The 89,638-nt window shown below is 71.0% G+C and carries 83 protein-coding genes, 2 tRNA genes and 1 pseudogene (1 of these 86 running past the window's edge); 59 read left to right on the forward strand and 27 right to left on the reverse strand.

Annotation, left to right across the window (positions count from 1 at the left end):
* Positions 1-523: the 3' portion of a class I SAM-dependent methyltransferase gene (locus AMY39116_RS0313460; RefSeq protein WP_020418166.1), read on the forward strand. It extends 308 nt beyond the left edge of the window; only the last 523 of its 831 coding nucleotides appear in the window; its start codon lies beyond the left edge, outside the window; it ends in the stop codon at positions 521-523.
* On the opposite strand, the gene AMY39116_RS0313465 is transcribed toward AMY39116_RS0313460, so the two are convergent.
* Both AMY39116_RS0313465 and AMY39116_RS0313470 read right to left on the reverse strand, forming a co-directional pair.
* Positions 472-918 (reverse strand): PadR family transcriptional regulator, encoded by a 447-nt coding sequence (locus AMY39116_RS0313465; RefSeq protein ID WP_017987599.1) that lies wholly within the window; start codon positions 916-918, stop codon positions 472-474. The two genes, AMY39116_RS0313460 and AMY39116_RS0313465, sit on opposite strands and share 52 nt — an antisense overlap.
* A gap of 241 nt (positions 919-1,159) precedes the next feature.
* Entirely contained in the window at positions 1,160-2,530 is a 1,371-nt protein-coding gene (locus AMY39116_RS0313470) for a DUF6801 domain-containing protein (protein ID WP_202961421.1), read from the reverse strand.
* A gap of 72 nt (positions 2,531-2,602) precedes the next feature.
* Here AMY39116_RS0313470 and rlmN point away from each other — a divergent pair, with 72 nt between their 5' ends.
* From rlmN to AMY39116_RS42775, 6 genes are read left to right on the forward strand one after another with little or no spacing between them, the layout of a single operon-like run.
* Entirely contained in the window at positions 2,603-3,709 is a 1,107-nt protein-coding gene (gene rlmN / locus AMY39116_RS0313475) for a 23S rRNA (adenine(2503)-C(2))-methyltransferase RlmN (protein WP_027935886.1), read from the forward strand.
* A 34-nt stretch (positions 3,710-3,743) separates the two neighbouring features.
* On the forward strand, positions 3,744-4,823 hold the full coding sequence (locus AMY39116_RS42770) for a sensor histidine kinase (RefSeq protein WP_020418169.1): 1,080 nt from the start codon (positions 3,744-3,746) through the stop codon (positions 4,821-4,823).
* Positions 4,820-5,479 (forward strand): response regulator transcription factor, encoded by a 660-nt coding sequence (locus tag AMY39116_RS0313485; protein WP_020418170.1) that lies wholly within the window; start codon positions 4,820-4,822, stop codon positions 5,477-5,479. Before AMY39116_RS42770 ends, AMY39116_RS0313485 begins: the two co-directional genes overlap by 4 nt.
* Before the next feature lie 52 nt (positions 5,480-5,531).
* Complete coding sequence (locus AMY39116_RS0313490) at positions 5,532-6,233, forward strand: ABC transporter ATP-binding protein (RefSeq protein WP_020418171.1); 702 nt, start codon at positions 5,532-5,534, stop codon at positions 6,231-6,233.
* A complete protein-coding gene (locus tag AMY39116_RS0313495; RefSeq protein WP_020418172.1) occupies positions 6,230-7,006 on the forward strand; it encodes a hypothetical protein in 777 nt (258 codons plus the stop codon). Before AMY39116_RS0313490 ends, AMY39116_RS0313495 begins: the two co-directional genes overlap by 4 nt.
* 1 nt (position 7,007) lies before the next feature.
* On the forward strand, positions 7,008-7,607 hold the full coding sequence (locus tag AMY39116_RS42775) for a hypothetical protein (protein ID WP_020418173.1): 600 nt from the start codon (positions 7,008-7,010) through the stop codon (positions 7,605-7,607).
* Positions 7,608-7,657: 50 nt separating this feature from the next.
* Here AMY39116_RS42775 and AMY39116_RS0313505 read toward each other — a convergent pair whose 3' ends face one another.
* Positions 7,658-7,927, reverse strand: a complete 270-nt coding sequence (locus AMY39116_RS0313505) for a DUF2631 domain-containing protein (protein ID WP_027935887.1) — start codon at positions 7,925-7,927, stop codon at positions 7,658-7,660.
* 104 nt (positions 7,928-8,031) lie between these two features.
* Here AMY39116_RS0313505 and dxr point away from each other — a divergent pair, with 104 nt between their 5' ends.
* The 8 genes from dxr to map all read left to right on the forward strand — a co-directional run bounded on the left by dxr (position 8,032) and on the right by map (position 15,188).
* Complete coding sequence (dxr, locus tag AMY39116_RS0313510) at positions 8,032-9,237, forward strand: 1-deoxy-D-xylulose-5-phosphate reductoisomerase (RefSeq protein ID WP_027935888.1); 1,206 nt, start codon at positions 8,032-8,034, stop codon at positions 9,235-9,237.
* 3 nt (positions 9,238-9,240) lie between these two features.
* Positions 9,241-10,464, forward strand: coding sequence for an RIP metalloprotease (locus tag AMY39116_RS0313515; RefSeq protein WP_020418176.1), 1,224 nt, complete (start codon positions 9,241-9,243; stop codon positions 10,462-10,464).
* A 126-nt stretch (positions 10,465-10,590) separates the two neighbouring features.
* Positions 10,591-11,742, forward strand: a complete 1,152-nt coding sequence (ispG, locus tag AMY39116_RS0313520; RefSeq protein WP_027935889.1) for a flavodoxin-dependent (E)-4-hydroxy-3-methylbut-2-enyl-diphosphate synthase — start codon at positions 10,591-10,593, stop codon at positions 11,740-11,742.
* Positions 11,743-11,781: 39 nt separating this feature from the next.
* A complete protein-coding gene (locus AMY39116_RS0313525) occupies positions 11,782-12,156 on the forward strand; it encodes a Uma2 family endonuclease (RefSeq protein WP_020418178.1) in 375 nt (124 codons plus the stop codon).
* Between the two features lie 3 nt (positions 12,157-12,159).
* Positions 12,160-12,990 (forward strand): AraC family transcriptional regulator, encoded by an 831-nt coding sequence (locus AMY39116_RS0313530; RefSeq protein WP_020418179.1) that lies wholly within the window; start codon positions 12,160-12,162, stop codon positions 12,988-12,990.
* Entirely contained in the window at positions 12,987-13,382 is a 396-nt protein-coding gene (locus AMY39116_RS0313535; protein WP_020418180.1) for a VOC family protein, read from the forward strand. Before AMY39116_RS0313530 ends, AMY39116_RS0313535 begins: the two co-directional genes overlap by 4 nt.
* A 48-nt stretch (positions 13,383-13,430) precedes the next feature.
* Positions 13,431-14,285 carry a GNAT family N-acetyltransferase gene (locus AMY39116_RS0313540; RefSeq protein ID WP_027935890.1) on the forward strand — a complete coding sequence of 285 codons (855 nt, stop codon included), beginning with the start codon at positions 13,431-13,433 and terminating at the stop codon, positions 14,283-14,285.
* A gap of 45 nt (positions 14,286-14,330) precedes the next feature.
* Positions 14,331-15,188: a type I methionyl aminopeptidase gene (map, locus tag AMY39116_RS0313545; protein ID WP_027935891.1), complete on the forward strand. Its 858-nt coding sequence runs from the start codon at positions 14,331-14,333 to the stop codon at positions 15,186-15,188.
* On the opposite strand, the gene AMY39116_RS0313550 is transcribed toward map, so the two are convergent.
* A complete protein-coding gene (locus AMY39116_RS0313550; protein ID WP_020418183.1) occupies positions 15,175-15,843 on the reverse strand; it encodes a FadR/GntR family transcriptional regulator in 669 nt (222 codons plus the stop codon). The genes map and AMY39116_RS0313550 overlap by 14 nt on opposite strands.
* Positions 15,844-15,891: 48 nt before the next feature.
* On the opposite strand from AMY39116_RS0313550, the gene AMY39116_RS0313555 reads away from it, so the two are divergent.
* Complete coding sequence (locus tag AMY39116_RS0313555) at positions 15,892-17,106, forward strand: MFS transporter (RefSeq protein WP_027935892.1); 1,215 nt, start codon at positions 15,892-15,894, stop codon at positions 17,104-17,106.
* Positions 17,107-17,361: 255 nt separating this feature from the next.
* Here AMY39116_RS0313555 and AMY39116_RS0313560 read toward each other — a convergent pair whose 3' ends face one another.
* Together AMY39116_RS0313560 and AMY39116_RS42780 are read right to left on the reverse strand one after the other, a co-directional pair.
* Positions 17,362-18,753, reverse strand: coding sequence for a mycothione reductase (locus tag AMY39116_RS0313560; RefSeq protein WP_020418185.1), 1,392 nt, complete (start codon positions 18,751-18,753; stop codon positions 17,362-17,364).
* Positions 18,754-18,817: 64 nt separating this feature from the next.
* Complete coding sequence (locus AMY39116_RS42780) at positions 18,818-19,651, reverse strand: M15 family metallopeptidase (protein ID WP_020418186.1); 834 nt, start codon at positions 19,649-19,651, stop codon at positions 18,818-18,820.
* Positions 19,652-19,822: 171 nt separating this feature from the next.
* On the opposite strand from AMY39116_RS42780, the gene AMY39116_RS0313570 reads away from it, so the two are divergent.
* Both AMY39116_RS0313570 and AMY39116_RS0313575 read left to right on the forward strand, forming a co-directional pair.
* On the forward strand, positions 19,823-20,632 hold the full coding sequence (locus AMY39116_RS0313570) for a trypsin-like serine protease (protein WP_020418187.1): 810 nt from the start codon (positions 19,823-19,825) through the stop codon (positions 20,630-20,632).
* A 10-nt stretch (positions 20,633-20,642) separates the two neighbouring features.
* On the forward strand, positions 20,643-21,089 hold the full coding sequence (locus AMY39116_RS0313575) for a GNAT family N-acetyltransferase (RefSeq protein WP_020418188.1): 447 nt from the start codon (positions 20,643-20,645) through the stop codon (positions 21,087-21,089).
* Here AMY39116_RS0313575 and AMY39116_RS0313580 read toward each other — a convergent pair.
* Complete coding sequence (locus AMY39116_RS0313580; RefSeq protein WP_020418189.1) at positions 21,055-22,230, reverse strand: 8-amino-7-oxononanoate synthase; 1,176 nt, start codon at positions 22,228-22,230, stop codon at positions 21,055-21,057. The genes AMY39116_RS0313575 and AMY39116_RS0313580 overlap by 35 nt on opposite strands.
* A 45-nt stretch (positions 22,231-22,275) precedes the next feature.
* On the opposite strand from AMY39116_RS0313580, the gene AMY39116_RS0313585 reads away from it, so the two are divergent.
* On the forward strand, positions 22,276-22,995 hold the full coding sequence (locus AMY39116_RS0313585) for a PIG-L deacetylase family protein (protein ID WP_020418190.1): 720 nt from the start codon (positions 22,276-22,278) through the stop codon (positions 22,993-22,995).
* On the opposite strand, the gene AMY39116_RS0313590 is transcribed toward AMY39116_RS0313585, so the two are convergent.
* On the reverse strand, positions 22,992-23,588 hold the full coding sequence (locus AMY39116_RS0313590; protein WP_020418191.1) for a dihydrofolate reductase family protein: 597 nt from the start codon (positions 23,586-23,588) through the stop codon (positions 22,992-22,994). The genes AMY39116_RS0313585 and AMY39116_RS0313590 overlap by 4 nt on opposite strands.
* A gap of 94 nt (positions 23,589-23,682) precedes the next feature.
* Between AMY39116_RS0313590 and AMY39116_RS0313595 the strand changes: the two genes are divergently transcribed.
* Entirely contained in the window at positions 23,683-24,183 is a 501-nt protein-coding gene (locus AMY39116_RS0313595; protein WP_020418192.1) for a helix-turn-helix domain-containing protein, read from the forward strand.
* A 106-nt stretch (positions 24,184-24,289) separates the two neighbouring features.
* On the opposite strand, the gene AMY39116_RS0313600 is transcribed toward AMY39116_RS0313595, so the two are convergent.
* Together AMY39116_RS0313600 and AMY39116_RS0313605 are read right to left on the reverse strand one after the other, a co-directional pair.
* Positions 24,290-25,666 (reverse strand): DEAD/DEAH box helicase, encoded by a 1,377-nt coding sequence (locus AMY39116_RS0313600; RefSeq protein WP_027931758.1) that lies wholly within the window; start codon positions 25,664-25,666, stop codon positions 24,290-24,292.
* A 214-nt stretch (positions 25,667-25,880) separates the two neighbouring features.
* A complete protein-coding gene (locus AMY39116_RS0313605) occupies positions 25,881-26,813 on the reverse strand; it encodes a serine protein kinase RIO (protein WP_020418194.1) in 933 nt (310 codons plus the stop codon).
* A 209-nt stretch (positions 26,814-27,022) separates the two neighbouring features.
* On the opposite strand from AMY39116_RS0313605, the gene AMY39116_RS0313610 reads away from it, so the two are divergent.
* Complete coding sequence (locus tag AMY39116_RS0313610) at positions 27,023-28,108, forward strand: FAD-binding oxidoreductase (protein ID WP_020418195.1); 1,086 nt, start codon at positions 27,023-27,025, stop codon at positions 28,106-28,108.
* Here the strand turns inward: AMY39116_RS0313610 and yaaA are convergent.
* Positions 28,095-28,826: a peroxide stress protein YaaA gene (gene yaaA / locus AMY39116_RS0313615; protein WP_020418196.1), complete on the reverse strand. Its 732-nt coding sequence runs from the start codon at positions 28,824-28,826 to the stop codon at positions 28,095-28,097. The two genes, AMY39116_RS0313610 and yaaA, sit on opposite strands and share 14 nt — an antisense overlap.
* Positions 28,827-28,895: 69 nt before the next feature.
* Here yaaA and AMY39116_RS0313620 point away from each other — a divergent pair, with 69 nt between their 5' ends.
* A complete protein-coding gene (locus AMY39116_RS0313620) occupies positions 28,896-29,837 on the forward strand; it encodes a GNAT family N-acetyltransferase (RefSeq protein ID WP_027935893.1) in 942 nt (313 codons plus the stop codon).
* Positions 29,838-29,894: 57 nt separating this feature from the next.
* Entirely contained in the window at positions 29,895-31,070 is a 1,176-nt protein-coding gene (locus AMY39116_RS0313625) for an FAD-dependent monooxygenase (protein WP_027935894.1), read from the forward strand.
* Here the strand turns inward: AMY39116_RS0313625 and AMY39116_RS0313630 are convergent.
* Positions 31,058-34,207 (reverse strand): BTAD domain-containing putative transcriptional regulator, encoded by a 3,150-nt coding sequence (locus AMY39116_RS0313630; RefSeq protein ID WP_020418199.1) that lies wholly within the window; start codon positions 34,205-34,207, stop codon positions 31,058-31,060. The genes AMY39116_RS0313625 and AMY39116_RS0313630 overlap by 13 nt on opposite strands.
* A gap of 59 nt (positions 34,208-34,266) precedes the next feature.
* Between AMY39116_RS0313630 and AMY39116_RS0313635 the strand changes: the two genes are divergently transcribed.
* Together AMY39116_RS0313635 and AMY39116_RS45415 are read left to right on the forward strand one after the other, a co-directional pair.
* On the forward strand, positions 34,267-35,019 hold the full coding sequence (locus AMY39116_RS0313635) for a PP2C family serine/threonine-protein phosphatase (RefSeq protein WP_039791473.1): 753 nt from the start codon (positions 34,267-34,269) through the stop codon (positions 35,017-35,019).
* A gap of 1,156 nt (positions 35,020-36,175) precedes the next feature.
* On the forward strand, positions 36,176-36,688 hold the full coding sequence (locus AMY39116_RS45415; protein ID WP_027935896.1) for a DUF2087 domain-containing protein: 513 nt from the start codon (positions 36,176-36,178) through the stop codon (positions 36,686-36,688).
* Positions 36,689-36,995: 307 nt separating this feature from the next.
* Here the strand turns inward: AMY39116_RS45415 and AMY39116_RS0313645 are convergent, their stop codons facing one another.
* Complete coding sequence (locus tag AMY39116_RS0313645) at positions 36,996-37,244, reverse strand: S1 RNA-binding domain-containing protein (protein ID WP_020418202.1); 249 nt, start codon at positions 37,242-37,244, stop codon at positions 36,996-36,998.
* A 196-nt stretch (positions 37,245-37,440) separates the two neighbouring features.
* Between AMY39116_RS0313645 and AMY39116_RS0313650 the strand changes: the two genes are divergently transcribed.
* Entirely contained in the window at positions 37,441-39,258 is a 1,818-nt protein-coding gene (locus tag AMY39116_RS0313650; RefSeq protein WP_020418203.1) for a glycoside hydrolase family 2 protein, read from the forward strand.
* 256 nt (positions 39,259-39,514) lie between these two features.
* Here the strand turns inward: AMY39116_RS0313650 and AMY39116_RS0313655 are convergent, their stop codons facing one another.
* Together AMY39116_RS0313655 and AMY39116_RS0313660 are read right to left on the reverse strand one after the other, a co-directional pair.
* Positions 39,515-39,895, reverse strand: coding sequence for a peptidase inhibitor family I36 protein (locus tag AMY39116_RS0313655; RefSeq protein ID WP_020418204.1), 381 nt, complete (start codon positions 39,893-39,895; stop codon positions 39,515-39,517).
* 192 nt (positions 39,896-40,087) lie between these two features.
* Positions 40,088-41,161 (reverse strand): LacI family DNA-binding transcriptional regulator, encoded by a 1,074-nt coding sequence (locus tag AMY39116_RS0313660; protein ID WP_020418205.1) that lies wholly within the window; start codon positions 41,159-41,161, stop codon positions 40,088-40,090.
* A gap of 66 nt (positions 41,162-41,227) precedes the next feature.
* On the opposite strand from AMY39116_RS0313660, the gene AMY39116_RS0313665 reads away from it, so the two are divergent.
* The 9 genes from AMY39116_RS0313665 (at position 41,228) to AMY39116_RS0313705 (ending at position 57,432) form a co-directional block, all read left to right on the forward strand.
* Positions 41,228-42,415 carry an MFS transporter gene (locus AMY39116_RS0313665; protein WP_020418206.1) on the forward strand — a complete coding sequence of 396 codons (1,188 nt, stop codon included), beginning with the start codon at positions 41,228-41,230 and terminating at the stop codon, positions 42,413-42,415.
* A 20-nt stretch (positions 42,416-42,435) separates the two neighbouring features.
* Positions 42,436-44,445 (forward strand): cytochrome c oxidase assembly protein, encoded by a 2,010-nt coding sequence (locus tag AMY39116_RS0313670; protein WP_020418207.1) that lies wholly within the window; start codon positions 42,436-42,438, stop codon positions 44,443-44,445.
* A gap of 170 nt (positions 44,446-44,615) precedes the next feature.
* On the forward strand, positions 44,616-45,113 hold the full coding sequence (locus AMY39116_RS0313675; RefSeq protein WP_020418208.1) for a single-stranded DNA-binding protein: 498 nt from the start codon (positions 44,616-44,618) through the stop codon (positions 45,111-45,113).
* Between the two features lie 98 nt (positions 45,114-45,211).
* On the forward strand, positions 45,212-46,888 hold the full coding sequence (ettA, locus tag AMY39116_RS0313680; protein WP_020418209.1) for an energy-dependent translational throttle protein EttA: 1,677 nt from the start codon (positions 45,212-45,214) through the stop codon (positions 46,886-46,888).
* 52 nt (positions 46,889-46,940) lie between these two features.
* Positions 46,941-49,628 (forward strand): hypothetical protein, encoded by a 2,688-nt coding sequence (locus tag AMY39116_RS0313685; protein WP_020418210.1) that lies wholly within the window; start codon positions 46,941-46,943, stop codon positions 49,626-49,628.
* An 892-nt stretch (positions 49,629-50,520) separates the two neighbouring features.
* The gene (locus tag AMY39116_RS0313690) at positions 50,521-55,482 is read left to right on the forward strand and encodes an NAD-glutamate dehydrogenase (protein ID WP_027935897.1); all 4,962 of its coding nucleotides are present in this window, start codon (positions 50,521-50,523) and stop codon (positions 55,480-55,482) included.
* Between the two features lie 10 nt (positions 55,483-55,492).
* The gene (locus AMY39116_RS0313695; protein WP_020418212.1) at positions 55,493-55,915 is read left to right on the forward strand and encodes a thioesterase family protein; all 423 of its coding nucleotides are present in this window, start codon (positions 55,493-55,495) and stop codon (positions 55,913-55,915) included.
* The gene (locus AMY39116_RS0313700) at positions 55,912-56,553 is read left to right on the forward strand and encodes a hypothetical protein (RefSeq protein ID WP_020418213.1); all 642 of its coding nucleotides are present in this window, start codon (positions 55,912-55,914) and stop codon (positions 56,551-56,553) included. The genes AMY39116_RS0313695 and AMY39116_RS0313700 overlap by 4 nt, the downstream gene beginning before the upstream one ends.
* A gap of 39 nt (positions 56,554-56,592) precedes the next feature.
* On the forward strand, positions 56,593-57,432 hold the full coding sequence (locus tag AMY39116_RS0313705; RefSeq protein WP_020418214.1) for an LLM class F420-dependent oxidoreductase: 840 nt from the start codon (positions 56,593-56,595) through the stop codon (positions 57,430-57,432).
* A gap of 37 nt (positions 57,433-57,469) precedes the next feature.
* On the opposite strand, the gene AMY39116_RS0313710 is transcribed toward AMY39116_RS0313705, so the two are convergent.
* Together AMY39116_RS0313710 and AMY39116_RS0313715 are read right to left on the reverse strand one after the other, a co-directional pair.
* On the reverse strand, positions 57,470-57,853 hold the full coding sequence (locus AMY39116_RS0313710) for a globin (protein WP_020418215.1): 384 nt from the start codon (positions 57,851-57,853) through the stop codon (positions 57,470-57,472).
* 16 nt (positions 57,854-57,869) lie between these two features.
* Complete coding sequence (locus tag AMY39116_RS0313715; RefSeq protein ID WP_020418216.1) at positions 57,870-58,826, reverse strand: mechanosensitive ion channel family protein; 957 nt, start codon at positions 58,824-58,826, stop codon at positions 57,870-57,872.
* Between the two features lie 382 nt (positions 58,827-59,208).
* Here AMY39116_RS0313715 and AMY39116_RS0313720 point away from each other — a divergent pair, with 382 nt between their 5' ends.
* The 3 genes from AMY39116_RS0313720 (at position 59,209) to AMY39116_RS0313735 (ending at position 61,126) form a co-directional block, all read left to right on the forward strand.
* Positions 59,209-59,706 carry an HNH endonuclease gene (locus tag AMY39116_RS0313720; RefSeq protein ID WP_017987643.1) on the forward strand — a complete coding sequence of 166 codons (498 nt, stop codon included), beginning with the start codon at positions 59,209-59,211 and terminating at the stop codon, positions 59,704-59,706.
* Between the two features lie 678 nt (positions 59,707-60,384).
* Positions 60,385-60,654 (forward strand): hypothetical protein, encoded by a 270-nt coding sequence (locus AMY39116_RS0313730; protein ID WP_017987644.1) that lies wholly within the window; start codon positions 60,385-60,387, stop codon positions 60,652-60,654.
* Entirely contained in the window at positions 60,641-61,126 is a 486-nt protein-coding gene (locus tag AMY39116_RS0313735; protein ID WP_020418218.1) for a DUF5130 family protein, read from the forward strand. Before AMY39116_RS0313730 ends, AMY39116_RS0313735 begins: the two co-directional genes overlap by 14 nt.
* A 585-nt stretch (positions 61,127-61,711) precedes the next feature.
* On the opposite strand, the gene pepN is transcribed toward AMY39116_RS0313735, so the two are convergent.
* Positions 61,712-64,273 (reverse strand): aminopeptidase N, encoded by a 2,562-nt coding sequence (pepN, locus tag AMY39116_RS0313740; RefSeq protein WP_027935898.1) that lies wholly within the window; start codon positions 64,271-64,273, stop codon positions 61,712-61,714.
* Positions 64,274-64,404: 131 nt separating this feature from the next.
* Between pepN and AMY39116_RS0313745 the strand changes: the two genes are divergently transcribed.
* A complete protein-coding gene (locus tag AMY39116_RS0313745) occupies positions 64,405-65,016 on the forward strand; it encodes a DsbA family protein (RefSeq protein ID WP_020418220.1) in 612 nt (203 codons plus the stop codon).
* Here AMY39116_RS0313745 and AMY39116_RS0313750 read toward each other — a convergent pair.
* Positions 65,003-65,680 (reverse strand): MBL fold metallo-hydrolase, encoded by a 678-nt coding sequence (locus AMY39116_RS0313750; protein WP_020418221.1) that lies wholly within the window; start codon positions 65,678-65,680, stop codon positions 65,003-65,005. The two genes, AMY39116_RS0313745 and AMY39116_RS0313750, sit on opposite strands and share 14 nt — an antisense overlap.
* Positions 65,677-66,354, reverse strand: coding sequence for a 2-phosphosulfolactate phosphatase (locus AMY39116_RS0313755; RefSeq protein WP_020418222.1), 678 nt, complete (start codon positions 66,352-66,354; stop codon positions 65,677-65,679). The genes AMY39116_RS0313750 and AMY39116_RS0313755 overlap by 4 nt, the downstream gene beginning before the upstream one ends.
* 44 nt (positions 66,355-66,398) lie before the next feature.
* On the opposite strand from AMY39116_RS0313755, the gene AMY39116_RS0313760 reads away from it, so the two are divergent.
* Positions 66,399-66,869 carry a ribose-5-phosphate isomerase gene (locus AMY39116_RS0313760; RefSeq protein ID WP_017987650.1) on the forward strand — a complete coding sequence of 157 codons (471 nt, stop codon included), beginning with the start codon at positions 66,399-66,401 and terminating at the stop codon, positions 66,867-66,869.
* Complete coding sequence (locus tag AMY39116_RS0313765; RefSeq protein WP_020418223.1) at positions 66,869-67,678, forward strand: Fpg/Nei family DNA glycosylase; 810 nt, start codon at positions 66,869-66,871, stop codon at positions 67,676-67,678. Before AMY39116_RS0313760 ends, AMY39116_RS0313765 begins: the two co-directional genes overlap by 1 nt.
* A 45-nt stretch (positions 67,679-67,723) precedes the next feature.
* Here the strand turns inward: AMY39116_RS0313765 and AMY39116_RS42785 are convergent.
* A pseudogene (locus AMY39116_RS42785) lies at positions 67,724-68,437 on the reverse strand (hypothetical protein); the annotation flags it as partial.
* Positions 68,353-68,640: a class I SAM-dependent methyltransferase gene (locus AMY39116_RS45420; protein WP_020418225.1), complete on the reverse strand. Its 288-nt coding sequence runs from the start codon at positions 68,638-68,640 to the stop codon at positions 68,353-68,355. The gene AMY39116_RS45420 and the pseudogene AMY39116_RS42785, both read right to left, overlap by 85 nt.
* 85 nt (positions 68,641-68,725) lie before the next feature.
* Between AMY39116_RS45420 and AMY39116_RS0313775 the strand changes: the two genes are divergently transcribed.
* Both AMY39116_RS0313775 and AMY39116_RS0313780 read left to right on the forward strand, forming a co-directional pair.
* Positions 68,726-69,595 carry an LLM class F420-dependent oxidoreductase gene (locus tag AMY39116_RS0313775; protein ID WP_020418226.1) on the forward strand — a complete coding sequence of 290 codons (870 nt, stop codon included), beginning with the start codon at positions 68,726-68,728 and terminating at the stop codon, positions 69,593-69,595.
* Positions 69,596-69,606: 11 nt separating this feature from the next.
* Positions 69,607-70,053: a nuclear transport factor 2 family protein gene (locus tag AMY39116_RS0313780; RefSeq protein ID WP_020418227.1), complete on the forward strand. Its 447-nt coding sequence runs from the start codon at positions 69,607-69,609 to the stop codon at positions 70,051-70,053.
* A 286-nt stretch (positions 70,054-70,339) separates the two neighbouring features.
* Here AMY39116_RS0313780 and AMY39116_RS0313785 read toward each other — a convergent pair whose 3' ends face one another.
* The 4 genes from AMY39116_RS0313785 to AMY39116_RS46070 all read right to left on the reverse strand — a co-directional run bounded on the left by AMY39116_RS0313785 (position 70,340) and on the right by AMY39116_RS46070 (position 75,645).
* Positions 70,340-70,810 carry an NUDIX hydrolase gene (locus AMY39116_RS0313785; protein ID WP_020418228.1) on the reverse strand — a complete coding sequence of 157 codons (471 nt, stop codon included), beginning with the start codon at positions 70,808-70,810 and terminating at the stop codon, positions 70,340-70,342.
* 11 nt (positions 70,811-70,821) lie between these two features.
* Entirely contained in the window at positions 70,822-71,457 is a 636-nt protein-coding gene (locus AMY39116_RS0313790; protein WP_020418229.1) for a YdcF family protein, read from the reverse strand.
* A gap of 6 nt (positions 71,458-71,463) precedes the next feature.
* Positions 71,464-72,012, reverse strand: coding sequence for an AAA family ATPase (locus AMY39116_RS0313795; RefSeq protein WP_020418230.1), 549 nt, complete (start codon positions 72,010-72,012; stop codon positions 71,464-71,466).
* A gap of 999 nt (positions 72,013-73,011) precedes the next feature.
* Positions 73,012-75,645, reverse strand: a complete 2,634-nt coding sequence (locus AMY39116_RS46070) for a lipopolysaccharide assembly protein LapB (protein WP_157358544.1) — start codon at positions 75,643-75,645, stop codon at positions 73,012-73,014.
* A 115-nt stretch (positions 75,646-75,760) separates the two neighbouring features.
* Between AMY39116_RS46070 and AMY39116_RS0313805 the strand changes: the two genes are divergently transcribed.
* From AMY39116_RS0313805 to AMY39116_RS0313845, 9 genes are all read left to right on the forward strand, one after another.
* Complete coding sequence (locus tag AMY39116_RS0313805; RefSeq protein WP_027935899.1) at positions 75,761-76,999, forward strand: helix-turn-helix domain-containing protein; 1,239 nt, start codon at positions 75,761-75,763, stop codon at positions 76,997-76,999.
* Between the two features lie 4 nt (positions 77,000-77,003).
* Entirely contained in the window at positions 77,004-77,564 is a 561-nt protein-coding gene (locus AMY39116_RS0313810; RefSeq protein WP_027935900.1) for a flavoprotein, read from the forward strand.
* A gap of 115 nt (positions 77,565-77,679) precedes the next feature.
* Positions 77,680-77,955: a hypothetical protein gene (locus AMY39116_RS0313815; protein WP_020418234.1), complete on the forward strand. Its 276-nt coding sequence runs from the start codon at positions 77,680-77,682 to the stop codon at positions 77,953-77,955.
* 48 nt (positions 77,956-78,003) lie between these two features.
* Entirely contained in the window at positions 78,004-78,456 is a 453-nt protein-coding gene (locus AMY39116_RS0313820; protein ID WP_020418235.1) for a hypothetical protein, read from the forward strand.
* Positions 78,457-78,473: 17 nt separating this feature from the next.
* The gene (locus AMY39116_RS42795) at positions 78,474-78,764 is read left to right on the forward strand and encodes a winged helix-turn-helix domain-containing protein (RefSeq protein ID WP_020418236.1); all 291 of its coding nucleotides are present in this window, start codon (positions 78,474-78,476) and stop codon (positions 78,762-78,764) included.
* A 520-nt stretch (positions 78,765-79,284) separates the two neighbouring features.
* Positions 79,285-80,814 (forward strand): FtsK/SpoIIIE domain-containing protein, encoded by a 1,530-nt coding sequence (locus tag AMY39116_RS0313830; RefSeq protein WP_020418237.1) that lies wholly within the window; start codon positions 79,285-79,287, stop codon positions 80,812-80,814.
* A complete protein-coding gene (locus AMY39116_RS0313835) occupies positions 80,814-82,424 on the forward strand; it encodes a replication initiator (protein WP_020418238.1) in 1,611 nt (536 codons plus the stop codon). Before AMY39116_RS0313830 ends, AMY39116_RS0313835 begins: the two co-directional genes overlap by 1 nt.
* A 10-nt stretch (positions 82,425-82,434) precedes the next feature.
* Positions 82,435-82,644: a helix-turn-helix domain-containing protein gene (locus AMY39116_RS0313840; RefSeq protein WP_027935901.1), complete on the forward strand. Its 210-nt coding sequence runs from the start codon at positions 82,435-82,437 to the stop codon at positions 82,642-82,644.
* Positions 82,644-83,771 (forward strand): site-specific integrase, encoded by a 1,128-nt coding sequence (locus AMY39116_RS0313845; RefSeq protein ID WP_020418240.1) that lies wholly within the window; start codon positions 82,644-82,646, stop codon positions 83,769-83,771. The genes AMY39116_RS0313840 and AMY39116_RS0313845 overlap by 1 nt, the downstream gene beginning before the upstream one ends.
* Positions 83,772-83,862: 91 nt before the next feature.
* Here AMY39116_RS0313845 and AMY39116_RS0313850 read toward each other — a convergent pair.
* Positions 83,863-83,933: transfer RNA gene (locus tag AMY39116_RS0313850), tRNA-Gly, on the reverse strand.
* A gap of 82 nt (positions 83,934-84,015) precedes the next feature.
* Between AMY39116_RS0313850 and AMY39116_RS0313855 the strand changes: the two genes are divergently transcribed.
* From AMY39116_RS0313855 to AMY39116_RS0313885, 7 genes are all read left to right on the forward strand, one after another.
* Positions 84,016-84,092, forward strand: a tRNA-Pro gene (locus AMY39116_RS0313855).
* 281 nt (positions 84,093-84,373) lie between these two features.
* Positions 84,374-85,102 carry an MHYT domain-containing protein gene (locus AMY39116_RS0313860; protein ID WP_202961422.1) on the forward strand — a complete coding sequence of 243 codons (729 nt, stop codon included), beginning with the start codon at positions 84,374-84,376 and terminating at the stop codon, positions 85,100-85,102.
* Between the two features lie 40 nt (positions 85,103-85,142).
* The gene (locus tag AMY39116_RS42800) at positions 85,143-87,383 is read left to right on the forward strand and encodes an ATP-binding protein (RefSeq protein ID WP_162146041.1); all 2,241 of its coding nucleotides are present in this window, start codon (positions 85,143-85,145) and stop codon (positions 87,381-87,383) included.
* A gap of 17 nt (positions 87,384-87,400) precedes the next feature.
* Complete coding sequence (locus AMY39116_RS0313870) at positions 87,401-87,811, forward strand: roadblock/LC7 domain-containing protein (RefSeq protein WP_020418243.1); 411 nt, start codon at positions 87,401-87,403, stop codon at positions 87,809-87,811.
* Positions 87,808-88,170: a DUF742 domain-containing protein gene (locus AMY39116_RS42805; protein WP_020418244.1), complete on the forward strand. Its 363-nt coding sequence runs from the start codon at positions 87,808-87,810 to the stop codon at positions 88,168-88,170. Before AMY39116_RS0313870 ends, AMY39116_RS42805 begins: the two co-directional genes overlap by 4 nt.
* A complete protein-coding gene (locus AMY39116_RS0313880; RefSeq protein ID WP_020418245.1) occupies positions 88,151-88,738 on the forward strand; it encodes an ATP/GTP-binding protein in 588 nt (195 codons plus the stop codon). Before AMY39116_RS42805 ends, AMY39116_RS0313880 begins: the two co-directional genes overlap by 20 nt.
* A 41-nt stretch (positions 88,739-88,779) precedes the next feature.
* Entirely contained in the window at positions 88,780-89,397 is a 618-nt protein-coding gene (locus AMY39116_RS0313885) for a flavin reductase family protein (RefSeq protein WP_020418246.1), read from the forward strand.
* Positions 89,398-89,638: the final 241 nt, after the last annotated feature.

Here is an 89,638-nt window from a genome sequence, read left to right on the forward strand (position 1 = left end):
GGTGCTGCGTGGTTCCGCGCAGTCGATCCCGGTTCCCGACGCCAGTGCCGACATCGTGCACGCGCGCACCGCGTACTTCTTCGGCCCCGGCTGCGAACCCGGTCTGCGCGAGGCGGATCGCGTGCTGCGCCCCGGGGGTGCGCTGGCGATCGTCGATCTGGACGTGTCCAGTGAGCCGTACGGCCGGTGGATGCGGGCGGATCTGCCCGACTACGACCCGGCCGCGGTCGACGCGTTCTTCGACGGCCAGGGTTTCCGCTGCCGTCGCGTGACGGCGAAGTGGCGGTTCGCCGACGCCGAAAGCCTCGCGGCGGTGCTGCGCATCGAGTTCAGCCCCGAGGTGGCCGACCGCGCGATCGAAGACGTCCTGCGGGACAACGGATCACGCGGCCGGCACGCTGCGGGCTTCACGGTGCCGGTGGGCTACCGCGTTCTCGTCCGCGACAAGCCCACCGGCCTCGTGCTGCCCGGTCACTCCTCGTCGTCCTCGTCATCGGTGTCGATCTCGCCGAGCACGGCGTAGATCGACCGACGGGCCTCGTTGAGGATCTCCGCGGCACGCCGCTTCTGACCCGGCGTCCCGGCCTGGGACACCTGGACCGCGGCGGCGGCCAGCATCGCACCCGCCTTGCGCAGGTCGACCTCGTTGGGGTCGACGTCCGAGGCGATCTGCTCCCACGGCGGCTTCCCGTCCTGGTTCGCGGCCGCCTCGCGCCCGGCGTCGGTCAGCTCGAACAGGCGCTTGCCGCCGTCCTCGCGGGCCACCACCAGGCCTTCGTCGGCCAGCAGCTGCAGGGTCGGGTAGACCGAGCCGGGGCTCGGCCGCCAGAAACCGCCGCTGCGCTCGGCGATCTCACTGATGATCTCGTAACCGTGCCGCGGCTGCTCGGCCAGCAGGGCGAGGATGGCGGCGCGCACGTCGCCCCGCCGTCCTCGCCGCCCGCGGTGCGGGCCACGAGGGCCGCGCCCCCGGAACTCGCCACGCGGACCGCCCGGGCCCCAGCCCGGGGGGAACTCTCCGAAACCACCGCGGGCGAACGGGCCGAAGGCGGGCCGTCCGTGCGGCGGGGGGAAGTGTCCGTGTCTCATGTCGGTCTCCTTCCGTACTGTTCCGACATGTTCACGATATATCGGAAACAGTCGGAAGGCAAACCCGATGTCAGGTCACCGGGTTGTCGACCAAGATGACCTGCGGAGACGGGGCGGCGCAGGTGGCCCGGATCGTCTGGGTGCTGCCGTTGATCCGGAAGTCCGCGGCGGCGTCACCGAGCGAGATCCGCACGCTCTCCGCGCCCGGCGACGGGGTGAACGGGCCCGCGGTCAGCGTGCCCTGCTGCGGGAGCGAGATGACGATCTTCTGGTTCCGCACCAGCGTGGTCTGCGGGATGTCGATGCCGGCCGCGGCCACGTTCTGCACGGCAGGGGTGCCGCCCTCGACCACCAGGTTCTGCGTGGTCACCCGCCCGGACACGGTCCGCACGCCGGCGTCGAGCAGCGCGTTCACCGTGGCCGGCGGGATGGTGAGAGCCCCGGAGGCGTTCGTGAACGACAGCGAACCGCCCGCCTTGACCGACAGCGGGATGGTGCCGCCGACGGCGATGCCCACGTCGAGCGGCTGCCCGCCCAGCGTGCAGTGGTAGGGCGCGTTGATGATCCCGATCAGCGACTCGGCTGGCGGGACGGGGTAGTTCAGCGGCGCGCCGGTGATCTTCGATGGCGGCTGGCCCGCCGGCCCGCCGACGGCGATCGACAGCAGCGCGTTGCCCGCGGTCGGCGTGCAGTTGGCCTCGACGTTCAGGGTGAAGCCGGCCGCCGACTTCAGGGCGACGCGGGCGACGGCGTCGACGAACTGCAGCGTGACGATGCCCGAGCCGGGCGCGGTGAACGGGCCGACGTCGAAGGTGCCTTCGAGTGGCAGGCCGACCTTCAGCGGCCGGCCTGCCTGGATCGGGATGTCCTTGATCACCGCGGGCGGGTCGGCCACGTTGATCTGCGCGGGGGTCGCGTTCTGCGCGCCGATGTTCAGCGCGGAAATGGTCGCGTCGGCTTTGTCGATACCGGCGAACCCGGCCAGCGCGGTGAGCGCTTCCGGAAAGGTGATGCTGCCCGATCCCTGCGTCAGCCAGAATTCCTGGCCGGGCCCGAGTTGCGCGGCGACGGCGCCTTGCACGTCCACCGTGGTGCCGAGGTCGAGCACCTTGATGCCGCCGAAATCCGGCAGGCTGATGGCGCAGTTGATCGGCAGGCTGAACCGGCCGGTGTCCACGCCGATGTCGGGAACGTCCTGCACTGGCAAGGCGTTCGCGGTGCCGGTCAGCGCGAGGGTGAGCAGGGTCGCGGCGCCGGTGGCCAGTGCGGCCAGCCGTCGTCGCCAGCGGGTCGATGGCATGCGTTTCCTCCGGTTCTCGATGGTTTTGTCAGCTGGATGACAATGCGGCGGAAATGTTTTTTCGCGGGCCGGCCGGCCGCGCCAAGAATCGCAGCGCGGGGAAATCCGGGCAATCGTCCGGCGGGAATTTGTGCCGCGCATTCGCGGATTTCCCCGCGGTTCGCGCACCCCGGCGCGGGTTCCCCTGGCGGCGGCGTGGGACAATGTGTGGTTGTGTCGACATTGCCGCTGCTCTTCGAGGCTCCCCGGCGCGGGATGCCGCCTCGCCACCTCGCCGACCTGACCGCCGCCGAACGCGCGGCGGCCGTCAGCGACCTCGGCGAGAAGCCGTTCCGCGCCAAGCAGCTGTCGAACCACTACTTCGCCCGCCTGACCGCCGACCCCGCCGCGATGACCGACATCCCGGCCGCGTCGCGGGAACGGCTGGTGTCCGAGCTGATGCCGCCGCTGCTGACCGAGGTGCGCGCGGTGGCCTGTGACGACGGCGCGACGCGCAAGACGCTGTGGCGCGCGCACGACGGCACTCTGCTGGAGAGCGTCCTGATGCGTTACCCGGACCGGGCGACGCTGTGCATCTCCAGCCAGGCCGGCTGCGGCATGGCGTGCCCGTTCTGCGCGACCGGCCAGGCGGGGCTGACGCGGAACCTGTCGACCGCGGAGATCGTCGACCAGGTGCGCTCGGCCGCCGCGGTCATGCGGGACGGCCTGATGCCCGGCGGTCCCGGGCGGCTGTCGAACATCGTGTTCATGGGTATGGGCGAGCCGCTGGCGAACTACAAGCGCGTGCTGGCCGCCGTGCGCCGGATCACCGACCCGGCGCCGAACGGGCTGGGCATCTCGCAGCGATCGGTGACGGTGTCGACGGTCGGGCTAGCCCCGGCGATCCGGCGGCTGGCGGACGAGAAGATGCAGGTCCGGCTGGCGGTGTCGCTGCACACCCCGGACGACGAGCTGCGTGACACGCTGGTGCCGGTCAACAACCGGTGGCCGGTGGACGAGGTGCTGGAGGCGGCGCGGTACTACGCCGACTCGACGGGCCGCCGGGTGTCGATCGAGTACGCGCTGATCCGGGACGTGAACGACCAGCCGTGGCGGGCGGACCTGCTCGCGAAGCGGCTGCGCAAGCACCTGGGCCAGCTGGTGCACGTGAACCTGATCCCGCTGAACCCGACGCCCGGCTCGAAGTGGGACGCCTCACCGAAGCCGGTCGAGCGCGAGTTCGTGCGCCGCGTCAACGAGGGCGGGGTGGCGTGCACGGTGCGGGACACGCGGGGGCAGGAGATCGCCGCCGCGTGCGGGCAGCTGGCCGCCGAGGGCTGACCTCCCAGGCTCGGCCGCCTCTAATCTCGGCCCCATGCCGTTTCCGCGCGCTTCCCGGCGGCTCCTGACCGACGGGGCCGTCGCCGTGCTGTGCGTGGCGGTGTTCTGGCTTCCGCTCCCACCGGAGCCCGGGCCTGCCGTCGTGCTCGTCCCGTTGCTCGTCGCCGGGATCCTGCTGCGCTTGTGGTGGCCTGCGGTGGCGTTCGGCGTCGTCGCGACGGTGACTCTCGCGGGCGCGCTGCTCGGTTTCACGCCCGATCCGTTCGTCGCGGCGGCGTGGACGCTGTACCCGCTGGTGGTCCGGGCCGGCGGCGCCCGCTCCTCCCGGATCGCGCCGGTGACGCTCGCCGTGGTCGTGGCCGTCCTGCTCACGGCCGGATCGACGGCGTGGGACGACGTCCTGCGGTACGTCATGGTGAGCCTCCTGGTGCTGGCAGGCGCGTTCCGGCTCGGCGAGTCGGTCCGGCGGGAGCGCGCGGAAGCCGCGCGGCGCGCGGTGCTCGAAGAGCGGTTGCGGGTGGCGCGGGAAGTGCACGACGTGGTGTCGCATTCGCTGGGCACGATCGCGGTCACCGCCGGGGTCGCGGCCCACGTCGTCCCGGACGACGCCGCGAAGCTGGCGAACCGGCTGACCCGCATCGAGCGGACGGCGAAGGACGCGCTGACCGACCTCCGGTCGGTGCTCGGCGCGGTCCGGGACAGCGACCGCCCCGCCGAACGCGCGCCCCAGCCGGGGATCGCCGACCTCGAAGCCCTGGCCGAACGGGTGCGTGGCACCGGCATCGAGGTGACCCTCGCCGTCCGGAAGGCGGACGGCCTGCCCGCGAGCACGGGGCTGGCGGTGTACCGGATCGTGCAGGAAGGGCTGACGAACGCGGCCACGCACGCGCCGGGCTGCCGGTGCTCGGTGTCCGTCGCGGTGCGGGACGGCGAAGTCGTCGTGGAGGTGACCAACGGCGGTGGAAGCATGGGCGGCACGCGTCACGGCGGGGGAGGGTTCGGTCTGATCGGGTTGCGGGAGCGGGTGGAGTCGCTCGGCGGCGAACTGACGGCCACGCCGGCCGCGGACGGCGGTTTCACACTGCGTGCCGTTCTGCCGGAGCCGCGCGGATGAGCGGCCGGATCCGTGTGCTCGTCGCCGAGGACGACGACCTCCTGCGCGGCTCGCTGTGCGAACTGGTCACCGCCGACGCGGGGCTGGTGCTCGTGGGCGAGGCGGGCGACGGCGCCGCCGCGGTCGCCGCGGTGCGGCGGCTGCGTCCGGACGTGGTGCTGATGGACATCCGGATGCCGGTGCTGGACGGGCTGGCGGCCACCCGCGAGGTGTGCGCGTCCTCCTCGGCCCGGGTGCTGATCCTGACGACCTTCGACTTCGACGAGTACGTGTACGAGGCGCTGCGCGCGGGAGCCTCCGGGTTCCTGCTGAAGAACGCCGGCCCGCCGGAGATCCTCCGCGCGGTGCGGACGGTCCACGACGGGCACGCGATGCTGGCGCCCGAGGTGACCGGCCGGGTGATCGCGGAGTTCGCCCGGCGCCGCGAACAGCCGGAACGCGCCCGGTTCGACGAGCTGACCGAACGCGAACGGGACGTGGTGGCGGCGATAGCCGAGGGCATGTCGAACGACGAGATCGCCGCCGCGTTGTTCCTCAGCCGCGCGACGGTGAAGACGTACCTCAGCCGGCTGTTCGACAAGCTCGCGGTGCGGGACCGGACGCAACTCGTCGTCCTCGCCTACGAAACCGGGTTCGTCGACTCGCTGCGCCGTTAGGTGTCAACCTTTGGCCGATGCCGCCCGGCCCGGCAGGCCACAGGCTGGCGGCATGATCGAAATATCGGGTCTGGTCAAGCGGCACGGGGCGAAGGTCGTGGTGCGCGAGGTCGGCTTCACCGCGAAGGCCGGTCAGGTCACCGGGTTGCTCGGCCCCAACGGCGCGGGCAAGTCGTCCACGCTGCGCATCCTCCTCGGCCTCGATTCGGCCGACGCGGGCACCGCGCTGATCGGCGGGAAGCCGTACCGGTCGCTGCGGAATCCGTTGCGGACCGTGGGCTCGCTGCTGGAGGGCAGCGGGGCGCACCGCTCGCGGACCGCGCGCAGCCACCTGGCGTGGGTGGCCGCCAGCAACGGCATCCCGCGCAGGCGGATCGCCGAGGTGCTCGACCTCGTCGGGCTCGGTGACGCGGGGCGCAAGCGGGCCGGCGCGTTCTCCCTCGGCATGAACCAGCGGCTCGGGCTCGCCGCGGCGCTGCTCGGGGAACCGGACGTGCTGGTGCTGGACGAGCCGGTGAACGGCCTCGATCCGCACGGGATCCGGTGGCTGCGGGAGTTCCTGCGGTCCTACGCGGGAGAAGGCCGGACGGTGCTGCTGTCCAGCCACCTGATGAGCGAGCTGGCCAACACCGCCGACCACCTCGTGGTGATCAACCGTGGCACGGTCGTCCACAGTGGATCCGTGGCCGAGGTCTCCGCCGGTCACGCATCGCTGGAGGACGCCTTCTTCGCGCTGACCGGGGAGGGCCGATGACGTACCTGGGCGCCGAGTTCCGCAAGCTGGTGTCGTTGTGGCCGGCCCGGATCGCGGCCGGGATCTGCCTCGTCGCCGCGCCGGCGATCACCGGGCTGAACGCGAACACCATCCGGTCACGGCTCGCCGAGGGGCACTCGCTCGGCGGCCGGAATCTCACCGAGCTGAGCATCGAGACCGGTGCCGTCGGCGCCGCCGCCGGGGTGCTGCTCGGTGTCGTCGCCATCAGCAGCGAGTACACCGCAGGCGCGGCCGACGCCGGTGGCGGGCGGCAGATCACGGTGAGCCTGACCAGCCAGCCCCGCCGCGGCCTGCTGTTCGCGGCGAAAGCGGTGGTGGTGGCGCTGGTGACGGCCGCGCTGACCGCCGCGTCGGTCGTGCTCGGGGTCGTCGTGGGACAGCCGTTGCTGGGTCCCCACGGCGTGCCGCCCGCGCAGGCGCTCGACGCGCTCGGCTGGCGGATCGGCGGCGTCGCCCTCTACTGCGCCTCCATGTCGCTGATCGCGCTCGCCGTCGCCACCGTGACGCGCGGCGGGGTGGTGCCGCTGGTCGTGCTCATCGCCAACACCACGGTGGTCTCGGTGTCGTTGCTGCTGGCCAAGGTCTTCCCGGCGGCGAAGTTCCTGCCCGACGCGGCAGGGGCGCAACTGTTCGTGCGGAACAGCCCCCTGACGGCGCCGCTGTCACCCACCGCAGGCGGTCTGGTGTTGGCCGGGTGGACCCTGCTCGCACTCGGGGTCGGCGCGGTGGTCTTCCGCCGGCGGGACGCCTGACGTGGCAGGCAGCAACGCCCTCCGTCACGTCGTCCTCGCCGAGCTGATCAAGCTGGCCACCCTGCGCGTGGTGCCCGGAACGGTCGCGCTCACCGTGGTCGTCACGCCCCCGCTCGGCCACCGCGCGGTCGAGTTCGGTCAGGCGGGGTTCCTGCTGCTCGGGGTCTTGGCCGCGGCCACCGAGTACGCCGGGGGCCAGATCCGCACCAGCCTGGCCGCCGTGCCGGACCGGCTCGTGCTGCTCACCGGGAAGGTGCTCGCCTACCTCGCCGTCGCCACCCCGGCCGCCGCGCTGACCGGCGCGCTCTCGTCCGGCGTGCCGGTGGTCGGAGCCACCGCGTACCTCGTCCTGATCGGCTTGCTCGCGCTCGCCGTCGGCCTCGCGGTGCGAAGTCTCGTCGGGGCGCTCGCGACGGTGGTGACACTGGTGTATGTGGTGTCCCCGCTGCTGCCCGCCGCCGCCTACCTGCCCGACCGCGCCGGGGCGGCGCTCTACCGGCCGGGTGCCCTGCCGCCCGCGCTGGGTGGCCTGGTGCTGGCGGGGTGGCTCGTGGCCGCGCTCGCCGTGACCGGCTTCCTCTTCGCCCGGCGGGACGCCTGAGCAGCAAAAAGGGGCCCCTCACCGAGGGGCCCCTCATCATGTCCGGTGCGTCAGCGGCGCCAGGCCGTGCGCTTCTTCCTGATGTCCAGCAGCAGGCCGATCACGATGCCGGCCGCGATGCCGACCAGCCACACGTTCTCGGTGTTGTTCTCGTGGTTGTTGTAGATCATCGCCAGCAGCACGACGACCGTGACCCAGCCCGCGATGCGCGCGCCCTTCGGGAACCCGCCGTGCCAGCCCCACTCGGCCGACGGCTCGTCCCGCGGGTCCACCTTCGCCGGAGCGGCCTGCTGCCGCTTCTCGACCGCCTTGCTCGCCACGATCACTCCTCCAGGCCCTGCACGAACGTCCAACCGGATGATTCCACACCGCGACCCGCCCCGCGCCGATGACCCGCTCGGACGGGTTCGCGACAATGACCCCGATGAACGCACCCCGCACCGTGCTCGTGCTCGGCTCGACCGGCTCGATCGGCACCCAGGCCCTCGACGTCGCCGCCCGCAACCAGCACCTCTTCCGCATCTCGGGCCTCGCCGCGGGCGGGTCCGACCCGGCGCTGCTGGCGGCGCAGGCGCTGGCGCACGAAGTGGACGCCGTGGCCGTGACGAAGCCCACGGCCGTCGAGGACCTGCAGCTCGCGCTGTACGCCGAGGCGCAGAAGCGCGGCTACTCGCGGGGCGAGTTCAAGATGCCGCGCATCTTCGCCGGCCGCGACGCCGTCGTCCAGCTGATCGGCGCGGTCGGGGTCGACGTGGTGCTCAACGGCCTGCCCGGCTCCCAGGGCCTCGAACCGACGCTCAAGGCACTCGAGACCGGCGCGACCCTCGCGCTGGCGAACAAGGAGTCGCTGATCGCGGGCGGGCCGCTCGTGCTCAAGCAGGCCAAGCCCGGCCAGCTGGTCCCGGTCGACTCCGAGCACTCGGCGATGGCGCAGGCCCTGCGCGGCGGCCGCGCCGAGGAGGTCGACCGGTTCGTGCTGACCGCCTCCGGCGGGCCCTTCCGCGGCCGCAAGCGCGCCGACCTGGCGAACGTCACGGTCGACGACGCGCTGGCCCACCCCACCTGGGCGATGGGCCGCCTGGTCACCATCAACTCGGCCACCCTGGTCAACAAGGGCCTGGAGCTGATCGAGGCGAGCCTGCTCTTCGGCGTCCGCTGCGACAAAATCGACGTGGTCGTCCACCCGCAGTCGATCGTGCACTCGATGATCACCTTCACCGACGGCTCGACGCTGGCCCAGGCCAGCCCGCCGGACATGCGCCTGCCCATCGCGCTGGCGCTGAACTGGCCGGACCGGGTGCCCGGCGCGGCCCCGGCCTGCCGCTGGGACCAGGCCGCGCAGTGGACCTTCGAACCGCTGGACAACGAGGCTTTCCCGGCCGTGGAGCTGGCCCGGCACGTCGGGACCGTGGGCGGCTGTCTGCCCGCGGTGTACAACGCGGCCAACGAGGTGTGCGTCGAGGCCTTCCTGACGCAGAACGCGGGCTTCACGGCGATTGTGGACACTGTTACCGAGGTGGTGGAGGCCGCCGACGAGTGGCGTCGCGAGCCGGGCGACGTCGCGGAGGTACTGGCGGCCGAGGAGTGGGCGCGAGCCCGGGCCGCCGAAATCATGACCGGAGGGAAGTAGCGGGTGGCCTACGTTTTCGGAGTCGTGCTGTTCGCGCTGGGCATCTGCGTGTCCGTCGCACTGCACGAGGCGGGTCACATGCTGACCGCCAAGGCGTTCGGCATGAAGGTCCGCCGCTACTTCGTCGGGTTCGGCCCGAAGGTGTTCTCCTTCCGCCGCGGCGAGACGGAGTACGGACTGAAGTGGATCCCGCTCGGCGGGTTCTGCGACATCGCGGGCATGACCGCGCTGGACGAGGTGACGCCGGACGAGGCGCCGCGCGCGATGTGGCGCTTCAAGACCTGGAAGCGCACCGTCGTGATGGCCGCCGGGTCGGTCACGCACTTCATCCTCGGCTTCGTCGTGCTGTACCTGATGGCCGCCACGATGGGCCTGCCCAACGCGGTCGTCGGCAAGCCGCAGATCTCGTCCGTCTCCGAGTGCGTGCGCAGCGCGACCACCGACGAGGAGTACGCGAACCCGGTGTGCCGGCCCGGCGACGCCGCGCCCGCCAAGAACGGCGGCATCCAGCCCGGCGACGAGATCGTCTCGGTCAACGGCCAGCGCACCAAGACCTACGCCGACGTCACGGCCCTGATCCAGAACCTGTCCGGCCCGACCCGGTTCGAGGTCGACCGCAACGGGCAGATCGTGCCGCTGACCGTCGATGTCGTGCGCGTCGACCGCCCGGTCACCGACCCGGCCAACCCCAGCGGCCCGGAGAAGATCGTCACCGTCGGCTCGATCGGCGTGACCTTCCCGAACACGCTGGAGTACAACGCGATCACCGCGATCGGTGGCGCGGCCTCGTTCACCGGCGACATGTTCGTGCAGACCTGGCAGCGGCTGATCGAGTTCCCGGAACGCATCCCGGCGGTGGTGTCGTCGATCTTCGGCGGCGAGCGCGACCCGAACACGCCGGTCAGCGTGGTCGGCGCGAGCCGCATCGGCGGCGAGGCCGTCGAGGCCGGGCTGTGGTCGCTGTTCCTGCTGCTGCTGGCCAGCCTGAACTTCTTCGTCGGCGTGTTCAACCTGCTGCCGCTGCTGCCGCTGGACGGCGGGCACATCGCGATCGTCTGGTACGAACGCGTCCGCGACTGGATCCGGAAGCTGCGCGGCAAGGCCGCGGGCGGCCCGGTCGACTACTCGAAGCTGTCCGCGGTCACCGTGGTGCTGGTGCTGATCGGCGGCGCCGTAACCCTGCTCACCGTCACCGCCGACATCGTCAACCCGATCAGGCTGCAGTAACACCAGGTCTTCGCAGGTCAGGGCCCCGCGCGGGGTAACTCACTCCGGCTGGTCACCACCGGGCCGGGCCCGGCCTGTGAGTAAGCTGGACACGTCAGCAGCCCGTCTCACGCCGTAGAGGATTCGATGAGCGTCGAGCTTGGTATGCCCGCCCTCCCCGCCCCCGTGCTGTCCGAGCGCCGCAAGACGCGCCAGCTCATGGTGGGCAACGTCGGCGTCGGCAGTGAACACCCGATCTCGGTGCAGTCCATGACGACCACCCTGACCGCGGACGTGAACGCGACGCTGCAGCAGATCGCGCAGCTCACCGCGGCCGGCTGCGACATCGTGCGCGTGGCCTGCCCGTCCGCCGACGACGCCGAGGCGTTGCCCGCGATCGCGAAGAAGTCGCAGATCCCCGTCATCGCGGACATCCACTTCCAGCCCAAGTACGTGTTCGCCGCGATCGAGGCCGGCTGCGCCGCCGTGCGCGTGAACCCGGGCAACATCAAGAAGTTCGACGACAAGGTCAAGGAGATCGCCCAGGCGGCGAAGGACCACGGCACGCCCATCCGGATCGGGGTCAACGCCGGTTCCCTGGACCCGCGGCTGATGAAGAAGTACGGCAAGGCGACGCCGGAGGCGCTGGCCGAGTCGGCGCTGTGGGAGGCGTCGCTGTTCGCCGAGCACGACTTCCACGACATCAAGATCTCGGTCAAGCACAACGACCCGGTGATCATGGTCCGGGCGTACGAGATCCTCGCCGAGCAGTGCGACTACCCGCTGCACCTCGGCGTCACCGAGGCCGGCCCGGCGTTCCAGGGCACGATCAAGTCGGCGGTGGCGTTCGGCGCGCTGCTGCGGCAGGGCATCGGCGACACCATCCGCGTGTCGCTGTCCGCGCCGCCGGTCGAGGAGGTCAAGGTCGGCATCCAGATCCTGCAGTCGCTGAACCTGCGGCCGCGGAAGCTGGAGATCGTGTCGTGCCCGTCGTGCGGGCGGGCGCAGGTGGACGTCTACAAGCTGGCCGACGAGGTCACCGCGGGCCTGGAAGGCATGGAGGTCCCGCTGCGCGTCGCGGTGATGGGCTGCGTGGTGAACGGCCCCGGCGAGGCGCGCGAGGCCGACCTCGGCGTGGCGAGCGGCAACGGCAAGGGCCAGATCTTCGTCAAGGGCGAGGTCATCAAGACCGTGCCGGAGCACCAGATCGTCGAGACGCTGATCGAAGAGGCGATGCGGATCGCCGAGGAGGCGGGGGACGCGGAAGGAAGCGGTTCGCCCGTCGTTACGGTGAGCTAGCCTCCTGGCAGAGGGCCCCGGCAGAACGGGAGTGGGTCGATGAGCACCGCGTTCGCACGTCCCGAGACGGCCTGGAACCGAGCGCTGGACATCTGGCGCGAACTGCACGTGCCGGAGGGCTGGCGGCCGGAGCTCACCGCCGAGGGGATCTGCATGACCCCGCCACCCACCGGACAGCACAACCTGACCGCGAGCTCGGTGCACGACGCGCTCGCGTCGGCCGAGCTGGATGGTTGCGGCATTCTCCAGACGCTGGGTGTCGGTATCCGCGCGACCGGGAGCATCTACGTGCCGGATCTCTGCGTGGTGCCTCGCGACGCCGTTCCGGACAACCGCACCGTGCGGGTCCCCTTCGGGCAGTCGGTCGAGGTCGGCGATCCGTTCGGGATCCGGCTGGAGACCACCGAGTTCTGAGCGATGGCCGCCGCCGAGTGGGCTGTTCGCGCGCCGCACCCGCAGTTGCGGCCCGCGATCACGCGCTACATCGGCTACACGCAGCACGGCGTGACCCTCGGCACCCACCGCGGGCTGCCCTCCCGGCACGTCACCCTCGTCATCAGCCTCGCCGAGCCGATCCGCTTCACCGGCATGCCCCGCCCGGACCAGTCGCCCGGCCGCTTCACCGCCGCGGTCGGCGGCATGCACACCGCGCCCGCCCTCATCGCCCAGGACGCCTTCCAGTCGGGCATCCACGTCGAGATCGACCCGCTCGCCGTGCCCGCCCTGTTCCACGTCTCCGCGGCCGACCTGTCCGGCTGCGTCGTCGACCTCGCCGAGCTGGGCCCGAAGCACCTCGCCGAGCAACTCGCGGAGGCGCCCACCTGGGCGGACCGCTTCGGCATCCTCGACGACGCCTTCCGCGGCGCCCTCGCCGACCGCCGGCCCGCCCGGGAGGTCGGCTGGGCGTGGCGCCGCCTCACCGCGGCGGGCGGTCTGATCCGCGTCGAGGACCTCGCCGCCGAGGTCGGCTGGAGCCGCCGCCACTTCGCCGAACGCTTCCGCCGCGAGCTGGGCCTGCCGCCCAAGCAGGCCGCCCGCGTGCTGCGCTTCGAACGCGCCATCAGCAGGCTCCGCGAGGCGCCCACGGACCTCGCCACCCTCGCCGTCGAGTGCGGCTTCTACGACCAGGCCCACCTGTCCAACGAGTGGCGCGCACTGGCCGGGTGCACGCCCCGCACCTGGATCACCGAGGAGCTCCCGTTCCTCCAAGACCGCCACGCCGCCGCGGACGCAGACTCGCAGGCATGAGCGAAAACCCACCCACCGTCTGGCCCGCCTTCCGCTACGACGACGCGCACGCCGCGCTGACGTTCCTCACCGAGGTGTTCGGCTTCCGCGAGGCGCTCGTCGTGCCGGGGGAGGACGGGCAGATCACCCACGCCGAGCTGCGCTGGCCCGAGGGCGGCGGCGTCATGTTTGGCAGCACCAGCCACACCGAGGGCGTCCACGGCGACACGAAGCACGCCGGCTCCGCGTACGTGGTCACCGACCAGGTCGATGAGATCCACGACCGCGTGCGCCAGGCCGGCGCGGAGATCGTCGCGCCGCTCCACGACACCGATTACGGCTCGCACACGTTCACCGCCCGCGATCCGGAGGGCAACCTGTGGACCTTCGGGACCTACCGCGGGGCCCCTTGATCCCCCACGATTTCCCGATCCACCACTCCATCTGGCAATCTGGTGGATGTGTTGCGGCTTGCCGGTGCACGGCTGCTCAGTGATCGGGATCATCCCGTGGTCCGCGCCGTGCTCGCGGCGGACCCGGTGGCCAGTTGCATGGTCAGCGCGCGCGTCGAGGTGGCCGGTCTGGACCCCTGGCGCCTCGGCGGCGAGCTGTGGGCCGCCGACTACCGCGGCGCCCGCGGTGGCCGGCTGCCCGGACTGTGCTTCTCCGGCCCGAACCTGATCCCGTTGCGCGGCAACGCCGCGGCCCTGCGGTCCTTCGCCGACCGGGCCCTGCGCAAGCAGCGCGTGTGCTCCTCGCTGGTCGGCCCGGCCGAGCAGGTCCTCGGCCTGTGGGACGAGCTGGCGGGGGAGTGGGGCCCGGCTCGCGAGGTCCGCGAGGACCAGCCGCTGATGGCGATGGACGCCCAGCCCGCGGTGGAGCCGGACCCGCTGGTGCGCCCGGTGCGCCCGGACGAGCTGGAGCGGTACCTGCCTGCCGCGATCGCGATGTTCATCGAGGAGGTCGGCGTCGACCCGCGCGCCGGCGACGGTGGCGTGAGCTACCGCGCCCGCGTCGCGGAACTGATCTCCAGCGGCCGCGCCTTCGCCCGGTTCGAGAACGGCGAGGTCGTGTTCAAGGCCGAGATCGGCGCGATGTCCCGCAGCGTCGGCCAGATCCAGGGGGTCTGGGTGCGGCCGGACCGGCGCGGCCACGGGCTCGGCACGTCCGGCACGGCGGCCGTGGTGAGCCGGCTCGTCAACGGGCTCGGCCGCACCGCCAGCCTGTACGTGAACAGCTTCAACAGCCCCGCGCTCGCCGCGTACCGGCGCATCGGGTTCAGGCAGGTCGGCCGGTACGCGACCGTGCTGTTCTGACCGGGCTCACGGCCGCGCCGCCCGCGGGGGTCGTAGGGTGGAGTCATGTCCCAGCGTGCTCCGTTGACCCCTGGCGTCCAGACGCCGCGCCGCCCCGTGCCAGCCAGCATTCCGCGCCCCGAATACGTGGACAAGCCGGCGCCGAAGCGGGACACCGGCAACGGGGTGCGCACGCCCGAGGTCATCGAGGCCATGCGGGTGGCCAGCATGATCGCGGCACAGGCGCTGGAGGAGGGCGGCAAGGCCGTCAAGCCGGGCAACACCACCGACGACGTCGACAAGGTGGTGCACGAGTTCCTGCTCGACCACCACGCCTACCCGTCGACCCTGGGCTACCGCGGCTTCCCGAAGTCCTGCTGCACCTCGCTCAACGAGGTCATCTGCCACGGCATCCCGGACTCGACGGTGATCCAGGACGGCGACATCTGCAACATCGACGTCACCGCCTACATCGGCGGCGTGCACGGCGACACGAACGCCACGTTCTGCGCCGGTGACGTCTCGGAGGAGGTGCGGCTGCTGGTCGAGCGCACCCACGAGGCGACGATGCGCGCGATCAAGGCCGTGCGGCCGGGACGCCAGCTGAACGTGATCGGCCGCGTCATCGAGTCCTACGCCAAGCGCTTCGGCTACGGCGTGGTGCGGGACTTCACCGGCCACGGCGTCGGTCCGTCCTTCCACACCGCGCCGACCGTGCTGCACTACGAGGACCCGTCGGTGACCACGGTGATCGAGGAGGGCATGACCTTCACGATCGAGCCGATGATCACCCTGGGCTCCATCGACTACGACATCTGGGACGACGACTGGACGGTCACCACCAAGGACAAGAGCTGGACGGCCCAGTTCGAGCACACCCTGGTGGTGACCGCGACCGGCGCGGAGATCCTCACGCTTCCCTGATCAGGGAGTCCAGGAAACCCGCGGCCTCGGCCATCGCGCGCTCGGCGTCGCGCGCCGCGATGGCCTCCAGCAGGCCGCGGTGGCCGATCGCCTCCGACTCCGGCAGGCGGGTGTCCGTCGTGGCCGCGACACTCGCGGTCACGGCCTCCAGGATGCCGCGGTAGAGCTCGGTGAGCAGCTCGTTGTGGGCGGCGCGCACGACAGCGAGGTGGAACTCGGTGTCGGCGCGCACGTACGTCTCGATCTCCTCGACGCGGTAGGCCGCGTCGCGCCGGTCCAGCAGCTCGGTGATGGCCGCCAGCTCCTCTTCGGTGCGGACGGTCGCCGCCAGCCGCGCCGCCTCGACTTCCAGCGCCCGCCGCACGCCGAGCACCTCGCGCAGCTCCGAGCCGCAGAGCCGGCGGATCGCGCCGGACACCTCACTGGTCGCGCGCACGTAGGTGCCGTCGCCCTGGCGCACCTCCAGCAGGCCGCTGTGCGCGAGCGCGCGCACGGCCTCGCGGACCGTGTTGCGTCCCACACCGAGGCTCTCGGCGAGCGCCGCCTCAGTGGGTATCCGTTGCCCGATCGGCCATTCGCCCTGCGCGATGGCGTCCCTGAGCTGCCCGATCACCTGGTCGACGAGACCGGTCCGGCGGGTCGTGGCGAGTGGCACGGGAAAATCCCTTCACCCGATCATCCTACGTTTGTCATACTAGCCTCTGTGACGGTCAATGATGAGGCATCGGCGCAGGAGAAGACGCGCGTCCCCGCGTCCCGCGTGCTCATCGGCACCGGGTTGCTCGGCGTGGCGGTTCTGCTCGCCGCGCTGAACCTGCGGCCGGCGGTGACCAGCGTCGGCGCGGTGCTCGACGAGATGCGCGACACGCTGGGGGCGTCCGCGACGTGGGCGGGTGCGCTGACGACCGCGCCCGGCCTGTGCTTCGCGCTCGCCGGCCTGACCGCGCCGGTGGTCGCCCGCCGACTGGGCATCGCGGTGGCCGTGGCGCTCGCGCTCGCGTTGCTGGCCGGCGGCCTGGTGCTGCGGGTGCTCGACGGGCCGCTGGTGGTGCTGGGCGGGACGCTGATCGGCACCGCGGGAATCGCGCTGGCGAACGTGCTGATCCCGGTCGTGGTCAAGGAGTCCTTCGCGACGCGGATCGGCCTGATGACCGGCCTCTACACCGGCGCGCTGCAGGCCGGCGGCGCGCTCGGCTCCGCGCTGACGCCGCCGCTGGACAGCGCGTTCGGCGGGTGGCGCCCCGGGCTCGGCAGCTGGGCGGCGCTGGCCGTGGCGGCGCTCGTGCTGTGGCTGGCCGCCGCGCGCACCCGGCCCGGCGGCCCGACGTCCGGTGAGAACGCGACCGCCGCGCGCTCGCTGTTCCGCAGCCCGCTGGCGTGGGTCGTGACGATCTTCTTCGGCCTGCAGGCCTGCCTGGCCTACATCGTGATGGGCTGGCTGCCGCAGGTGCTGATGGACGCCGGTGTCAGCCGCGGGGACGCGGGCCTGCTGATGGGCCTGGTGTCGCTGCTCGGCCTGCCGGTGAGCCTGATCGTGCCGCCGCTGGCCGCGAAGCGGGGCAGCCAGAGCGGGTGGATCCTGCTGCTCGGCGTGTTCGGCATCGCGGGCGTGATCGGCCTGATGGTCGCGCCGGAGGCCGCGCCGTTGCTGTGGTCGATCTTCCTGGGCATCGGGATGGCCGTGTTCTCGCTCGCGCTGACCACGATCGCCCTGCGAGCCCGCACCGGCGCCGAGACGGCGAAGCTGTCCGCGATGGCGCAGGGGATCGGATACCTGCTGGCCGCGGTGGGCCCGTTCCTGTTCGGCCTGCTGCACGACGTGACGCACGGGTGGAGCGTGCCGTTCGCGATGCTGCTGGCCGTGGTCGTGGGGCAGATGGTGTTCGGCTTCTTCGCGGGGCGGCCGCGCTACGTCTGATTCCCGCCAGCGCCCGGCCGAGCCGTGATCCACGGTGGTGATCGTGGAAACCACTGTGCACGCTCGGTCCCGGGCAACCGGGCGCGAGCTGCGGTCCTCCAGACCATCGCGATCGTGCACGGGCGGATCGCCGAGGTGCATCCGTTCTACTGGGACACCTCGGTGATAGCCGATGCCTGCACGCCTCGCTGACCGGCCGCGCTACGTCTGACCGCGCCGGCGCACTTCCGTCGGGGAAGTGCGCCGGACGCCCGCTCAGAGCGGCAGGTTGAGCAGCGCGTTCTCGATCAGCTCGGGCATCGCCGGGTGGATCCAGTACTGGCCGCGCGCCATGGACTTCGCGTCGAGGCCGAAGCTCATCGCCTGGATCAGCGGCTGGATCACCGTCGGCGCCTGCGGGCCGATGATGTGCGCACCGATCAGCTGCCCGGTCGACGGATCGGCCAGCAGCTTCGCGAAACCGCTGGTGTCCTCCATCGCCCAGCCGTACGCGATGCCCGCGTAGTCCTGTTTGGACGTCACGTACGCCACGCCCCGCGCCTGCGCCTCCTGCTCGGTCAGGCCCACCGAGGCGATCTGCGGCGACGTGAACACCGCGTGCGGCACGAACCGGTGGTCGGCCGTCATCGGCGACTCCGGGTTCAGCAGGTTGTGCTGCACGACCCGCGCCTCGTGGTTCGCGACGTGCTTCAGCTCGTACGGTGACGAGATGTCGCCGAGCGCGTAGATGCCCTCGACCGCGGTCTGCTGGTGGTCGTCGACCACGACGTGCCCCGCCTCGGTCGTCGTCACGCCCGTCGCGGCCACGTCCAGCAGGTCGGTGTTCGGTCGGCGCCCGACGGCGATCAGCAGCTCGTCCGCCTCGACGGTCTCGGCGCCCGACGGCCCCTCCAGCTCCACCGCGACACCCGTGCTCGACGGCCGCACCCGCACGGCCTTCCGGTTGAGCCGCACGTCGAACCGCTGCGCCGCCAGCTCGGTGAACCGCTCACTGATGTCGAAGTCCTCGCCCCGCAGCAACGCGCCGGACCGGGCCACCAGCGTGACCTCGACCCCGAACGAGCGGAACACGTGCGCGAACTCCGCGGCGATGAACCCGCTGCCGATGATCACCATCCGGGCGGGCAGCGCGTCGAGCCGCATCACCGTGTCCGACGTGTGGTAGCGGACGTCCTCGAGGCCGGGCAGGTCCGGCACCACCGGCCGGCCGCCCGCGGCGAGCACGAACTTGTCCGCGGTGACGACCTCGTCCGGCCGCCCGTCCGCGAACGACACCGTCAGCTCCTTGTGCCCGGTGAACCGCCCCTGGCCCTCGTAGACGGTGACGCCGGCGTTGTCCTCGTGGCTCTTCCGGTACTCGCGCCCGCCCTCGGCGATCGGGTCGATGCGGCCGAAGATCCGGTCGCGCACGTCGGTCCAGCGCACCTTGTCCAGCGTCTCGTCGACGCCGAACCGGCCGGCCACCGACGGCGTCGCGGCGACGTCCGCGGCGTGCACGAACATCTTCGTCGGGATGCACCCGACGTTCAGGCACGTGCCGCCGAACACGCCCTTCTCCACGATCGCCGTCTTCCAGCCCGCGAAACGGGGATCGAGGATCGAGTTCCCCGAGCCGGTCCCGACGATCACCAGGTCGTAGTGGGGCACGTGATTACCTCCCAAGCAGTCCGCACCCGTACAACCGGGCCGGACCCGAAATCTGTTCCCGTTCCTACCCGCCGGTCGCCGTGAAATGCATCCTGTCCACCGGCTCCCGCCACGCCCCGCCCCAGTCCCAGCCGACCGCGGCGAACGCCCGCACGGTCGCGTCGCCCGCCTCCACCATGCCCGGCCGCACCCACGAGCGGTCCAGGTACGCCGAGGCGAGTTCCGGCAGCACCACGTCGCCCTTGGTGTAGGGGTTGCAGAACGGGTTCAGGTCGATCGCCAGACCGTACGCGTGCGCCGACCAGTTCGTCTGACCGCGCACCGGACGGCAGACGAAGGCGCTGGTGTTGTTGCCGTCCCCGGTCGGCGGGGCGTCGAGTTCGGCAGGCGAGGTGACCCGCATCTCCTCGATCGGGAATCGCGCCGCGAACAGCTGCCCGAACACCCGGGTCACGTCCTCGGCGACGGAGGCGCCGACGAGCATCTCGCCGGTGTGCGGCTTCCCGTCGAAGCCCCAGAACGACATCGTCAGGTACCGCAGCGCGGACACCGCCACCGGGCACGCGGGCTGCCAGGTGCTGCGGGCCAGCACGTCGGCCGGGACCGCGCTGACTGTCGACGCGTAGCGGCCGTCCGCGGGCGGCGGCAGGAAGTCCCGCGTCGGCAGGCGGCGGTCGCGCAGCACCGCCGGGGTCGGCCGGATCTCGCCGAAACCGTCCGGGCGACGGGGCAGCGTCGTGGCGCCGACGGTCCACGGCGGTGCGGCGGAGGTGGTGGTGGTCGGCGGCGCCGTGGTCGTGGTGGTGGCCGCCGGGGCCGTCGGCGAGGGCACAGGCGGGGGCGGCGGCTCGGGTGGGGCGCCGCACGCCACGAGCCCGAGCGCCAGCAGGAGCGCCACGATTCCTCGCACGTCTCCAGCTTCGCAGAGCCGGAGTCCACCCGATCCAGTGACACCGGTTCCGGGCCCTTGTCGATTACTGTATGTGCGGCAATCTCACGCCCCGAATTCGTTTCCGGCGATCGGGTGCGGCACCGGGGGACATCGAGCTTTTCCGAAGGGAGCGCGCGCATGGCGAAGCACCGCCGACGCGACCGCAAGTTCCGCCTGGCGCTGACGGCGGTCATCACCGCCGCCGCGTTCGTGCCGGTGGTGGCAGCGGCCATGCCGAGCACCGGCGCCCGCCCGAACATCGTCGGCGGCACCGAGGCGTCCACCAGCAGCTACCCGTTCGCGGTGTACCTGACCGACAAGAGCGGCAACCAGTTCTGCGGCGGCGTCATCGTCAGCTCGACCGCGGTGGCCACCGCGGCGCACTGCGCCAACGCCGTGAAGCGCGCGGACCTGCGGGTCGTCGCGGGCCGGACGGACAAGCGCACGAACGACGGCAAGACCGTGTCGGTGCGCGAGGTGTGGACGCCCGACTCGTTCTCCGACCCCGGCAAGGGCGACGACGTCGCGGTCCTCAAGCTCGCGCAGAGCCTGCCGTACCAGCCGGTGGAGCTGCCCAGCGACGATTCGCTGTACGCCGAGGGCACCCGGGCGACGGTGCTGGGCTGGGGCCGCACCTCCGACGGCGGCCCGCGCTCGGACGTGCTGCGCAAGGCCGAGGTGCCGCTGCTCAGCGACTCCGGCTGCCGCGCCAGCTACTCGAACTACGACTCCCGGTCGATGGTGTGCGCGGGCTACCCGGACGGCAAGATCGACGCCTGCCAGGGCGACTCGGGCGGTCCGCTGGTCGTCGGCGGCACCCTCATCGGGCTCGTCTCGTGGGGCGACGGCTGCGCGCAAGCGGGCAAACCGGGCGTGTACACCCGCGTGCTCACCTACGTGAACGAGATTCGCAGCGAAGCCGAGTCGTCGCGGCTCGTGTTCTGGTAGTCAGGAGTCCGTGAACCCCGACAGAGGCGTCCGCGGACCGGACCTGACCACGCAGCAGCTGTACGACATCCTCCGGCTCCGGGTGGAGGTGTTCGTCGTGGAGCAGACCTGCCCGTACCCGGAGCTGGACGGGCGTGACCTGCTCCCGACGACCCGCCACTTCTGGATCGACGGGCCCGACGGCATCGAGTCCTACCTGCGGGTGCTTGACGACGGGGACGGCGTCCAGCGCATCGGCCGGGTCGTCACCGCGAAGCACGCCAGGGGCCGGGGCCTCGCCGCCCGCCTGATGACCGCCGCGCTGATCTCGGTCGGCGACGCGGACAGCGTGCTCGACGCGCAGACCTACGCCCGCGGTTTCTACGAGAAGTTCGGGTACGTCGCGGAGGGCGACGAGTTCGACGAGGACGGCATCCCGCACATCACGATGCGGCGCCGGCTGGCGCCGATTCGCTGATCACCTTCACCGCGGTGTCCACATCGGACTCCGTCAGGTCGGCCCGGGCGGTCAGGCGCAGCCGCGAAATCCCGTCCGGGACCGACGGCGGGCGGAAGCAGCCGACCCGCACGCCCTGCTCGGCGCAGCGGTCCGCCCACTCGACGGCCGATTCGGCCGAGGGCGCCTGAACCGAGATCACCGCCGCCTCCGGGTTGCTCACCCGCAACCCGGCCGCGCGCAGCTGGGCGGACAGCGTGATCGCATGGGTCAGGACCTTCTCTGGCAGGTCAGGCTCGGACTTGAGCACCCCGAGCGCGGCCAGCGCCGCGGCCGCGCTGGCCGGCGCGAGCCCGGTGTCGAAGATGAAGCTGCGGGCCGTGTCGACGAGGTGCCGGATCACGCGGCGCGGTCCGAGGACGGCGCCGCCCTGCGCGCCGAGCGCCTTGGACAGCGAGATGGTCGTGACGACGTCCGGCTCACCGGCCAGCCCGGCGGCGTGCACCGCGCCCCGGCCGCCGTCGCCGAGCACGCCGAACCCGTGCGCGTCGTCGACCAGCAGGGCAGCGCCGTGCTCGCGGCACACCTGGGACAGCTCCGGCAGCGGCGCGAGGTCGCCGTCGACGGAGAACACCGAGTCGGTGACCACCAGCGCCCGCGGCTTGCGGCGGGTCGCCAGCGCGTGCTTGATCGCCGCCGGATCGCAGTGGCTGATGGCCGCGACGTCGGTGCGGGACAGGCGGCAGCCCTCGATCAGCGACGTGTGGATGTGCTTGTCGCTGACGATCGCCGACTCCGCCCCGGACAGCGCCGTGACGGCGCCCAGATTGGCCGTGAAGCCCGAGGAGAACACCAGCGCGGCCTGCGCGCCGCAGAAGCGCGCGAGCTCGTACTCCAGCTCGGTGTGCACCTCGGTGGAGCCGGTGTCCAGGCGTGAGCCGGTGGCGCCGGCGCCCCAGCGGAGCGCGGCGGCCGCGGCGGCACCGGCGACGCGCTTGTCGCGGGCCAGGCCGAGGTAGTCGTTGCCGGCGAGGTCCAGCTCCGTCGAGGAGGCTCCCCGCGGCCGCAGCCGGCGGGTCAGCCCGGCCGCCGCGCGCTTCTCGGCGGCGGCGTCGAGCCAGTCGAAAACCTGCTCTGGGGAGGAGGAAGCCGGTAGGTTCACGTCACGCAGTGTCGCACCGAGCCACGGCTGGGCAGTGGAGGGGCCATGACCGACACGGGACCGGCGATGATGCCGGAGGACTGGGACCGGGCGCTGGCGGTGGTCGCGCACCCGGACGACCTGGAGTACGGCGCGGCCGGGGCGATCGCCCGGTGGACCGGGCAGGGGAAGTCGGTGGTCTACGTGCTCGCCTCACGCGGCGAGGCCGGGATCGACACCATGCCGCCCGAGGAGGCCGGGCCGCTGCGGACGCAGGAACAGCTCGCCGCGGCCAGGGTCGTCGGGGTCGAGGAGGTCGAGTTCCTGGACCACCCGGACGGCCTGATCGAGAACGGGATCCCGTTGCGGCGGGACATCGCGGCGGCGGTCCGGCGGCACCGCCCGGAGCTGGTGGTGACGCTCAACCACCGTGAGTCCTTCCCCGGCGGCGGGTACAACATGGCCGACCACCGTAACGTCGGCGTGGCGACCCTGGACGCGGTCCGGGACGCGGCGAACCGCTGGCTGTTCCGCGACCTCGGTCTGGAACCGTGGAGCGGCGTGCGGTGGGTGGCCGTGTGCGGCTCGCCGGTGCAGACCCACGCCGTGGACATCGCCGACACCTTCGACGCGGCGGTCGCCTCGCTGCGGGAGCACAAGGCGTACCTGGCGGCGCTGGGCGGCGAAATGGCCGAGCCGGAGCCGTTCCTGCGCCAGTTCGCCGCCATGGCCGGTGAGTCGTTCGGCGTGCCGCTGGCCTGCACGTTCGAGCTGTTCCCGATCTAGCGCCGGACCCGGTAGGTCACGTGCGTGGCCAGTGAGGTGGTGCGCGACGAGACGGGCTCGAGGTCCAGGCTGGTCACGCCGGCGAAGAGCCGGGCGCCGTCGCCGAGCACCGTCGGCGCGATGGACAGCCGCAGCTCGTCGATCAGCCCGGCCTGCAGGTACTGGTCGATCGTCGACGCGCCGCCCATGACCGCCACGGACCGCTCGCCCGCGGCGGCGCGCGCCTGGTCGAGCGCCGACTCGATCCCGTCGGTGACGAAGTGGAAGGTCGTGCCGCCCGCCATCTCGATCGGCTCGTGGGGGTAGTGGGTCAGCACGAAGACCGGCGCGTGGTACGGCGGCTCCTCGCCCCACCAGCCGCGCCAGCCGGGGTCGTCCCACTCGCCGCGGATCGGGCCGAACATGTTGCGCCCCATGATGTACGCGCCGTGGCCGAGGATCGCTTCACGCTCGGCCTTGTTCTCCTCCGCGGCTTCGAACATCCACCGGTGCAGCTCCTCGCCGCCTTCGCCGAGCCCGTGCTCGCGGCTCTGGCGGGGACCGGCCATGAAGCCGTCGATCGAGATGGTCGGGCTGCTGAACACCTTGCTCATGGGAGTTCTCCTGACTGGTTGTGGTTTGCAATCGGTTTTGGGAACTGTACTGCTTCCGGAACCGGTTGTAAACTGCAATCGGAAGGAGAGTGGGATGACGGACGAACGCCGGTCGGGATGCCCGATCAACCTGTCGGTCGAGTTGCTGGGCGACAAGTGGTCGCTGGTCGTGATCCGGGACATGATGTTCGGCAACCTGCGGCACTTCCGGGAGTTGCTGCAGAACTCGCAGGAGGGGATCGCGTCGAACATCCTCGCTTCCCGGTTGCAGCGGCTGACCGAGCTGGGGCTGGTGTCCCGCGCCCCGGACCCGACGCACAAGCAGAAGGTGATCTACAGCCTGACGGAGCCGGCGATCCAGCTCGTGCCGGTGATGGCGCACCTGGGCGCGTGGGGGCGCAGGCACCTGCCGGTGACCCGCGAACTGGCCGTGCGGGCGGAGCTCCTGGAACGCGGTGGGCCCCAGCTGTGGGCCGAGTTCATGGACGAGCTGCGCGAACAGCACCTTGGCATCCCGCGCCCGCCAGGGCGGGAGTCGGTGTTCGTGAAACTGCGCACCGCCTACGAAGCGGCGCTCGCCGAGCAGAGCGCGTGACCCGCGCGCCGCGCCTGCACGCCGCGAGACTCACCGGGAAGGCCCGCTGAACGAAAGAACCGCCGCGACCCCGGGCTGGGATCGCGGCGGTTCTGCGTTCAGTACGTCAGCTGGCCGACGGCGTGCTGCGACGCGGGCCGCGGCCCGGACGTCCCTGCCGGTAGCCGCCACCGTGACCGCGGTCCCGGTCGCCGTAGCTGCCGCCCCGGCGCGGCCGCTGCGGCCCGCCGAAGCCACGCGAGCCGCCACCCCGGCGCGGGGCGGTGTCGCGCGGACGGTCGACCACCGGAACACCGCTCGGCTCGCGGGCGCCGGTGATGTCGGACAGCTTCGCGTCACCGGGCCGCACGACCAGCTGGTCGGCGCGCACGCCGGCCTTGTCGGTCATCCGGCGCACGGTGCGCCGCTGGTCCGGCGTGATCAGCGTGACCACGGTGCCCGACGCACCGGCGCGCGCGGTGCGGCCGGCGCGGTGCAGGTAGTCCTTGTGGTCCGCGGCCGGGTCGACGTGCAGCACCAGGCTGACGTCGTCGACGTGGATGCCGCGCGCCGCGACGTCCGTGGCGACCAGCACCGTGGTGTGGCCGTCGCGGAAGTCCTGCAGGACCCGGTTGCGCTGGCCCTGCGACTTGCCGCCGTGCAGCGCGCCCGCCCGCACACCGCGCTCACGCAGCCGGTCGGTCAACCGGTCCACGTGGTGCTTGGTGCGCACGAACATGATCGTGCGGCCCTCGCGGGCGCCGATCTCGGTGACCACCGACTGCTTCTCCTGGCGCGAGACCTGGAACACGTAGTGGTCCATGGTGTCGACGCTGGCCGTGGCCGGCGCGACCGAGTGCTCGACCGGGTCGTGCATGTACCGGTTGACCAGCTGCCCGACGTCGCCGTCCAGCGTCGCCGAGAACAGCAGCCGCTGGCCGTCCCGCGGGGTCAGGTCCAGGATCTCCCGGACCTGGGGCAGGAAGCCCATGTCCGCCATCTGGTCGGCCTCGTCGATGGCGATGAACTGGACCTCGCTGAGGTCCGCGGTGCCCTGCCGGACGTGGTCGGACAGACGGCCCGGCGTGGCGATCAGCAGGTCGACGCCGCGGTGCAGCGCGTCGGCCTGCCGGGGGAAGGCCATCCCGCCGACGGCGGTCCGGCACCACAGGCCCAGCGCGCGGGCCAGCGGGGTGAGCGCGTCGCTGACCTGGAGGGCCAGCTCACGCGTGGGAACGAGGACCAGGCTGCGGGGTTTCCGCGACCGGGCCTTCCCGCCCTCGAGGCGGGCCAGCAGGGCCAGCCCGAAGGCGAGGGTCTTCCCGGACCCGGTCTGCGCCCGGCCGAGCACGTCGCGCCCGGCGAGCGCGTCCGGCAGGGTCGCCGACTGGATCGGGAAGGGTGCGTCGATGCCGGCCTTGCGCAGAGCCCCGAGCAGGGGCTCCGGCAGGTTCAGGTCGGCGAACGACTGCACGGTGGAAGTGGACTCAAGGGTGATGCTCACGCACTGCCTCTCGGACGTGGTGGTACGTCGCAAGGGAGGCCCGGTGTGCCTGCGCGCAGGCAGGCTGAAGAACAAGTTCGGCGGGCTTTCACAAGGACGAACCCGGCGCGGCTGCGCCATCGGTGGTGTGTCCGCGTCCCATGAAGGGGGCGACCCGAATTCACGTCGCCCGGTTGCGGACTGTGATCAGAATACCTGAAGACCGTCGGGGACCTCACCTCAGCCCCGCCCGCTGCCGCAGGTCGAAAGCCAGGTCATCGGCCTCGACCTGCAGACCCCGCGCGGCAAACCACGCGGAGATGTTGTGGACGTCACGGGTGAGGTACTCCGCTCCTCTCGGATTCGCCACGACATCCACGACCTGGGGCAGGTCGATGAGCACGATCCGGCCCTCGTGGACGAGGATGTTGTAGGCGGACAGGTCTCCGTGCGCGAGCCCCTCCGACGCCAGTACGTCGAGCGCCCCGATCGTCTGGAACCACAGTTCGCGTAGTTCGTCCGGTTCGGGCCGCAGCTGTGCCAGGCGTGGCGCCGCTGTGCCGTCGGGCTCTCCGACGAACTCCAGCAGCAGTTCCGTGCCGTCCCGCTGCACCGGGTACGGCACCGGCGCGCCGATCGTCCACAATCGACTGAGCGCGGCGAACTCGGCGACCGCCCACTGCTCTGCGATGAGGTTGCGGCCGAACGAGGTGCGCTGCGCCATGGCCCGGTTCTCCCGGGACCGGCGCATGCGCCTGCCCTCGAGGTAGCCGGAGTCGCGGTGGAACTGGCGGTGCTCGCTTGATCGGTAACGCTTCGCGGCGAGCAGGCATTCCCGGCTGCGGTCGGGGAGCCCGCGGCGCAGCAGGTGCACCTCGGCCTCCTTGCCGGTCTTGAGGACACCCAGCTCGGTGTCCACGGCGGCCAGTTCGGTGACCAGCCAGGCCGGGTGCGGGCGCGGGCCGTGCTCGGCGCTGTCCCACGTCGAGTACCGGTCGGCGCCGCCGGGCACCGCCGGTTCGGCGTAGCTGTCGTCGCGCACGCGGGCGAGCCGCTGCCGTTCCTGTTCGGTCAGGCGGCCGCTGCGGACGGGGTTGATCTCGTCGTCGAACCGCGGGCGGCGACGACGTGAGCGTGGGGTGAAGTCTTCGAAATCGTGCTGACGCACTGGTGGGTCTCCAAGGCTGAGGGGCCCCACCGGCGCCGTTCGATCAGGCGGGTGGGGCGGGTGGACGGGCGGCGAAGGCACGGCCCAGCACAACGACGGACACAACGCACCTCCTTCACTCGCCACCGGGGCCCAGCACACCGGCGTTTCGCGTGATCATGCCCGCGGCGGCGCTGCGGCCGCAACCGAATTACCGGCAGACTGGCGGCATGCGCGTGATCGTGATCGGCTCCGGGATCGCCGGAGCGAGCACCGCCCACCAGCTCGCCCGCCGCGGCGCCGAGGTCGTGGTGGTCGAGGCAGGCCGTCCGGGAGTGGCGACGGCCGCGGGTGCGGGCATCGTGTGCCCGTGGACCAGCCGCCGCGGCGACGACGAGTACCGCTTCGCCGCCGCGGCCGCCGCCTACTACCCGGAGCTGGTCGCCCAGCTGGCCGAGGACGGCGCCGGTGACACCTCGTTCGAGGTGGTCGGCGGGATGGTGGTGTCGGCGGACCCGGCCGAACTCGACGAGGCGTTCGCCCGGGTGAGTGTGCGCGTGGCCGGGGAACCGGTGGCGGGCGAGGTCTCCCGGCTCGATCCGGCGCAGGCCCGCGAGCTGTTCCCCGCGCTCGCGCCCGATCTGGCCGCGGTGCACGTCTCCGGCGGCGGCCGCGTGGACGGGCGGCGGATGCGGCAGGCGCTGCTCGACGCCGCGGTGGCGCGCGGCGCCCGGATCGTCGAGGGCGCGGCGGAGCTGACCGGGCGCGGCGTCCGGGTCGCCGGGGACGAGCTGGACGCGGACAAGGTCGTCGTCGCGGCCGGGGCGTGGAGCAGCGAGCTGGTGCCGACGGTGTCCGTGGCGCCGCAGCGGGGCCAGATCAGCCACTTCGAACTGCCGGGCGCGGACACCGCGCGCTGGCCGGTGGTGCTGCCGGTGTCCAGCCACTACCTGCTGGCCTTCCCCGGCTCGCGGGTCGTCGCGGGCGCCACGCGGGAGACCGGCTCCGGCTTCGACCACCGCATCACCGCGGCCGGGCAGCGGGAGGTGCTGGACCACGCCCTGACCGTCGCGCCGGGCCTGGCCGACGCGACGCTGCTGGAAACCCGGATCGGCTTCCGGCCCGCCTCGCCGGACGGCCTGCCGCTGCTCGGGCCGCTGGCGGAGCGGCCGGACGTGCTGATCGCCACCGGGTTCGGCCCCGGCGGGCTCACCGCGGCGCCGTTCGCCGGACGTCTCGTCGCCTGCCTCGCGCTCGGCGAGGAGGTGCCGGTCGACCTCGCGCCCTACCGGCCGGAGCGGTTCACCGGTCGGTGATCAGCTCCAGCTCCTGCTCGCCGACCCGGTCCAGCGTGATGCCTGCCCGCTCGGCGGCGCCGATCAGGCCCTCCACAGTGGAGGGTTCACGGGTGGCGGTCGCCAGCGCGGCGGCGAGCTTTCCCTTGTAGGCCTTGTTGAAGTGGCTCACGGTCTTGCCGCTCGCGGTGACCACGCGCACCGTGATCGCACGCGGGATGCGGGCCAGCGCGGCGTAGGCGCCGGAGCGCAGGTCGACGATCAGACCGTCCACTTCGGCCAGTGCGGGCTCCAGGACCGGCCGCCACAGCGACCGCAGCGTGCCGAGCGCGGGCAGGGTGGTGCCCCCGGAGAGCCGGTAGGCCGGGATGCGGTCGTCGCCGCGGGCGATGCCGAACAGGGCGGAGGCGACGGCCAGCCTGCGGTCCGCCTTCGCCCGCGCGGCGGGACGGAGACCGCCGTAGTCGAGCGCGTCGTAGAGCACGCCGGTGTAGCGCTCCAGCGCGGGCAGGGTGGGCGCGCTCCAGAGCGCGGCGTTGCGCGCCACCTCGTCCTCCTGCCGCGCCGACAGACCCAGCACGTCCAGGCTCTCCCGAACGTTGCCGGCCAGCTCCACCAGCGCGTCGGCCAGCTTGCGCCGCAGCGGGTTCAGCTCGGCGAACGACAAGGCGTCGAGATCCAGCGGAGGGCCGTCCCCACCGGCGGCTTTGGTTTCCGAAGGAGGCAGCAGCACCAGCACGGCCAGCAGGGTAACCCGGGCGCGGAAAATCGCTGGGGACGGGCCAGCGGCTGTGCCTACGCTCGACCGATGACTGTGACCTGGCGCGCACTGCGGCTGGACGACGCCGAAGCGGTGACTGAGTTGTTCGCCGCAGGCGAGAAGGTGGAGCCCACGGGGGAGGAGCACAGCGTCGACGACATCAGGGAAAGCCTGGAGTCGCCGAACTCGCCGCTGCCCGAGGCGGGGGTCGCCGTGCTGGACGGCAACCGGTTGATCGCCTACGCGATGACGGCGCGACGGACCGCCGCCGATCCGGTGCACCAGATGCGGGTCGAATCGATGGTGCACCCGGACCACCGGACGGACGCCCTCGGCGCGGAGCTGCTCCGCTGGTACGAGGAGGCGAGTTCCGAACTTCACCGGAAAGTGTTCCCGGGAGCGCCGCTGGAACTGCACGCCATGGCGCACGACAACCAGCGGTGGTACGCGTCGGTGCTGCGCCGCGGCGGCTACGAGCACGTGCGCACCTTCCTCGACATGACGGCGGACCTGTCGGCCCTGCCGTCCGTGGAGTCCACGGTCGAGCCGGTCCGGTATGAGCCGCGGCACGAGGAGGCCACCCGGCTCGCCCTCAACGAGGCGTTCGGCGAGCACTTCGGCAGCGCGCCGCTGACGCCCGAGGTGTTCCGGCACCGCGTCACCGGCAGCGCGGGGTTCCGGCCGGAGCTGTCGTTCCTGACCCTCGACGGCGACCGGGTGACGGCGCTGGTGCTGTGCGTGGAACGCGGCGTGGCGGACGGCGAGGTGGTCGTCGAGTACGTCGGCACCCTGCCGGAGGCACGGGGCCGCGGAGCGGCGAAGAGCCTGGTGGCGCGGGTGTTGCGGGAGGCCCGCGAGCGTGGCTACCGGCGGGCGGTGCTCGGTGTGGACGGCGAGAACCCGACCGGCGCGCAGCGGGTGTACGAGCGGTGCGGCTTCGTGGTGACCGGTCACTGGCACGTGCACGCGCGCCTGGTCAGCGGACGGTAAGCCGCCGGTCAGCGCTCCTGGCGAAGCTCGGGTCAACCGAGTTCGAGGAGTGCTTCGATGAGTAAGACTGTGCTGATCTCCGGCGCGAGCATCGCCGGCCCGTCCACCGCGTTCTGGCTGAACCGCCTTGGCTACGCGACGACCGTGGTCGAGCGGGCGCCCGCTCTGCGGGAGGGCGGGCAGGCCGTCGACTTCCGCGGCGAGCAGGTGGCGGTGCTGCGGCGGATGGGGTTGTTGGAGGAGATCCGCGCGCACCAGACGTCGATGGGGGAGCAGCACATCCTGGACGCGTCCGGGAAGCGCGTGGCGAGCCTGCCGGCGTCAATGATCAGCGGTGAGGTCGAGATCCAGCGCGGCGACCTGAGCCGAGTGCTGTACGAGGCGACGAAGGACCGCACGGAGTACGTCTTCGGCGACTGGATCACGTCGCTGACGGAGACCGGTTCGGGTGTCGAGGTGACGTTCGCCCACGGCGCCCCGCGGACCGTGGACCTGGTGATCGGCGCCGACGGGCTGCACTCGGGCGTGCGGGCGCTGGCGTTCGGGCCGGAGTCGCGGTTCCGCACCGAGATGGGGTACGCGTGCGCGGGGTTCAGCGCGCCGAACCACCTGCGGCTGGACCACACCGGGCTCATCTACAACGTGCTCGGCCGCGGCGTGACGTACGCCGCGCAGGACCCGGACGGCCCCGCGAGCATCGGTTTCGTCTTCGCCGCCGACGGCCTGACCTACGACCGCAAGGACGAGGACCAGGTGAAGCGTTTGATCGCGGAGGTGTACGACGGCGTCGGCTGGGAGGTCCCGCGCCTGCTGGAGGGCCTGCGCGACGCCGACGACCTGTACTTCGACGAGCTGGCGCACATGTACCTGCCGCGCTACACCAGCGGCCGGGTCGCGCTGGTCGGCGACGCGGGCTGGGGCGTGGGGCCTGGCGGTGGCGGCACGGGCCTGGCGATGATGGCGGCGTACGTGCTGGCGGGCGAGCTGGCCGCCGCGGGCGGGGACCACGCGGTGGCGTTCGAGCGGTACGAGTCGGAGGTCCGCCCGGCCGCCGAGGCGGGCGCGAAGCAGGCGAAGGGCACCGGTCCGTTCCTGGCGCCCCGCACCGCGCGTGGTCTGTGGCTGCGGAACCAGTCGCACCGGATGCTGACGACCCGCGTGTTCTCCGGGGTGTTCGACAAGATGACCCTGAAGGCGGCGAACACATTGAAGCTGAAGGACTACGGGATCTGAGGCTCCCGGGAGCCGAGGGTTTCGGCGATCTCCTCGAAGGACATGGCGGCGCCGCGGTCGTAGGCGGCTGCGAAGGCGTCGGCGCCCAGCAGCTTCTGGCAGCCGGCCGCCACCGCCGCCACGTCCTGGTCGTGCGGCCTGGCGGCGCTGCGCAGCGCCACCGCCATCCCCAGCTGCTCGGCCGCCCGCTCGGGGTCGCCGTCGAGCAGGGTCATCCCCGCCTGGCCCTCCAGCGCGTCCGCGATGTCGGTCCGGAAGTGCTGCGCCAGCGTGATGTCCAGCGCCTGCCGGTGTCGCGCCCGCGCCTCCGCCCAGTCGCCCGTCGCCTCGGCGAGCCTGCCCATCGCGGTAAGGGTCCGGGCGCTCGCCGCGTCGCTCTGCCAGTCCGTGCCCAGCGTGGCCAGTGCCCGCTCGAAGTGCGCCCTGGCCTGCGCGAAGTCCCCGCGACGCCGGGCCAGCTCGCCGAACCCGCGCTCGGTGAGGCCGAGCAGGGTCGAGGCGCCCGCGCGCCGCGCGAGGTCCGCCGCGTGGCGGTGACCGGTTTCGGCGTCGGTCAGGTCGCCGTCGCGCAGCAACCGGTCCGCCCGCCGCGCCCACAGCTCGGCCAGCTCCTCCGTCGCGTTGAGCTGCCCGAGCAGGTCCATCGCCTCGTCGACGAGCGCCGCGGACCGGTCCCGGTCACCCCGCAGGTCCGCGAGCTCGGCGAGCCCGTCGAGCACCTGCGCGGTGCCCCACCGGTCGCCGATCCGCCGGAACAGCTCGAGCGATCTGGCGAAGGCCTCTTCGGCGCCCGCACTGTCACCGTTGAACAGGCGCAGGTAACTCGTCGAGAAGTGCACCAGCGCCTGGAACCACGGATCGTCGTCGTCGACCATGGCCTGTTCCAGCTCGTTCGGCCGCCGCGCCGGGCTCGGCGGGCCGGCGAACAGCGCCCAGTAGACGAGCAGGTACGGCTGCCGCAGCGGCCACGGCAGCGACGGCACGATCGAATCGACCCGCCGCAGGTGTTCGTCGAGACCGGGTGGTTCGGCGGGCGCGGCGTTGAGCACGCACAGCACGTACTCCTCCGCCAGGTCGGTGGGTGGTTCCGGGCCGAGGTTGACCAGCAGCCGCGCGGCGAGCGGCGCGATTTCCGTGCGCACGCCCTGCAGGCGCCAGTACGAGGACAACGCGCCGACGAGCCGCAGCGCCAGCGCGGTGTCCGACTCGACCGCCCAGCGCAGTGCGGCGTGCAGGTTCGCCCGCTCGGCGGTCAGGCGGGCGAGCCACTCGATCTGCTCGGTGCGGCGCAGGTGCGGGTCGGCGGTCTGGGCGAGGGCGAGGAAGTGCCCGGCGTGCGCCCTGGCCACCGCGTCCCGTTCGCCGGATTCGTCCAGCCGCTCGGCGCTGAACGCCCGGATCGTCTCCAGCATCCGGTAGCGCTCACCGGAGAACTCGATGAGCGACTTGTCGACAAGGCTGTCGAGGAGGTCTTCGGTGTCCGGTTCGGACAGTCCGCACACGCTCGCGACCGCGTCCACCGTCGCCCCGCCGGCGAAGATCGCGAAGCGGCGCACCAGGTTCTGTTCGTCCGGCGTGAGGAGGTCCCAGCTCCAGCCGACGACGGCACGCAGCGTCTGGTGCCGGGGCGCGGCGGTGCGGCTGCCCTTGGACAGCAGGCGGAACCGGTCGTCGAGGCGGGCTTCGAGCTGGTCCAGCGGCAGGGTCCGCAGGCGCGCCGCGGCGAGTTCGATGGCCAGTGGCAGTCCGTCGAGCGCCTCGCAGATCCGCCGCACCCGCTCGGCCGAGTCGTCGTCGAGGCGGAACCCGGGCCGCACGGCGGCGGCGCGTTCGGTGAACAGCCGCACCGACTCGTAGCCGGTGGCCTCGGCCGCGCCGCTGCCGTGCGGCGGGGACGCGAGCGGCGGCACCGCGCACAGCGCCTCGCCGGTGATTCCGAGTGGTTCGCGGCTGGTGGCGAGCACCCGCAGCCCGGGGCTCGACGAGAGGAGCCGGTGGACGAGCTTCGCGGCGTCGGCGATCACGTGCTCGCAGTTGTCGAGGATCAGCAGCAGGCGCCGGTCGGTGAGCGCGACCTCGATGCGCCCGACCGGGTCCGGCGGGGCGCCGCCGGTGGGGAACAGGCCGGTCTCCCGCAGGCCGAGCGCGGTGAGGACGGCCTGGGCGACGTCGGCGCCGCTGGTGACGGGGGACAGGTCCACGAAGCACACTTCGCCGTCGGCACGGCCACCGGCCTCGATGGACAGACGGGTCTTGCCCGCGCCACCGGGGCCGGTCAGGGTGACCAGGCGCCCGGCCTCGAGCAGGCCCGCGATGCGGGCCAGTTCTGGTTCGCGGCCGATGAAAGTGGTGAGCTGGGCGGGGATCTTCGGCGGTTCGGGCGGCGGCTCGGCGCGCAGCACGGCGAGGTGCGCGGCGGCGAGTTCCGGGGACGGGTCGGCGCCGAGTTCGTCGGCGAGCACGCGTCGGGCGTCGGCGAAGACGGTGAGCGCCTCGGCTTGGCGGCCGTTGGCGGCGAGCGCGCGCATGAGCAGGACGCGGGGCCGTTCCCGCAGGGGGTGCGCGGCGCACAGCTCGGTGAGTTCGCCGATCACCGCGCGGGATTCGCCGATGGCGAGGTCGGCTTCGGCGCGGTCCTCGACGGCGGCGACGCGCAACTCGTCGAGGCGCGCGGCCTGTGCTTCGGCGAAGGGGGCGTCGCGCACGTCCGCGAGGGCCGGGCCGCGCCAGAGGTCCAGGGCTTCGCGTAGCAGCTTCGCGGCGCGGGCGTGCTCGTTGGTGGTGAGGGCTTGGCGCCCGTCGCGGGCGAGGCGGGTGAAGCGGTGGAGGTCGACCTGGTCCGGTTCGACCGCGAGGCGGTAGCCGGCGGGGTGGGATTCGATGCGGGCCTGGTCGCCGAGTTTGCGGCGGAGGCGGGACACCTGGGCCTGCAGGGCGTTGGCCGCGTCGCCCGGCGGGTGGTCGCCGTAGAGGCCGTCGACGAGCCGGTCCGTGCCGACGACGCGACCGGCGTCGAGCAGCAGGAGCGCGAGGAGGGACCGGGGCCGTGGCCCGCCGAGGGGCACCGGGTCGCCGGCCGCGGAGCGCGCCTCGACAGGACCCAGGACGGCGAACCACACCCCGCGATTGTGGCGCATGGCGCGCCGGACGGGGTGAGGCTGTGCCGCGGTTCGCGGGCCGCTGCTTTACTTCACTCATGGAACCTGGGCCGCTGACGATTTCCTACGCCGTGGCTTCCGACGTCGGGCAGCGACGCGAAGCGAACGAGGACTCGGTCTACACCAGTCCGCGTCTGCTCGCCGTCGCCGACGGGATGGGGGGTCACGTCGCCGGTGAGGTCGCCAGTTCGGGCGCGGTCGCCGCGATCGCCGCCCTGGACGAGCGCCTCGAGGCGGAGTCCGCGAAGGCCGACGTGGAGGCGCTGGCGACCGCCGTGGCCGACGCCGGTGCCCGCTTGCGGGCCCAGGTCGAGGAGGACAGCCGGCTGCAGGGCATGGGCACCACGCTGACGGTGCTCGCCTGGGACGGCACGTCGTTCGCGGTGGCCCACGTCGGGGACTCGCGGGCGTACCGGCTGCGCGAGGGCGAGCTGGCGCAGGTGACGCGCGATCACACGGTGGTGCAGGAGCTGGTGGACCAGGGCCGGATCTCGCCGGAGCTGGCGATGAGCCACCCGCAGCGTTCGGTGCTGACGAGGGCGCTCCAGAGCGCCGGCGAGCCCGAGCCGGACCTCTTCGTGATGGACGCCAGGCCCGGCGACAGGTACCTCATCTGCTCCGACGGCCTCTCCGACGTCGCGACGCCGGAGCAGCTGACGGAGGTGCTGACGACAGTGCCGACCCCCGAGGAGGCCGTCCAGAGGCTCGTGGAGCTGGCCAACGCGGGCGGCGGACCGGACAACATCAGCTGCATCGTGGCCGACGTGGCGGAGGCGAACGCGGCCGACTGAGGCCGACGCGGGCGGCGTGGCCGGCTGAGGCTGGCATGGCCGGCTCGGTCCGGCGTGGCCAGCTGAGGCCGACCTATCCGATGCGGGCGGCATGGCCGGCTGAGGCCGACGTCTCCGACGCCGGCGGCGTGGCCAGCTGAGGCCGCTGCTCGGTCCGGCGTCGCTGGTCGGGCTGGCGTGGCTGGCTCGGGTAGGGGTCGCGGACGCGGTCGGCTGAGGCCGACGTGGCTAACTGGGGCCGGGGTGGCTTGGTTGGGTCGGCGTGGCTGGCTCGGGCAGGCGTCGCGGACGCGGTCCGGCTGCGGCCGGCTGAGGCCGACGTGGCTAACTGGGGTCGGCGTGGCTTGATTGGGCCGACGTGGCTGGCTCGGTCCCGTGTGGCGAACGCGGACGCGGCCGGCTGAGGCCGACGTGACGCGGGCGGCGTGGCTGGCTCGGTCCGCTGTGACTGGCTGGGGCCGGTGTGGCGGTCATGGACGCGGCCGGCTGACGCCGACATGTCGGACGCGGCGGCATGGCCGGCTGAGGCCGGCGTGGCTGGCTCGGCAGGCGTGGTGACGCAGACGCGACCGGCTGACGTGGTCGGCTAGGACTGGCGTAGTCGGTTAGGGCTGATGGGGCTGGCGCGGCTGGCTAGGGCCGATGGGCCGACCCGGCTGAGGTGGTCGGTTAGGGCTGACACGGTCGGCTGGGACTGATGGGGCTGGCGCGGCTGGCTAGGGCCGATGGGCCGACCCGGCTGAGGTGGTCGGTTAGGGCTGACACGGTCGGTTGGGACTGATGCGGCTGATGCGGCTGGCTAGGGCCGATGGGCCCGATGGGGGCTAGTCGCTCGGGTCGGCCGGCGCGCCGGCGAAGGCTGGTCAGGCCTGCGGAGTCGCGCGCCGGTGGAGGGCTGTTCCAGCGGGCGGCGGCTGCGCGCGCCGGCTGAGGCTGGTCGCGCGCTCTGCGAACGCCGCTGGTTCTTCCACCCGGGCGGCGGCCCGCCTTCCGGCGGGTGTGCCCTCCGAGGTGGGCTTCGCCGCCCGGCGGCGACGCGCACCCTTGGTGGGGTGCGCTACCTCGTGGTGGGCGTGCCCGGTCGGCCCGGCGGCGTACCGGTTCGGATCTTGAAAACTGGTTCGCGGGGGCGTCGGCCGCGGGTACGGTCTGGGCCATGGCCTCACCGGAAGCGCTGGTCTCCGCGCTGGCGGACCCTGAACGCCTGATGCTCTTCGCCCGAATCTGCACTTCGCCCGACGGGTTACCGGTGGCAGGGGATCGGCATACCGCGAAACTTGCGAAGCGCCTCGTTTCGGCTGGGATCGTCACCGTTGACGGGGATCGGTACCAGGCAGTGCCGCAAGCGTTCCGCGACTCGCTCGCCAAGCCGCCGAGCGATCCGCTCGAAGCGTTGTTCAGCCGCGGCCGGCTCACCACCATTCCTCGTCCTGGCAAGCTTCGCCAGGCCCTGCTCGAGAAACTCGCCGAGCAGTTCGAGCCCGGCCGGGTCTACACCGAGCCGGAGGTCCGCGCGAAGCTCGCCGCGATCTACGAGGACCATGCCGCGCTTCGCCGCTACCTCGTCGACGCCGGGCTCCTCCAGCGCAGCAACAACGGACGCGCATACGGCCGCCCCGCCGAAGCCCGGCCCGACTCCGAGAACGACGGCCGTCGCGTTCACGTCTGAGCGGCTCGGCCATAACGAACGCCGGCTTAAGCCGCTGACCCGGCGAGTTTGGCGTTGTGGTTTGCCCACAACTGACCGTGGCCGCGCACGGCTCGGCTCCAGGTGCACGTCGGCGCGGCTGCTCGGCCCCGAGGTGGACCTCGGCGCGGCTGCTCGATCGGGTCGGCGCGGTCCGGCCGCCCCGGCAGCGCGCGGCGCGACAGGGCCGAAACGGCGGCGTCCCAGGGCTGGTGCTCGTCGCTAGGCTGTGGAGAGTGCGGGGGCAGCGCCATTCTGCCCCCGGACCCTGTCGATCACACCGTGTCAATCACGCAGGAACCACGCTCACGCGCCGGTTCTCGACGTCGAGGCTCGCGATGCGGACATCGACCCGTTCACCGGCTTTCGCTTCCGCGGTCCAGGCGGGTCGGGACAGCAGCCCGGGAACGCCCGGCGGCAGTTCGACGAAGGCGCCGAACGGAACCACTCGCGTCACGGTCGCGGCGATGACTCCGCCGTCCGCGTGCTGGGCGAGGAAATCGCGCCACACGGCCTGCGAGACCTGGTACTGGGACATGTGATCACCTCCTTTCGCGTCGTCCCAGAGAAGGGGAGAGCGCAGGAGGTGGCGGGCCACGGGCCCGCCGGGTGATCACGGCGCGGCCGGGAGTCCTGTCTGTGCGCGGCGCAAGGCCGACCCGGCAGTCACGGCGTCGAAGTTAACAGCTCACGGTGCCATGCTCAACAGTCCTTCCTGTCGTAGGGTTTCCGGCATGATCGCCGCCGACCCGGACCGACTTTGCCCACGACCACAACTCGTCCGGTCCGAGTGGTTCGACCTGGACGGCGCCTGGGGCTTCGCCTTCGACGACGACGATCGCGGCCTCGCCGACCACTGGTTCACCGCCACCGAGCCGTTCGACCGGACGATCACCGTCCCGTATCCGCCGGAGTCGGAACTCTCCGGCGTGCACGCGACTGAACCGCACACCGTGGTCTGGTACCGGCGTGAGTTCGACGCCCCGCCGATCCCCGACGGCCACCGGCTCGTCCTGCACTTCGCCGCCGTGGACTACGCGGCGTCGGTGTGGATCAACGGAATCCACCTCGGCAGCCACGAAGGCGGGCAGACGCCGTTCTCCTTCGACATCACCGCGGCTCTGCGGCCCCACGGTCCGCAAGTGATCGTCCTGCGCGCGGAAGACCGCCCGGACGAAGGCACCCAGCCCAGGGGCAAGCAGGACTGGCACCCGGAGCCGCACGACATCTGGTACCACCGCACCACGGGGATCTGGCAGCCGGTGTGGGCGGAGGTCGTCCCGGCACTCCACCTTCGCGAACTGCACTGGACTCCCGAACTCACCCGCGCATCGGTCTCTTGTGAGGGCGAGCTTTCCGCGACGCCCGGCGAAGCGGTGACGATCCGCGTGGTGCTGCGGCACGGCGACGAGATCCTTGCCGAGCAGTCCGTGCGCGTCGACCGGCGGCGGTTCCGGTTCGACATCGCCGTGCCCGCGCTGCGGCACGGTCAGGATCGGTCCCGCCTGCTGTGGTCGCCGGAGAACCCGGTGCTCGTCGATGCGTCGGTCGAACTGCACGCCGCGGAAGTGCCGTCCGACACGGTGAGCAGCTACCTGGGTCTGCGCGAGGTCGGCGTGGCCGACGGCCGCTTCCTCCTCAACCACCTCCCTTACTACCCGCGAATGGTCCTGGAACAGGGCTATTGGCCGCAGTCGCACCTGGCCGCGCCGGACTCGGTCGCACTCCGCCGGGAGGTCGAGCTCATCAAGGAACTCGGCTTCACCGGCGTCCGCGTGCACCAAAAGGCCGAGGATCCGCGGTTCCTCTTCTGGTGCGACAAGCTCGGCCTGCTCGTCTGGGGCGAGACCGCGAACGCCTACGAGTTCGCGCCCGAAGCCGTCGAGCGGCTCACCCGGGAGTGGCTGGAGATCCTGCGCCGGGACCGCAGCCACCCCTGCATCGTGACCTGGGTGCCGATCAACGAGAGCTGGGGCGTTCCCGACGTCGCCACGGCACCCGGGCAAACCCACTTCGTGCGCTCGATCTACCACCTCACCAAGAGCATCGACCCCAGCCGCCCGGTCATCGGCAACGACGGCTGGGAAATCCCGGAAGCCGACATCATCGGCGTGCACGACTACGCCCCGACCGGTGAGGCACTGTCCACACGGTACGGTGCCGAATTGCGCCGTGCCCTGTCCGACGGCCGGCCCGGTGGTCGCCGCCTCCTGCTCGACGACACCACGACGGACCGCCCCGTCATGCTGACCGAGTTCGGTGGCCTCTCCCACGTTCCCGCCGAGGACGAGAAGTGGTTCGGCTACTCGACGGTGACCGACGACGAGGAGCTGGCCGCCCGGCTGGACCAGCTCGTCACCGCGGTCCTCTCGTCGCCGGACCTCGCCGGCTTCTGCTACACCCAGCTGACCGACACCGAGCAGGAACGCAACGGCCTGCTCACCGCCGGACGCGTGCCCAAGATCGATCCGGCCCGGGTACGAGCCATCCTCACTCGCCCTGCCGCGGCCGTGCCCCCGGAAGAACTGAACCCCTACCGGGAGCGCAGCTGACAGCCGGGACCTTCGAGTGGTGTCACCATCCCGGTCTTGTGTTGCCGACGATCTTCGGCACCAAGCGGGAGCGCGAGACCACGGCTGGTACCTCGGCCCGTGGGCGAGAACGTCCAGTGGTGACCCGCGGGCGCGCCGTGTGCCCGCGACGCGCCCGCGGGCGGGAACCGCGGGGAAGCGGTTCCCGGACCGCCGCCAGCCCGGACTCACGTCCCCAGGAGCGGGCGAACGGCGATCTCGTCTGCGGCGGCGCGGCCTAGTAGTCCCAGATCTGGATCGCCCGCACGACGAACGGCGCGTGTGGCACGAACGTCCCGCCACCCGGGTACGTGGTGAAGTCGCCTTCGGTGGAGCAGTCCTCGCCCTGGTACACCGTCACGTCGCGGTCCAGCCGGTTCACGAACGACCGCGCGTCACCGCTGAGCGGGATGCATTCGCCGGGATTGGCCGTGCGGAGGTCGAGGAACTGCACCGACCCGCCGTAGAACTCCTCGGACCACGCGCAGAACTCGCCCTGCTCGCAGCCGTACCCGACCGGCGGCGCGGTCTCGGCCTCGGCGACGCCGCCCGCGGTCAACAGTCCCAGCGCGGCCAGGACGAGCGCCTTCGGCAGATACGCGCGAAAATTCCCGAACATTTCTCATCTCCCCTGTGAGTCGGTCTCCGCGGTGCGCGGTTCCGGACTCCACAATGGCCGGTGGGAGAAGGGCTGTCAGCAGGGATTTCTACTTCTGTGGATAAGTAGGTTCCGTTAACTCGATCGGGGCCTCGGAAACGCACTTGTCCACAGGGTGCCGAATTCGTTCTTGCCGAATGGGCGAAACCTCTGCTATTTGGCGGGACCCGTGGAACCGCGCACCACCAGTTCGACGTCCAAAGTGGTCGCCTTCGGCGCGCGCTGCCCGGCGAGCAGGCGCAGCGCCAGTTCCCCGGCCAGCTGCCCCTTGCGCACGAGGTCCTGCCGCACGGTCGTCAACGGCGGATCCGACCACGCGGCCGGCGGCGTGTCGTCGAACCCGACGATCGACAGGTCCGCAGGCACCCGGAGGCCGCGTTGCCGGGCGACGGCCAGCGCCGCGAGGGCCAGCTCGTCCGACATGCACAGCAGCGCGGTCGGCTCCCGGTCCAGCAACGCCGCCGCGCCCGGCATGGCCGCCTCCCGCGACAGTCCGGACACCTCCCAGATCGGCACCGCGTCCGGATCGATCCCGGCCGCCGCCAAGGTTTCCAGGTAGCCGGCGAGCCGCTCCCGGTTGTCCAGGAACCGGCTCCGCGCCGCCTCCGTCGCGCTCAACGGGCCCCCGCGCGGCTCGGACAGGCACTGCGCGGACAGGATCGCGAACCGCCGGTGGCCCAGCTCCAGCAGGTGCCGGGCCGCGGCCGTCGCGCCGCCGCGGTCGTCCGTCGACACCCGCGCCGACCCGGGCACGATCGGCTGGTCGATCACCACCAGCGGCAGTCCGCGCTGCTTGACCGCACGCAGCGCGGGCGCGTTGTCCGCCAGCGAGTAGGCGACCGCGAGGTCCGCCTGCGCCGCCAGCACTCGGTCCGCCCGTGGTCCGCCGTCGTGCCCGCCCGGCAGGAGGAGCAGCGCGTGCCCTTCCGGATCGACCCGGCTCGCGAGCGCATCCAGCGTGATCGACAACGCCGGGTCGGAGAACGCCGCCGACAACCCGGTGTCGAGCATGAAGGCGATCGCGCCCGAGCGCTGCGTGGCGAGGCTGCGGGCGGTCGGGTTGGGACCCGCGTAGCCGAGCCGCTTCGCCACGCGCAGCACTTCGTCCCGCAGCTCGGCCGACAGCTGGTCCGGGCGGTTGTACGCGTTGGACACCGTCGCCCGCGAGACGCCCACCGCTTCGGCGACGTCGTCGAGCGTCGGGCGGCGCCGACGGGTACCGGTCATCGCCGCAGTCTAGACCGATCACCGACCGGCTTGACGTTCTGAAGCGCTTAAGTCATTGTGGGACGGGTGATTGGGGTCAGTGATCGGGTAGCGGTCTTCGTCGTCTTCGCGCTCAACGGCGCGGTTTACGGGTCGTGGGCGCCGCGCGTGCCCGCGCTCGCCGAGCAGGTCGGAGCCAGTCCGGGCGAACTGGGGCTGGCGTTGCTCGGCGGCACCGCGGGGCTCCTGCTCGCGGCACCGCTGTCCGGCCGCGTGTCGGAGCGGTTCGGCGCGCGTGCCGTGATGCTCGTCGCGACCCTGCTGTCGTGCGTCGTGCTGTCGCTGACCGGCCTGGTCGGCTCGGTGGCGTGGCTCGCGGTCGCGTTGTTCGGCCTCGGTTTCGCCAACGGCGGGCTCGACGTGGCGATGAACATCGGCGGCGTCAGCGTCGAGCGGCGCACGGGCAAGGCGATCATGCCGGTCTTCCACGCCGGTTTCAGCTTCGGTGGGCTGGTCGCGTCCGCCGCCGCCGGGCTCGCCGCGGCGCAGCACTGGTCACCTGAGCGGCACTTCCTGGTCGCCGCCATCGTGACAGCGCTTGTGATGCTGGTCGTCTACCACGGCTTGCCGCGCGCGGTGCCCCGGACCGAACGAGCCACCCGGCCGGCGACCACCGCACCCACCCGGCGCCCGGTGCTGTGGCTGCTGGCCGTGGTGCCGCTGTGTTCCGCGATGGCTGAAGGCGCCAGCTCGGACTGGTCCGCGTTGCTGCTGGTCACCGAGCACGGCGCGGGCGAGGGCGCCGCCGCGCTCGCCTTCACCGCGTTCTCGCTCGCCATGGCCGTCACCCGGCTCGGCAGCGCGTGGGTGCAGCGCCGCCTCGGCGCCACCCGGACCCTCGCGATCGGCGCGGTCGTGGCCGCGGCCGGGCTGCTGGTCTCCGCACTCGTCCCGGTCGCCGCGCTGGCCTTCGCCGGGTTCGTGCTGGCCGGCACGGGTCTGGCCGCCGCGTTCCCGGTTGCGCTGAGCCTGGCGGGCGACGCGGGCAAGCGCTCGGACGGCAGCGGTGGGGAGCGCGAGATCGCGTTCGTCACCACTGTCGCCTACACCGGGTTCCTGGCGGGTCCGCCGCTGATCGGCGGTATCGCACAGGCGACCTCGTTGTCCGCTTCGTTCGTGCTGGTAGCGGTTCTGGCGGCGCTCATCGCGCCCGCCGCGGTCGGCGCGAGTCGCGCACGTCACCGTGAACGGACCGCTGCCGAACTCCCCGTTTGAGGCGGGCCTACCCTCGACGTGTGCCCTCCGAAGTTTCCGAGACCGCGACCCGGCGCCGGGTGAGCGTCCTCCCGCTGCTCCTGGTGTGCGGGTTGCTGGCGGCGGTGGTGGCCGTCGCGCTGCTCGCGCTGTCGGGCGGGGCCACCTACCAGATCGCCGGCCTGCCCGAGCCGGGCCTCGTGACCCAATACGGCGTCGGCGTGGTCCGGGTGCTCGCCGACGCGGCGTCCGTCGTGTGCGTCGGGTCCCTGCTGCTCGCGACGTTCCTGGTGCCGCCGCAGAAGTCCGGCGTGCTGGCGCGGGACGGGTACGCGGCGCTGCGCACCGCCGGGATCGCCGCGTGGGTGTGGTTCTTCGCCGCGCTCGCTTCGGTTCTGTTCACCGCGGCGGACGCGGCGGGCAAGCCGGTCACCGAGCTGTTCTCGCCGCAGGTCCTGCTGGACCTGGTGGACGCGATCGAGCAGCCCAAGGCCTGGCTGTGGACGGCTGGCATCGCGCTCGTGCTGGTGCTCGGCTGCCGCCTGGCGCTGTCGTGGGGCTGGACCGCGGTGCTGTTCGGGCTGTCCGTCGCCGGGCTCGTCCCGGTCGCCGTGACCGGCCACTCGGCCAGCGGCGGCTCGCACGACCTCGCCACGAACAGCCTGCTCTACCACCTGATCGCCGCCTCGCTGTGGGTCGGCGGCCTGGTCGCGCTCCTCGCGCTCGGGTGGCGGCGCGGGGAGCACCTGTCGCTCGCGGCGCGCCGCTTCTCCCGGCTGGCGCTGGTCTGCTGGATCGTGATGGCCGTGTCCGGCGTGGTCAACGCGCTGGTCCGGCTGCCGCTGTCCGACCTGCTCACCACCGAGTACGGGCTGCTCGTCGTGGCGAAGGTCGTCGCGTTGCTGGTGCTCGGCGTGTTCGGACAGCAGCAGCGGACTCGCGGGGTGCGCGCGGTGGTGGACGGACAGGGCGGCGGGCAGTTGCTGCGGCTGGCCGCGGTCGAGGTCCTGATCATGTTCGTCACGATCGGCATCGCCACCGCGCTCGGCCGCACCCCGCCGCCGCAGGAGGCCGTCCAGCCGTCGACGACGGAACTGCTCATCGGCTACGACCTGCCCGGCGCGCCGACCGCGCTGCGGCTGCTGTTCGACTGGCGCTTCGACCTCGTCTACGGCACGGCGGCGATCGTGCTGGCCGTCCTCTACCTGGCGGGCCTGCGGCGGTTGCGGCGCAACGGGATCGAGTGGCCGGTCGGACGCACGGTGGCGTGGCTGGCCGGGTGTTTCGTGCTGCTGATCGCCACGTCGTCCGGCATCGGGCGCTACTCGCCCGCGATGTTCAGCGTGCACATGGGCAGCCACATGCTCCTGTCGATGATCGCGCCGGTGCTGTTCGTGCTGGGCGGGCCGGTGACGCTGGCGCTGCGGGCGCTGCCGGTGGCGGGCCGGGACGCTCCGCCGGGGCCGCGCGAGTGGTTGCTGGCCGCGGTGCATTCACCGGTGTCCCGCGTGCTCACCCATCCGATCGTCGCGCTGGCCTTGTTCGTCGGTTCGTTCTACGCGCTGTACTTCTCCGGCCTGTTCGACGCGGCGCTGAACTACCACTGGGCACACCTTCTGATGAATGCCCACTTCCTCCTCGCCGGTTACGTCTTCTACTGGCCGGTGATCGGGGTGGACCAGGCTCCGCGGCGCCTGCCGCACCTCGGCAGGCTCGGGATGATGTTCGCCGCGATGCCGTTCCACGCCTTCTTCGGCGTGATCCTGATGTCGAAGCAGACGATCATCGGTGACAACTTTTACCGGGCGCTGCACCTGCCGTGGGTTTCCGACCTGCTGGCGGACCAGCGACTCGGCGGCGGCATCGCGTGGGCTTCCGGCGAGGTCCCGGTGCTGCTGGTGCTGATCGCGTTGCTCGTGCAGTGGTCGCGGGCCGACGCGCGCGAGGCGAAGCGGAAGGACCGCCGCGAGGAGGCCAGCGGCGACCAGGAGCTGGCGGCCTACAACGCGATGCTCAAGCAGATGGCGGACCAGGGCAAGCCGCGCCCCTAGCACAGCCCACCGACAATTCCGGGGTCACGACCGATCAGCCCGGCGAGTTGTCCACACGCTCCGAAACCATCCACAGATTTCGGCCGATTTCGCTTTCGCTCTCCCAATCGCTCGTTCCCGGTGCACTCTTGATCTCAAGCCGGTGACGACGAGTGTGAAGGAGAGCGGCGATGGCGATCGGGGAGACGATGGTGACCCTGGTGGGCACGGTGACCAGCGACATCACGGTCAAGCGGGTCGGGCAGGACAGGCACGAGCTGGCGATCTTCTGGGTGCGCAGCGATGAGCGCCGGTTCGACCGGAACAGACAGGAGTGGGTGCCGGGCAGGCGGTTCTCGGCGCGGGTGGTGTGCCGCCGCGGGATGGCGGTATCGGCCGCGGACGGGCTGCGCCGGGGCGATCCGGTCGTGGTCAACGGGCGGCTGCACACCGCTGACCCGGACACCGGCGGGTCTCGTGCTCAACTTGAACTCGAGGCTTTCGCGCTCGGGCCGAACCTCGCCCAGTGCGGCGTCTCGCTGAGGCGGGGCCCGCGGCCCGAACCCGATGTCCCGTCCCAGATCCCGTTGTGGGACGCTGCCGGCTCCGCCGTCGAAACCCTGCAGGACGGGCCCGTGGACGAGCCTGCGCCGGCGCTCGCCGGGCCACGAGGAGGGCAGGGCCCGTGACGAGCGGAGCGTTCTCCACGGTGACGAGGGGTTGACTGTCCGTCGCGGGATGGTGACCGGCGTTCGGTCGCGCGTGACACGGCTCTACGATCGTGGGCATGGCCGAGTTCATCTACACCATGAAAAAGGTGCGCAAGACCGTCGGGGACAAGGTCATCCTCGACGATGTCAGCACCGCGTTCTACCCGGGCGCCAAGATCGGCGTCGTGGGTCCGAACGGTGCCGGCAAGTCCACCGTGCTGAAGATCATGGCGGGGCTCGATCAGCCGAGCAACGGTGAGGCCTTCCTCCAGCCGGGCGCGAGCGTCGGGATCCTGCAGCAGGAGCCGCCGCTCAACGAGGACAAGACTGTGCGCGGCAACGTCGAGGAGGGCCTCGGCGAGATCAAGGTGAAGCTCGACCGCTTCAACGAGATCGCCGAGCAGCTGGCCACCGACTACAGCGACGAGCTGATGGAGGAGATGGGCCGGCTCCAGGAGGAACTCGACCACGCCGACGCGTGGGAGCTGGACTCCCAGCTCGAGCAGGCGATGGACGCGCTGCGCTGCCCGCCGCCGGACGAGCCGGTCACCCACCTCTCCGGTGGTGAGCGCCGCCGGGTCGCGCTGTGCAAGCTGCTGCTGTCGAAACCCGACCTGCTGCTGCTCGACGAGCCCACCAACCACCTGGACGCGGAGAGCGTGCTGTGGCTGGAGCAGTTCCTGGCCACCTACCCCGGCGCTGTCCTCGCGGTCACCCACGACCGGTACTTCCTGGACAACGTCGCCCAGTGGATCATGGAGCTCGACCGCGGGCGCGTCGTCGGCTACGAGGGCAACTACTCCACGTACCTGGAGAAGAAGCGGGAACGCCTCGAGGTCCAGGGCAAGAAGGACGCCAAGCTCGCGAAGCGCCTGAAGAACGAGCTGGACTGGGTGCGGTCGAACGCCAAGGCACGCCAGACCAAGTCGCGGGCCCGTCTCGACCGCTACGAGGAGATGGCCGCGGAGGCCGAGCGCACCCGCAAGCTGGACTTCGAGGAGATCCAGATCCCGCCGGGGCCCCGGCTGGGCAGCGTGGTCGTCGAGGTCTCGCACCTGAAGAAGGGCTTCGAGGACCGCGTCCTGATCGACGACCTGTCGTTCACGCTGCCGCGCAACGGCATCGTCGGCGTGATCGGCCCGAACGGTGTCGGTAAGACGACCCTGTTCAAGACCATCGTCGGGCTGGAGAAGCCGGACGACGGCGAGGTCAAGATCGGCGAGACGGTCAAGCTGTCCTATGTAGACCAGAACCGGGCCGGGATCGACCCGAAGAAGACGGTGTGGGAGGTGGTGTCCGACGGGCTCGACTACATCAACGTCGGGCAGACCGAGATGCCGTCGCGCGCGTACGTCAGCGCGTTCGGGTTCAAGGGCCCGGACCAGCAGAAGCCGTCGGGCGTGCTCTCCGGTGGTGAGCGCAACCGGCTGAACCTGGCGCTGACCCTCAAGCAGGGCGGCAACCTGATCCTGCTGGACGAGCCGACCAACGACCTGGACGTCGAGACCCTGGGCTCGCTGGAGAACGCGCTCGAGCAGTTCCCCGGGTGTGCCGTGGTCATCTCGCACGACCGGTGGTTCCTGGACCGCGTGGCGACGCACATCCTCGCGTGGGAGGGCACCGACGAGAACCCGGCCAAGTGGTTCTGGTTCGAGGGCAACTTCGAGGGCTACGAGAAGAACAAGGTGGAGCGGCTCGGACCGGACGCGGCCCGGCCGCACCGGGTGACACACCGCAAGCTGACTCGCGACTGAGCGGGAAAGCCCCGTGCTAGCACGCTCGAGCCGACACGGAAGCGGAGTCCCCTTGGTAGCCACCCAGCACAGCCGATCCGGTTCGCGTCCGCAGGACGGCGGCCGGAGCGCGGAGATCGCCGCGGTCGAGCGCCTGCTCGGCCAGGCCGCCGACTTCGAGCTGCGCGCGCCCGAGCTGGCGCTCGTGCTCGGGGAGCGGGCGGCGGCCCTGGCCGAAGCCGCCGGGGCCGAGGAGCTGTGGGTGCGTGGCGAGGGACTCGCGGTGTCCGCGCGGGTTCGTCTCGGTTTGCGCGCGCCGACGGTGGGGCGTGCCGTGGCTGCTCTGCGTGCCGCGGAGGACACGGGGCAGACGACGCTCGCGGCGCAGCTGCGCACCGACCTCGCCGTCTGCGCCCGCAGCGTCGGTGCGCCCCTCACCGGGCTCGCCGCGCTGCGGCCGGTGCTGGACGCGTCCGGCTTCGGCGGTGCGCGGAAGGCGGCGGTGCTGAGCCAGCTGGTGGCGTGTCTGGCGCAGTTCGGGCGCAAGCTCGAGCTCGACAAGACGCTCGCCGAGGCTGACCGGTTGTGCGGGGCGGACGACGACCTCGACGGCGACGGGCGGCTGCTCGCGCGGTCGCTGCTGCGGGTCGCGGTGTCGGCGCACCGGCGGCGTCACGGCGACGTGATCGGCGCGGCCGACGCGGCGCGCACGGGGCTCGGTTTCCTCGAACAGCTGGAGGACGCGCAACACGACGGCGGTGTGGTGCGGGTCCGGCTGGTGCTCCAGCTCGTGTGCTCGCTGCTCGACCGCGGGGACGGCAGGAACGCGCTGGACCTCGCGCAGTCGGTGCTGGACGAACCGGCGCGGGCCGCGTCGGTCGCCCCGGCGGGATGGCTCCGGATGGCGATCGCCACCCGGGTCTTGCTGCCCTCCGGCAGTGTGGAGGCGGCCGCGCGCATGCTGCGGGATGCCGTGCACGCCACGGAACGGCACGAGCTGCACGCGTTGACCGCGCGGCTGTGGACAGAGCTGGCACACGTCGAGGAGCGCCTCGGCCGCTACGCCGAAGCCATCGAGTGCCTGCAGCTGGCGCGTGCGGCCGAGCACATCCACGCGCGGGCCCGCCGCCAGGCGGTGGGACTGCTCGCCGGAGAGTTCGGCGGTGGCGGGCACGAGGTCGACCTGGACCGCGTGCTCGGGTCGGTGCCTGCGGGCGAGGGAACGAGTGCTTCCGTTGCGGTCGCGCCGTTGTCGGTGCCCGAGCCGAAGGTTCCGGCCAGCCGTGAGCCCAGCGCCGAGGTCGCGACCGGGAACGGGGACGCCCCACGGCCTCGTGTGGCGGCGGAACAGAGCCGGAACAACAGCGAACGGCCGAGCTGGTCGCTGGCGCCCGAACCCGCCGACAAGCGTCCGGACGTTGCGAAGGTCTCCCGCGCCGAGGATGCGGCACAGGTTTCGCGGTGGGATGAGATCGGGACCGCCTCGCGGTTGGAGCGGACCTCGCGGGCGGACGAGGTGGCACGGTCCGAGCGTGAGTCCGCACGAGCGAAGGCGGACGAGAGCGCGGCAGCGTCGCTCGAGCAGCGTGAGTCGGTGCGGGACCGAGCTGAGGAGGCCGCGGCGGTCTCGCGCCTCGACTCACGCGAGTCGGTGCGGGCTGACGAGGGTGTGTCGCGGTCCGAACCGGCTTCTGGCGACGTGGTGCGGTACCGGCGGCCCGAGACGGCCGTGTCCGGCATGCCGTCGGATTCCGAGCGGCGGACAGCCGGAGGGCGTCGGCGGGCCGAGGAGAAGTCGGCCGGGCAATCGGCTGATGTCTCGCCGGATGAGGTGTCGTCCGAGATCGTGGCGATTTCCCGGTCGGAGCGCGCTGACACGCGGGCGTCCCGGAAGACGCGGCACGATTCGGAGCACGGGTCGGTCGCGGCGCGGAGCGTGCTGGACCGGCTGGGGGTCAGCACCGGTGCGGGTGGCGGGCGCCGCCGCGCGCCTGGCACGGGAGAGCCCGAGTCGGGCGGGCACCGTCGCGCGCCTGGCACGGGGGAGCCCGAGTCTGGTGGACGTCGCCGCGCTGAGGACGGCCCGAGCCGGGAATCCGTCGCGCCCGAAGCTGTGGGCGAGGGCGTCCGCGGTGAGTCCGTCGATGCGGGCCGGGATTCTGCCGGACGAGCCGACGAGAGCACGACCCTCAGCGGCGACTCCGGCACGCGCCGCGAGTTCTCCGCCCCGGAGGACACCGCCCGGGAGGACGGTGGCTCGCCGAGCGAGTCGTGGTTGAGTGCGGATGCGGAGCCGGTCAGTCGGGCGGACGTCTCGCCGGCGGGGCGGGCCGAATCCGAGGCGCGCAGTGAGAACGAGCCTGCGCCGAGCATGCCGGTCATCGACAACTGGTTGCCGCGCTTGCGGTTGCCACCGTCGCTGGCGCCGTGGGACGACTCCACCGACACGGACAGCGAACCGGCTCCCAGCAACAGCACGTCGGAGACTCCGTTCACGAACGCGCCGGTGCTGCAGGACGACGGCCTCGGCGAGCCGTTCCGCACCGAGCTGACCGGCGTGCCGGACGACGACCTGCCCGAGGACGCCGGCCTCGCGGACCTGCTCGCCCGCGCGCTCGCCGAACACCAGGCGGGCACCGCGAGCGCGGCGGCGCTCGTGAAGCGACTCGGCAACCAATCGTCCTCCGAGCCGCGGCCCGTCAACGGCCACGGACGCAACGGCAGCGAGCCCGGAAACGGCCGCCACCGCGGCGACCGCTGATCTCCCCGGCCGGCCTGTCGACGCCGGCGCGGCAGGCTTGGCCTGGCGTTGCTGCGCTGGCGCCCCTTCCGGCGCGCGGCTGGGGTGAGGGTTGGTGGTGGGCGTTGCTGCGCTGGTGACCCCTCGCAGCGCGCAGCCGGGGTGAGGGGTTGGCGCTGAGTGCGTTGCCGCGCTGGTGCCCCTTCGCGGCGCGCAGCCGGAGTGAGGGGTTGGCGGTGGGCGTTGCTGTGCTGGTGCCCCCTCCTGGCGCGCGGCCGGTGAGGGTTGGCGGTGGGTGCGTTGCCGAGCCGGTGCACCTCTCGGCGCGCGGCCGGGGTGCGGGGTTGGTGGTGGGCGTTGCTGCGCTGGTGACCCCTCCCGCCGCGCGGCCGGTGAGGGTTGGCGGTGGGTGCGTTGCCGAGCCGGTGACTCCTCGTGGCGCGCGGCCGGGGTGAGGGGTTGGCGGTGGGGGGATGGCGCGTTGGTGAGGCTCCGGTGGCTGGTTGGGCCGGGGGAGTGGCGGCGGTGGGATTCGACGCGATCGGCGGCTGCGGTGGAATTCGCGGCGATCTGCGGCGTGAACCGTCCGAGCACTGCATCTCGCGGCGGTCTGGGCCCGTTGACACCCGGTGGGGGCCGGGCATCAGGCGGCGGTGCGTCCGCGGGGGTTTGCCGCCTCGCCAGGCGGGGCAGTCGCGGGGGATGGACAGCGGCGGCCGATCGCCCCGCCGGGCCGCGCGAAACCCGGGCGCGGAGGCACGATGAACACCTCCGAACCCCAGCGCCGATCTGCCTCGGTTGTGCATCGATTCAACAATCCGATGGTCGGGCGTCAGCACGATTTACGAGCTGGTTATGGTGGTGTTCGTTCAGCGTCACGCGCGCGATCAGACTCGGTGGAGAGTTGCCTGAGATGAGCTCGACGAGAGTGTCCGTCCGCCCCGGAACCGCGACCGGAACCGACCGCCTACGACCCGCCAGCCCGGAGCAGATCCGGGACGAGCTGATCGAAGCCGCGGCCCGGCACGCTCCCGACATCGCCGACCTCATCCGCCTCTACTACCGCCACATCCCCGCCGACGAGATCCTCGGCGACGACCCCGTGGACCTCGTCGGCGCCGTCCGGTCCCACCAGGAGTTCGCCCGCAACCGCGTGCCGGGGCGGCCCGCTGTCCGGCTGCTGAACCCGACCACCGCCGAGGACGGCTGGACCCGCGACGCCACCGTGGTCCAGATCGTCACCGACGACATGCCCTACCTGGTCGACTCGATCACCGCCAAGCTCGCCCGCGACGGCGTCCAGGTCCAGCGCCTCGTGCACCCGATCGTCGCCGTCACGCGGGACATCACCGGCGAGCTCGTCAAGGTCCACCCGGCCGCCGACGTCGCCAACCCGCCCGAGGGCGCGATGGTCGAATCCTGGATGTACGTCGAGATCGACCTCATCACCGACCTCAACCGCGCCCGCGAGCTGGACACCCATCTCGCCTCCGTGCTCGGCGACGTCCGCGAGGTCGTCGAGGACACCGACAAGATGATCCAGGCCGCCGAAGGCCTCGCGGCCGAGCTCGACGCCACCCCGCCACCCTTGCCCTCCGACGAGGTCACCGAGGGCGCGAACCTCCTGCGCTGGCTCGCCGACGGCCACTTCATGTTCCTCGGCTACCGCCGCTACGAACTGGTCGAGGACCCCGACCCGGGCACCGACGAACCCGCCCTGCGCGCCGTCCTCGCGTCCGGGCTCGGCGTGCTCCGCCAGGACAGCCTCGCCGCGCGCAGCCTCACCGCGGGCCCCGACACGGCCGCCACCGCGCTCGCCCCGCACCTGCTCGTCCTCACGCAGGCCAGCGCACCGTCCACAGTGAACCGTCCGGTCTACCCGTACTACGTGGGCGTCAAGACGTTCGACGAGCGCGGCAACGTCACCGGCGAACACCGGTTCCTCGGCATGTTCACCACCTCCGCGCTGCACGAGGACGTCCTGGACGTCCCGGTCGTCTCCCGCAAGGTGTGCGAGGTCATCCACCGCGCCGGCTTCCCCATGGAGTCCTACTCCGGCCAGCGCATGCTCGAGGTCCTGCAGAACTGGCCGCGCGCCGACCTGTTCTCCGCCGACCTCGACTCGCTCTACTCGACCGCCGTCGGCGCCATCACGCTGTCCGACCGGCGCCGCCTGCGGCTGTTCCTGCGCCGCGACACCTTCGGCCGCTTCTACTCGTGCCTGGTGTTCCTGCCGCGCGACCGCTACACCACCCGGTCCCGCCTGGCGATGCAGGAGGTGCTGCTGGCCGAACTGGAGGGCACGCACCTCGAGTACGGCACGCGCGTCGGCGAGACCGCGCTCGCCCAGGTCCACTTCACCGTCCACACCGACCCGGCCACGCGCGTCGAGCCGGACGTGCTGCGCATCCAGGAACGGCTCAACGCGGCGGTGCGCAACTGGGACGACCTGATGGTCGAGGCGATCCTGGCCGAGCGGCGCGAGCGGGCGGGCGAGGTCGCCCGCACCACCGCCACTCTCGGCGAGGAGTCGGCCGGCGAGCTGGGCCAGCGCTACTCGGGCATCTTCCCGGAGGCGTACAAGGAGGACTTCACCGCCGTCGAGGCGCTCGCCGACCTGCGCAAGCTGGAGGGCCTGACCGGCCCCGACGACCTGGCGATGTCGTTCTACACGCCGGACGGCGCGGAGCCGGGGGAGCGGCGGTTCAAGCTCTACCTGCTCGGCGAGGGCGTCACGCTGTCGGCCGTGCTGCCCGTGCTGCAGCGGATGGGCCTGGAGGTCGTCGACGAGCGGCCCTACGAGCTGCGCCGCTGGGACGGGACCCGCTCCTGGGTCTACGACTTCGGCCTGCGCATCGGCCTCACCGACCTCGGTGACGCCGAGGTCGACCTGCGGGAACGCTTCCAGGACGCGTTCGCCGCCGCCTGGCGGGGCGACTGCGAGGTCGACGACTTCAACGCCCTCGTGCTGCGCGCCGGGCTGACCTGGCGCCAGGCCGCGGTGCTGCGCGCCTACTCGCGCTACCTGCGCCAGGCAGGCACGCCGTACTCGCAGGAGTACATCCAGCGCGCCGTCCTCGCGCACACCGACATCGCCAAGGCGCTGGTGAAGCTGTTCGAGCACCGCTTCGACCTCGCCACGAACCCGGACGCCGACGAGCAGACCGAGGCGCTGGTCGGCGAGATCTCGGCGATGATCGACGCCGTCACCAGCCTGGACGAGGACCGCATCCTGCGGCGCCTGCTGTCGGTCATCTGCGCCACCCTGCGCACCAACTACCGCGTCACCGACGCCGACGGGCGCCCCCGCCCGTACCTGGCGCTCAAACTCGACCCGCAGAGCGTGCCGGACCTGCCGGAGCCGCGGCCGCGGTTCGAGATCTTCGTGTACTCGCCGCGCGTCGAGGGTGTGCACCTGCGCTTCGGCTCGGTCGCGCGCGGTGGCCTGCGCTGGTCCGACCGCCGGGAGGACTTCCGCACCGAGATCCTGGGCCTGGTCAAGGCGCAGGCGGTGAAGAACGCCGTCATCGTGCCGGTCGGCGCGAAGGGCGGGTTCGTCGTCAAGCGCCCGCCCGCCCCGACCGGCGACCCGGGCGTGGACCGCGACGCGCACCTGGCCGAGGGCATCGCCTGCTACCGCATGTTCATCTCGGGCCTGCTCGACCTCACCGACAACCTCGTCGAGGGCCGCACGGTCCCGGCGAAGGACGTCGTGCGCTACGACGGCGACGACAACTACCTCGTGGTCGCCGCGGACAAGGGCACCGCGACCTTCTCCGACATCGCCAACGAGGTGTCCGCGTCCTACGGCTTCTGGCTGGGCGACGCCTTCGCCTCCGGCGGCTCGGTCGGCTACGACCACAAGGCCATGGGCATCACCGCGCGCGGCGCGTGGGAGAGCGTCAAGCGGCACTTCCGCGAGCTGGGCGTGGACACCCAGAGCCAGGACTTCACGGTCGTCGGCATCGGCGACATGGCGGGCGACGTGTTCGGCAACGGCATGCTGCTGTCCGAGCACATCCGGCTGGTGGCGGCGTTCAACCACCTGCACGTCTTCCTCGACCCGAACCCGGACGCGGCGGCGTCGTTCCGCGAGCGCAAGCGCCTGTTCGAGCTGCCCCGCTCGTCGTGGGAGGACTACGACCGCTCGCTGATCAGCGAGGGCGGCGGCGTCTTCTCCCGTAGCGCCAAGACGATCCCGGTCTCGCCGCAGGTGCGGCAGGCGCTCGGCCTCGCCGACGACGTCACGCAGCTCGCCCCGGCCGACCTGATCCGCGCGATCCTGCTGGCGCCGGTGGACCTGCTGTGGAACGGCGGCATCGGCACCTACGTCAAGGCCGAGACCGAAAGCCACGCCGACGCCGGGGACAAGGCCAACGACGCCGTGCGCGTCAACGGCAACCAGCTGCGGGTGAAGGTGGTCGGCGAGGGCGGCAACCTGGGCCTGACCCAGCGCGGCCGCATCGAGTTCGCGCGCGCCGGCGGCAAGATCAACACCGACGCGCTGGACAACTCCGCCGGCGTGGACTGCTCCGACCACGAGGTCAACATCAAGATCCTGCTCGACCACCTGGTCAGCAGCGGCGCGCTGGACCGCGAGCAGCGCAACGAGCTGCTGCACCAGATGACCGACGAGGTCGGCCGCCTGGTGCTGGCGGACAACTACCACCAGAACGCCGTCCTCGGCGTGAGCCGGGCGCACGCGCCGCAGATGCTGCCCGTGCACGCCCGGCTGGTCGCGAACCTGGAGAAGGCCGGGGCGCTGGACCGCAAGCTGGAGGCGCTGCCGAGCAAGCAGCAGTTCCAGGCGCTGGAGAAGGCCGGCGACGGCCTCACCTCGCCGGAGCTGGCGACCCTGCTCGCGCACGTGAAGCTGGAGCTGAAGGACGAGCTGCTGGCCAGCGACCTGCCGGACGCGGAGGTGTTCGCCCGGCGGCTGCCCGAGTACTTCCCGGAGCCGCTGCGCGAGCGGTTCGCCGACCGCATCGGCGAGCACCCGCTGCGCCGCCAGATCATCACCACGCTGCTGGTCAACGAGGTCGTCGACGGCGCGGGCGTGTCCTACGCCTACCGCCTTGCGGAGGAGATGAACGCGACCGCGACCGACGCGGTGCGCGCGTACACGATCGTCACGCGCGTGTTCAACCTCAACGCGCTGTGGGACGACATCAACGCCCTCGACAACGCGGTGCCCACCGAGGTCCAGGACGAGATGATGCTGGAGTCGCGGCGGTTGCTGGACCGCGCCGCGCGCTGGTTCCTCGCCAACCGGCCGCAGCCGCTGGCCGTCGGGGCCGAGATCTCGCGCTTCGGGCCGGTCGTCGCCGAGCTGGCGCCGAAGGTCGACACGCTGCTGCGCGGCCGCGAGGCCGAAGCGGTGCGCGAGCAGGCCGACCGCTACGCCGAGGCCGGCGTGCCGCGTGAGCTGGCGCTGCGGATCGCGGGCCTGCTCGACGCCTACGGCCTGCTCGACGTCGTCGAGGTGGCCGAGCTGGCGGTCCGCGAGGCCGGGGTGGACGTGGAGAGCAGCCCGGAGGAGGCGTCGCAGCTCTACTACGCCCTGTCCGCGCACCTGGACGTCGACCGGCTGCTCACCTCGATCAGCGCGCTGGAGCGGGGCAACCGCTGGCACGCGCTGGCCCGGCTGGCCCTGCGCGACGACGTGTACTCGTCGCTGCGGGCGATCACGCTGGACGCGCTGCGGCACAGCGATCCCGGGGACGGCACCGACGACAAGATCGCCCAGTGGGAGAAGGCGAACGCCTCCCGGCTGGCACGCGCCCGGGTGTCGCTCGACGAGATCAACCAGTCGGGCCGGCTCGACCTGGCGACGCTGTCGGTCGCCGCGCGCCAGCTGCGGAGCACGGTGAGGTAGGAATATCGGGGTGTACGTAGCGAAGGTGCGGCCCCGCTGGTCGGACATGGACGTGTTCGGGCACGTCAACCACGCGAACATGGTGACGTTGCTCGAAGAGGCACGCGTGCCGTTGTTGTTCGACGAAGCGGGCCGCGCCGGGCTCGCGGAGTTCGCGAAGGGCATGGTCGTCGTGAAGCTGGCCGTGCAGTACCGCGCCCCGGTCGTGGTCGACGGGCAGGAGATCCGGGTGGAGATCTCGTTGCAGGACCTCAAGTTCGCCTCGCTCACCCTGGCCTACCGGGTGCACGACGGTCCGGACGCGGAGTCGCCCGTCGCGGTCACCGCGGAGACCGTCCTGGCGCCCTACGACGTCACCACCAACCGCCCGCGCCGCCTCACCGCGGAGGAGCGGGCGTTCCTGCAGACCAGGCTGACGGAGGCCGGCGCGTGACCGAGCTGCGCATCCCGGACCGGGGCGACCGCGAGACGCTCGGGGCCTTCGTGGCCAGGGCGGTGCGGCTGGACGGCCAGGCGGCGGTGCGGCTGCGCAACCGCAGCGGCGGCGGCGGCGTCGTCGAGGCCTGGGTGTCCACGCCGTTCGACTGCCTCGCGACCCGCGCCGTGCACGGCGAGGTCGAGCCGGGCGACGTGACGGTGTCCGGCAACGAGTTGCTGGCCGCCCTCACGGTCGCCGGTGGCGAGCGGATGGACCCCGGCCCGCCGCGGGACCTGCTGTGGCACAGCGAGCTGCCGGCCACCGGGCCCTGGCAGCTGATCGACGAGCTGCCGACGAAGGTGATCAGCGAGCTCACCGACCGCGGTGTCGCGCTGGCCCGCGAGAACGCCGGCCCGCACGGCAATCCGCCGGCGTCGCTGATGGACCAGGCGGTCCTGACGGTCAGCGAGGGCGACGTCGAGGTCAAGGTCCAGATGCGGTGCCTGTTCGCCCTGTCCGGGATGGGGTTCTTCGACTCGTCCATCCCGGACGACATCATCCGGGTGACAGCCACGAACTCGTGGATGCGACTGGACGCCAGGTACGGCGCGGTGGTCCGGCGGCGGCACGCGCTGCTGCCCCTGCTGTTCTGACTTGCGCTGGAGCTGCTCCAGGTCACTAGGGTCGCGGCCATGCGCTTCGCGTTCAAAACCTCACCGCAGAACACCGAATGGGCCGACATGCTCGCCGTGTGGCAGGCCGCCGACGACATCGAGGTGTTCGAGTCGGGCTGGACCTTCGACCACTTCTACCCGATCTTCTCCGACCCGACCGGCCCGTGCCTGGAGGGCTGGGTCACGCTGACGGCGCTCGCGCAGGCCACCAAGCGGCTGCGCCTCGGCACGCTCGTCAGCGGCATCCACTACCGGCACCCCGCGCTGCTGGCGAACATGGCCGCGACCCTGGACATCGTGTCGAACGGGCGGCTGGAGATCGGCATCGGCGCGGGCTGGAACGAGGAGGAGTCCGGCGCCTACGGCATGGAACTCGGCACGGTCAAGCAGCGCAGCGACCGGTTCGAGGAGGCCTGCGAGGTGCTGGTCGGCCTGCTCACCCAGGAGACGACCACCTTCCAGGGCGAGTACTACCAGCTCACCGACGCCCGCAACGAGCCGAAGCCGATCCAGCGCCCGCACCCGCCGATCGTGATCGGCGGCAGCGGCGAGAAGCGCACCCTGCGCACCGCCGCCCGCTTCGCGCAGCACTGGAACTTCGTCGGCGGCACGCCGGAGGAGTTCGCCCGCAAGCGGGACGTGCTGCACCAGCACTGCGCGGACATCGGCCGCGACCCGAAGGAGATCATGCTGTCCAGCCACGTGCGGCTGGGCACCGATCTCGACTACGCCAAGGTCGCCGACGAGGCCGCCGCGCTCGGCGAGCAGGGCCTCGACCTGGCCATCGTCTACCTGCCGCCGCCGCACACCCCGGACGTGCTGGAGCCGCTCGCCGACGCGCTGAGCAAGCTGAGCTGACGCCCGAGGGCCCCGTGCCCGGCAGCGGGCACGGGGCTCAGACCCAGCTGTTCATCATGCTCTGTGCGGCCATCTCCAGGTAGTTCCACAGCTGCGTCTCCAGCGGCTCCGGCAGCCCCGCCTCGTCGACCGCGATCCGCATCGCGCGCAGCCACGCGTCGCGCTCGATCGGGCCGATCTTGAACGGCGCGTGCCGCATCCGCAGGCGCGGGTGTCCGCGCTGGTCGGAGTAGGTGTGCGGGCCGCCCCAGTACTGCATCAGGAACAGCCGCAGCCGGTCCTCGGCCGGCCCGAGGTCCTCCTCGGGGTACATCGGCCGCAGCACCTCGTCCTTCGCCACCTCGGCGTAGAACCGCGCGACGATCTTGCGGAACGTGGGTTCCCCGCCGACGGCCTCGTAGAAGGACTGGGGGTCGCTCATACCGGTCACCCCTCCATCATGCCGTGGTCGCCGTGGACAGGAAGCCGGCTTCCTCCAGCGCCGTGAGGCACGCCGCACGCAGCTGCCGCTGCACGGCCCACTGGCGGCCCGGCCGCACCTTCACGGTCAGGCGCAGTTCGATGCTCTCCGGTGTGACCTTCTCCACGCCGAGCACCTCGGGCTCCTCCAGCAGGTCGACCGACAGCGGCTCGGTCGCGGCCGCGGTGTGGGCGGCCTCGGTCAGCACCGCCGTGGCGCGTTCGACGTCGGCGTTGTAGCTCAGCGGCACGTCGACCAGGGCGATCGCGTAGCCCTGGCTGGAGTTGCCGACGCGCGTCACCTCGCCGTTGCGGACGTACCAGACGGTGCCCTTGACGTCGCGGATCGTGGTGATGCGCAGGCCGACCGACTCGACCGTGCCGGTGGCGGGACCGATGTCCACGACGTCGCCGACGCCGTACTGGTCCTCCAGCATCATGAACATGCCGGACAGGAAGTCCTTGACGAGGTTCTGGGCGCCGAAGGCGAGCGCGATGCCGACCACGCCGGCGGAGGCGAGCAGTGGCCCGAGGTTGATGCCCAGCTCGCCGAGGATGTAGATCGCGGCGAGCCCGAGCACGACGAACGAGGTCAGCGACTTCAGCACCGAGCCGATCGTCTTGGCCCGCTGGCGGCGCCGCTCGGCCACGACCGGGCCGAGGATGTCGGGGGCGCGCTCGCGCAGGGGACGCAGGATCGTGGGCAGCTTGCCGCCGTTGCCGCGCGGCATGGTGGTGACCCGGTCGATCAGCTTGTGCAGCAGGAACCGGATGATCAACGCGACGAGCAGGATCAGGATGATCCGCAGCGGCTTGGCGATCAGCCAGTTGGCGGAGGCCGCCAGCCATTCGTTGTGCGTGATCTGGAACACTTGGTAGCACCAGGTGCCGGGCTGGTTGATGCACTCGGGTGCTTCGTTGAGCAGCGGCGTCACGGGGCTCGGGGATCCCTTTCTGGCCGTTTTCGCCCGTCGTCACGCAGACGTCGAACGAATTTCACAGGACACGTCTTCTAACACAGGTGCGCATCGGGTGTGATCTGTGGTCGACTATGGCTGCACCGGTGGAGGTGGTCGAGTGCCAGACCGACAACCGATCCCCCTCGGCGCCCCCGACCAAGCGGTGGGCGGGCAGGCGCCGGAGGTAGCCCTGTGTGCTCACCAAGGTCAGGGGCCGCCCGGAGGCGGACCTCAGCCCAGTGGGCCACCCCCGCGAGGCGGCCGCGTGAGCCGACCCTCGGGTCAGCGTAGAGGGCGGGATCCGGCCGGTCTGAACGCCCCTGCCGCGCCCGGCGCGTTCTCGATGGGCAGGCGTCGCGTGCTGCTCCTCAACGCCACGTTCGAGCCGCTGACCGCGCTCCCGCTGCGGCGGGCCGTGGTGCTGGTGATGTGCGGGAAGGCGGAGGTCGTGCACGGCGATCCGGGAGGCCTGACGTTGCACGCCGCGACGTTGTCGCTGCCCGTGCCGTCGGTGATCCGGTTGTCCACGTACGTGCGGGTGCCCTACCGGGCGCAGGTGCCGCTGACGCGGGCCGGGCTGATGCACCGGGACCGCTACAAGTGCGCGTACTGCGGCGGGCGGGCCGAAACGATCGACCACGTGCTGCCGCGCAGCAAGGGTGGGCCGCACAGCTGGCAGAACTGCGTGGCGTGTTGCGCGAAGTGCAACCACCGCAAGGCCGACCGGCTGCTGGAGGACCTGGGCTGGCAGCTGCGCGTGGTGCCGACGGCGCCGCGGGGCCCGCACTGGCGGCTGCTGGTGCACTCGGGGGACGCGGACCCGCTGTGGAAGCCCTACCTCGGCGTGGCGGCCTGACAGGGGACGCACCGGCGCCCCGGCTGTGGTGGTGAGCCGGGGCGTTCCGACGTCTTCGTCTCGGTGGTGGTTCGGTTCAGTTCGGGGAGGGACTGCGTCTCAGGCCGCGGTGACTCGGGTGCCGCGGGTGACCCGGGTGCCCATCGTGACGCGAGTGCCACGCGTGACGCGGGTGCCCATCGTGACTCGGGTGCCGCGGGTGACTCGCGTGCCACGGGTCACGCGGGTGCCGGCGGTCACGCGGGTCCCCCTGGTGACCCGGGTGCCGCGGGTGACTCGAGTACCGGCCGTCACCCGTGTGCCGCGCGTCACACGCGTGCCCCGCGTGGTGGAGCCGTTGGATGCGTCGATCAGTGACGCAGCGTGGTCATCGTTGGTCTGAGCGAGGGTACGGAGCAGGTGCATGATCTGTCCTCCAGGGACCTGTGCGTTACTCATTGGGAAGGGGAGCGGGGCGCAAGGCCCGTACAGGTGAAAAAGCTACGAGGAACTGGGCCACCGGACAAGGCAATCGCGCCCGGTGCGGCCGGCTGTACGTTGAGTTGCAACCTTTCGTCCGACCGCTCTTCAGCCCATCGCCCCAACGTGGTCGCGACGCTCGGCGGACGGCGGCCCCCACGCGACGAGCGGTCGTGACCGGCTTCGGCGGGCTTGGGCTCGTCGGGCTACTCTTCTGGCGTGAACATCGGAGAGACGATCCTGATCTTCGCGCTGATCCCGGCCGCGATCTACGGGGTGATCAGCGTGCTCACCCTGCGGTCGAAGCTGACCGGCACGCCGCGCTACCGGCCCGGCCAGGCCTGGGAGTACCCGCCGATGTGGTGGAGCGGCAACCCGGAAGGTATCGGGACCGTGCACGACACGCACTCCGGCGAACCGGTGGAGAACAGGGACGCGAGCGGGAACGCGCGCGTGACGGCGGCAGGAGGAGCCCGTGGCAGCTGGTGAGCTGACCCGACAGCCAGGATCGGACGAGGAGCTGGAGATCGGGGTCGCGATTACCGCGACCGGTCGCCGCTCGGTGGCCCGGATGTACGAGCCCGCTGCTCCATCCAGCCCATTCAGCACCGTCCAGTTGGCCCGTCTGGACGAGGCGCTGACGCTCGCGAGCCGGGAGACCGGGCTCGACTTCAGCGTGTACCTGGGCGAGCTGGGCTCCGAGAGCCGCGCCCGCGCCGAGGAGCTGCACGCGAGGATCGAACCCGACTCCGCGAACGCCGTGCTGATCGCCGTCTCGCCCGGCGAGCGTGTGGTGGAGATCGTGACGGGCTCCGACGCGATCCGCCGTCTCCCCGACCGCGGCGCCAAGCTCGCCGTGATGAGCATGGTGGCGTCCTTCAAGGAGGGCGACCTCATCGGCGGCCTCACCTCGGGGCTGCGCATGCTGGCCGACCAGGCCGGCTCCGCCCCCAAGCACTAAAAGGCAAAAAAGGAGAAGGGCGGTCGCGTTAGCGGCCGCCCTTCTCCTTTTGATCTTTGAACCAAACCCGAGCTGGGCGGTCATCCCGTCGCCTGACACGCAACGATCACCTTGAGCCAGGGCCGCAACCTCCGCTGCCCGCGTGAGATGACATGCCAACCTTGCGGCCCTGGCTCAAGGTGATATGCACAAACCGGAAGGCGACGGGATGACCGCACAGCGACCACCCACCCGAGGCGAGACGAGGCACCCAACCCCTGGTCATCCCGGAGCCTGCCCGTCCGGCGAGGACTCTTTTGATCTTTAAACCCGCGCCTTCGCGCGAAAACAGCGCCTCACGGCGCCAAACGGTCACCTTCCGACCACCCCCGCCCCCTCTCCCTGATTGTGTTTCAGTCGCCGAGCAACGGCGTCAAGGCGGGAAAGCGTGCCTTGACCCCGCTGATCGGCGACTAAAGATCGGCTGTGGATCGGGGGCGGGGGAGGTCTGGTTGGGGTAGTCGGTGGCGTTGCGTTGCCGGCTTGCGGTTGCTCAAAAGAAGGGGGCGCCGAGCTTCGCCCGGCGCCCCTTTGCTCTTCCGTTGATCAGCCCTCGTCGAATTCCCGTGCTGCCAGTGCGCGCACGATGCCGGCTCGGCCTTCCGAAACCAGCCGCCGTAGGGCAGCGGGGTGGTCGCCCGCCAGCCACTCGTCCGCGGCCTGCACCGTGGCGTGTTCGACCGCCCAGGCGGGGAACAGGCCGACGACCGTGGGCTGGGCGCGTTCGCTCGACCGGCGGGACCAGACCTCGTCGATGGCGGCGAAGTAGGTGCTCACGTAGCCCGTCAGCAGGTCCTTCTGCCCGGGGTGGGAGAAGCCGCCGATGATGGCGTTGCTCATCGCGTTCGGGAGGTCGTCGTCGTAGACCGCGCGCTGCCACGCCTCCGCCTTGGCCTCCGGGGTGGGGCGCAGGGCGCGGGCGTGCTCGGCGTGGCGTCGGCCCGTCGCGGTGTCGTCCCGGGCCAGTTCCGCGTCGATCTCCTCGTCCGCCGCCCGGCCGTGCGCCACCAGCGCGTTCAGCAGGCGCCAGCGCAGGTCCGCGTCGACCACGAGGCCCTCCAGCGGGTTCGACCCGTCGAGCCAGCCTGCCAGCACGTCGACCGTCGCGTCGTCCAGGACCGAACCGGTCAGCGAGTTGACGAACGCCAGCTGGTGGTCCGAGCCCGGCTCGGCGGCGCGGGCCAGCTCCAGCAGCTTCCGGGTGAACTGCGGCCATCCCTCGGCCGCCGCCCAGGACGGCTGCGCGTACGAGTTCAGCGCGGTCTGCGCCTGCAGCAGCAGTCGCTGCACGACACCGACCTCGGTCTCCGCGTGGATCCCGTGCAGCACGATCTGCAGGAAGTCCCTGGCCTTCAGCTCGGCCTCGCGGGTCATCTCCCACGCCGCCGACCAGCACAGCGTCCGCGGCAGCGGCTCGGTGATGTCGGCGATCCGGTCGACCAGCGTGGTCAGCGAACCGGCGTCCAGGCGCATCGTGCAGTAGGTCAGGTCGTCGTCGTTGACCAGCACCAGCTTGCCCGCGGGCTGCCCGACCAGGTCCGGCACCTCGGTGCGCTCGCCCTCGACGTCCAGCTCCACCCGCTGCTTGCGGACCAGCTTGCCGTTCTCCTCGTCGTAGATGCCGACCGCGATGCGGTGCGTGCGCAGCTCACCGGCGCCCGGCTTCGCGCCGGTCTGCAGCACCGCGAACGACGTGAACCGGCCTTCGGCGTCGGTCTCGAACTTCGGCCGCAGCGAGTTCAGGCCGGTCGTCTCCAGCCACTGCGCGCTCCACCCGGACAGGTCGCGGCCCGACGCCTCCTCCAGGGCGCTGAGCAGGTCGGCCAGCGTCGCGTTGCCCCACGCGTGCTTGCCGAAGTACACCCGCAGCCCGGCCAGGAAGTGGTCCAGCCCGACGTAGGCCACCAGCTGCTTCAGCACGCTGGCGCCCTTGGCGTAGGTGATGCCGTCGAAGTTCACCTCGACGGCCTGCAGGTCCACGATGTCGGCTGCGATCGGGTGCGTCGAGGGCAGCTGGTCCTGCCGGTAGGCCCACGACTTCTCGATGTTGGCGAAGCTCGTCCAGGCGTGCTCGTACTCGGTGGCCTCGGCCTGCGCCAGCACGCTCGCGAACGTCGCGAACGACTCGTTCAGCCACAGGTCGTCCCACCAGCGCATGGTGACCAGGTCGCCGAACCACATGTGCGCCATCTCGTGCAGCAGCGTCTCGGCGCGCCGCTCGTAGGCGTAGCGGGTGACCCGGCTGCGGAAGACGTAGTCCTCCAGGAACGTCACCGCGCCCGCGTTCTCCATCGCGCCCGCGTTGAACTCCGGCACGAACAGCTGGTCGTACTTGCGGAACGGGTACGGCGTGGCGAACGCCTTGTGGTAGAAGCCGAAACCCTGCTTGGTCTCGGTGAACAGCCGCTCGGCGTCCATGTGCTCGGCCAGCGACGCGCGGCAGTAGATGCCCAGTGGGATCGTGCCGTGCTCGTCGGTGTACTGGTCGTGCCACTCGGCGTACGGGCCGGCGATCAACGCGACCAGGTACGTCGAGATGCGCTCGGAGGTGGCGAAGACCGTGCGGGTGGTGCCCTCGGCGGTCTTCTCGGTGCTCTCCACCGGCGCGTTGGACACGACCTTCCAGTCGCTCGGCGCGGTGACCGTCAGCCGGTAGGTGGCCTTGAGGTCGGGCTGGTCGAAGCAGGCGAACATGCGCTTCGCGTCGGCCGTCTCGAACTGCGTGTACAGATACACGGCGTCGTCGACCGGGTCGACGAACCGGTGCAGGCCCTCGCCGGTGTTCATGTAGCGGCAGTCGGCCTCGACGACCAGCTCGTTGGTCGCGGCGAGGTTCGGCAGCTCGACGCCGTTCTCCTCGGTGTAGCCGGAGACGTCCAGCGCCGTGCCGTTGAGCGTCGCGGAGCGGACGGAGCCGGCGACGATGTCGACGAACGTGCTCGCGCCCGGCTTCGTGGCGGCGAACCGGATCGTTGTCTTCGAGTCGAAGCTTCTCTCGCCCGGGCCGCCGTTACCGTCCGTGAGGTCGAGGGCGATGTCGTAGGACTCGACCTCGAGCAGCTCGGCACGCTGTTTGGCTTGGTCACGGGTCAGGTTAGGGGCGGGCACAGGCACCTCGGAAACGCTCGCGGTTGTCATTCTCGGTGATCCCGCTATCCAATCATGTTCCGGCGGGGAACAAGTGCCCTCCGCGTGCTGTTGGCCCGTTTGACGGCCCAGCACCCACAGGGAGAACACTGATGACCGCAGAGCGCACACGCGTGGACTTCTACTTCGACCCCGTCTGCCCGTTCGCCTGGATCAGCTCGCGCTGGATCCTGGAGGTGGAGAAGCAGCGCGACCTCGACCTGAACTTCCGCGTCATGAGCCTCGCGGTCCTCAACAGCGGGCGCGACCTGCCCGCGGAGTACAAGGAGCTGCTGGAGAAGGCGTGGGGCCCGGTGCGGGTGGCCACGGCGCTCGCCCAGGAGAAGGGCGAGGCGATCCTGCGGGACTTCTACACCGAGTTCGGCACCCGCTACCACAACCAGGGCAACAAGGACATCCCCGAGGTCACCCGGCAGGCCCTGGAGGCCGTGGGCGCGCCCGCCGACCTCGCGTCCGCGGCCGACTCCGCCGAGTACGACGACGCGCTGAAGAAGAGCCACCACGAGGGCATGGACCCGGTCGGCATGGACGTCGGCACCCCCACCATCCACATCGACGGCGTCGCGTTCTTCGGCCCGGTGCTCAGCTCGATCCCGAGGGGCGAGGACGCCGTGAAGGTGTTCGACGGCGCCCGGCTGCTGGCGAGCTACCCCGACTTCTACGAGCTCAAGCGCACCCGCACCGGCGAGCTCAACTTCGACTGAGCTCGTCGCGCTGGGCGGCCACGAAGTCCGGGCCGACCGGATCGCCGTGCCCCGGCACGATGGTGGCGGGGCGCAGGGCGAGCAACCGGTCCAGCGCCGACGGCCAGTGCGCGGGGTGCGCGTCCGGTCCGATCGACGGCGGCGCGCCCTGCTCGACCAGGTCGCCGGCGAACAGCACCCCGGCGTCCGGCACGTGCACGGCCACGTCGTGGTCGGTGTGCGCCACGCCGGGGTGGACCAGCTCCACGGTCCGCCCACCGAGGTCCAGCTGGACGCTGTCGGTGAGCAGGTGGTCCGGCAGCACCAGGCGCGCCGCCGCGAGCCGCTCGGCTTCCGGCTTGCCCGCCAGCCGGCGCACCCACTCCGCCCGGTCGGACTCGCCTTCGCGGACCAGCGCGTCCCGGCAGCGTTCGTGCGCCCAGACCGGGCAGGGCAGGAACGCGGCGGTGCCGAAGTGGTGGTCGAAGTGGGCGTGGGTGATGACCACGGTCCACGGCAGCGCGGTGATCGCGCGGACCTCCGCCGCGAAGGCCGCGCCGTGGACCTCGTCGCCGCCGGTGTCGATCACCAGGCACCGCTCGGCGCCCACGACCAGACCGAGCGTCTGGTCCAGGTGCTCGTAGCGGCGGGCGTGCACGCCGTCGGCCAGTTCGAGCCAGGTCACGCGGCCTCCAGGAGATCGTCGACCAGGACGGGGACGGCCGTGCTGACGTCCACCTGCGCGGCCAGCTCGACGTCCCGTTCGTGGCCGTTGGCGGTGAGTTCCCGGCCGGAGACACATCCGCGCAACGCCTCGGCGATGTCCGTGCCGCGGTAGGCGGTGGCGGCCAGCAGCGCCTCGGGGGAGGCGACGCGGCCGGACAGCGCGGCGGCGATCGCGCCCGCGCCGAGCAGGTCCTCCACACACGGCCGGAGCGGTCCGCGGGGAGCGGTCGTCGTGATGTTGATGCCCCAGCGCTCGCCCGCCGGGACGACGCCGACCGGGCGCCCACCGGCCAGCCGGTCCGCCGCGGCCGCGACCGCCGAGGCGTTGCGCAGGCAGCCGACGAGCACCGTCGCGCCGGTCTCCGCGGCCTCGGCGCACAGGGTCGCGCCGTTCGGGGACGGCAGGTCGAGCAGCCCGGGATCCAGGCCGACCGCGGCCGGCCGCGGCACCCGGTCACCACGCCAGCGCAGGGGACGGACCCGGCCGCCGCGGCCCGTCACCAGGTCCACCGTCGTGCTGAACGACAGGACGTCCACGACGATCAGCACCGCGCACTCCCGCCCCAGCCCGGCGACCCCTTCCGCACCCCACTCCAACCGCAGGTCATGCCCGTCCTGGGCGAACGCGTCCACACCCCCAGCATGCCCGGGTCCCACCCGGATGCGAGACTCCACCCGTGCGCGTCTACTTGGGATCAGACCACGCCGGCTTCGAGCTGAAGAACCACTTGGTCGAGTACTTGAAGGGCCAGGGCCACGAGGTCACCGACATCGGCCCGGCCGTCTACGACGCCGCCGACGACTACCCGGCCTTCTGCATCGAGACCGCCCGCCGAGTGGTGGCGGACGAGGGCAGCCTGGGCATCGTCATCGGCGGTTCCGGCAACGGCGAGCAGATCGCCGCGAACAAGGTGAAGGGCGCCCGGGCGGCGCTGGCCTGGAAGCCGGAGATCGCCGAGCTCGCCCGCCAGCACAACCACGCGCAGCTCATCGGCCTCGGTGCGCGCATGCACACCGTCGAGGAAGCCACCGCGATCGTCGACGCGTTCCTGTCGACCCCGCCGTCGGAGGACGAGCGGCACGGCCGCCGCGTGCAGCAGATGCTCGACTACGAGCGCACCGGCACCCCGCCGCCGCTGCCTGCCTGATGCCCGAAGGGCACACCCTCCACCGGCTCGCCCGCCTGCACCAGCGGCGGTACGCGGGCGCGCCGGTGGGCGTTTCCAGTCCGCAGGGCCGCTTCGCGAGCGAGGCGGCCCTTTTGGACGGTCAGGTCATGCTGAAGGCCGAGGCCTACGGCAAACACCTGTTCCACGACTTCGGCCCGCTCGGGTCCGTGCACGTCCACTTGGGACTGTACGGGACGTTCACCGAGGCGAAACTGCCGGAAACCCCGCCGGTGGGCCAGGTCCGGCTGCGGCTGACCGGCCGGACGCACTGGACGGACCTGCGCGGCCCCACCCGGTGCGAGCTGCTGACTCCGGACGAGGTCGACGCGATCAAGGCGCGCCTCGGCCCCGACCCGCTGCGCCGCGACGCCCGCCCGGACGAGGCGTGGCAGCGGATCTCGGCGTCCCGCACGTCGATCGCCGCGCTGCTGATGGACCAGTCGGTCATCTCCGGCGTGGGCAACGTGTACCGCGCGGAGGTGCTGTTCCGGCACCGCATCAACCCGATGGTGCCCGGCCGCGCGCTGGACCACGTGCAGTGGAAGGAGATGTGGACCGACCTCGTCGCGCTGATGCGCAAGGGCGTGCGGATCGGCCGCATCGACACCGTGGACGACGAGCACCTGCCCGAGGTCACCGGCCGCGCGCCGCGGCAGGACCGGCACGGCGGCGAGGTGTACGTCTACCGGCGCACCGGGCAGCCGTGCCTGATCTGCGGCACGCCCATCGCCCACACCGAGCTGGCCGGGCGGAACCTCTACTGGTGCCCGGTCTGCCAGGCGGCGTGAAAAAGCGGGCCGGACGTGGTGTCCGGCCCGCTGAGTGGTGAGGCGTCAGAAGCCGCCGAAATCCCCGCCGAAGTCGCCTCCGAAGTCGCCGCCCATGTCGCCGCCGAAGTCCCCGCCCGCGTCGCCGCCGGCGTCACCCATGTCGCCGCCGTCGGCTCCCGCGTCGGCCATCGCGTCCTCCTGGCCCGCGTCGTAGCCGGACTCCCACGCCGAGGCACTGGCGATGCCTGCCATGCCGCTGAACATCGCGCTGAACAGGAACATCGAGCCCAGGCCCCACGCACCCGCCACGAGCGCCGGCTTCCACCACGGCTCGCTGTACCAGCCCTGCGGCACCGGGCGCCCGGCCACGCGGCCACCCGGGTAGTAGTAGGGCGTGTTGTCGCCCGGGTTCGGCGACGCCTCGTAGTGCCTGCCCTCGACGTCCACGCTGCGGTGCTCGGTGACCTTGCCCGCGCGCTCGCGCTCGGCCTCCTCGGGCAGCTTGGGGCCGGGGTCCATGCCCATCGCCTCGCGCGCCGCGCGCACGTAGTAGAGGCCTTCGAGCGCGGTCTCCTTGACGAGCTTGGCCTGCTCGGCCGTCTGTGCCTGCTCCAGCTGCGAGCCCGCCGCGTTGTAGCGCTCGGACGCGTCGGCCAGTGCCTGCTTCGCCGGCTCGTTCGAACCCACGAGGTTCAGCACCTGGCCACCCAGGCGCTCGACCAGGCGCCGGGCGTCGGCCTTCGCGTCGTCGAGCTGGCGCCGCCGCGGGCGTGCGCGAGCATGTCGGGGGAGGGGTCCATGCCGATCACCGCGCCCGCCCTGGCGGCCATCGGCACGGTCAGCTGACCGGTGCCGCAGCCCAGGTCCAGCACCCGGCCGAGCGGGAACTCCGCCGCCAGCAGGTCGAAGACCTCCGCCGGGTACCCGCGGCGGAAGCGCGCGTAGTCCGAGGCGACGTCGCCGGCGAATTCCTGGATCACGGTGACCAGTCTGTGAGCTGCCGGAACGAGGCCGCAAGCGGTTCCGCTCTCGACGAAAACTAGAACACGTTATAGTCTCGGTCGCATGAAGTTCACCCTCTCGGTCGCGATGAACCCCCTGGACCAGTTCACCGAGCTAGCGCGCACCGCCGAGGAGTGCGGCTTCTCCTCGATCGCGTTGCCGGACTCGCTGTTCTACTCCGAGCACGTGTCCGCCGAGTACCCGTACACGCCCGACGGCAGCCGGTTCTGGACCGCGGACACGCCGTGGGCCGACCCGCTGGTGGCGGTCGCGACGATGGCCGCGGTGACGGAGCGGATCGAGTTCTACACGTCGGTGCTCAAGCTCGGCTCGCGGAACCCGGTGCTGCTCGCGCGGCAGGTCGGGTCGGTCGCGGTGCTGTCCGGCAACCGGTTCGGGCTCGGGCTGGGCGTCGGCTGGTCGCCGGAGGAGTTCGAGTGGTGCGGCGCGCCGTACGCGAAGCGCGGCAAGCGCGTGGACGAGGCGATCGAGGTGCTGCGGCTGATCCTGGACGGCGGGATGGTCGAGTACCACGGCGAGTTCTTCGACTTCGACAAGCTGCAGATGAGCCCGGCGCCGTCGGAGCACGTGCCGTTCTACATCGGCGGGCACACCGAGGTGGCGTTGAAGCGCGCCGCGCGGGTCGGTGACGGCTGGTCCTCGGCGATGATGAAGTTCGACGACCTGCGCTCCACGATCTCGCGGCTCGCGGAGCTGCGTGCCGAGTACGGGCGCGCCGACGTGCCGTTCGAGATCCAGGCGGTGTGCATCGACCGGTTCGGCCTGGACGGCTACCGCGAGCAGGCCGAGATCGGCGTGACCGACATCGTCACGCAGCCGTGGGTGTTCGACGGCATCGGGTTCGGCGATCCGGTCGGACCGAAGAAGGACGCGATCCGCAAGTTCGCCGACGAGGTCATTTCCCGGTTCTGAGGGGGCGTGTCATGGGTGTTCAGGTGTGCTGGGACGTCGAGGCCGAGCAGCCGCCGGCCCGGGTCGCGGCGTGGCGGTCGATGAACGCGACCTGCCGCGGCGCGAAGGACGAGTGGCTGGCGTTGTTCGCGCCGGACGCGGTGATCGAGGACCCGGTCGGCAAGTCGATGTTCGACGAGGAGGGTCGCGGGCACCACGGCCACGACGGGATCGCGGCGTTCTGGGACCTGGCGATCGCGAAGGTCGAGCGGTTCGAGTTCGTGATCAAGGACTCGTTCGCGGCCGGCGACGAGGTGGCGAACGTCGGGACGATCACGACGTACCTGCCGGGTGGGTACCGCGTCGACACCGAGGGCGTGTTCGTGTACCGGGTGGGCGAGGACGGGCTGGTCCGGTCGATGCGGGCGTTCTGGGAGACGGAGCGGGCGATGGCGACGGCGCGGCAGGTGGGCGGGTAAACAGTGGGCGCACGTTCGTAAGCCGTGTGTTACCGGCGGTGTGGCTGGTGTTCGCCGTGTGCCGGTGTTCGCCACGATGCCGCGCATGCACGGCAGATCGCCTTTGGAACTGTGCGTTTACTGGGGCTGGCTCCCCGACAGCGACGCCGGAGCCACCCACTGGGTCTCCCCGGCGCGCGACTACCACCCGAGGACCGGGCTGCGGTCGAACTGCGGGAGGCGCTGCATCCCGTCCGAGAGAACCCACGCGTGGCGGAAGCTGCCCCGGTGCCGGGAATGCGTGTCGTCACTGGGTGTCCAGCAGGACCGGACGCCCGCCGCGCTGGGCTTCGACGGCGGCGTCGATCCGGGCGACCAGTGACGGGCGGGTCTTGGCGGGCAGCTCGTCGCGGGTGAACAGGCGCGCCGAGAGGATCTCGGGGGTGAGCGTGAGGGCGGCGACTTCGGCTTCGGTGATGAGCCCGCCGTCGAAGCCGAAGTAGAGGCCCTCGGGCAGGCGATCCCCGGATTTGCGGTGGTCGATGACGAGGAGATCGCCACGGGGGCGCTCGATGCCGAGCTCTTCGCGGACCTCTCGCGTCGCGGCTGCCCACGGTGACTCTTCGGCGTCGACGGTGCCGCCCGGCAGGTCCCAGTACGGCTGGTACGAGGGTTCGACGAGCAACACGCGCCCGGCGTCGTCGCGGAACAGGACGCCGGCCGCCATGCGCTTGCGGGGCAGGGCGGCGACGTACTCGTCGAAGGGGAGCAGATCCACGGGGTGCGAGGCTAGACCAGGCGTTTGGTGAACCCCGCGGCGATGAGGCGCTGCAGGGCACTGTGGACGTTCGCCGGGAAGGGTTGGGGGATCGCGAAACCCCGCTCGGCGTAGAGGGTGATCCGTTGTGTGTCGCCGACCAGCATGTTGATCACCCGGTCTTCGTCGCCGATGGTGTGCAGGTGCTCGTCGAGCGTTTGTGGTTTGGCGGCGCACACGACGTCCACGTCGGGCCACAGCTTGCGGCAGGTCGCGTAGGCGCGGCGCTGCTGGTAGGGGCGCGAGACGAGCGTCACGGACCGGATGTCGAGGTCGGCGAGCAGCCGTCGGGTGAAGGTGATGTTCTCGCCGGTGTTGGTGGCGCGGGTCTCGAGCCGGATGGCCGCCGCCGGGACGCCGCGGGCTCGGGCGTGCTCGCCGAAGTGGACGGCCTCGCCGCGCGGGAACAGGTCGACCGTGGTGGGCGCGTTGGCGCCGGTGAAGACGACCAGCGGGAACCGGCCGGCGTGGTACAGCTCGGCGGTGTGGTCGGCGACCCCCAGGTCATGACTCCCGAGCCCCACCCCGACATCCGTCCGCCGCGGCTCGTGGTCCAGGTGGTGGTAGCGCCAGAGCGTCTCGACGTCGGCGCGCAGGTGGTCGTCCACGTCGTCTCATCCCAGGCTGCGCCGCAGTGCGTGATATGTCAGTTCCACCTGGCCCTCCTCGACGTGCACGATCCGGGCCTGTGGCCGGGCCGCGATCACCTCCGTCAACCGGTCGTACATCACCGACAGGTCGTCGAACCCGCCGTCGCGCCCGATCATCTCGTGGGCTTCGACGTGCAGTGGATCGGCTGCCGCGCGGGTGCGCTCGGCGAAGCGCCGCAGCACGTTCTCCCTGCTGTCGAGCAGCACGATCTCGTGGAACGCGGCTCCGACTTCGTGGGAGAGGCATTCGAGCTGGTCGATGAACGTCGTGCGGCCCAGGAACTGCGGGACCACCACGTCGTGCCCCGCTGAGAGGTGCGCACGAGCGGCGGCGAGCGTGACGCCGCGAGCGAGCAGGCCGGCGGTGTGCGGGTCGTCGCGCCAGCGGCCGATCAGGCTCCGCACCCGGTCGACGTCCAGGTTCAGCGTGAGGGGGTGATCGTCGGCGTACCGCCCCGCGAGCGTCGACTTGCCGCACGCGGGCGGACCGTTGAGCAGGATCAACCGCGGCACCCGGCGACAGTACCAACGTCCGCCACCGCGGAGACGACGAGAGCGGGCGACGGGAATGGAGGACGAGGAGTTGAGCGACCACGTGCGCGCCGCGCTGATCCTGCGGCTGTCCGCGCGGACCCGCCAGTCGTGTCGGGGACGAGCCGGGAACCGGGCGACCCAGCCAGATGTAGGCGACGTGTGTCGCGGCCTGTTTCGGTCTGTACGCAACCGTTCCGCGAGTGGACTACCGGCCAAGGGGGCGCCGACCAGGGGGAGGAGGGTGTGGATCAAGGGGCATGACCGGGAGCGCGACCCAAGTTTCAAGATCATGGGGACACATTCCCCGCCCCCTGGGGACACCGTCCACAGCGTACAGCCTCTAACCAGGGCAAAGCATGGAGCGGGCGACGGGAATCGAACCCGCACCACCAGTTTGGAAGATTGCGTCTGCTGCCCGGCCGGTGCGCGTGACCTGCTTGTTCCTGCGCCACTGAGGTCTCCGGTTGACCGCTGTTGACCGGGGCTACTGGCACGGGAATGGCACGCCGGTTGAGCCGCCCACAACCCTCCCATCACCCCGACACACAGCCCAGAACACGGCCGGTGGTGCCGGGTCAAGGCACGCTTTCCCGCCTTGACGCGGTGCCACCGGCCGTAGTCACGATCGGCTGTCGGGGTGGTGATCGACTCGTGACCAGCGCTCACGTAATGCGCGGCTCCTGGCGAACGACGTTCAATCCGTAGCGTCGGCGCAAGGAGACCGAGCGTGAGAGTGCCCAGGCAGGCGGCGGGTGGCTGCCCAGGTGACGAGCTGCTGCGCTCGGTCCGGCTGAATCGGCGCGCCGCCGGGGGTGGCGAAGTGCTCGGCTGGGTTGCCGCGCCACGCGGCTCGCCGGGCGAAGCGGAGCGGCAGCCCGGCGTAAGCCGCGCCCGGGTCCTGCTGCGGCACCCAAGGTAACGGGCAGAGCGCGCCGCCGCCGGCGGCGCGCCTTGATCCCGTAGAGGCGGATTCGGCAATCAGTGCGCCGGCCCTGTGGTGACAGAACCGTTGCTTGTCGATCGACTCTCGTGGTCGAGTCTGCGCTTTAGACTCAGACAATGCTGATTCTCCGGGTCAAGCTGCAAACCTTCGTTAGCCCAACGGCGGGCGGAAGCGCTGTCGCGGTCGTGGAGACAAAGCCAGGCCAAGCGGGAGAGATCATTAGCGTTTGCTTGATCGGCGTTCTCCTCGAGTAATCGACGCAGTTTTCTGACCGTTAGTCTTTTTTCGTCGCCGTCCAACACGATTTCGCCGCTCGCGAGAAGTTTGTTGAATCTATTGGCTGTCGAGCTAAGCTCTTTGAAGTCGACTTGCCCTAACTCGACGAGCTGCAATCTAGCGGTCAATTCTGCAATTGGGTCGCCGACATTCCGGTAAAGCTGGATCAGTCGCTTCCAGGCTAAGACGTCACCCTCGCGGCCTTCCAAGTATTTCTTCAACGACTCAATAGCGTCGGCAGTGTTGTTCAGTTGATTATGTTGTAGTTCGGCCAGAACCAGCCACGCTTGCGGATAGGCCGTAGCCATGTATCGGATTACACCTAGCTCCTGGCTGACATCAAGTCCTTGTTCTGCCCGAACCGCGGTGACGCGAGCTATTCCGTCTATCCGCGGCGCGACTCCGCGGGACGCTTCTGCGGTTGTGGTCACGCCAAATCCGCGAAGAAGAGCTAGATCGACATCGATTGCGATCTTGAGCGGACTTGTCACCAGCTTCTTCCGGCCAAAAACTGCCGCTGCGAGAGGTACGGTCAGGAACACGTCGTCTCGGGATGCGCCCTCGATCATCTCCACGAGGGACATTTGCTGTAGCTCGAGGACGGCGCTGTCAAAGTCAAGACGCTCATTAGCCGGTCGAAGTAGGACTGCTTCAAGGCCAATTTTTGGAACGCTAGAGCGCCAACTGCTCAATGTTAGGAAGACGCGTTTTGCAGCTGGCGACAATGCTTCGTAGGATCTATCAAACAACGCGTCAAGCATAGCCTCTTTTGTGGCTATGGCACGTTTAGGGGTTACAAGTCTTTGTTCTCGGGCCACCTCGCCGAGTAATACTTTTGCTACATATGGGTGGCCGTCTGACTCTTCGTACAGCATGTCGCGGTATCGATCGTCTACTAGATGGGCGATTCCTAATTGAATTGCCGTATCGTGTACCAATCTAGCAAACTCGCCGGGTGTCATACCTCGAACTTCGATCGGATAGTCCGCCTTGAAATCGCGTGTTCTGGTTGTAATTAAAACCTTGTTTGGAAGCCGGATGCAGTTGTCGATAGAAATGTAGAGCTCTAACGGGTCTCGGACCGTCTCGAAATTGTCGAACACGAACAGGAACGGACCGTCTTTCGATTCTCCTGATAGGCAGTCGGTGAGGTACCGCGTAGCTTCCCTCGGTGAAAGAGGCTCTCGGTGCATCAGGGCGGAGAAGTCGCGCGCAACATCATCGACAGAAAGGACATCTGCGCGGACCACCCGTGGTCCCTCTGGGAGCAGGTCGATGTCTCGTGCACTGAACCATACAATGGCAAAGAATTCTTGGTCGTCGGCGAGCTGGTGAAGCACTTCAAGGGCGAGGGATGTTTTACCTACGCCACCCCTGCCTTGCAGTGTAACTATGGGGTGTCGCGCGTCGAGTAGAATCTTCTTCAGGTCGTCCTGGAGGCGGCCGCGACTTACGTAGCCCGGACGCCTAGGTGGCATGTTGGTAAAGACGTTCCCAATGACGTCTAATCCGGGCGCAGCGGCGGTTTCGCTTGTGGGCCGAGCATCTGCGGGGAGCAACCAGGTGCTGCCCTCTCGTGTTTGGATCTCATCCGAGATGTAAGAAAGTGATTCGAAGGATCCTTTGTTGAAATTGCCGTTCGGTAGAAAGAAGTCGTTTAGTTCGGCGTCGCTGAATAGTAGGGGTACCCGACGTGGTTCGCCCAAGAATACGTAACAACCATCGGGGAATGAGTGGTCGTTCTCCCGTGTTAGATAGACGAAAGGATCGCGGCTTCCGCCGAAAGAGCTAACTCGGTACTTGCCGGAGAGGCTGCGGTGAAGATAGGCCCAGGAACGTGAAAACGCAGGGAGATTATCTACCACTAAATTTACTGACTCGTTTAGGTCAGCGCTTGCGGCAGAAAATGTGAGAGGCTTCGTTGCTCCATGGCCCCGTGTTCGATTTCGAAGCCAAACAAAGTTCCGCACCCATTGGCGAAGTGACACCTTCTGTCGGCTGAGGTCCTCGCGACCGGCATCGATTTTCGCGCAGGCTTTTTGCAAGAGGAGCACTGCTTGTCGCTGCCATGTCTCTTCAATGGGACTTTTTGCGGCCGCAATCGAGGACTGTGAATTTCTTGCCTCTGGCACAAGTTGTTGGCTGACCGGCCCGGTGAGAATATCGTCCAGTACTTCTGCCCAAGAGCCGATACTATCGGCGGTCAAAAGTCGTCTCTCAAGAGCGTATCGGTGGCCTTCTCGGTCCTCCTGAATACCTGCGAGAATTTCCACCACCAGGATCTTAATAACCATCTCTCCGAAGTAGAGCAGTTCGAAAAAGTATGCTGCGTCGGACTCCTCGCGGGCGCGCTCTATTCGCTGGCGCATTCGGTCGACAGGGGCAAAGGACACGGGTAGGACACCTCTCGTCGGGCTCACTCGCTGAGCGGCTACCCGAGTATCGCCGTCACGGTCGCAAGTGTTGCTGTTCATGCTCAGGTTGTTATTTTGCTGCTAACCTGGGTCTATGCGCGGTGTGGGTGATCAGCTCAGCATCGGGGAGCGTGTTGCCTTCTACCGGCGTCGTCGGGGGTTGTCGCAGGCCGTACTGGCCGATCTGGTCGGTCGCTCTGAGGACTGGCTCAGCAAGATCGAGCGTGGTGAGCGCGATATCCGCAGGCTGGACGTGCTCGCGGACGTGGCTCGCGCGTTGCGGGTGACTCTCGGCGATCTGCTCGGTGAGCCCGTTCTCATGGAGGACGAGGAGCGCAACGACGACGTTCCGGCGATCCGAGATGCGCTGATGGCTGCCAGGCGGCTCTCGCGGACGTTGTTCTCCTCGTCCATGTCGCCCGAGTACATCGACCCTGCTCCCGTCAAGCAGCTCGTGGAGGGGGCCTGGTCGAGCTATCAGAAGGGCGACCTCGGCCGAGTTGTCCAGGCTCTTCCTGGGTTGATCAAGACCACTCAGCAGATGGAGGCTGCCTCGGCGGATGATCCGGCCTACCGGCGCACCTGTGCGGCGCTCTCGGCGCGGATTCACCACCTGACCGCGACCACGTTGAGCAAGATTGGCGAGGCCGACTTGTCCTGGATCGCGGCTGAGCGGGCTATGCAGGCGGCCGACGAGGCGGACGATCCCCTGGTGCTGGCGTCGGCTGCGAGGTCCGGTACTCACGCACTCCTGGCTGTCGGCCGGTTCGAAGACGCGCTTGAGCTGGGGGAAGCTGCGGCGAAGTGGCTGGTTCCGCGGATGGCGGCCGGTGATCCGGCGGCGCTGAGCCTCTACGGCATGCTCTACCTGCGAACGGCGGTCGCCGCGGCCCGTCATCAGGACCGGGCGACCTCGAATGACCTGCTCGCGCACGCCACCCGCGCAGGCGAACAGCTCGGGGTGGATGCGAACTACTGGCACACCGGCTTCGGACCGGCGAACGTCGAGCTGCACCGCCTCTCCGCGGCCCTGGACCTCGGCGATGTGACGCAGGTGATCGAGCAGGCTCCGAAGGTCGACGTCGAACACTTGCCCGCGGAACGTCAGGTCACGTACCTGATCGACTACGCGCGGGCGCTAAGTCTGATGGCGAAGGATGACGAGGCCCTGCAAACGCTGCTATCGGCGGAGCAGAAGTCGCCGGCCATCGTGCGGCATTCGACCGTGGTCCGTGAGGTTGTGCGGTCGATGTACCGTCGTGCTCCGGCCACGGCCGGCCGGAAGTCGTCGGCGCTCCTGGCGCTGGCTGAGCGTTGTGGAGCGGTGAGGTAGGTGCATGGGTTCGCGGGTGCTCGGTCTGGTGGGTTCCGGTGCGGGTGGCGTTGAGGAGCTGCTTCCACGCGTCATCCGACCTGCGCAGGAAGCAGGGTGGACGGTCGTCGTTACCCTGACGCCCACTGCCGGCCGCTGGCTCCAGAAGTCCGGGGCGCTCGCGGAGATCGAGGAGGCGACCGGCTACCCGGTGCGCGTTGAGCCTCGCGACCCGGACGAGAAGAGCCCGCACCCTCCCGTTGACTGCTACCTGGTCGCTCCGGCGTCGGCGAACATGGTCGCCAAGCTCGCGATGGGTATTGCGGACAATCAGGCTTTGACGCAGGTGAACGAGGCCATCGGTACTCGGAACCTGCCGGTCGTCGTGTTCCCGCGGGTGAACGCTGCGCACGTGAGGCACCCGTCATGGGAGTTCCACATCGCAGCGCTCCAGCGGGCTGGCGTGCGCCTCGTCTACGGTGATGACGTCTGGCCGCTCCACGAGCCGCGCAGTGCGCCGGGGCGTGAACTGCCCTGGTCGGCCGTGCTCGACGCGGTGAACGAGGCCGTTCCCGCCTCGCGCTAGCCCTCTGCAACACCTACCCGGACAGTTTGTCCGGGTGATCGCCCTGAACCGGGTGTCTCCTGGGTCATACCGCGCCCCACCGGACGCGGGAGAGTCAAGACCCCCAGGAGAGCAGATGGGCATTCACGTGGTGATCCAGCCCGCCGCCGGGTACGGCGCTGAGGTCGTTTCACCGTCACCCGGCATCCGGCAACTCATCGCCGGCGGCAAGGACGCCACCTTCGTCATCCAGGTTCCCGCGCGCATCGGCGGGCTGACCGATGCCGCTCGGTTCGCGCGGAGCCTGGCTGTCGCTGCCATCGAGTTCGGGGACTGGTGCGAGACGCAGAACCGCTCGCGCTCGTTCCCGCTCGACTCCGCTGATGGTCACCGCTCGAACGAAACCGAATGACTGGTCGCGCTCGACCACAGAACACGAAGGCACACAAGGGGTATCGACATGGCTATTTCCAGGGGACACCGCTTCCCGATCGAGTTCGATGACGCGTTCCCGCAGGGTTTGGTGATGGTGGGCGAGATCTCGCCGGACAACGAGTACCAGTCCCGGGAGGACAGGGCGGCCGGTCGTCCCGCTCGGCAGCGCGTCGACGAGGTGACCGGCAAGCGCCAGTGGAAGGCGACCGTGACCGACCCGTCGGAGCCGAACGCCAAGCGCGCGTCCTTCGAGGTCACGTTCCTCGCTGACGTGCAGCCGGTGCCGACGACGAGCGAGGTGCTGCCGGGTATGCGGCCGGTGGAGCTGGAGGGGCTGACCGCGGAGCCGCGAGTGGCTGGCAACGGCGAGTTCAAGTACCAGTCCTTCGTCTTCCGCGCGACCGGCTTCAAGGCCGTGAGCAGCGGTGGAGGACGCGCGGGGAAGGCTCCGGCTGAGCAGTCGGCGAAGGCCGCGTGAGTGGGCGAGGAGCGCTAATGATGACGCGTGAGGACCACGCGCCCCCGGCCCAAGCATGGCAGCGGCCGGAGGGTGGGGAGCCGGGCTACGTCTACGAGTGGGTGGCGGCCCACATCGCCGACCGCATCAACTCGGGCGAGCTTCCGGTGTACGCGCGGCTTCCCAGTGAGAAGCGGTTGGCAGTGGAGTACGGCGTTTCGCTGGGATCGGCCCGCCACGCGACTCGGATTCTGCGGGAGCGCGGGTTCGTCATGACGATCCGGTCCAAGGGCACGTTCGTCGCCCCGCGGAACGCCAAGGGTGATTGAGATCGGCACGGGAACGGACGACGAATCCGTTCCCGTGCTCTCCCTGTGGAAGGAGGTGAACGAAGTGCCATCCAGGTCCCGGAAGCCTCGACGGCGGTGGCTGGTCCGGCGGCGCTGCTGGCTGTGCGGACGCACCCATCGCCTGATGCGGGACAAGGCGTACGTGTGCCGGACCTGTGCGGGCCGCGGCAACGAAGGTCTCTAGAGGAATGTCCACAGTAGACGCGAAACGCACGCGGGGACGTGCGGCGATGACGCATGACCTCATGCAGGAACCTCGAAACATAAGGCGCAGAAGCGGAACCTGGCTACCAACCGTGCCGCTCCTGCGCTGTCCACCCTCTGGGAGCAGACAAGTGGCAACGATAGACAACGGCAACCGAGCCGTGTCAACCGGCCGCACCCCGACGCGGTGCGCCGCATGCAAGAAGTTCACCCGACTGGCCCCCGGCGACACCGAATGCGCTGCTTGTGCCGGCCGACTGCCGCTGCCGATCACCACGAAGGCGGGTGGTCGCTGATGGACGCACACACCTTCGGAATCCTCTTCCTCGGCGTGATCGGCCTGGCGGTGGTCGTCTGGGTGCTGCACAAGCTCGGCTCCGCGCTGGCCTCGATCGCGGAGGCGCTGGCGGCGGCCGCGGTGGTGTTCTTCGCCCTGTGGTGGCTGCTCAAAGCCCTCGGCTGGATGGTCGCGCAGATCGTGATGCACCCGCGCACGACGATCACCGTGCTCGCGCTGGTGGCCTGGTGTTACTGGGTCGGCTGGGTCTCGCTGCTGGTCAGCCTGTGCGTAGTCGGTTCGGGCTTGGCGTGCTGGCGGTGGTTCCACCTCGTCTCCTACGACCAGTGGGCAGGGCAGTTCCTGCGCACCTGGTGGCAGAAGTGGGCCATCTACGTGCCGAAACTGCCGGGCTGGCTGCACGCCTGCGGGTTGAGCGTGAAGGACGACGCGATCCCGGTGGACCTGACGGTCACTCTCGTCGGGCGAAAGAAGATCACCCGGGACCGGGAACGTGCCGGGGTGCGCATGCCGAAGGTCAAGCGGGTGAAGTCCGGGCCGTCGTGGGATGAGGTCCGGGTGCAGTTGGTGCCGGGACAGAAGCCGGAAGACTTCGACGACGCGGCTCGTGCGCTGGCATCGGCGCGAAAAGTCGGCCGGTGCCAGGTGCGGGAGGTCGCTCCCAACGTGGTGTCGATCGATTTCCAGCGCCGGGACCTGCTCGCTGCGCCGGTTCCCTGCCCGGAGCTCGGGTCGATGCCGGTTGACCTGCGGCACGTGTGGGCGGGACGGACTGAGTACGGGCAGGACTGGCGGGTCCCGTTGTTCGGCTCGGGCAGCCACACCCTGACCGCGGGTGCCAGCGGTGCGGGCAAGAACTCGGTGATGTGGTGCCCGCTCGTGGCGATCGCGCCGGCCATCCGGGACGGGTTGATCAGGGTGTCCGGGATCGACCCGAAGGGGATGGAGCTGGCCTACGGGCGGGGAATCTTCCATCGGTACGCGGTGACTCCGAAGGACGCCCTGGCGCTGCTGGACGACCTCGTGGACGCGATGGACAAGCGCAAGAGCGAGTTCGCCGGCCGCGTGCGATCAGTGCCGATCTCCAGTGAGAACCCGCTGGAGCTGATCGAGTTCGACGAGATCGGGGCACTGACCAAGTACACCGACCGCAAGACCCGTGAGCAGATCGTGGAGAAGGTGGCCCTGCTGACCACCCAGGGGCGGGCGCTGGGCTTCACGGTCCGGGGCTATGTGCAGGAGCCGACGAAGGAGACGGTCCCGGTCCGGGAGCTGTTCCCGCGGCGCATCTGCCTCCGCGTCACCTCGAAGTCGCATGTCGGCATGGTGCTCGGTGATCAGGCGTACGAGCGGGGTGCCTGGGCGGACCGGATCGACGAGTCCGCGGCCGGTGTCGGCTACGTGTGGGGCGAAGGGCTGCGGGAGCCGTTGCGAGTCCGGGCCGGGTGGGTTCCGGACGCGTCCGTGAAGGCTCTGGAGGCCTACGTCGGCGGGCAGGTGGGCCACTGGGGAGGTGTGGCGGCCTGATGCACCAGAGCAGGGCAGAACGGATGCGTCAGCCGCTCTCGACGGAGGTCATGAAGGCCACCGCCGAGAAGCACGGCGTGTGCGTGCGGCCGTTCACGATGGAGGTCGGTGACCCGGACACCGGTGAGCTGCGGTACGTGGCGGTGCCGTGTGGCTCGACGGTGGAGAGCGTCTGTGGGCCGTGCGCGAAGAAGGCCAAGGCGTTGCGGATGGCCCAGTGCCGGGAGGGCTGGCACCTGACCGAGGAACCGGACTTCACCCCGGCTCCGCCGAGTCCGGGGCAGAAGGAGTTGATGGAGTTCCGCGCGGATCTGGTGACGCGGTATCGGGAGGCGGTCGAGCACGGGGAGGAGGGCCAGGCCGACGAGCTGCGGGAGGAGATCCGCGGGGTCGATGAGGAACTTCGGCAACTCGGCATGCGCGGCCGGTTGCCCTCGCCGGACCTGCCCTCGAAGCGTTCGGTGAAGCGGTCGACAAAGCGGCGGCAGGACGCACCCAACCTGCCCCGGAAGAAGGTCGCCAAAACCACCGTGGGGCGGGAGTACGCCGGGAAGTTCCGGCCGTCTATGTTCGTCACGCTGACCTGCGACAGCTATGGGCGGGTGCGGGAGGACGGCACGCCGGCGGACATGGCGTCCTATGACTATCGGCGGGCGGCGCGGGATGCGGTGCACTTCTCGTCACTGGTGGATCGGTGGTGGCAGAACCTCCGCCGCGTGGTCGGCTGGGACGTGCAGTACTTCGCCACTGTGGAGCCGCAGAAGCGCACTGCACCGCATCTGCATGCGGCGTTGCGGGGGTCGATTCCGCATGAGGTGCTGCGGCAGGTCACCGAAGCCACCTATCACCAAGTGTGGTGGCCCCGGCATGACGAGCTGGTCTACGGCGGGGACCGGCTTCCGGTGTGGGACATGCGGAGCAAGTCCTTTGTGGATCCGGAGACCCGGGAGCCGTTGACGCAGTGGGAGGAGGCAGTGGAAGCGGTCGAGGAACCCGCGCATGTCGTGACCTTCGGGAGGCAAGTGCACTCGAAGGGAATCCTCGGCGGCACCGAAGAGGCCGGGCGGCACATCGGGTATTTGACCAAGTACCTCACCAAGTCGACGGGTGAGGTGATCGAGGCCACGAGCGCGAGGCAGCGGGACCACCACGACCGCCTTCACGCTGAGCTGGCGGTCACCCCGTGTTCGCCTCGGTGCGCGGTGTGGCTGCTCTACGGGGTGCAGCCGCTCGGGGTGACGAGTCGGACGACTCCTGGGCACTGCAAGGGGCGTGCGCACCGGCGGACCACGCTCGGGCTGCCTGGCCGGCGGGTGCTCGTCTCGCGCAAGTGGTCCGGGAAGTCGCTCGCGGATCACAAGGCGGATCGGAAGGCGTTCGTGCGCGACATGCTCGCGGGCGTCGGCATCGTGAAGCCGGAGGAGGACACCTCGCGGCTGATCTGGCGCAAGGTCGTGCCGGGGGACAGGGACGCGCCCCCGCGGGCGCACCTGCTCATGCGGGCCATCGCGGAGCGGATCACGTGGAAGGCCGAGTACGACCGTGCGCTTCTCGCGGCAGGACCACCACCAGGGGAGCCAGAAACTTCGGCAATTCAGCTCGCGGCGTGAAGGGGGATCGATGGAGAGGGGCTATCTCAACGTGGAGCAGGCGGCCGAGTACCTGAACACCTCGGTTCGCTTCATCCGGCGCATCGTCGCCGAGCGTCGGATCGCTTTCCACAAGGTCGGGTCGCACGTGCGGTTCAAGCTCGAAGACCTGGAGGCGTTCGTGCAGGCCGGGCGGGTCGAGCCGATCACGCGGGCGACCTACCTGGGGAGGGCTGCGTGATGGCGAACAAGAAGGGGCGTCGGCGGTTCGGTGCGGTGCGGGAGCTGCCGTCGGGGCGGTGGCAGGCTCGTTACCTCGGGCCGGACGGGCGCACTCATCCTGCGCCGCGCACGTTCCCGGGGAAGCGGGACGCCGAACAGTGGTTGTCCGTGGTGGAAGCGGAGATCCTGCGTGGGGATTGGCTCGACCCCGACTTGGCGCGGATCAGCTTCGCCGACTACGGGCGGGCGTGGATCAAGGAACGGAAGGTGTCGCAGCGGACCCGCGACGAGCACGACAGCATCTGGCGCAACCACGTCGAGCCGTTCCTCGGCCGCTACCAGGTGAACCAGATCAGCACCGAGGTGATCCGGCGGTGGCGGTCCGATCTGCTCGACAACGGGCGCTCGGAGGACCGGACGGCGAAGGCGTACCGGCTGGTGCGGTCGATGTTCACGACAGCGGTCGACGACGGGCGGATCAAGCGGAACCCGTGCCGGATCAAGGGCGCGGACCAGCACCGCACACCTGAGCGGCCACACGCGTCGATTGAGGAGGTGTACCGGCTGGCGGACCTGATGCCCCGGCGGCACCGGTTCCTGATCCTGCTGGCGGCGTTCTCCGGGCTGCGGTGGGGCGAGCTGATCGCACTGCGGGTGCGGGACCTGGACCGGGTGAACATGGTGGCGCGGGTGGCCCGCCGGACGGCTGAGCTGCGGAACGGGCGGCTCGACGTGGGGCCGACCAAGTCCGCGGCCGGGGTGCGCACGGTGGCCCTTCCCCGTTTCCTCGCCGATGAGCTGGCGGAACACCTGGCCGAGTTCGCCGAACCGGGTCCGGACGGACTGCTGTTCGTCGGCAAGCGGGGAGGGGTCCTGCGCCGCGGGAACTTCCGTCGCGAGGTGGACTGGAAGAAGCTTCTGGCCAAGGCCGGGTTGCCGGACGGCTTCCACTTCCATGATCTCCGCCACACCGGCAACCAGATGGCGGCGGAGGCCGGCGCGACCACGCGGGAGCTGATGCAGCGGATGGGGCAGAGCACGGCGCGGGCGGCTTTGATCTACCAGCACGCGACGAGCGCCCGTGACCGGCAGATCGCCGACGAGCTGAACGCCCGGGTCGAGCGCTACCGGCAGTGCGAGAGCTAGTGGCACGGTAATGGCACGACAGCAGCGAGCGGCGGCCCTCAGGCTCGGGGACCACCGCTCGTTGCATGCTTTGACCTGCGAAGACAGTGAGAGCGGGCGACGGGAATCGAACCCGCACCACCAGTTTGGAAGACTGGGGCTCTACCATTGAGCTACGCCCGCATGCACCCGCATCGTACGGGCGCGTCTGCGAGTCTAGCGGCTCACGCTAGAGTGATCGCACCGCCCCGGCCCTGGGGCGAACCGGGATGTGGCGCAGCTTGGTAGCGCATCCGCTTTGGGAGCGGAGGGTCGCAGGTTCAAATCCTGTCATCCCGACCACCATCGACCGGCCGGTCGCCCGTGTGGCGGCCGGCCGGAGTCGTGTCCGGCGGCCGGCACCGCGTCCGGCAGGCGCTTATTTTTCGTCACCGCCATCCTTAATTGTGTTCAACACGATTTCGTGAGGCATGAACAGAACCTCAGTGCGCCGCGTCAAGTGTTTACCTCGGTTACCTACTTCGCAGTACCGTTGAGATTTCCTCCTCCTTCACTTACTGTCCTCCAGCAGACCTGGGGGTGGTGCTTTTTTCCAACGGTGAACGAAGGACAGAATGGGCTCGATGACGGAATTGACGTTCGGCTGGATCACGCCCGTTCTGTCGTACGTCATGGCGTGCGTGGGAAGCGCACTCGGCCTCCGCTGCATGGTGCGAGCGCTTTCCGCGACCGGCCGTTCCCGCCGCCACTGGCTCGTCAACGGCGCCATGGCCATCGGCACCGGGATCTGGACCATGCACTTCATCGCGATGATGGGGTTCGGCGTCACGGGCAGCGAGATCCGGTACGACGTCCCGCTCACGGTGCTCAGCCTCCTGGTCGCCATCGCGGTCGTCGGCATCGGCGTGTTCGCCGTGGGCTACCTCGCTTCCAAGACCCTCGCCGTGCTCGTCGGCGGCGCCGTCGCCGGCCTGGGCGTCGCCGCGATGCACTACATCGGCATGGCCGCCATGCGGCTGTCCGGCAACGTCTCCTACGACCCCGGCGTCGTCACGCTGTCCGTCGCGATCGCGGTCGCCGCCGCGACCGCCGCGCTCTGGGCCACCCTCAACATCCACGGCAAGGCCGCCGCGGTGGGGGCGTCACTCGTGATGGGCGTCGCCGTCAGCGCCATGCACTACACCGGAATGGCGGCGGTCAGCGTCGAAGTGCACGCCGGGCATTCCGTGACCAGTGGCGCCACCCCCATGCAGTTCGTGTTCCCGCTCACCGTCGTGCTGGGTTCCTACCTCTTTCTGACCTCCGCGTTCGTCGCGCTTTCCCCGGGTCCGCAAAAAGAACTGACGACCTGAGCGAACCGCGAACGAATTCCGCAATGGGAGAACCATGGCCGTGCGCCGAGAAAAGCATGCCCGCATTTCGCCGGCCCCCCGGCTCGTAGACCGCCTGACGCCGCGGTCCGTCCGCGCGAAGATCGTCGCGCTGCTGATGGTGCCGGTGGTCTCGCTGATGGTCCTGTGGGGCCTCGCCACGGTCTCGGCCGTGCAGACCGCCTGGAACCAGCGCCAGGTCGAGGAGTTCGACACCCACCTGACCGCCCCGGTCGCCGACCTGGTCACCGGCCTGCAGGCCGAACGCGCGGTCGTCGCCGCCCACCTCGCCGGCTCCGGTGACCTGCCCGCGCTGGAGCAGCGGTACGCCCAGACCCGGGCCGCGCTCACGAGGCTGCGCGACGGCGTGACCCTGGTCGCCGCCGACCTCGCCGGCCTCGCGCCCGACCTGGACCGCCGCCTCGGCGACCTCGTCGCCGACGTGACCAGGCTGGGCAGCGCCCAGGGCGCGGTGACCGCCCGCCAGGCCGACTGGCGCGCCACCTTCGACGCCTACTCCGACGCCATCGACACGGCCTTCGCGGTCGAGGCCGCCCTCGCCGACGTCCACGACATCCCGGTCGCCCTGGCCGTGCCCGCCCTCGGCCGCGTCGGGGAGATGCTCGCCCGGCAGGACGCCGCGGCCCGCGCCGCGGCCGCCGGGCGCGCGAACGCCGAGACCTACCGCGCCTTCGTCGACGCGCTCGGCGGGCAACGCGTCCTCACCGCCGGTCTGCTGTCCGACCTGCCGGACGCCCAGCGGGAAGCCCTCCGCGACATCACGTCCAGCGACTCCTACCGCGCCCTCACCGACGTGCAGAACACCGTGCAGGCCGACACCGCGGGCCGCGCCCTCGCCGCGACCGTCACCTCCGGCCAGTGGGCCTCCTCGCTCGACGCGGTCACGCGCGACCTCGCCGCCGTCCGCTCGGAGGCCGCCACCGAGGCCGCAGCCGAAGCGGACGACGCGGGCAGCTCGGCCCTCACCGAAAGCGCGGTGACCGTCCTGCTGGGACTCACCGCCGTGCTGCTCGCCCTGCTGATCTCCGTGCGGATCGGGCGCGGCCTGGTGATCGAGCTGGTCGGCCTGCGCGACTCGGCCCTCGAACTGGCCAACCGGCGGCTCCCGCGCGCGATGCGCAGGCTGCGGGCCGGCGAGAAGATCGACCCGGACGCCGACGTGCCGGTGGTGCCGCCGAGTGACGGCGAGATCGGCCAGGTCGGCGCCGCGCTCAACGCCGTGCAGCGCGCCGCCCTGACCGCCGCCGCGGAACGCGCGGAGCTGCTCACCGGCGTGTCCGGTGTCTTCGTCACGCTCGCCCGGCGCAGCCAGTCGCTCGTGCACCGCCAGCTCAGCCTGCTCGACACGATGGAACGACGCACCGAGGAACCCGCCGAGCTGGAGGACCTCTTCCGCCTCGACCACCTCGCCGCGCGCATGCGCCGCCACGCCGAAGGGCTCATCATCATGTCCGGCGCCGCCCCCGGCCGCGTGTGGAGCAAACCCGTGCCGCTGATGACCGTCGTCCGCGCGGCCGTCGCCGAGGTCGAGGAGTTCCAGCGTGTCGAGGTGCACCGGATGGCCGACGTCGGCGTCCAAGGCGCCGCCGTCGCCGACCTCACACACATGATCGCCGAGCTGGTCGAGAACGCCACCTCGTTCTCCCCGCCGAACACGACGGTCCTGGTGCACGGCGAGGCCGTCGGCGCCGGGTTCGTCGTGGAGATCGAGGACCGCGGCCTCGGCATGGGCCCGGAGCGACTGGCCGAGGCCAACCGGCGGATCGCCGAGGCGCACCAGCTCGACCTGTTCGACGGTGAGCAGCTCGGGTTCTACGTGATCAGCCGCCTGGCCCGGCGCCAGGGCATCACCGTGACGCTGCGGCGCTCGGCCTACGGCGGCACGACCGCGGTCGTGCTGCTGCCGACCGCGCTGCTCACCCGCGCCGAGGCCACGCCCGCTGACGCCGAGGTCCCCACGGCCCGGTCACGCCCGGCGCGGCGCCCCGAGCCGGCCCGGGAACGGGACAACGGACGGCACCGTCCGCCGCCGCGCCCGCCGGCTCCGCCGCGGCCGGAACCGGTGGTCGCCGAGGACGACGAAACCGGCGGTCTGCCGCGCCGCAAACGACAGGCGCACCTCGCTCCCGGGTTGCGTGAATCCGCGCAGGACGAGGCCGCGGCGCCGCGGACGTCGCCCGACGAGGCCCGCGCCACCATGTCCGCCCTGCAGCAGGGATTCACCCGCGGACGCAACGGATGACGACGAGAGGGGTAGCGGTGGACGCCACCGATAACAGCAGGGAGCTCGCCTGGCTGCTGGACGAGCTGGTGGGCAACGCGCCACGGGTCCGGAACGCGCTGCTGCTGTCCAACGACGGCCTGGCGATGGCCACTTCGACGGGGATGACCCGCGAGGAGAGCGAGCACCTCGCCGCGGTGTCGTCGGCCCTGAACAGCCTCGCGAAGGGCGCGGGCAGGCAGTTCGACGCCGGTGCGGTCCGGCAGACGATGGTCGAGCTCGACGGCGGGTTCCTGTTCGTCATCGCGGCGGGCGGCGGGACCTGCCTGTCGGTGTTCGCCGAGGCAGGCACGGACATCGGACTGGTCGCCTACGAGATGGCGCGGCTCGTTTCGCAGGTGGGTGAGCACATGTACACCGCACCGCGGCTGGACCGGACAGGCACGTGAGCGACTGGTACGGCGACGAGTCCGGCCCCATGGTCCGCCTGTACGCGCTGACCAGGGGCCGGGCGCGGCCGTCCGCCGACTTCCTGGACATCATCGCGCTCGTCTCCGCCCGCACGCGGCCCGAGCACGACCTCACCCTGAGCCCCGAGCAGGCGGTGATCCTCCAGCTGTGCCAGGCGCACACGCTGTCGGTCGCGGAGATCGCGGCCCGCGCGAACCTGCCGCTCAACGTCACGCGGGTGCTGCTGGCGGACCTGCTGAACGGCGGGCACATCGAGGTGACCCGCCCGGCGCCGGCCGCCACCGGGCCGACCGATCGCATCCTGAGGGAAGTGCTGAATGGACTCCGTGCGCTCTGAACCACTGCCCGCGCCTGCGAAACCCTTCACCGCGTTGAAGATCCTCATCGCGGGTGGTTTCGGCGCGGGCAAGACCACGATGGTCGGGGCCGTCAGCGAGATCCAGCCGTTGCGCACGGAGGAGTACCTGACCGAGGCCGGCGCCGGGATCGACGACGCCGAGGGCGTGGAGCAGAAGACGACCACCACGGTCGCCATCGACTTCGGCCGGATCACGTTCGACGAGCACCTCGCGCTGTACCTGTTCGGCACGCCGGGGCAGGACCGGTTCTGGTTCTTCTGGGACGACATCGCGCAGGGCGCGCTCGGCGCGGTCGTCATCGCCGACACGCGCCGCCTCGAAGACTGCTTCCCGGCGGTCGACTACTTCGAGCGGCGGGAGACGCCGTTCGTGGTGGCGGTGAACTGCTTCGCCGGATCCCGCCAGTACCGCGCGAACCAGGTCGCGGCGGCGCTCGACCTCGACCCCGGCATCCCGGTGGTGCTGTGCGACGCGCGGAACCGGGAGTCGGCCAAGGAAGTGCTGATCGCGCTGGTGGAGCAGGTGCGGCGGGGCAGGCACCGCTGAGTTCGGCCGGGACCGACACGACCGGTTCCTAGCGTGGCGGCGTGAACACCGCAACGGACGAGCACGTCGTGATCAACCCGAAGATCCTGTACTTCGGCACGCCCGTGGTGCTGCTGTCGACCGAGAACGCCGACGGCAGCGCCAACCTCGCGCCGATGTCCTCGGCGTGGGCGCTGGGCCACGTGGTCGTGCTGGGGCTGTCCGCCGCCTCGCACACGGCGGCCAACCTCCGCGCGCGCCGGGACGTGGTGGTCAACCTGCCCGGTCCGGAGCAGTGGCGGGCGGTGGAGCGGCTGGCCCCGCTCACCGGCGCGGACCCGGTGCCCGCGCACAAACGCGGCGCGTTCCGGCACGAGCCGGACAAGTTCGCGGCGGCCAGGCTGCGGCCCGTGGACTCGGACCTGGTCCGGCCGCCGCGGGTGGCGGACTGCCCGATCGCGCTGGAGGCGCGGGTGGCCGAGGTGGGGGAGGGCTGGGGCGGCGGGTTCGTCGTGGTGCAGGCGGAGGTGCTGCGCGTGCACTGCGATCCGCGGCTGGTGGTGCCGGGGACGCAGCACGTGGACCCCGGCGCGTGGAGCCCGCTGATCTACAACTTCCGGCACTACTTCGGCCTCGGGCCGGAGCTGGGGCACAGCTTCCGCTCGGAGACGCCGCGCTAGGTGGCTCGGGCGGCCTGGGTGGTGGGGTTGCTGCTTGGGGGAGGGGCGGCTGTATGGGGCTGTGCTTGGGGGAGGGGCGGCTGTATGGGGGGTTTGTGGCTGCGCGGGGGCCTGCGGCTGGGTGGTGGGGCTGCCGTTCGGGGGAGTGGCGGCTGCGTGGCGGTCTGCGGCTGGGTGGTGGGGCTGCCGTTCCGGGGAGGGCGGCAGCGTGGGGGCTGCGGCCTGGGCAGTGGGGGTTGCC

This window comes from Amycolatopsis sp. ATCC 39116 (genome assembly GCF_000231075.2).
In the GTDB taxonomy this organism is placed as follows: Bacteria; Actinomycetota; Actinomycetes; order Mycobacteriales; family Pseudonocardiaceae; genus Amycolatopsis_E; species Amycolatopsis_E tucumanensis.

Excerpts from the sequence above, each read along its gene's own strand:
- AMY39116_RS0313470 (WP_202961421.1), bottom strand. The coding sequence starts at position 2,530 with ATGCGCGGCACAAATTCCCGCCGGACGATTGCCCGGATTTCCCCGCGC.
- AMY39116_RS42770 (WP_020418169.1), top strand. The coding sequence starts at position 3,744 with ATGCCGTTTCCGCGCGCTTCCCGGCGGCTCCTGACCGACGGGGCCGTC.
- AMY39116_RS0313485 (WP_020418170.1), top strand. The coding sequence starts at position 4,820 with ATGAGCGGCCGGATCCGTGTGCTCGTCGCCGAGGACGACGACCTCCTG.
- AMY39116_RS0313490 (WP_020418171.1), top strand. The coding sequence starts at position 5,532 with ATGATCGAAATATCGGGTCTGGTCAAGCGGCACGGGGCGAAGGTCGTG.
- AMY39116_RS0313495 (WP_020418172.1), top strand. The coding sequence starts at position 6,230 with ATGACGTACCTGGGCGCCGAGTTCCGCAAGCTGGTGTCGTTGTGGCCG.
- dxr (WP_027935888.1), top strand. The coding sequence starts at position 8,032 with ATGAACGCACCCCGCACCGTGCTCGTGCTCGGCTCGACCGGCTCGATC.
- ispG (WP_027935889.1), top strand. The coding sequence starts at position 10,591 with ATGAGCGTCGAGCTTGGTATGCCCGCCCTCCCCGCCCCCGTGCTGTCC.
- AMY39116_RS0313525 (WP_020418178.1), top strand. The coding sequence starts at position 11,782 with ATGAGCACCGCGTTCGCACGTCCCGAGACGGCCTGGAACCGAGCGCTG.
- AMY39116_RS0313530 (WP_020418179.1), top strand. The coding sequence starts at position 12,160 with ATGGCCGCCGCCGAGTGGGCTGTTCGCGCGCCGCACCCGCAGTTGCGG.
- AMY39116_RS0313535 (WP_020418180.1), top strand. The coding sequence starts at position 12,987 with ATGAGCGAAAACCCACCCACCGTCTGGCCCGCCTTCCGCTACGACGAC.
- map (WP_027935891.1), top strand. The coding sequence starts at position 14,331 with ATGTCCCAGCGTGCTCCGTTGACCCCTGGCGTCCAGACGCCGCGCCGC.
- AMY39116_RS0313570 (WP_020418187.1), top strand. The coding sequence starts at position 19,823 with ATGGCGAAGCACCGCCGACGCGACCGCAAGTTCCGCCTGGCGCTGACG.
- AMY39116_RS0313585 (WP_020418190.1), top strand. The coding sequence starts at position 22,276 with ATGACCGACACGGGACCGGCGATGATGCCGGAGGACTGGGACCGGGCG.
- AMY39116_RS0313590 (WP_020418191.1), bottom strand. The coding sequence starts at position 23,588 with ATGAGCAAGGTGTTCAGCAGCCCGACCATCTCGATCGACGGCTTCATG.
- AMY39116_RS0313595 (WP_020418192.1), top strand. The coding sequence starts at position 23,683 with ATGACGGACGAACGCCGGTCGGGATGCCCGATCAACCTGTCGGTCGAG.
- AMY39116_RS0313610 (WP_020418195.1), top strand. The coding sequence starts at position 27,023 with ATGCGCGTGATCGTGATCGGCTCCGGGATCGCCGGAGCGAGCACCGCC.
- AMY39116_RS0313620 (WP_027935893.1), top strand. The coding sequence starts at position 28,896 with ATGACTGTGACCTGGCGCGCACTGCGGCTGGACGACGCCGAAGCGGTG.
- AMY39116_RS0313625 (WP_027935894.1), top strand. The coding sequence starts at position 29,895 with ATGAGTAAGACTGTGCTGATCTCCGGCGCGAGCATCGCCGGCCCGTCC.
- AMY39116_RS0313630 (WP_020418199.1), bottom strand. The coding sequence starts at position 34,207 with ATGCGCCACAATCGCGGGGTGTGGTTCGCCGTCCTGGGTCCTGTCGAG.
- AMY39116_RS0313635 (WP_039791473.1), top strand. The coding sequence starts at position 34,267 with ATGGAACCTGGGCCGCTGACGATTTCCTACGCCGTGGCTTCCGACGTC.
- AMY39116_RS45415 (WP_027935896.1), top strand. The coding sequence starts at position 36,176 with ATGGCCTCACCGGAAGCGCTGGTCTCCGCGCTGGCGGACCCTGAACGC.
- AMY39116_RS0313645 (WP_020418202.1), bottom strand. The coding sequence starts at position 37,244 with ATGTCCCAGTACCAGGTCTCGCAGGCCGTGTGGCGCGATTTCCTCGCC.
- AMY39116_RS0313650 (WP_020418203.1), top strand. The coding sequence starts at position 37,441 with ATGATCGCCGCCGACCCGGACCGACTTTGCCCACGACCACAACTCGTC.
- AMY39116_RS0313655 (WP_020418204.1), bottom strand. The coding sequence starts at position 39,895 with ATGTTCGGGAATTTTCGCGCGTATCTGCCGAAGGCGCTCGTCCTGGCC.
- AMY39116_RS0313660 (WP_020418205.1), bottom strand. The coding sequence starts at position 41,161 with ATGACCGGTACCCGTCGGCGCCGCCCGACGCTCGACGACGTCGCCGAA.
- AMY39116_RS0313675 (WP_020418208.1), top strand. The coding sequence starts at position 44,616 with ATGGCGATCGGGGAGACGATGGTGACCCTGGTGGGCACGGTGACCAGC.
- ettA (WP_020418209.1), top strand. The coding sequence starts at position 45,212 with ATGGCCGAGTTCATCTACACCATGAAAAAGGTGCGCAAGACCGTCGGG.
- AMY39116_RS0313690 (WP_027935897.1), top strand. The coding sequence starts at position 50,521 with ATGAGCTCGACGAGAGTGTCCGTCCGCCCCGGAACCGCGACCGGAACC.
- AMY39116_RS0313705 (WP_020418214.1), top strand. The coding sequence starts at position 56,593 with ATGCGCTTCGCGTTCAAAACCTCACCGCAGAACACCGAATGGGCCGAC.
- AMY39116_RS0313710 (WP_020418215.1), bottom strand. The coding sequence starts at position 57,853 with ATGAGCGACCCCCAGTCCTTCTACGAGGCCGTCGGCGGGGAACCCACG.
- AMY39116_RS0313745 (WP_020418220.1), top strand. The coding sequence starts at position 64,405 with ATGACCGCAGAGCGCACACGCGTGGACTTCTACTTCGACCCCGTCTGC.
- AMY39116_RS0313765 (WP_020418223.1), top strand. The coding sequence starts at position 66,869 with ATGCCCGAAGGGCACACCCTCCACCGGCTCGCCCGCCTGCACCAGCGG.
- AMY39116_RS0313775 (WP_020418226.1), top strand. The coding sequence starts at position 68,726 with ATGAAGTTCACCCTCTCGGTCGCGATGAACCCCCTGGACCAGTTCACC.
- AMY39116_RS0313780 (WP_020418227.1), top strand. The coding sequence starts at position 69,607 with ATGGGTGTTCAGGTGTGCTGGGACGTCGAGGCCGAGCAGCCGCCGGCC.
- AMY39116_RS0313805 (WP_027935899.1), top strand. The coding sequence starts at position 75,761 with ATGCGCGGTGTGGGTGATCAGCTCAGCATCGGGGAGCGTGTTGCCTTC.
- AMY39116_RS0313810 (WP_027935900.1), top strand. The coding sequence starts at position 77,004 with ATGGGTTCGCGGGTGCTCGGTCTGGTGGGTTCCGGTGCGGGTGGCGTT.
- AMY39116_RS0313815 (WP_020418234.1), top strand. The coding sequence starts at position 77,680 with ATGGGCATTCACGTGGTGATCCAGCCCGCCGCCGGGTACGGCGCTGAG.
- AMY39116_RS0313820 (WP_020418235.1), top strand. The coding sequence starts at position 78,004 with ATGGCTATTTCCAGGGGACACCGCTTCCCGATCGAGTTCGATGACGCG.
- AMY39116_RS42795 (WP_020418236.1), top strand. The coding sequence starts at position 78,474 with ATGATGACGCGTGAGGACCACGCGCCCCCGGCCCAAGCATGGCAGCGG.
- AMY39116_RS0313830 (WP_020418237.1), top strand. The coding sequence starts at position 79,285 with ATGGACGCACACACCTTCGGAATCCTCTTCCTCGGCGTGATCGGCCTG.
- AMY39116_RS0313835 (WP_020418238.1), top strand. The coding sequence starts at position 80,814 with ATGCACCAGAGCAGGGCAGAACGGATGCGTCAGCCGCTCTCGACGGAG.
- AMY39116_RS0313840 (WP_027935901.1), top strand. The coding sequence starts at position 82,435 with ATGGAGAGGGGCTATCTCAACGTGGAGCAGGCGGCCGAGTACCTGAAC.
- AMY39116_RS0313845 (WP_020418240.1), top strand. The coding sequence starts at position 82,644 with ATGGCGAACAAGAAGGGGCGTCGGCGGTTCGGTGCGGTGCGGGAGCTG.
- AMY39116_RS0313860 (WP_202961422.1), top strand. The coding sequence starts at position 84,374 with ATGACGGAATTGACGTTCGGCTGGATCACGCCCGTTCTGTCGTACGTC.
- AMY39116_RS0313880 (WP_020418245.1), top strand. The coding sequence starts at position 88,151 with ATGGACTCCGTGCGCTCTGAACCACTGCCCGCGCCTGCGAAACCCTTC.